This is a genomic window from Streptomyces sp. NPDC086787 (genome assembly GCF_044745865.1).
In the GTDB taxonomy this organism is placed as follows: Bacteria; Actinomycetota; Actinomycetes; order Streptomycetales; family Streptomycetaceae; genus Streptomyces.
Genome location: NZ_JBIVBC010000007.1, coordinates 280,151 through 393,175 on the forward strand (window position 1 = coordinate 280,151; position 113,025 = coordinate 393,175).

A 113,025-nucleotide genomic window follows, 5' to 3' on the forward strand; every position below is an offset into this window, starting at 1 on the left:
CTGTAGCGCTCCCGAAGCACCGTTGCCCCGCGGAGTACCCGGAACCGGGTAGTTGACGCGGTCCTGCCGCCGTGAATACCCGAGGGGATATGTCCGGTTTTGGCGGGACCGTACGGCCATGGTGGGGGTCGCGGGCGGAAGACGCCATGGCGTACGCCACACGAGTGAGCCGCGGCCGCCCCGACGACCCCGGGGCCACGGCCGTTGATCGCCTCAAGTCCCTCACCGGAAAAGCTAGTTGAAGGCAGCAACAGCCCCGTTCCGCTTGACGCGACGTATTGGCTGAGGGTTTGCTGTGCGTGATCGGCCGATGGCAGCCCGAGAACCAGGAAGTCCTGCGGTGCCTCCACTCCCGCCCCTGCTCGACCCCGGCCCCGAACGCACGGCCCGCCCCTTCGACGGTGCCCTCGGCGATTCGGAGCTGGTCGTCGCGCGCGCCGCCCTGACACAGGGCCGCTGGCAGGCCGCCCGCTCGCTGCTGCTTCGCACCGGCGACGACTGGGACCTGCGCGGACACCGGATCACCGTTCTCGCCCGGGAGCCCTACGCGGCAGCCTGGGCCCGTGACTGGCAGCACGCCGAACCCGACTCGGCCGACGCCTCCGCACTGCTCGCCCTGGGCCTGGTACGCCGCGCGCTGCGGGGCAGGGAGGACCCGGCGGCGGCGCGTGAGGCCTGCCGCACGGCGGCCGTGCTCGCCCCCGACGACCCCACCCCGTGGCTCGGTCTGCTGCTCCTCGAGGGCGCCGGGCCGGAGGCGGACCGGATCTTCGCCGAGGTGCTGGACCGCCACCCCGACCACCATCACGCCCACCATCTGAGGGTGGCCCGCCTCGCCGAGCGGCGCCCCGAGCGCGGGCCGGACCCGCGGCACGAGGTCTACGAGTTCGCCGACCGGGCCGCCGACCGGGCCCCCGCGGACTCCCCGCTCGCCGTCCTGCCCGTCGTCGCGCACGCCGAGCGCTACCGGGTGCTGGCCTCGGTCGGCCGGGCGCCCTCCGACCCCGCCGCGTCCGCGCACTGGGCCCAGCCGCGGGCCCGCCGAGTACTGCGGACCGCCTTCCACTGGTGGCTGGAGTGGGAGCGGGACGACCACCCACGCCACCCCGTCGACTTGAACTTCCTCGCCCACGCCACGTCCTGCGCGGGCCGGAGCGCCGAGGCGGCGGCCCTGTTCCGGCGCATCGGCCGGCACGCCACCCCGGCCCCCTGGTGGTACCCGGACCGGGACCCGCACGCCGCCTTCCGCGCGGCACGCTCCCGGGCACTCAGTGAATGAGTCAGTGATTACAGAAGTCTGACCTTCCCGCCATCCCCCTGGCCACGCCGGTGCCGTGAGTGCTCGAATGAACATGTGAACACCGAACGACCCGAGGGGCCTGCGGAGCCCGAGCCCGCGGAGCCCGGGGCATCCCGCGAACCGGAGGGGCGCCCCATCGGCCGCCGTGTGCTGCTCGGCACCATCGGCCTCGGCGCCCTCGGCATGGCGGCCGCCCCGACCCTGCAACGCGGGATGGAGGCCGTCCTCGGCTCCGTGTCCGGCAAGGACCCGACGGGTCTGACGGGCCTGCTGCCCAACGGCGGCGGCTTCCGCTACTACTCGGTGGCCGCGTCCGTCCCGCACAAGGGCCCGGCCGACTACCGGCTCACGGTCGACGGACTGGTGGACAGCCCGCACACGTACACCCTCGCGGACCTGCGCGCCCTGCCGCAGACCCGGCTGGTCAAGGACGTCCAGTGCGTCACCGGCTGGCGGGTCCCGGGCACGCCCTTCGAGGGCGTACGGCTCTCGGACCTGCTGGACGCGGCGGGCGTGCGCGACAGCGCCAGGGCGATCCGCTTCAGCTGCTTCGACGGCACCTACACCGAGAGCCTCACCCTGGAGCAGGCCCGCCGCCCCGACGTGCTGGTGGCCCTGCGGATGCAGGACAAGGACATCGGCCACGACCACGGCGGTCCCGCCCGCCTCTATGTCGCCCCCATGTACTTCTACAAGTCGGCCAAGTGGCTCTCCGGCATCACCGTGACCGACCACGTCCAGCCCGGCTACTGGGAGCACCTCGGCTACGACGTCGACGCCTGGGTCGGCCGTTCGAACGGACGCAGTGATGACCCTACGAGCTGACCGAGCCGACACCGTGGCCCCGGCGCCCGCCCGCGTCCGCCGCTTCACCCGGGCCGACCGGTGGGTGCACCGGGCGACGGCCGCGCTGATGGGCGTGTGTGTGGCGACCGCCGCCTGCCTCTACATCCCGCAGCTCGCCGTGCTGGTCGGCCGCCGTGCCCTGGTCGTCCAGATCCACGAGTACGCGGGCCTCGCCCTGCCGCTGCCCGTCCTGCTGGGCCTCTCCTCCCGCGCCTTCCGGGCGACGCTCGGCTTCCTCAACCGCTTCGGCCCGCACGACCGGGTCTGGCTGCGCGCGGCCCTGCGCCGTGACAAGCGGCGCGCCTCCCGCCCGGCCGGGAAGTTCAACGCCGGGCAGAAGGTGTACGCCTCCTGGATCGCGGGCGCCACGGTGGTGATGCTCGGTACCGGTCTGACCATGTGGTTCACCCACCTCACCCCGCTGGAGTGGCGGACCTCGGCGACCTTTGTGCACGACTGGCTGGCCCTGACCATCGGTGTCGTACTCGCGGGCCACATCGGGATGGCGCTGGCCGACCCGGAAGCACGTCGTGGCCTGCGCACCGGGTCGGTCAGCCGGGAGTGGGCGGAGCGGGAGCATCCGCTGTGGCGGCCCTGAGTCGGTGTCCGTAGTCCCGCAACCGGGCCGGATCTAGATCACGAGTGACAGCGCCAGCACCAGTCCGCCCGCGACCACGGAGATGATCGTCTCCATCACGGACCAGGTCTTCACCGTCTGCCCGACGCCGAGCCCGAAGTACTCCTTCACCAGCCAGAAGCCGGCGTCGTTGACATGGCTGAAGAAGAGCGAGCCCGCGCCGATGGCGAGCACCAGCAGGGCCGTGTGGGTGGTCGACATGTCGGCGGCCAGCGGGGCCACCAGGCCCGCCGCCGAGATGGTCGCCACCGTCGCCGAACCGGTCGCCAGCCGGATCGCGACCGCGATCAGCCAGGCCAGCAGCAGGGCCGGAATCGACCAGTTCCGTGAGATGTCCAGGATCATCTGGCCGACCCCGGAGTCGATCAGCGTCTGCTTGAAGCCACCGCCCGCGCCGACGATCAGCAGGATGCCCGCGATGGGCACGAGCCCCTTCTCGACGATCCGGGCGAGCCGCTCCCGGTCGAACCCGGCCGGCCGGCCCAGGGTGAACATGCCGACGACGACGGCCGAGAGCAGGGCGATCAGTGGGGATCCGATGACGTCGAAGACGCGCTGCACCCGGTGCGCGGGATCGTCCACCACGATGTCGACCAGGGCCTTCGCCAGCATCAGTACGACCGGCAGCAGGATGGTGGCGAGCGTGGCGCCGAAGCCGGGGCGCCGGGCCAGGTCCTCGGAGGGACGCTGGGCCAGCATGCGTTCCGGGGCCGGGACGTCCACCCAGCGGGCGGCGACCTTCGAGAAGAGCGGTCCGGCGACGACCACCGTCGGTATCGCGACGAGGACGCCGAGGGCGAGGGTGACGCCCAGGTCGGCCTTGACCGTGTCGATCGCGGCCAGCGGGCCGGGGTGCGGGGGCACCAGACCGTGCATCACGGACAGTCCGGCGAGCGCCGGGATTCCGATGCGCATCAGGGAGTAGTTGCCACGTTTGGCGACCATCAGCACGACCGGGATCAGCAGCACGATGCCGACCTCGAAGAACAGCGGCAGCCCGATCACGGTGGCGATGAGCACCATCGCCCACGGCATCGCCCGGCCGTGGGCCCTCGCGAGGATCGTGTCGACTATCTCGTCCGCCCCGCCGGAGTCGGCGAGCAGCCTGCCGAGGATGGCACCCAGCGCGATCAGCACGCCGACGCCGGCGACCGTGCTGCCGAGGCCGGTGGTGAAGCTGGCGATGGCCTTGTCGAGCGGTGCTCCGGCGAAGGCGCCCAGCGCGAGGGACCCGATGGTCAGCGCGAGGAACGCGTGCAGCTTGTACCTGGTGATCAGCAGGACGATGACGGCGATGCCCGCCAGCACGGCGATGCCCAGCTGGGCGTGGCCCGCCGTGGTGATGGGTTCGACGGCGTCCGCTGCCGACGGCTCGACGCTGAGTCCGGTCACGGGGTTCCCTCGCTGATGAGTGGGGCTGGGTCGAGAAGTGCGGCCAGCGCGGTCGCGGCCCGCTCGGTGATCTCCTCCGGGGAGCCGGAGACGTCCACGGCGACTCCGGCCTCGTCCGCCTGGAGCGGCTGGAGGGTGGCGAATTGGGAGTCCAGCAGCGCCGTCGGCATGAAGTGCCCGTGCCGGCGGGCCATCCGCTCCTCGACGAGCGGGCGGGAGCCGGTGAGGTGCACGAAGACGATCCCGGGAGCCGTGGCCCTGAGCCGGTCGCGGTACGACCGCTTCAGCGCCGAGCAGCTGACGACCCCGCCGAGCCCGCGCCGCCCGTCGGCCCAGGCGCCGACGGCGTCGAGCCACGGCCACCGGTCCGCGTCGTCGAGCGGGACGCCGGCCGACATCTTGTCGATGTTGGCCCGCGGGTGAAAGTCGTCGCCCTCGGCGTACGGGACGCCGAGCCGGGCGGCGAGCAGCGGCGCGATGGTGGTCTTGCCGGTCCCGGCGACACCCATCACGGCCACGACTTGGGGGGTACGCATCACTGCCACGGCCTCACTGAAACCCATTAGGTACGACGAATTCAAGAGTCTGTGATGCATAAGTCTGACTTTTTAGTTGAGTGATCCACTCTGTACGCTGAGTGCATGAGCACACCGGCCCGAGGCCTGCACGGCCGTGTCCTGGACTCCCTCGGGCCCGCGATCACGGCAGGCGGGTATCCGCCCGGCAGCGTCCTGCGCACGGACGAACTGGCCCAGCAGTTCGAGGTGTCGCGCTCGGTGATGCGCGAGGCGGTCCGGGTCCTCGAGTCCATGCATCTGGTCGAGTCCCGCCGCCGTGTGGGCGTGACGGTCCGCCCCAAGGCCGAGTGGAACGTCTACGACCCGCAGGTCATCCGCTGGCGTCTGGCGGGCGCCGACCGCCCGCACCAGTTGCGCTCGCTGACCGTGCTGCGTTCGGCGGTCGAGCCGGTCGCGGCGGGCCTGGCCGCGCGGAACGCGACGGCGGAGCAGTGCGCATGGCTCACCGAGTGCGCGCTCGGCATGGTGGCGAACTCGCGGGGCCACCGGCTGGAGGGCTATCTCGTCCACGACATCGCCTTCCACCGGGCCGTCCTCACCGCCTCCGGCAACGAGATGTTCGCCCGCCTCGGCGATGTCGTCGCCGAGGTGCTGGCCGGCCGCACCCATCACGAGGTGATGTTCGAGGATCCCGACCCGGCCGCCGTCACCCTGCACGTCCAGGTCGCCGAGGCGGTACGCGCCCGTGACGCGGCCCGCGCCGAACAGCTGACCCGCGAGATCACCGCGGGCGCCCTCCAGGAACTGGACATCCTCGCGCCGTAGCGCTCACGCCGTGGCGCTCACTCGTCCAGGAACTCCCCGTCCACGTACGCCCAGGCCCCGCCGACCCGCTCGAACCGGCTCCGCTCGTGCAGCGAGCCGCCCCGGTACGAGGCCCGGAAGGTCACGGTCCCGGTGGAGTGGAAGGCCGACCCGTCACTCGTGCCCAGCACGTCGAGGCCGGTCCAGCGCATCCCCGGGTCGAGATCCAGCCGCTCCGGCCGGGTCCGCGGATGCCAGGTCCGCAGCAGATACGCCGCGTCCCCCTTCACGAAGGCGCTGTACCGCGACCGCATCAGCGTCTCGGCGGTCGGTGCGGCCACCTGGCCGGAGTGGCAGCGGCCGCAGCACCGCTCGTACGGCTCGGGGAGCCCACAGGGGCAGGAGGCGGCGTGCTTCGCGGGTCGCGTGGTACGTCGGGACACGGCACCCATTGTGCCTGGCCCCCGACTTGTGCCGGGTCCCGGCGGCGGTGACGCTCAGGCCGACGCCGTGGACCCCTTCGGTACCGGCAACGGCGGCAGCTCACCCTGGTACAGCCAGGTGTCGAACAGGTCGTCCATCGACTCGTCCGTGAACCGGGCCACGTGCGCGGTGAACGCCTGCGTGGACACCACGCCGCTGCGGTGCAGCCGTACCCAGCTGCGCAGCATCAGGAAGAACGCCTCGTCGCCCAGCGCGCAGCGCACCGCGTGGACGGCCAGGCCACCGCGTTCGTAGAGCCGGTCGTCGAACATGAACTTGCGGCCCGGGTCGGCGAGCTTCAGGTCCTGCGGGAGTGTGGCCAGGAACCGGTGCGCGAGCGCGGCCAGTTGGTGTGTGGTCCGGCCGCCCGAGCGCTCCGACCACAGCCACTCCGCGTACTTGGCGAAGCCCTCGTTCAGCCAGATGTGCCGCCAGTCGGCGATGGACACGCTGTTGCCGAACCACTGGTGCGCCAGCTCGTGCGCGACCAGCCGCTCCGAGCCCCGGGCGCCGTCCACGTGATTGGCGCCGAACAGCGACAGCCCCTGCGCCTCGACGGGCACGTCGAGCTCCTCCTCGGTCACCGCGACCGCGTACTCGTCGAACGGATACGGCCCGAACAGGTCCTGGAACAGCTCCATCATCGCGGGCTGCCGCGCGAAGTCGCGGGAGAACTCGGGCAGCAGCTCCGCCGGGATGTGCCCGTGCTGCGGAATCCCGCCCGGCCCGGGGTCGCCGAGCAGCACCGTCTGGTACTTGCCGATCGCCAGGCCGACGAGATAGCTGGACGTGGGCGCCGACTGCTCGTACACCCAGGTGGTCGTGGACGCCTTGGTGGTGCGGGTGAGCAGCCGCCCGCCCGCGACGACCGAGTACGCGGACGGGGTGGTCACCGAGAGCAGGTACGACGCCTTGTCGGCGGGCCGATCGTTGCACGGGTACCAGGACGAGGCGCCGATCGGCTGGCTCGCCACCAGCGCGCCGTCCTCCAGTTCCTCCCAGCCGAGCCCGCCCCAGGGGCTGGGTACCGGCTTGGGGTTGCCCGACCAGTGCACCTCGACCGTGAACGCGGCCCCGGCCCGCACCGGTTTCGCCGGGCGCACGCGCAGCCGACCGCCCCGGTGGGTGTAGTGCGGCTGTCTGCCGTCCACCCGCACCCGGCCGATCTTGAAGTCGGCCAGGTTGAGCTGGAACTCGGTGAGCGGCGCCCGGCCCGCGATCGCGTTGATCCGCGCCGAACCCGCGAGCCGGTTGGGGCCCGGGCGGTAGTCCAGCGTGATTTCGTAGCGGTGCACCCGGTACCGGGCGTCGCCGTTGTCCGGAAAGTACGGGTCGCGACCCGCTGTCTGCTGAACTGCCACTGCCGTGCCCGCTCCCTGCGCCGTACCGCCACTCCGCTCCACCGGTGCCCCGCCCGTGACACCCCACGCCGAGTGGCCCGCGTTCAGGAACGCCATGCCTCGATCGGGTTACCGAGCCAGCGGGTGTCGTCAGGGACGGATTCCGCGGCCATGACGAGCGACGCGGGACCCAGCGTCGTACGGGTCCCGATCGTGCTGCCGGGCAGCACGATCCCGCCAGGGCCCAGTGTGGCGCCCGCACGGAGAACAACAGTATCCGTCCGCAAGATCCGGTCGTGGAAGAGGTGCGTCTGGAGCACACAGCCACGGTTCACGGACACGGCGTCCTCCAGGGTCACCAGATCCATCTCCGGCAGCCAATAGCTCTCCACCCACACGCCCCGGCCGATCCGCGCGCCGAGCGCCCGCAGCCACACCGTCATCAGCGGCGTGCCGGGCACCGATCCGGCCAGCCACGGCACGGCCACGACCTCGACGAAGGTGTCCGCCAGCTCGTTGCGCCAGACGAAGGAGCTCCACAGCGGGTGTTCCCCGGTGCGATGGCGTCCCACCAGCAGCCACTTCGCGACGACCGACACCAGTCCGGCCGCCGCACCGGCCGCGAGCAGCACCAGCCCGGACAGCAGTGGCGCCCATCCGCCGAGCGCGCACAGTGCCGCCGCCGTCAGCACGGCCAGCGCCGCCGAGCACAGGACCGGCACGATCCGGCAGAGCTCCACCAGTCCGCGCGCCCACAGCAGCCGGGCCGGCGGTTCGTACGTCAGGCTCTGGTCGCCGTCGTTCGCGCTGCGCGGCAGTTTCACCGGCGGGAGGCCCAGGTACGAGGTGCCCTTCTTCGCCTTCTTCGGCGTCGCCGACAGCACTCCGACCAGACCGCCGTCCGGCACGCTGCGCCCGGACGCAGTCATCCCGGAGTTCCCGAGGAACGCCCGCCGTCCGATCTCGGCGCGCCCGATCCGCATCCAGCCGCCGCCCAGCTCGTACGGCGCGGTCAGCGTGTCGTCCGCGAGGAACGCGCCGTCGCCGACGGTCGTCAGACTCGGCAGGGCGAGCACCGTGGACACCTCGGCGCCCCGGCCGACGCGCATCCCGAGCAGCCGCAGCCACACCGGTGTGGCCAGCCCCGCGTACAGCGGGAACAGCGTCTCGCGGGACCGGTCCATCAGCTGGGTGACCGTCCACGCCTGCCAGCCGATCCGGCTGTGCGTCGGATGCGTGCCCTCGCGCAGCCCGAGGCTGAGCAGGCGTACGGCGGCCAGGATCGCCAGGGCGTACACCAGCCCGTAGGCCAGGGTGGCGGGGACCAGCGCGAGCGCGGCGCCCCGCAGGGCTTCGGCGAACCCGGTCCCGGGTGCCACGAACGCGCCGGCGACCAGCAGCGCGGCGGCGCCCGCGAGCAGCGGCAGGGCGTTCAGCGCGACGCCCGTCACGCCGTACATGACCCGCCAGTACGTGCCCCGCTGCGGCCGCTCCTCGGGCCAGCCGCGCTTGGCCTTGCCCAGTTTGGCCGCGGGCGCGCCGGCCCAGCGCTGCCCGGTCGGGATCTGGCCGGTGACGGCCGACCCGGGCGCCACCTCGGCCCGCTTGCCCACCCGGGCCCCGGGGAACAGCATGCTGCGGGTCCCGACGACGGCGTGCGCGCCGACCTTCACCGGGCCGATCTCCAGCCGGTCCCCGTCCAGCCAGTGCCCGGCGAGGTCCACCTCGGACTCGACGGCGGCCCCGCGGCCCAGTTTGAGCATGCCGGTGACCGGGGGCAGGGAGTGCAGGTCGACGTCCTCGCCGACCTTGGCGCCCAGGGCGCGCGCGTACCGCAGCAGCCACGACCCGGTGAGCGAGGTGGCGCCGCTGAACTCGGCGAGCCGCTCGGCGGTCCACAGCCGCAGGTGCACGCTGCCGCCGCGGGGATGCCGGCCGGGTCTCAGGTGCCGCAGCAGCAGCCGGGCCCCGCCCGCGGCGAGCGCGATGCGTCCGGGCGGGGTGAAGAACAGCAGGGCGCCGACGGCCACCAGCCACCAGGGGGCGGTGGGCAGCCATGTGTAGCCGGGCAGGAGCTTCCCGACCGCCGCGAGGGCCACCGTCCAGCGCAGCCCGAGCAGGGTGAACAGCGGGACGAGCAGCAGGAGCTGCGCGAGCCGGGCGGGCGCCGGGACCGGCGCGACCGTGCGCCGCGCGCTGTCGTCCGGTGCCGACGCCTCAAGGCGCCGGGCCAGCTTGCGCAGTGTCGGCTGCTGGTAGATGTCGAGGACTGCGGCGCTCGGGTAGCGGGTGCGCAGCCGGGTGGTGAGCTGGGCGGCGGCCAGGCTGCCGCCGCCGATCGCGAAGAAGTCGTCCGAGGCGCTCGCCACCGGGATGCCGAGGACTTCCGTCCACTGCTCGGCGAGCCAGGCCTCGGTGCCGTAGAGCTGTTCGGTCTTCTTGCCGGTCTCCAGCCCTTCGAGGGGCCAGGGCAGGGCGTTCCGGTCGACCTTGCCGGAGGTGCGGGTCGGCAGGTCGGGGACCGGCGCGAGCAGGGGGACGAGTGCGGCCGGGAGTTCGGCGCGCAGTTTCTCGACGGCCTCCGCCTGGTCCCAGCCGTCCTGGGTCACCACGTATCCGACGAGGAGCTGGTTGCCGCTGCGGGCGGTGCGTACGGCGGCGGCGGCGCCCGCCACTCCGGGGAGTGCCTGGAGTGCCGCGTCGACCTCGCCCAGCTCGATGCGGCGGCCGCCGAGCTTGATCTGTTCGTCGGCGCGTCCCAGGAAGATGAGTCCTTCGGGGTCCGCCTTGACCAGGTCACCGCTTCGGTAGGCCCGTTCCCAGCCCAGTGACGCGAGCGGCGCGTACTTCTCGGCGTCCTTCTCCGCGTCGAGGTAGCGGGCGAGTCCCACGCCGCCGATCACCAGCTGTCCGCTGCCGCCCATGGCCACGGGTTCCCCGGCCTCGTCCACGACGGCCAGCTCCCAGCCGTTCAGCGGCAGCCCGATGCGTATCGGCTCCTCGCCGGTCAGCAGTGCCGCGCAGGCCACCACCGTGGCCTCGGTGGGGCCGTAGGTGTTCCAGACCTCGCGGCCCTCCGTGACCAGCCGCTGCACCAGCTCGGGCGGGCAGGCCTCGCCGCCGAAGATCAGCAGGCGCACGTCGCCGAGTGCCTCGGGCTCCCAGAGCGCGGCCAGCGTCGGCACGGTGGACACGACCGTGATGTCCTGTTCCACCAGCCAGGGCCCGAGATCGGCGCCGCTCCTGACCTGCGAGCGGGGCACGGGCACCAGACAGGCGCCGTACCGCCAGGCCAGCCACATCTCCTCGCAGGACGCGTCGAAGGCGACGGACAGTCCCGCCATGACCCGGTCGCCGGGCCCGATGGGCTCCTCGGTGAGGAACAGTGCCGCCTCGGCGTCAACGAAGGCGGCGGCGCTGCGGTGGGCGACCGCGACGCCCTTGGGCTTGCCGGTGGAACCGGAGGTGAAGATGATCCAGGCGTCGTGCTCGGCGCCCGGACGGCCGGCGGCCACCTCCGAGGGGTCGCCGTCGACGATGATCCGGTGGCCGGCCCCGACGACGGCTCGCACCGCCGCCTCCCCGAACACCAGCTCGGCCCGCTCGTCGGGGTCCTCGGCGTCGACGGGAACATAGGCGGCGCCGGCGGCGAGTACGGCGAGGATGGCGACGTACAACTCGTTGGTCCCGGAGGGCACACGTACGCCCACCCGGTCGCCGAGGCCGACCCCGGCGTCCGCGAGTCGCCGCCGCAGCCGCTCGACCTCCGCGGCCAGCGCCCGGTAGGTGAGCCGCGCCGAGCCGTCGTCCAGGGCCGGCTCGTCCGGGTACGCGCGTACGGAGGCGTCGAAGACGTCCACGAGCGTGCGCGCCGAGGCGGCGTGAGCGGCGGAGAATCGTGCCGTGCCACCGAACTGCTCGCGGATCTCGTCGTCGAGCAGGCCGAGAGCACTGCCCTCGTGTATGGCTGCCATCCGGTCCTCGCGTCTAGTTCCCGGAAGCTCCGGGGTGCTGGCGGGCCCGCAGGTCTGCCTGGGGTTGTCCGGCTCCAGCTCCATACCAAGCCGGAAATACTAGTACGACGCTATGCCCGGCCCCCTCTTCTCGGCCAGGCGATACGTCCGTCCGGGGGAACCCGTGGGATCGGTCGCATGCGCGTGACCTGGTTGTATGAAGGCATGAGTGCAGCTGACGAGATGCTCGACATCGTGGACGAGAACGACCGGGTCATCGGGCAGTCCCCGCGCGGCGAGGCCTACGCCCGTGGGCTGCGGCACCGGTGTGTCTTCGTGCAGGCCCGGGACTCGGCCGGGCGGATCTTCGTGCACCGGCGTACGGCGGAGAAGCTGGTCTTCCCCTCCCTCTACGACATGTTCGTGGGCGGGGTGGTCGGTGCGGGCGAGTCCTACGACGAGGCGGCCCTGCGCGAGGCGGAGGAGGAGCTGGGGGTGACCGGGCTGCCCCGTCCGTCGCACCTCTTCACGTTCCTGTACGACGACGGCGCCGGCCTCAGCTGGTGGTCGGCGGTGTACGAGGTGCGCTGCGCGTCGCCGGTGAGCCCGCAGGTGGAGGAGGTCGCCTGGCACGGCTTCCTGGCCGACGACGAGGTGGAACGGCGGCTCGGGGAGTGGGAGTGGGCCCCGGACGGGCTGGCGGCGTACGAGCGGCTCAAAGCGCACGGGACGGCTCCCACCGGGATCGATAAGGTCGATACGTGATCGAATTCGTGCGGAACGTTCGGCTGTGGTTTGCGCCGGACCTGGTCCGGGAGGACGGCAGCACCCCGGACTACCGGTTCTCGCTGGCCAACGAGCGGACCTTCCTGGCCTGGCTGCGGACCGCTCTCGCGCTGATCGGCGGCGGATTCGCGGTGGACCAGTTCCTGCCCGACCTGCGCTGGGCCTGGCGCGTCGGGCTCGCGCTCGCGCTGCTCGGGGCGGGGGTGCTGTGCTCGCTGCGCGCGATCAACCACTGGATACGCTGCGAGCGCGCCATGCGCAGGGGCGAGGACCTGCCGGTCTCCCGCTTCCCCGCGCTGCTGAGCCTGGTGATAGCGGTGGTGGCGATCGCGATGGTCGTCGTCGTCCTCGTCGGGTGGGAAGGATGAACGGGTGTCGGAGGCGGTGACGGACGCGCGCGACCCCGGACTGCAGCCGGAGCGGACCAGGCTGGCCTGGCGCCGTACGACGCTTTCGTATGCCGTCGCCTTCGTGCTCGCCCTGCGGAACACCGTGCACGGCGGAGTGTCGGTCACGGCCGTGACCGTGTGCGGGCTGTGCGGGGCGCTCTGGCTCGGCTTCCTGTGGACGGCGCACCAGCGGGTCGGCGCCCTCGCCGCCACCGGACGTCCCGCCGCCCTCACCCCACGGCATGCCACGGTGGCCGTGCTGTGCGTGGTCACCACGGCGGTGTGCGCCGCCGCCCTCGTCCTGTAGGGCCGGCTCCGTCACCGCGGTGTCCGGGCTCTACTCCGTTGTCTCGGTATCCCAGTCCACCGTGACCACGATCTTGCCCCGGGTGTGTCCCTCCTCGCTCAGCCGCAGCGCGTCCGCCGCCCGCTCCAGCGGGAAGGTCTCGGAGACGTGCACGTTCACCACGCCCTGTTCCGCCAGTTCGGACAGGCGGCCGAGGTCCACCGGATCGGGGCGGACGAAGTGGTAGCGGCCGCCGTAGCCGAGCACCTCGGGGTCGGCGATGGACACCAGGCGGCCCTCGGGCGCGAGCAGGTTGGCCGAGACGCGGAGCGCGTCGCCGCCGACGGTGTCGAAGGCCGCGTCCACGCCCTCGGGCGCGAGCCCGCGCACCCGTTCGGCCAGGCCCGCGCCGTACGTGACCGGTTCGGCACCCAGGCCGCGGACGAAGTCGTGGTTGCGCTCACTCGCCGTACCGATGACCCGGGCGCCGAGATGGGCCGCGATCTGGACGGCGACCGAGCCCACCCCGCCCGCAGCCGCGTGGACCAGGACCGTGTCTCCGCGACCGGCCTCCAGCACCCCGGTGATCGCCTGGAAGGCGGTGAGTCCGGCCAGCGGCAGCCCGGCGGCCTCCTCGAAGGAGAGGTTGAGCGGCTTGCGGGCGAGGGTGCGCACGGGGGCGGCGACGTACTCGGCGAAGGTGCCCCGGCAGAGGTAGTCCTCACGGACGTAGCCGATCACCTCGTCACCGACCGCGAACTCGGTGACGGAGAGGCCGGGCTGCACGACGACCCCGGAGACGTCCCAGCCGGGGATCACGGGGAACACCGCGTCCAGGATCCCGTCCAGGTGACCGTCCCGGCACTTCCAGTCGACGGGGTTGACGCCGGCCGCGCGCACCTTCACCAGTACCGAGTCAGGCCCGACCTTCGGGTCGCGCACCTCTCCGTACTCCAGCACCTCGGGTCCGCCGTACCGGCTGTAGCTGATGCCCTTCATGGCACCGACCATCGGTGGCTCTCGCACGCCACGCAACCGGGATGCCCCGATATGGGCCGTTCGCGTGGCAGCCTTGCCGTCGTCATCACCCTCCCCGTACCTCCGAAGGTGAGCAGCATGACCAGCCTCTGCATGGAACACACCGCCCACGGGACGCACGTCCACGGTCCGGCGTGCGGGCACACCGCGGTTCCGCACGGCGACCACTTGGACTACGCGCACGACGGGCATCTGCACCGCGGCCACGACGAGCACTGGGACGAGTGCGAGCCGGCCGGGCACGTGGCGCACGAGGAGCACCCCCACCAGCACGGAACGGGCTGCGGGCACGGGCGCGTACGCCACGGCGACCACGTCGACTACGTGCACGACGGTCACCGGCACGCCGAGCACGACGGTCACTGGGACTGCCACTGACCGAGCGGCGGCTCCCCGCCCGGGGGCCCCGGGGGGAGCCGCCCGTCCACGTGGCGCCGGTCACGTTCGGCTCACCCACTGGACGGCATACCGACCGGTCGGCATCATGAGTCGGGTCCTGTTCGCTCGTCGTAGGAGTGTGCATGAGCCCCGACCACCCGCCCGGACTCGATCTGGAGCGGCTGCGCGATCTGCTCGACCGTGAGCGGCCCGGCCTGCTGAACGGCCCGCTGACCGGCCGGCTGATCGAGGGCGGCCGGTCGAACCTGACCTACGCGCTCTCCGACGGGACCGCGAAGTGGGTCGTACGGCGGCCTCCGCTCGGTCACGTCCTCGCCACCGCGCACGACATGAAGCGCGAGCACCGGGTGATCAGCGCGCTCCACCCCACGAACGTGCCGGTGCCGCGCCCGGTGCTGCTGTGCGAGGACACCGAGGTGCTCGGAGCGCCCTTCTACGTCATGGAGTTCGTGACGGGCACCCCGTACCGCACCGCCGGCCAGCTCGCCCCGCTCGGCCCCGAGCGCACCCGCGCCGCGGTGCTGTCCCTCGTGGACACCCTGGTAGAGCTGCACGCGGTCGACCCGGACGAGGTCGGCCTCGCGGACTTCGGCCGCCCGGACGGCTTCCTCGACCGCCAGCTGCGCCGCTGGGGCAAACAGCTGGACGCCTCCCGCAACCGTGAGCTGCCGGGCATCGACGAGCTGCACTCGGCGCTCGGCAGACGGCTGCCGCACTCCCCCGCGCCCACCGTGGTGCACGGCGACTACCGGCTCGACAACGTGCTGATCGACACCGGCGACCGCATCACGGCGATCCTCGACTGGGAGATGTCGACGCTCGGGGACCCGCTCACCGACCTCGGTCTGCTGGCGATGTACAGCACACCCCTGGACCTGTCCGAGTCGCCCGTCTCCACCACCGCCACCGCGCCGGGACATCCGACCCCGGCCGAGCTGATCGGGCGCTATGCCGAACGCTCCGGGCGGGACGTCTCGGCCGTCTCCTGGTACACCGCGTTCGCCTGGTTCAAGCTCGCCGTGATCCTGGAGGGCATCCACTACCGGTACACGCTCGGCCAGACGGTCGGACGCGGTTTCGACCGCATCGGCGAGCTGGTGCCCGTCTTCATCGACCACGGACTGACCACTCTTCAGGAAGGCTGACCGGACATGGACTTCGCGTTCGACGCGCGTACCGAGGAACTGCGCGGCAGGCTGCTCGCCTTCATGGACGAGTACGTGTATCCGGCGGAGGCGGTGGCGGAGGAGCAGCGGGCCGCGCTCGCGTCGCCCTGGGACACCCCGGCCGTGGTGGGGGAACTGAAGGCGGAGGCGCGCAGGCAGGGGCTGTGGAACCTGTTCCTGCCGGACGCCGAGTACGGCGCGGGCCTCACCAACCTCCAGTACGCCCCGCTCGCCGAGATCACCGGCCGCTCCCCGCATCTGGCGCCCCCGGCGCTGAACTGCGCGGCACCGGACACCGGCAACATGGAGGTGCTGGCGCAGTTCGGCGACGAGCGGCAGCGCAAGCAGTGGCTGGAGCCGCTGCTGGCGGGTGAGATCCGCTCGGCGTTCGCGATGACCGAGCCGGAGGTGGCCTCCTCGGACGCCACCAACATCACCACCCTCATCGAACGGGACGGCGACGAATACGTCATCACCGGCCGCAAGTGGTACATCTCCGGGGCGATGAACCCGGACTGCAGGATCTTCATCGTGATGGGCAAGACGGATCCGGACGGCGCGGACATCCGCCGGCAGCAGTCCATGGTCCTGGTCCCCCGTGACACCCCGGGTGTGACCGTGGAGCGGGCGATGCGGGTGTTCGGGTACGAGGACCACTCCCACGGCGGGCACGCCGAGGTGGTCTTCGACCACGCGCGTGTACCGGTGTCGAACCTGATCGGCGAGGAGGGCGGCGGCTTCGCCATCGCCCAGGCCCGGCTCGGTCCGGGCCGTATCCACCACTGCATGCGGCTGATCGGCATGGCGGAGCAGGCGATCGAGCTGATGTGCCGCCGGGCCGTGGCGCGTACGGCCTTCGGCAAGGAGCTGGCGCAGCAGGGTGTGGTCCACAACTGGATCGCGGACGCCCGGGTGACGGTCGAGCAGCTGCGGCTGCTGGTGCTGAAGACGGCCTGGCTGATGGACACGGTCGGCAACCGGGGTGCCCACACGGAGATCCAGGCCATCAAGATCGCCACCCCGCGCGCGGTCGTGGACATCCTCGACCGGGCGATCCAGCTGCACGGCGCGGGCGGGGTGAGCCAGGACTTCCCGCTGGCCGAGCTGTACGCGGCGGCGCGGACGCTGATGATCGCGGACGGTCCGGACGAGGTGCACCAGCGGTCGCTGGCGCGGCGTGAGCTGAAGCGGTATCTCTGAGCGAGTACGAGCGAGCGCGGAGGACGGGGCGGGACGGCCATGGGTACGGCCGTCCCGCCCCGCTCCACATGTGTCGGGGCGCGTCAGGGGCGCAGGGCGCGCAGCAGCAGGTCGGCCAGGTGGTCGGCGACCTCCTGCGGGGTGAGCGGCCCGCCCGGGCGGTACCAGGTCGACAGGTGGTGGACCGAGCCGAAGTGGTAGTCGACCACCAGGTCGGCGGGCGTCGCCGAGGAGAAGACACCCTCGCGCTGGCCCTCCTCGATGAGCGCGCGGAAGCGTTCGTGGTAGTGCCGGCGCTCGGCGCGCACCTGTCTGTTCTTCTCGGGGCTCAGGTGGTGCATGGAGCGGAAGAAGATCATCGCGTCGTCGAGGTTCTCGATCGTCGTGACGACCACGTCCGCCGCCGCGGCCCGCAGCCGCTTCTCGACCGGCTCGTCGGCGTCCGCGTAGGCGTCGAGACGCTCCTGCTGAACGCGCAGCACACGGGCGTAGACCTCCTGGAGGAGGTCGTCCTTGGAGCCGAAGTAGTGGTACAGCGCCCCCTTGGTGACGCCCGCCGCCTCCACGATCTCCTGCACGGAAGTACGGTCGTAGCCCTGCTCGGCGAAGAGCCGGGTGGCGGCGGCAAGGAGCCGCTGTGGAACAGGAGCTCCGTCCCCGTCCGTCGTCCTGGGCACTGCCGCCACCTGCCTTTCCGTGGTGCTCACTGACTGTCGTGCGTTCGGGAACGGAGTTCCCGACGGAGGATCTTCCCACTCGCGGTCTTGGGCAAGTCGGGCAGGATCTCCACCTGGCGCGGGTACTTGTAGGCAGCCAGTCTCTCCTTGCAGTGGGCGGCGAGTGCGGCCGGGTCGGTTTCGGCACCCGGACGGAGGCTGATGTACGCCTTGACGGTCTCGCCCCGGTAGCCGTCGGGGACGCCGACGACGGCCGCCTCGCGCACGGCGGGGTGGGTGTAGAGGACGTCCTCGACCTCGCGCGGCCACACCTTGAAGCCGGAGGCGTTGATCATGTCCTTCTTGCGGTCCACGACGTACACCCAGCCCTGCTCGTCCATGAACCCGATGTCCCCGGTGCGCAGTTCGCCGCCGGGGAAGGTCTCGGCGGTCGCCTCGGGCCGCTGCCAGTAACCGGGGACGACCTGGGGGCCGTGTACGACGATCTCGCCGTGCGCGCCGAACGGGACCTCCTCGCCCCGCTCGTCGAGGACGCGGATGACCGTGTCGGGGCCGGGCACGCCCACGGACAGGGTCCCGGACACCGGGTCCACGGGCGCCTCCCGGCCGGGTGGGACGGCGGCGCAGGGGCCGCTGCACTCGGTGAGCCCGTAGCCGGTGCGGATGTAGGGGCCGAAGCCCGTGCGGAACCGCTCGACCAGGGCGGGTGGTACAGGGGCGCCGCCGGAGGAGATGTTCACGAAGGAGGCGAAGTGCGTGGGGGTGGCGTCCGGGTGGGCGGCGAGCGCCATGAAGGCGGTGGACGGGCCGACGGTGTAGTGGGGGCGGTGCTCGGCGAACAGCTCCAGGACGACGCCGGGCTCGAAGCGGTGGCCGAGCACCAGGGTGCCGGCGCTGTTCAGGCAGGCGGCGAACTCGGCGACCATGCCGGTGATGTGGAACAGCGGGGCCAGCGCGAAGTACACGGGGTGCTCCGGCAGGGCGAGGCCCACGCGCTGCCGTTCGGCGTTGAACATGATGTTGCGGTGCGTGTTGACGGCGCCCTTGGGGGTGCCGCTGGTGCCCGAGGTGTAGCTGATCAGAGCCGGGTCGGCCGGTGCCGGTGCGGGTCGCCCGGGTGCCTGGTGGCCGTGGCGGGCGACGGCGGCCAGGTCGTCCGCGTCGGGTGCCTGGGGCAGCCGCTCGGAGAGCGGCACGCGGGGGTCGTCGCGGGTCTGGAAGTCCCGTTCGCAGGCGGTGAGCACGATCCGCACGGTGGAGTCGGCGGCCGTGCCGCGCAGATACGACTCCCAGGCCCGGTCGGTGCAGATCAGGGCCGTCGCCCCGGCGTCCCGCAGGACATGGGTGACCTCCCCCGACTTGTACATCGGGTTGACCGGGACGACGGTCGCGCCGGCCTTCCAGGCGGCCAGGACGGCGAGCACGAAGTGCGGGGAGTTCTGGAGGAGTACGGCGACCCGGTCGCCGCGTTCCAGGCCGCGGGCGGCGAGGTGCCCGGCCAGCGAGTCGGTCAGTTCGTCGGTCTCGCGATAGCCGATCCGGCCGTCGAAGTAGGCGAGGAAGGCGCGGTCCGGGGTGTCGGCGGCGGCGCGGCGCAGGGCGTGGACGAGGGAGTCGGCGGGGTGGACCGGGGCGCGCTGAGCGTCGCTGAGCAGGGTCAGCCAGGGCTTGGCGGCGTACCGGGACGTGGTCACCGGGTGGTCTCCCACTTCTGCTGGATGTGGTTCATGTTCGTCAGCCAGCGGTCCGGGTCGGTGGCCCGTGCCGCATAGTACTCGGCGACCTCGGGGTGGGGCAGGATCAGGAAGCGGTCCTCCTCGATGCCCTTGAAGAGGGCGGCGGCGACGTCCTCCGGTTCGATCGCGGTGGGCTGGAGGACCAGGTCGCCGGCGCTGCCGGTGGCGGCCAGCATGTCGGTGCGCACGCCCTGCGGGCAGATCGCGTGCACCTTGACTCCGCGGTGACGGTACGTCAGCGACATCCACTCGGCGAAGGCGAAGGCGCCGTGCTTGGTGACGCTGTAGGGGGCGGCGCCGATCATGGTGAGCAGTCCCGCGGCGGAGACGGTGGAGACGAAGCGGCCCAGGCCGCGCTCCAGCCAGGCCGGGAGCAGTTCGTGGGCGGCGCGCACATGGGCCATGACGTTGACGTCCCAGGCCCGCGCCCAGACCTCGGGGTCGGCCGCCTCGGTGCCGCCGGAGGCGACACCGGCGTTGGCGCAGTAGACGTCGACCGTGCCGCCGAGCGCCTCGCGGGCCGCGCCCACGACCGCGGAGGCGTCGCCCGGGACCGCGATCCCGCCGATCTCCGCGGCGACGACCTCGGCCCGGGCGGCGTCCAGGTCGTTGACGACGACCCGGGCGCCCGCGGCGGCGAACCGGCGGGCGAGCGCCGCTCCGATGCCCCCACCCGCTCCGGTGACTACCACTCCGGCGTCCTGCACGGCTTCCACCATCGGTCTCCTTCGACATGGGGTTCGACATGGGTCGAGATGGGGCCATTCGGCTCCGACTCACCAGACTAACCAGTCGGTATGTGTGAGGGAAGGGGCGACAGGAACACCTTCAAGCAGCCCCTTCACCCGTCCCCGCCCGCTGCCCGGAGGTCACCCCATGCGTCTGTCACGACGAGGTCTGCTCACCTCTGCCACGGCCGCCGCCGTGTCGTCCGTACCGGTGGCGGCCGAGGACCAGCGCCGCGCGGAGCCCCTGCGCACCGGGTTCGAGCGGCTCGCCGACGACGGGTACGCCGTGCTCGACGGACAGCGCGTCGGAATCGTCACCAACCCCACCGGGGTCACCAGGGACGTACGCCACATCGTGGACGTGATGCACGCCGACGGCCGGGTTCGGCTGACCGCCGTGTTCGGCCCGGAGCACGGTTTCCGGGGCACCGCGCAGGCGGGCGGCGCGGAAAGCCGCTACGACGATCCGGTGACCGGGCTGCCGGTGTACGACACGTATCTGAAGAACGGCCGGGCGCTCGCGGACGTCTTCACGGCAGCCGAGGTGGACACGGTCGTCTTCGACATCCAGGACGTCGGGGCGCGTTTCTACACGTACATCTGGACCCTGTACGACTGCATGGAGGCGGCGCGGCTCGCGGGCAAGCGGTTCGTGGTGCTGGACCGGCCGAACCCGGTGACCGGGCGGTCCGCCGAGGGGCCGGTGCTGCGCCGGGAGTTCGCCACGTTCGTCGGTCGGCAGCCGGTGGCCCAGGCGCACGGGATGACGGTCGCCGAGCTGGCGCGGCTGTTCGACGGGGAGTTCCTGAACGGGACGACCAAGCTGGAGACCGTGCCGATGACGGGCTGGCGGCGGTCGGACTTCTACGACGCGTGCGGCCTGCCCTGGGTACCGCCGAGCCCGAACATGCCGACGCCCGACTCCGCGCTCGTCTACGCGGGAACCTGTCTGTTCGAGGGCACCAACCTCTCGGAGGGACGCGGCACGACCCGGCCGTTCGAACTGCTCGGCGCTGAGGGTGTCGACGGGCGCTGGGCGGCGGCCGCGAACGGGCTGGGGCTGCCGGGCGTGCGGTTCAGGGAGGCGTATTTCACGCCCACCTTCTCCAAGTTCCAGGGGCGGACCATCGGGGGCGTGCAGCTCCATGTGCACGACCGGGGCGCGTACGACCCGGTGCGCACCGGAGTCGCGCTGCTGGCGACCGCCAAGAAGACGTGGAGCGGCTTCGCGTGGCGGTCCGACCAGTGGATCGACAAGCTGGCGGGGACCGACCGGGTGCGCACGATGATCGACGCGGGAGGGGGCGTGGACGAGGTGGCCGCCGCCTGGCAGGAGGAGTTGGCGGCGTTCCGGCGGGTCCGAGGGGAATATCTCCTCTACACATGAGTCACCGTGTATGGCCATCGCCGCCCGGCGGCGGGACGATACCGGCACATCGCACCGCTGCGGGGGACGAGGTGGCCTTTCATGGTGAATTCCGGGACGACCGTGGCTCCCTACTGGGAGTTGACCTTCGACGCGGACGGCGACCCGGACGGCAGGGAGCGGGACCGCCTCCTCGGCGAGGTCACGGCGCGCGGTGTGCGTGACCTGATCGTCTTCGCCCACGGCTGGAACAACGACCGCTCGGGTGCGACCGCGCTCTACCGCCGGTTCTTCGCACCGGTCCCGAAGCTGGCGCCGAAGGCGAGGATCGGCTACGTGGGGGTGATCTGGCCGTCGATGCGGTTCTGCGACGAGCCGATCCCGGACTTCCCGCACACCGCCGTCCCCGCGCCCGCTCCCGCCACCGCGCTGGACGGGGACACCCGGCACGCGCTGCTGGAGACCTTCCCCGGCCGGGCCACCCTGGTCGAACAGATCACCCGGCTGCTGGACCAGCGGCCGCCCGAGGACGCCGAGCTGGAGGAGTTCGGGCGGCTGGTGAGGGAGCTGGTCGAGGTGGTGCCGGGCGGCCCCCAGCCGCTGTTCGCGGCGGACACCCTGGCGGAGGGGGTACCGCAGAGCGACCCCCTGCTGTTCACCGGCGACACGGTGGCCGTCTGCACCGACTTCGCGCGGGCCCTGGCCTGGCTCGCCGCGGGCGGGGCGGGCGACAGTCCCCGGAATTTCTCGTTGCCGAACCCCTGGGACGGGGCCCGCGAACTGCTGCGCCAGGCGACCTACTGGGCGATGAAGCGGCGGGCGGGCACCGTCGGCGAGCGGGGACTCGGGCCGGTGATCGGGCAGTTGGCGGTCCGGGCGCCCAAGGTGCGGGTGCATCTGGTCGGGCACAGCTTTGGCGGCCGGCTGGTGTCGTTCGCGCTGCGGGGGCTGCCCGAGGGGGTGCGCACGGTGAAGTCCGTGACGCTGCTCCAGGGTGCCTTCTCGCACTACGCCTTCTCGGCGCGACTGCCGCACGACCCGCACGCGGGCGGGGTGCTCCAGGGGCAGCAGAACCGCGTCGACGGTCCGCTGGTGTGCTGTCACTCGACGTACGACTCGTCACTCGGCACCATGTATCCGCTGGCCTCCCGGATGGCCGACGACGACGACTCGTTCACCGGTGACGCCATCGGCCGGCTGCTCGGTCCCAAGTGGGGGGCGATGGGCCACGACGGCGTCCAGGCGGTACCGGGCACGCGCGCGCTGGACCTCGCCGGAGCACTGCGCGGCCCGCTGCCCGCGTCGGGCTGCGTCAACGTGGACGCGGCGGCGGTGGTCAGACACGGCGGCCCGCCGACCGGCGCACACAGCGACATCGTGCATCCGGAGTTGGCCCGGCTGGTACTGGCGGCGGGCCGCATCGCCTGACGGCGGGCCGCGTGGTGCGGCCCGCCGTCGGTTCCGGGGTCACCGGTGTAGTCCCGGTGTCACCGGTGCGAGGTGTACTCCACGACCTGCTGGTAGGTCGGGCGGTTCTGCCAGCTGATCTTGCCGTGCTTGATGCCGCCGAGGACGCGCTGGGCGATCGAGTCGGCACACCACTGGTCGCCCGCCGAGCACTGGTCGTCGCCGGGGTAGACCTGGGCGGCGGTCAGACCGGCGGCCGTCTTGAGGCTGCCGATCAGGAGGTCCCGGCAGCTGCTGAGGCTGCCCGCGCCGCAGTACGTGCGCGTCAGGCCGCCCTGTACGGACTCACCGAGCACAGCCCGGATGTCCTTGTCGACATAGCTCCACCAGCCGTACTGGAAGGCACTGCCCGCGTGTGCGCCGGTCGGGCCGTGGGCGGCGGAGGGGGACTCGTCGACGGGCAGGTTGTTGCCGAGGGCGGTGTAGAGGGCGTCCCCGAGACCGGGCTGGAACTCGGCCTTCACCAGCAGCGGCCACCAGGCGTCCAGGATCCGGATGGCGTCCGCGTCGGCGTACTTCTTGGCACCGGCCGACGTCTCGGTGCGCCGGGCGCCCGCGGTCAGCCAGGTCTGGAGTTTGCTCACTGCCGCCGCGGCCGTGGCGTCGGTCACCGGTGAGCTGTTGACGACCTTCAGCAGCTTCGGCAGCACGTCCTCGGCCCGCAGGTCGGCGAGTGCCGCGTCCGCCATCGCCTTGACGAGCGCGGTCCGGGTGACCCCGCCGGCCGCGACCAGCTTCTTGACCCGGTCGTCCAGGAGATCGCCCCGGTGCACCGAGCCGTCGCCCCAGGACGCGGTCGTGTAGTCCTCGGCCTGCTTGTTGTTCCAGGAGATGTAGTAGTCCTGGTCGATGGAGTTGGGGTGCGCGGAGGGCGGGGTGTAGTCGGCGGTGTTGGTCGCCGGGTCCCAGTTGCGCCACTCGTACGCCGGCTGCGCCCAGGCCGGGAACTCCGCGTCGACGCCGTTCGCCCGTACCGGGTTGTCACCGCTGTTGTAGTAGGCGGTGTGCTGGGAGTCGGCGTAGAACCAGTTGAAGGTGTAGTTGATGTGCTGCACCGCACTCTGGAAGGTACCCGGGCTCTTGACGTAGTCGGGGTCGTTCAGCATCTGGAAGCCGATGATCGAGTCGGCCTCGTGCAGGTAGGAGGAGCGCAGCGTGGTGTAGGCGACCTTCTTGCCGCCGACGGTGGCCCGGTAGGCCACCGGTCCGTACTTGGTGCGCCAGACCCGCATCGTGTACGACCCGGCCGGGGTGCTGTCGGCCGTGGTCGGCTTCCACGCGTTCTTCTGCTCGACCTTGTCCATCGCCGTGCAGGTGCCGTGGTACAGGTAGTGGTAGTCGTCCTGGCACAGTTCGACGGCGTAGCTGTCGATGATGTCCTGGCCTGAGGTGGTGGCGCTCCAGGAGTAGTCCTGGCCGCGGCCCAGTTCGACGTACATGCTCAGGCCCGCGAAGGAGGCGCCGCGGGCGCTGATGCCGGGCCCCTGGATCTCCTGGAGCATGAGCAGCTGCGGGGCGAAGTAGCCGGTCTGCGGTCCGAAGACGGCGACGGGGTGGCCGCTCGCGGTGTGCTTGCCGCTCACCACCAGGGCGTTGGACATGCCGCGCCTGGCCGATCCCAGGGAAGTCCGCGCCGCGGTGGCCGACGTGCCGGTCGCGGAGGCGGTGGCCGCGCTGCCGGTGCGGTCGTACACCAGTGGTTCCTGGATCGCCGACCCGGCGTCGGGCAGCGCCTCGCCCTGGGCGTCGGCCGGCCTGCCGCCGTAGGGGAAGCTCTGGCCGTCGTGGACGGTGAGGGCGGCCTCGGGGTCGTTGCGCTCGCGGAAGGCCTCCCAGACCCTGGTGCCCTCCTCGACGCCGTACCTGGACTGGGCGGCGATCAGGGAGATGGCGTTGTTGACCTCACCGCCGCCGCCCGAGCCGAACAGGGAGCCGATGACGGAGGCCAGCGCGACCAGGTCGGTGATCTTGAAGTGGTCGATGGTGCCGGCGTTGGTGATCGGGTCCTTGTGTCCCGTCAGGTCGTACTCGCCGGGGAAGTAGCGGCCCTTGTCGGAGGCGTCGATGTAGGAGTTGATGCCGTCGAGGTAGGCGTTGGCGTCGGCGATGGCCTGCTGGCCACGGGCGCCGTTCCTGGCCACGGTGTTGTCGATCTGGGCCTGGAGGTCCGCCTCGGTGTAGGGGGCGTTGCGGTAGAACTCCTGCTCCAGGCCCTGGTTGCCGGCGGCGCCGCCCGCGAAGGAGGTCAGCTGACCGCGGCCGACGTGCCGGAACACGTCCATGAGCCAGAGCCGGTCCTCGGCGGCGGCGTATCCGGCCCCGAACTCGGTGCCGTACCTGGTGGTGCCGGTGATGTGGGGCACACCGGTCTTCTTGTCGCGGACGATGCTCACGTCGCCGCGCCCGGCCGGCTTCTCGGTGGAGGCGACCTGGTCGGCGGCGACCCCGAAGGACGCGTCGTCGAAGAAGGTGTTGATCTTCGCGTCGGTGAGCCCCGAGTAGCCCGTGGCCAGGTTTGCGTAGGGACCGAGCTGGTCCTCGGCGTGCGCGGGCTGGGTGCCGAAGACCTGGTTGAGGAGGATCTGGGCGAGGGTGGCGTTGCCGTTCTCGCCGGGCGGCAGGATGTCCGAACACTGCCCGCCGCAGTAGTCGTTGGAGGCCGCAGCCGCGGCGGGCGCCTGCGCCAGGGGGGACAACAGACCCGCGAGCAGAACGCATATCGATGCGGATTTCAGGAACCCGGTGAGTGTGCCGGGAGTTCTCAGTCTGGTGGACAACGCGTTGCGTGGGGTGCGCCGTGCCATGGCAGCTCCTGTTGGAACGTGGGTTGGCCGGACGTTACCCCCGGTAGCTGCGAAGGTGAAGATGAACAATCGTCATTTTTTGGTGTCCCCGCCGCCGTTGCCCGCGGTCAACCCGGGCCGGGTTATGGACGGCATCGGAAAACGTATGGAGCCGGATCGAGTGTCGATACGTCTATTCGGCGACGCCGTACGGGGCAGCCGTACAGAGCGGCCGTACGGAGTCAGCAGAGTCAACGGAGTCATGCGAAGTCCGCGCGACGCCGCCGAAGTGACCGAAGTACAGGTACAGGTGTGACGGAGGTGCAGGGCGATGGCCGGTTTCCGGAGTCTGGCGAGACAGGTGCGAGATCCGAGGTGCGACCTGGCACTGCGGCGCTACTCGCTGCGCAAGTGCCTTGAGCGGTTCGCTCCCTACGGGCACAGGGCGACCTGGGACCATCTGTGCTCGCGGGCCGGGTTCGGCCCCGAGGACCGCTCCCCCGACCCGGCGCGGCTCGTGGCCGCGCTGGAGGAACTGGAGGAGGCCCGGGCCGTCTGGCTCGCCTATGAGGCCGAGTTCGCCGAACGCCGCAGGAAGGAGAAGCACGACGGGCTGCGCCGGCCGGGCAGCGTGGACGACTGGCACCGGCTGACCTGGGGCGGTTTCGGCGTCGCCTGGTGCGACGATCCGCGGGTCCACCCCCATGAGCCGCTCGCCGAGGTGCTGCGGCGACTGACCGCCGCCCTGGAACGGGCACCAGGCTCGGTCTGTCCGGTCTGCGACGGAGAACACCTCGTCTGGAAGTACGACCTGGACCACGAACCATCGGCGGGTCCGGTCTGCGCGGACTGCGGGATCCTCGTCCCACGGCCCGTGCTCACCCCCGAGTCACTGGCCTGCGCCAGGCGCGACAGGCTGCTCGTGTCGGCCTGAGGCACGTCGGGGGTGCGCCGGGGACCACCCACTTCCCCGAACCGGGCCGCACCCCCTCAACGCGCGGCGCGACTGTAGCAACGGATAAACCAGTCGCTCCACCCCTTTGTCCCACGGACAGTTGACGGCGATGAGACACGCCTGAAGCACACGTCCGAGGAGCCCGACATGTCGACGCTGCGCGTCACCGCCGAAGTGCTGACCGTCCATGAACACCCCAACGCCGACGCGCTCGAACTGGCGCAGGTGGGCCTGTACCGCGCAGTCGTCGCCAAGGGGGCGTACCGCACCGGCGAGACCGCCGTCTACATCCCCGAGCAGTCCGTGCTGCCGCCCGGGCTGATCGAGGAGCTCGGGCTGACCGGCCGGCTGGCGGGCTCGCGCGCCGACCGGGTCAGGGCGATACGCCTGCGCGGGGAGCTGTCCCAGGGCATCGTGTGCCGCCCGAAGGCCCTCGCCGACGTCGACCTGGAACGCGCGGCCGCCGAGGGCACCGACTTCGCGGAGCGGCTCGGTGTCACCAAGTGGGTGCCGCCCGTGCCGCCGACCATGAACGGTGAGGTCGAGTCGGCGCCGGAGCTGCTGCGCTGGGTCGACATCGAGAACATCCAGCGCTACCCCGCCATCTTCGAGCCGGGCGAGCCGGTCGTCCTGACCGAGAAGCTGCACGGTTCGGCGTGCCTGCTGACCTATGTGGCCGACGAGGGGCGGGTGTTCGTCTCCTCCAAGGGTTTCGGCGCCAAGTCCCTCGCGCTGAAGGAGGACCCGCGCAATCTGTACTGGCGGGCGATCCGCGCGCACGGGGTCGCCGAGGCCGCCGCCCGACTCGCCGAGCGGCTCGGCGCGCGCCGGGTCGGAATCTTCGGCGAGGTGTACGGCGCCGGGGTGCAGGACCTGACCTACGGCGCCGACGGCCGCCGCGAGACGCTCGGGTACGCGGTGTTCGACGTGTCCGCGGACATCGGCGGGGAGGAGCGCTGGCTGGACGCGGAGGAGTCGCTGAAGGGTGAGCTGCCGCTCGTGCCACGGCTGTACGAGGGGCCGTACGACGTCGAGCGGGTGCTGGAGCTCGCCAGTGGGCGGGAGACCGTGTCCGGGCGTGAGCTGCATCTGCGGGAAGGGGTGGTGATCCGTACCGCGGTCGAGCGGCGCAGTCCGGTGACCGGGGGACGAGCGATCGCCAAGGCGGTCAGCCCGGCGTATCTGACGCGCAAGGGCGGGACCGAGTTCGAGTAGGTCTCCCCCGGCCCGCGGGTCACGAGGACATCAGCCGCGATCCGGTGCGCCGCTCGCCGAACTCGTCGTCCGGGTTGGAGAGCACGCAGTTGGCCAGGGACAGGCAGCCGCAGCCGATGCAGTCGGTGAGGTGATCGCGCAGCCGGTTCAGCTGCTTGATGCGCTCGTCCAGTTCGGAGCGCCACGCCTCGGAGAGGCGGGCCCAGTCCTCGCGGGTCGGGGTCCGCTCCTCGGGGAGTTGCGCGAGTGCCTCGCGGATCGTGGCGAGGGGGATGCCGACTCGCTGGGCGGCACGGACGAACGCGACGCGGCGCAGGGTGTCACGGGTGTAGCGGCGCTGGTTGCCGGGGGTGCGGCTGCTGCGGATGAGTCCTTTGGACTCGTAGAAGCGCAGTGCGGAGACGGCGGCGCCGCTGCGCGCCGACAACTGGCCGACGGTCAGCTCGTGGATCTTCTCGGGGATCTGGGGCACCTCTCAGACCCTACCCACCGGTCACCCCCGGCGTGCGTTGACATCGGCCGCCCCGCCCACCATGCTAAGCAGTTGCTTAGGCAGTTGCTTGGCGCGACAGGCGATTTCATGACGCGAGAGGCCGGGAACATGGCAGAACCGAGGATCTTCACTTCCCCCGACGAGCTCAAGGCGGCGGTGGGCGAGCAGCTTGGCCACACCGACTGGCTGGAGATCGACCAGAAGCGGATCGACCTCTTCGCGGACGCCACCGGTGACCACCAGTGGATCCACGTCGACCCGGAGAAGGCCGCCGCCGGACCGTTCGGGACGACCATCGCGCACGGCTATCTGACCCTCTCCCTGCTGCCGATCTTCGGCCCCCAGCTGATGTCGGTCGAGGGGGTCAGGATGGGCGTGAACTACGGCACCAACAAGGTCCGCTTCCCCGCCCCCGTCCCGGTCGGCTCCCGGCTGCGGGCCACCGCGACGATCAACGGCGTCGAGGACGTGTCGGGCGGCGTGCAGGTGACCGTCGCCTTCACCGTGCAGCGAGAGGGCGGCGACAAGCCCGTCTGTGTCGCGGAGTCGGTGGTCCGGTACTACTTCTGACCCGGAACCGCGTCGGCGACGCCCGCGCCCGTGCGCGGGTGCCGCCGGCGGTTCACCTCGTGCCGACCATCCGCAGTACGAGTTCGGCGTAGAGGGTGCCGACCTGTTCGGGGGTGCGGGGGCCGTCCACGTTGAACCAGCGGGCCACGTCGATGCACAGGGACAGCACCGCGAGGGTGGTGCCGTGGACGTCCATGACGTCGAACTCGCCGGAGGCGACGCCCTCCTCGATGATGCCGCGCACCTCGGCGTCGACCTGTCGGCGCAGGCCGAGGATCTCGGCGCGGGCGTCGGGGCCCAGGGCGTCGAGTTCGTACTGCACGACCCGCGCGGTGGTGCGCCGCCCGGCGTGCCAGCGGACGAAGGAGCCGACCGCGTCGGCGAGCCGGTCACGCGCGCTGCCCTCGCGTCGTGCGGCGGTGCGCAGGATGTCCAGCGCGCGGTCGTGGCCGAGCCGGCTGATGCGGTGGAGCAGTTCTTCCTTGGTCTTGTAGTGGATGTAGAGCGCGGCCGGGCTCATCCCGGCACGGCCCGCGATGTCACGGGTCGTCGTCGCGTGGTAGCCGCGCTCGGCGAAGGCTTCCACGGCGGCGACGAGGAGCCGCCGGGCCGCGTCCGGGGTGACCTCTTCCCACGGCTCGACCTCGCCGCCGGTCGTCTCCTGCGCCGTACTCATCGCTCGTTAGCCCCTCTCGCTGCAGGAGCTACACCATACCGCCGACACTGAGCGGCCGCTTAGCGTGCCTGCTCAGATCTTCTCGAAGGGGTCGTGCTCGGCGAGGAGCTTCTCCAGCCGCGCCTGGTCGACCCGGCTGACGATCCGCCCCGCCTCCTGGCGGTCCCTGATCACCTTGGCCAGGGTGAAGCTGGAGGTGACGAGGTACAGGACCGCGATGGCCAGGAAGGCCCGGACCCACGCGTCGGCGTCCAGCCGGAAGATCCCGATGGACGTGGCCGCCATGGCGATGGCGAAGGAGGCGACGGCCTGGCCGTAGAACGCGGCCGTGCTCTGCTGCTTGACCGGTGTGTCACTCATGGGTCAAGCCTCGCCGGGCGCGGCCCCCGGCACATCCGCCGACGTACTCAGACGCCGTACTCAGAAGGCCGAGACTCCCGTGAGCGCCCGCCCGATGAGCAGCTTCTGGATCTGGCTGGTGCCCTCGTAGAGGGTCATCACCCGGGCGTCGCGCAGGAGTTTGCCGACCGGGTACTCGTCGATGTAACCGTAGCCGCCGAAGACCTGGAGGGCGTTGTTCGCAGCGCGGACCGCCGCCTCGGAGGCGAACAGCTTGGCCTTGGAGGACTCCACGGCGAAGGGCAGGCCCCGGTCGACCAGGTCGGCCACCCGCCAGGTCAGCAGGCGGGCCGCGTCCACGTCGACCGCGATGTCACTGATCAGCTCCTGCACCAGCTGGTGGCGGGCGATGGGCTTGCCGAACTGCTCGCGCTCCCCCGCGTACCGCACCGCCGCGTCCAGCGCGGCCTGGGCTATGCCGACACAGCCCGCGGCGACCGACATGCGCCCCTTGGCGAGCGCGGACATGGCGACCGTGAACCCCTTGCCCTCCGCACCGAGCAGCGCCGAGGCCGGTACCCGTACGTCCTCCAGGACCAGTTCGGCGGTGGCCTGGCCGCGCAGCCCGAGCTTGCCGTGGACCGCGCGCCGGGTCAGGCCGGGCGTGTCGGTGGGCACGAGGAAGGCCGAGACGCCCTTGTGGCCGGGCGCGTCCGTGGAGCGGGCGAACAGCAGCACGACGTCGGCCCAGGTGCCGTTGGTGATGAACATCTTGGTGCCGTTGATGACGTAGTCGTCGCCGTCGCGCACCGCCCGGGCGGTGAGGCTGCCCGCGTCCGATCCGGTGCCCGGTTCGGTGAGCCCGAAGCAGCCGACGTACTCGCCGGAGGTCAGTCCGGGCAGCCAGCGGCGCTTCTGCTCCTCGCTGCCCCAGGCCGCGACGGACTTGGTGACGAGGCCGAGGGAGACGGAGACGATCCCGCGGACCGAGGAGTCACCACGGCCCAGTTCCTCCGTGACCAGGCAGTACGCCAGATGGTCGCCACCGGAGCCGCCGTACTCCTCGTCGACCGTCAGCCCCAGGAAGCCGACCTCGCCGAGCTTCTTCACGATGCCCCGGTCGACCTCCTCCGCGCGGTCCCAGGCGATCACGTGGGGGGTGATCTCCCGCTCCACGAAGTCGCGGGCGAGCTGCCGGACGGCGTTCTGTTCCTCGCTGAGCTCCAGGTTCACGACGGGACCACCCCACGGTTGACGCACGACTCGGCAACCTTGAAAGCCGTACATTTAAATTAGCACTGCTAGTTTCATGGTGCAGCCCTACTATGTGCGCCATGGCCCGACCGCGCAAGCCCCTCCTGAGCACCGACCGGATCGTCGAGACGGCACGCGAACTCGTGGACGCGGAGGGCCTGGCGGCCGTCTCCACCCGGCGGCTCGCCGCGGAGCTGGGCGTGAGCGGACCCTCGCTCTACAACCACTTCCACACCAAGGACGAGATCCTGGAAGCGGTCGCGGACTCGGTGAGCGCCCAGGTCGACCTGGCGATGTTCGAGGACGGCCGGGACTGGCGGACCGCGCTGCACGACTGGGCCGTCTCCTACCGCGGCGCCCTGCGCGACCACCCGAACATCGTCCCGGTCCTCGCGAGCGGACCCGGTCGGCGTCCCGCCGGACTGCGGCTCGCCGACGCGGTCTACGGCGCGATGGTCGGCGCCGGCTGGCCGCCCGCGCAGGCCACCTCCATCGGCGCGCTGATGCGGTACTTCATCATGGGCTCCGCTCTCGGCTCCTTCGCCGGGGGCTTCGTGGACGACCAGAGCGCCTACGACCCCGCCGACTACCCCCACCTCGGGCAGGCCCACCTCCTCGCCGACCAGCAGGAGAAGATTGACGAGCGGGCCTTCGAGACCGGCCTGGCGGCGCTCCTTGACGGGCTGGCGCAGCAGTACGCGCAGTTCGCGCGGTGAGCCGGGTCCAGGTCCGAATACCGCTGGCACCGCGGTCGTGCGCCTGCCTAGCCTCTGGGACATGACGAACTCCCCGCCGACCCGCCACCCGATGTTCGCCGCCGGTGCCGCCGCGGTCACCGTCGTGCTGTGGGCGTCCGCCTTCGTGTCGATCCGCAGCGCGGGTGCCGCCTACTCACCAGGTGCCCTGGCGCTCGGGCGGCTGCTCGCCGGGGTGCTGACGCTGGGGGTGATCTGCCTCGTACGGCGCGAGGGCCTGCCGCCGCGGTCGGCGTGGCGTGGGATCGCGATATCCGGGCTGCTGTGGTTCGGGTTCTACATGGTGGTCCTGAACTGGGGCGAACAGCAGGTGGACGCGGGTACGGCGGCCCTGGTGGTCAACATCGGCCCGCTGCTCATCGCCCTGCTCGGCTCCCGGCTGCTCGGCGATCCGATGCCGCCGAGGCTGCTGGCGGGCATGGCCGTGTCGTTCTGCGGCGCGGTGACGGTGGGGCTGTCGATGTCGGGCGGGGGCGGCTCCTCCCTGCTCGGTGTGGTGCTGTGCCTGCTGGCGGCGGTGGCCTACGCCTTCGGCGTGGTCGCCCAGAAGCCCGCCCTGGCCCGCGCGAACGCGCTCCAGGTGACGACCTTCGGCTGTCTCGTCGGAGCCCTCGCATGTCTGCCGTTCGCCGGGCAGCTGGTGCGCGACGCCGCCCACGCGCCGGTCTCCGCGACGCTCAACATGGTCTACCTAGGCGTCTTCCCGACCGCGCTCGCCTTCACGACCTGGGCCTACGCCCTTGCCCGTACGACGGCGAGCCGACTGGGCGCGACCACGTACGCGGTGCCCGCGCTGGTCGTGCTGATGTCCTGGCTGGCACTCGGTGAGGTGCCGGGGATGCTGACGCTGGCGGGCGGGCTGCTCTGCCTGGCGGGTGTGGCGGTTTCGCGCTCGCGGAGTCGGGCGGTGACACCCCGGGGCGCGGCCGCGGAGCCGCACCCCGAGCAGGTCTCCTGACGTCCCTCCCCGCCGTCTCCAAGGCGTCGGATGCGGACGACGAGCAAGGCGTCAGAAGACGACGAGCGCCCGCCCGCCCTTCCCGGCCAGCATGTTCTCGAACGCGGCCGGGATCCCTTCGAGGGCGATCCGCTCCGTGACCAGCGCGCCCAGGTCCAGCCGGCCCGCCCGCACGTGCTCGGCGAGCACGGGAAGGTCCCGGGCCGGGTCGGAGTTGCCGTACACGCAGCCGGACAGGGTGCGCCCCCAGTGGAAGATCTCCAGGGCGTTGAAGGTGACCTGCTGGTCCTTGCCGCCGATGCCGACCACCGTCGTACGGCCGCCGCGCCGCGTGGCGTCCCAGGCGGCGCGGATGGAGACCGCGCGGCCCACGCATTCGACGGAGACGTCCACGCCCTGCTTCGAGGTGAGGGCGCGGATCTCCCGGGCGGTGTTCTCGGAGGCGACCACGTAGTCGGTGGCGCCCGCCCCGCGCGCCAGTTCCTCCTTGTCCGGGCCGACGTCCACCGCGACGATCCGCGCGGCGCCCGCGATCCGGGCGGCCTGGACGGCGGCCAGGCCGACCCCGCCGACGCCGAACACGGCGACCGTCTCGCCGGGCCGGACCTGGGCGGAGTGGTGGACGGCCCCGTAGCCGGTGAGGACCGCGCAGCCGAGGAGGGCGGCGTCCACGAGAGGCACCCCGTCCGGCAGCGGCAGCACACAGGAGGCGGCGACCACCGTCTCCTCGGCGAACGCGGCGACGTTGAGGCCGGGGTGGAGGTCGGTGCCGTCGACGGTGCGGGCGTAGACATCGCCGGCTCCGTTCAGCGCGTTGGCGCACAGCCACACCTCGCCGAGCGAACAGGCGTGGCAGATCCCGCAGGAGGGAGCCCAGTTGAGGACGACCGGGGCGCCGGGCGCGACATGGGTGACGCCCTCGCCGACGGCGACGACGGTGCCCGCGCCCTCATGGCCGAGCACGGCCGGTACGGGCACCCGCATGGTGCCGTCGGACAGGGACAGGTCGGAGTGGCAGACCCCGGCGGCGGCGAGCCGCACCCGGACCTGCCCGGGACCCGGCTCCGGCAGCTCGATGCCGGTGACCTCCAGCGGCGCCCCGACGGCGGGCAGGACTGCTGCGCGTACGGCCATGACTGGCGACTTCCTTAGAACTGGAGGGACTTGGTCTGGAGGTATTCGGCGAGCCCGTGCGCGCCGAGTTCCCGGCCCACCCCGGACTGCTTGTAGCCGCCGAAGGGGGCGAGGGGGTTGAAGCGGCCGCCGTTGATGTCGACCTGGCCGGTGTCCATGCGGCGGGCGAAGGCCACCGCCTCCGCCTCCTCACCGGCCCAGACGGCACCCGCGAGGCCGTAGACGGTCCCGTTGGCGATGCGCAGGGCGTCGTCCTCGTCCACGTACCGCAGGATGGTGAGGACCGGGCCGAAGATCTCCTCCTGTGCGATCGTCATCTCGGGGGTGACGTCGGCGAACACGGTGGGGCTCACGAAGTAGCCCCTCTCCTGCGGGGAATCGGTGCCCCCGGCGACCAGGCGGGCGCCCTCGTCGAGGCCCTTGTCGATGTAGCCCCGCACGCGGTCCCGCTGATTGCCGTTGACCAGCGGGCCGATGCGGTCGCCGTACTTGGCTGCGGCCGCCGTGGCGAGCTCCACCGCCTCCTCGTACTGGTCGGTGTGCACCAGCATGCGGGTCCAGGCGCTGCACGTCTGGCCGGAGTTGGACATGACGTTGGCGACACCGACACCGACGGCCTTGGCGAGGTCGGCGCTGGGCAGGATGACGTTGGCCGACTTGCCGCCGAGTTCCAGGGCGACCCGCTTGACGGCCGCACCCGCCGTCGCACCGATCTGCCGGCCGACCGCCGTGGAGCCGGTGAAGGAGACCAGGTCGACGTCCGGATGCTCGGCCAGGGCCTGGCCGGCGACCGGGCCGAGCCCGGTGACCAGGTTGAAGACGCCCGCCGGGATCCCCGCCTCATCGGCCGCCTCCGCGAAGAGCTGGGCGGTGAGCGGGGTGTCCTCGGCCGGCTTCAGCACGATCGTGCAGCCCGCGGCGAGCGCCGGGGCGACCTTCGCGACGATCTGGTGGAGCGGGTAGTTCCAGGGGGTGATGGCGCCGACCACGCCGACGGGCTCGTGGTGGACGGTGGAGTTGCCGACCTTCTCCTCGAAGACGTGGGTCGCGGCGAGCTCGGCGTAGGAGCCGGCGACCGCGATCGGCACGCCCGCGTGGACCATCTGGGAGAACGGCAGCGGTGAGCCGAGTTCCGCGGTGACCGTCTCGGCGATCTCGTCCTTACGGGCCACGAGCACGTCCCGCAGCGCGGTCAGACGGGCGGCGCGCTCGGCCGGCGGGGTGGCGGCCCAGGCGGGGAGGGCGGCGCGGGCGGCGCGTACGGCGGTGTCCACGTCGTCGGGGCCGGCGGCCGGGACCCGGCCGATGACCTGCTCGTCGGCCGGGTTCACGACCTCGATCACATCCGGGCCGAGCGCGGGGCGCCAGGCTCCGTCGATGTACAGACCGTCGTGTGCCTTCATGGTGCTTCCTCCCGGCGGGGCTGTGTCGTCCGAGCCACAAACTAGCGGCGATAGTTTTCCGGCGCCAGACGTGATCGTGTGCCCGGGGTTGGCTCGACTCAGTCCAGCACCCGCGCCAGATACGCGCGCAACAACTGCCGGGCCTCCGCGATGATCGCCTCGTCACCCTGCGGATCGACCCGGAAGGCCAGCTGGACGAGGGTGTCGGAGGTCTCCACCGCGATCAGGAAGCAGCGACGCATCGTGTCGTCCGGGGTGCGGTCGAGATAGTCCGACAGCATCGCGGTGAGCCGCGCCGCGACCCGGTGGTTGGGTTCGCCCCGTCGGGCGCCGACCGGGATCTGGTTGCCGAAGTCGACGAGGGCGAAGCCGGGGGCGGTCCGCTTCATGGCCAGGTACTCGTCGAGTACGGCGTCCATGGCCGCGCGCCAGTCCCCGCGCCGCGCGTCCGACAGCCGGGTGACGACACGCTCGGAGTACCGCTCCAGGTTGCGCTGGGCGAGCGCGTCGGCCATCTGCCGCTTGTTGCCGAAGAACCGGTAGACCGAACCGATGGGAACCTCGGCGCGCTGCGCGACGGCCCGCGTACTCAGGTCGTCGTAGCCGACCTCGTCCAGGAGCTCGGCGCAGGCGTCGAGGATCCTGCCCAGCCGTTCGGTACTGCGCCGCTGGACGGGCGCTCGGCGAATGGATGTCGCGTCGTGCACAGACTTCATCATGCCTTTCCGCCGGGGTCCGGTGAAGCTCGTCCCACAGTACGGAGGAATTCGCCCGTCACACTCATCGCACGGGTTCCCGGACGGCGCACGGACCTCCGGCGGACGCCACGGACGGGCGGCGACCCGGGGGTTCCGCCCCGGCGGCTGCACGACATGCCCTCTTGCGCCCACCGGCACCCAATCCTACGGTGTCCCATAGGAATAGGACGGGAACGGGAACCGGGTCGCGAGGGAGCGAGACATGAGCGGGGACGTGCGCAAGGCCGCCGAGCAGTTGGCGTATCTGTCCGGGTTCGGGAACGAGCACGCCTCCGAAGCGGTGCCGGGTGCGCTCCCCGAGGGGCGCAACGCGCCGCAGCGGGCGCCGCTCGGGCTGTACGCGGAACAGCTCAGCGGCTCGGCGTTCACCGAGCCGAGGGCGCACAACCGCCGCTCCTGGCTGTACCGGATCCACCCCTCGGCCGCGCACCCCCCGTTCACCCGTACCGGCAACGGCGGCATCCGCACGGCGCCGTTCACCGAGACCGTGCCCGACCCGAACCGACTGCGCTGGAACCCGCTGCCCGAGCCGCCGGCCGGGACGGACTTCCTCGCCGGTCTGTGGACCCTGGGCGGCAACGGCGACGCGACCCAGCGCACCGGCATGGCGGTGCACCTGTACCGCGCGGACTCGTCGATGGAGCGGGTGTTCAGCGACGCCGACGGCGAACTGCTGATCGTCCCGGAGCACGGCGGGCTGCTGCTGCGCACGGAGTTCGGGCTGCTGCACGCGGAGCCGGGGCATGTGGCGCTGATCCCGCGCGGCGTGCGCTTCCGGGTTGAGCTGCTGGACGACTCCGCGCGCGGTTACGTGTGCGAGAACTACGGGGCCCCCTTCCAGCTCCCCGACCTCGGCCCGATCGGCGCCAACGGCCTGGCCAACGCGCGCGACTTCCGTGCGCCGGTCGCCGCCTACGAGGACGTCGAGGGCCCGGTGGAGGTGGTGAACAAGTTCTGCGGCAACCTCTGGACCGCGACGTACGGCCACTCGCCGCTCGACGTGGTCGCCTGGCACGGCAACCACGTGCCGTACGTGTACGACCTGCGCCGCTTCAACGTCATCGGAACGATCTCGTACGACCATCCGGACCCGTCGATCTTCACGGTCCTCACCTCGCCCTCGGACACCCCGGGCCTGGCGGGCGTCGACTTCGTGGTGTTCGCGCCGCGCTGGCTGGTGGGCGAGGACACCTTCCGTCCGCCGTACTTCCACCGGAACGTGATGAGCGAGTACATGGGCCTGATCGAGGGCGCGTACGACGCGAAGGCGGAGGGCTTCGTGCCGGGCGGCGGCTCGCTGCACAACATGATGTCGGCGCACGGACCGGACCGGGAGACCTTCGACCGGGCGAGCGCGGCCGAGCTGCGGCCGCAGAAGATCGACGACGGTCTGGCGTTCATGTTCGAGACGCGCTGGCCGGTGACGCTCACCCCGCAGGCGGCGGGGGCCGAGCACCTCCAGCAGCGCTACGACGACGTGTGGCAGGGCCTTGAGCGGCACTTCCGCCCCTTGCACTGACCATTCCCGACCGGTACGGATGGCCCCGTGACCTCCTTCGCCCCCGACTCGATCGTCCTGAACCGCAAGCTGCCGCTCTGGTACCAGGTGTCGCAGTCGCTGCGCGCCTCGATACTCGGCCGCTCGCCCCAGGACCCGTTGCGCCTGCCCACCGAGGAACGGCTGGCGGCGCACTACGGCGTGAGTGTGCTGACCATGCGGCAGGCGCTCAAGGAGCTGGAGGACGAGGGGCTGATCAGCCGGCACCGCCGTCGGGGCACGTTCATCGAGCCCGGCGCCCGGCGGGCCACGCCCGTGCGGCTGCTGGGCTCGGTGGACGCGATCGTGGCCCAGCAGTCCGGCATGACGACGGAACTGCTGGAGCACGGCACGGTACCGGTCGGGGCCGAACTCGCCGAGTACTTCCCGGACCTGGAAGAGGTGGCGATGTACCACCGGCTGCGCGGCGAGGAGCAGACCGGCGAGCCGACCAACCACGCCCGCAACCACGTCCGTCCCGAACTCGCCGCGCGCATCGACCCGGAGGACCTGGTGCGCCGGCCGATGACCAAGGTGCTGCGCGACCTGGCCGGTGCGGACATCAGCCGGATCACCGACACCGTGGAGGCCCGCCTGGCCGACCCGGACACCGCCCGGCTGCTCCAGGTCCCGCTGCTCAGCCCGATCCTGCACTACACGGGCGTCACCTATGACGGCGAAGGCCGCGTGCTCGACGTGGCGGTCATCCACTACCGGGGCGACCGCTTCTCCTTCACGGTGACCCTGGACGCCACCTGACCCGCCGCCCACCGTCAGGTCGTACCATGCCGACCGTGACGAACGACGACGCTCCGCTGCTCGCGGACCTCATGCCGTGGTCCGTCGCCCCGTTGCGGCCCGGCCGGACCTGGCCCACCGCGCCCGACGCGGCCTCGCTGAGGACCCGCTGGGACACCCTGCTGAAGGCCGAAGGGCCCGGCCGTGCGGCCCTGTTCGAACCGACGCGGGCCCGCACACCGCACTCGGCGGTGGGGCAACTGCCGGGTCAGCGGTCGGGCACGGAGAAGCTGGCGCGTGCCGCCGGCCCCTGTCCGGAACCGGTGCGGGTGCTGGCCGCCCCGTTCGACGAGCAGTGGCTGATTCCCGACCACCGGCTGATCGACACGGCCCGGCCCGAGCTGTGGCGGGTGGCGGACGAGCGGCAGGTCTTCGCCGTGGAGACGCCCGCCGGCGTCCCGGGCCCACCGCTGCTGGCGACCTCACTGCTGCCCGTGCTGCGCCCCGGCCGCATACGCCCGCTGTTCCGCCGCCCCGGCGGCACGGAACCCAACCTGACGCCGGGCCTGCTGGAGCACCTGGCCGACCGCCTCGGCCTCGCCCCCGGCCCGCTGGACGTCCTGGCCTGGATCCTGGCGACGGCCCGCCCGGGGCTCACCGTGCCGCTCACCTCGGACGCCGGTCTCTGGTCCCGTGGCGTGGACTCGGGCCGCCGCCTGTTGTGGCTGATGCGCCGTGACGGCGACCGCCCCAGGCTGCCGGGCGGCCGCCGCCCCTATGTCCGTGCCCCGCTGCCGTCCCGGCCGCTCACCCTGCGCTACGACCGCGACGAGGCGGCCCTGCACCTGGACGAGGGCCGGATCTCGCCGGTGGCGCCGGGCGCCTGGGACTTCGAGGTGGCCGGGGTGCGTGTCCTGGAGCAGTGGTTTGCGGCCCGCGCCGCGCCCGCCGAGCCGGGCACCCTGGCCGCGATCGGCCCGGCCGCCTGGCCGCAGGCATGGACCTCGGAGCTCCTCGAACTGGTCACCGTACTGACCCTGTTCGCCGAACTGCCGCCCATGCCGCAGGAGTTGACCGCACCGATCACCGGCACGGAGCTGCGCGCGGCGGGCGTACTCCCGGTCCCGGACACGGCCCGCCGCCCCGCCTCGGTCCTGGACCACCACGAGGAGGGCCCGGAGGGCCAGTTCGCGCTGATCTAGCGCGGCGCGAACGCGTCCACCACCCGATCGAGCGCCCGCCCGAACACCGCCTCCAGGTCGATCGGACCCGCGTCCTCCGTGAACACCGCCGCCATGTGCGGGTACGCGCCCGAGGCGAGCCGGCCTCTGCCGGACTGGCTGCGCACGCTCGCCGAGTGGAACCCGATCGGCGCGGTGACCACCGGTACGCCGAGGGCGGGCGTTGAGCAGCCGGTCACACGTGCGGGACGCCTGCTGACAACGGCGTCGCTCCCGGGTCATGATCCAGCCCATGGACCGACTCCCCCTGCCCCTCGAGGGCATCACCGTCGTCGCCGTCGAACAGGCCGTGGCCGCGCCCTTCGCGACCCGGCAGCTCGCCGACCTGGGTGCCCGGGTCATCAAGGTCGAGCGGATCGACGGCGGTGACTTCGCGCGCGGCTACGACACCGCCGCCAACGGTCTCGCCTCGCACTTCGTGTGGTGCAACCGGGGCAAGGAGTCCATCGCCCTGGACCTGAAGGACCCACGCGGTCTGGACGTGGTACGGCGGCTGGTGGCGGACGCGGACGTGTTCGTACAGAACCTGGCGCAGGGGGCCGCGGCCCGGCTCGGGCTGGACGCGGCCACGCTGTGCGCCGCGCACCCGCGGCTGGTCGCCGTGGACATCTCGGGGTACGGGGCGTCCGGGCCGTACGCGGACAAGCGGGCGTACGACATGCTCGTGCAGTGCGAGGCGGGACTGGTGTCGGTGACCGGGACGCCCGAGCAGCCGGTGAAGGCCGGTGTCCCGGCGGCGGACATCGCGGCGGCCATGTACGCGTTCTCCGGAGTGCTGGCCGCGCTGGTACGGCGCGGAACCACCGGGCGCGGCGGGCCGGTCGAGGTGTCGATGCTGGAGGCGCTCGCCGAGTGGATGGGGCATCCCCTGCACCATGCGATGCACGGCGGAACTCCCCCGGCGCGCACCGGGCTCGCGCACGCCGTCATCGCGCCGTACGACGCCTATCCGACGGCGGACGGCGGGCGGGTGCTGTTGTCGGTGCAGAACGACCGGGAGTGGCGGCGGCTTGCCGAACAGGTCATCGGGAAGCCGGGGTTGGGTTCGGATCCGGAGTTCGCGACAAACGCCGCGCGGGTGGCGGGCCGGGAACGCACCGACGAACTGGTGGCCGAGGCACTGGGCGCGCTGTCCGCGGACGAGGCGCTGGCCAGGCTGGAGGAGGCGGGTATCGCGTGCGCACGCCTGCGGGACCTGCGCGAACTGGCGGAACACCCACAGCTGGCGGCCCGGCAGCGATGGCGGGAGGTGGGGACACCGGTCGGGCCGCTGCGGGCACTGCTGCCACCGATCACCTTGCCGGGCGGAGGCGAGGCGCGAATGGGGGACGTGCCCGCACTCGGGCAGCACACCGGGGCGTTGCTGCGCGCCGTGGGGATGACGGACGACGAGATCGCAGCGCTTCGCCGGGAGGGTGTGGCGGCCTAGGGGCGTCTGCGTCCTGATCCGGACGACAGCCCCTGGACCTCCCGGCGGATCAGGTCGCGGTGTGGACAGGGCGCCTGATCAGCGCCGGTGAGCGGGGCCTGGCGCGGGCTTCAGTGTCTGTGGCCGCCGAACAGCGAACGGCGCAGTCGGCGCAGCGGCGCGAAGAGGGAGACGCGGCTCACCCGCGCACCCCGGTCGCTGCGTCGCGCGGGCTCGCGCGCGGTCAGCTCAAGCATCAGCATGGTCGCTTCCGCGGCCTTCTGCTGCGGTACGGCGGGTCCCGCCAGCACCGACAGATGGCGGTCGAGACGCGAACTGGTCGCACCGCTGCCGCAAGTGATCGCAGGGACCCTGGCCCTGGTGCGCACTGTTATCTGCTCCATGTCACTCCCCACCCGTACGAGTCCACCCGGCCCCGGGCAGGGTAACCCTATCGCCCCATCCGGGCATGCGTGTATCTCGGCCACAGGATTCACCTTCCTCGTAACGGTGTTGACGATTCCCCGACGGTTACTCTCCGAATCCAACCGATTTCAGGGCGAGTTGGACAACAGGCTTGGTTGTGGGCCGTGCTGACCCTCCGTCAGGCTCGACGGTTACGGCGAGTGACGTGGAGGACTTTTCCAGATCGGTCGCGACCAGGGGCGTGTCGGCCTTGAAAAGACCCAGGGAGCGCGGTTGCGCATGGGGGCGCATGAGCCAGAGCTGATGCACGTGCCCGCCGGGCGGTGCCGCGTATCCGCTGAGGGTGACGACGGCTCGCCCCTCGGAAGCGGAAGCGATCACTCCGATATTTCCGCCGCGCGCGTCCTCCCCGCTGGTCGTGCGGGCGTCGGGAGCGGCCAGAACGTGGGCGATCTCACGCGCCTGCGCACGCTCGGCGTCGAGTTCGTCCTGGGTCCGGCCCGCCTGCACCGCGAACAGCCCGGCGACCACCAGGGCGGCCGCCGCGGTCGCCGTGGCGAACGGGAAGAGCACGGGGCGCGCCCGGGGCGCACGGGTGCGGGCCGGCGGCGGCTGCGTGCCCCAGACGTGCGGCGGGAGTTGGGGTGTGCGCTCGCGCACGGGAGCGGCCTCTTGCGGTGTCGCGCGTACGGCGGCCAGCACCCGCTCGCGCATCGCCGCCGGTGGCCGGGCCGCGGTGGACCAGGCGAGCCGCACCGCATCCTCGGACAGGGCCCGCACCTCCCCGGCGCACCGGTCACACCCCGCCAGATGCTTCTCGAACCGCCGCCGCTCACCGGGATCGAGCGCGTCCAGCGCGTAGGGAGCGGCGAGCGAGTGCGGGTCCTCGCGCCGGAACAGTTTGCCGAACACACTCACGCCGCGCCTCCCAGGCACTCGCGCAGCCGGGTCAGTCCGTCGCGCATCCGTGTCTTCACCGTGCCAAGCGGCAGCGACAGTCGTTCGGCCACCTCACGGTAGGTGTAGCCGTCGTAGTAGGCGAGGGTGACGGACTGGCGCTGGAGCGCGGTGAGCCGGTCGAGACAGCGGCGCACCCACTCGCGTTCCAGTCCGGCTTCGACCTCCTCGGTCACCTGGTCGAAGGCGGGGGACCCGGCGCGCATCGCCTCGCGCTGCTCGCGCTCGCCCGCCGCGCGGGCGCTGCGCACCCGGTCGACGGCACGGCGGTGGGCGAGGGTGAGAACCCAGGAGAGGGCGCTGCCCCGCTGGGGATCGAACCTGGCGGCGGAGCGCCAGAGTTCGAGGAGCACCTCCTGGGACACCTCCTCCGACTGCGCGGGGTCGCGCACCACGCGCCGCACCAGTCCGAACACCGGCCCGGACACCAGTCCGTACAGATCCTCGAATGCCCGCTGGTCGCCGCCGGCCACGAGCACCAGAAGTTCGTCAGCCTTCACTCGGGCCCCCTCTCCCCCTCCGCACCCGGACCGTCCTCTCACACCAGGCATTCGCAACGAACGCACCTCCGGATGGGGTACGGATCAGCGGTCCGAAAACGCGGGTCCGACGACCGGAAAAGATTTTTTGCGCCAGACCAATCCGATCGGGCCTCCTGGTCCGTATACCCGTCCGTCAAGCAAGTTGGGACTGAGGACGGACGGCATGACACCTCATATTTCCAGGAGCGGAACGGGACGCAAGGGCCTGGTCACGCTCGTCTGTGGTGCGCTGGCCGCCGGTGGGCTCACCGCCGCCGGCGTGGCCGCGCTGGTACCGGGGGCGGCCTCCGCCTCCTCCCACCGGGAGGCCCCGCTCATCTCGGGAGCCCCGCAGTACGACAACACCGACCTGTACGCGTTCGTCAGCCCGGACAAGCCGGACACGACGACGATCGTGGCGAACTGGATCCCGTTCGAGGAGCCGGCCGGCGGGCCGAACTTCTACACGTTCGCGGACGACGCCCAGTACGACATCCACGTCGACAACAACGGTGACGCGCAGGGCGAACTGCTCTTCCGCTACACCTTCAAGACGCACACCAAGAACGGAAACACGTTCCTGTACAACACGGGTCCGGTCACCAACCTGGCCGACCCGGACCTCAACATCACGCAGACCTACGACCTCGACCTGGTCAAGCTGAAGAACCAGCGCGAGGTGTCGAAGACGAAGCTCGCCGACGACGTGCCGGTCGCGCCGTCGAACGTGGGCAAGGCGTCGATGCCGGACTACGGCAAGCTGCGCTCGCAGGCCATCTACAAGACCGCGGGCGGCACCTCGACCTTTGCCGGTCAGGCCGACGACCCCTTCTTCGCGGACCTCCGGGTCTTCGACCTGCTGTACGGCGGGAACCTCTCCGAGGTCGGCCGGGACACCCTCAAGGGCTACAACGTCAACACCATCGCCCTCCAGGTGCCCAACGACCTGATCCGCGAGTCGTCGAAGCAGCCGGTCGTCGGCATCTGGTCGACCACCCAGCGCAAGAACGCCCAGGGCTACTACTCGCAGGTCTCGCGCCTCGGCAACCCGCTGGTCAACGAGGTCGTCAACCCGCAGAAGGACAAGGACAAGTTCAACGCGTCCTCGCCCTGGGAGGACGCGCAGTTCCTCAAGAACGTGACCAACCCGGAGCTGCCCAAGCTCATCGAGGGCATCTACAAGATCAAGGCGCCGGCCGAGCCGCGCAACGACCTGGTCGACGTGTTCCTCAAGGGCGTCAAGGGCCTCAACCAGCCTCCGTATGTGAAGCCCTCGGAGGAGCTGCGCCTGAACACCTCCATCACGCCGACCATGCACCCGAAGCGCCTCGGTGTCCTGGACGGCGACAACGCGGGCTTCCCCAACGGCCGCCGCCTGACGGACGACGTGATCGACGCGTCCCTCCAGGTGGTCGAGGGTGAACTCGTCGGCTCCAAGAACGACCTGGGTGACGCGGTCGACAAGAACGACAAGAAGTTCGAGAAGTACTTCCCCTACGTGGCCGAGCCGACCTCGGGTTCGCGCGGTGCGCTCGCCAAGGGCACGACCGGCGGCACGGACGTGAAGAGCCAGCTCGGTGACGCGCTCCAGCCCGCGAACTCCGCGTCCGGCGGCTCGGACAACACGGTGCTGATCGCCGGCTCGGCCGCCTCGGGCGCGGCCGGGATCCTGCTCATCGGCACGGCGCTCACCTGGTGGCGCCGCCGGATGCAGCGTCCGTACTGATCCGTCCGCACCCCACCGAACCGGCGCGGCCCGCGTGGCACAACCCCCCACGACGCGGGCCGCGCCCACACCCGGTCCACCAGCAGCGACCAGCCGATCCAGGAGAGGGCATGTCCCCGCGTACGAACGACGACCAGCCCGCCACGCGGCCGGTGGACACGGCCGAAGCCGCCGGTTCCACGAAGAATTCCCCGACGGAGTCGGTGGAGGAACCCGTGACGGAGCCTGGGACAGGGTCCCCGACGGAGCCCCTGCCGGAACCCGTGACGGAGTCGGCACCGACGCCCATGACGGAGCCCGCACAGAAGCCCGCAGCGGGGCCCGCACAGGAACCCGCGACAGAGCTCGTCAACGAGTCCGCGGCGGCGCCAGAACAGGAACCCGCGACAGGATCCGCACGGGAGCCCGTGGCGGAGCCCGCACAGAGCCCCGTGGCGGAGCTCGTCAACGAGCCCGCGACGGAGCTGGCACAGGAACCTGCGACGGAGCTCGTCAATGAGCCCGCGACGGAATCCACACGGAAACCCGCGCCGGAGCCCGTCAACGAGCCCGCGGCAGCGCCCGCACAGGAACCCGCGACAGGATCCGCACAAAAGCCCACGGCCGAGCCCGTGGCGAAGCCCGTGACGGAGTCCGCCAAGGAGACCGCAGCGGGGTCCGTCAAGGCGATCGCCGTCGAGGAGGACGAGCGGGTCGTGGCCGTGCGGCGGGTTCGTGCCGCTGGGAGCCGTTGGCGGGCCGCCCGGCTCGCGGGGTGTGCGGCGCTGCTCGCCGTCGCGGTGACCGGCGGCGCGATCGCCCTCGGCGCCTCGCGCGGCCAGGCTCCGGCGCCGGTGGCCGCCAGCGCCGTGACGCCCGGGCTGCTGAACAGCAAGGACCTCGACGCGAGCATCACGGCGCTGCAGGCCCAGCTGCGCTCGCAGCCGAGGGACCACGGCGGCTGGGCCACCCTGGGACTCGCCTACGTCGAACAGGCGCGGACCAAGGGCGACCCCTCCCGGTACGCACAGGCGGAGCGCGCACTGAGCCGCTCGCTCGAACTGGCCCCGGACAACGACCAGGCCCTGTGCGGCAGGGCCGCCCTCGCCGCCGCCCGGCACGACTTCAAGGACGCCCTGACCTACGCGGACCGGGCGCTGAAGCAGAACCCGTACAGCGAGCGCGCGCTGTCCTCCCGTATCGACGCTCTGGTGGAGCTCGGCCGGTACGACGAGGCCGCGAAGGCCGCCGACACGGCGGACGAGCGACGCCCCGGCGTGCCCGTGTTCACCCGGTACGCCTATGTGCACGAGCTGCGCGGCGACACCGGCACCGCCCGGCGGGTCCTGGAGCAGGCCCTGTCCGCGGCCACCTCCCCCGGCGACGTGGCCTACGTCGCCGCCCAGCTCGGCCAGCTCGCCTGGAACCAGGGCGACTACCGGACGGCGCTCACCTATTACGCGCGCGCCCTGGCCGCCGACGACACCTACCTGCCCGCCCTGGAGGGCCGGGCGCGCGCCCAGGCCGCTTCCGGCGACCGGGACGCCGCCGTCCGGGGCATGGAGACCGTCGTGTCCCGCTATCCGCTGCCCGGCCCGCTGGTCGAACTCGGCGAGCTGTACGAGGCCCGTGGCGCCGAGGGCGACAAGACGAAGGCCGCCGACCAGTACGCGCTCGTCGACGCCTGGACCGCCCTCGCCCGTGCCAACGGCGTCAACGCCGATCTCGACACCGCCCTCGCCGCCGCCGACCACGGCGACAGGGCCGATGCCCTGCGCGCCGCGCGCGCGGAGTGGGCCCGGCGCCACACCGTGCACACCGCGGACGCCCTCGCCTGGGCGCTGCACGCCAACGGCCGCGACGGGGAGGCCCTGACCTACGCCCGCCGGTCCACGGCCACCGGCTACCGCAACGCGTCGTTCCTCTACCACCGCGGCATCATCGAGCTCGCCACGGGCCACCGCGAGGACGCCCGCACCTCGCTCACGGCGGCCCTGAAACTGAACCCCGGCTTCTCCCCGCTCGGCGCGAGCCGCGCCCGTACGGCGCTGAAGGGCCTGGAGGCGGCCAAGTGAACCCACCACGCAGGCTCTTCGCCTCCGCCGCGGCCGTGCTCACCGCGGCCTGCGCGCTCGCGCTGACGCCCGCCGCGCGCGCGAGCGCGCACCCCCTCGGCAACTTCACCGTCAACCGTTACGACGGTCTGGTCGCCGCCGCCGGGCAGCTCCGCGTCGACCATGTCGAGGATCTCGCGGAGATCCCCGCCACCCAGGCCAAGCCCGACGTCAAACGGCTGGGCATCACCGAGTGGGCCAAGGAGCGGTGCGAGCGGGCCGCGCGCGGCAGCACGGTCACCGTCGACGGCCGGGCCGTCCCGCTGACCGCCGGCAGCGGCCACGCCCGGCTGCGCCCCGGCCAGGCAGGACTCGACACCCTCCGTGTGGAGTGCCGTCTCACCGCGGAACTCCCCTCCGGGAAGGGTGCCTTCTCCCTCGGCTTCCACAGCGCGGGCACGTCCACCGGGCCCGGCTGGCGCGAGATCACGGCACGCGGTGACCGGATGACCCTGACCTCCTCGGACGTTCCGAAGAAGTCCGTGTCCCACGAACTCACCTCCTACCCGAAGGAGTTGCTCTCCTCCCCCGCCGACACCGCCGACGCCTCGCTGCGCGTGCGCCCCGGCGGACCGGCCCTCACGGCCGAGCGGCAGGACGCCCCCGCCGCCTCGGTCCTGCCCCGGGGCGCCGACCGCTGGACCCGCGCCCTGAACGACCTGGTCGCCCGCCACGACCTCACCCTGGGATTCGCCGCCCTCGCCGTACTGATCGCGGTCTTCCTGGGCGCGCTGCACGCGCTCGCCCCGGGACACGGCAAGACCCTGATGGCGGCGACGGCGGCGGCCCGGGGCGGCCGGGCCCGCATGCGCGACGTCCTGCCGCTGGCCGCCTCGGTCACGGTCACCCACACCCTCGGCGTCGTCGCCCTGGGCCTGCTCGTCACCGCCGGTTCGGCCGCCACCCCCTCGGTGATCGCCTGGCTGGGCATCGCGAGCGGCGTCCTGGTGACCCTGGCGGGCGCGAACCTCGTACGACGCGCCTGGCGTGAGCGCGCCCGCGCGCACCGGCACGCGCATGACCACGCTCACGGCCACGACCACGGCAACTCCCACTCCCACTCCCATGAGGAGGCTCCGGAGCGCTCGCTGGCACTGGCGGGCGCGCCGGGCGGAGCCACATCAGCGGCGCACGAACACGGGCACGGGCACGGGCACGGCCACAAGCACGAACACGGCCATCACCAGGACCACGACCACGGGCATCACCACGACCACGACCACGACCACCCCCACACCCTGGAGCACACACACGGCGGCTTCACCCACACCCACTCCACCGCCCCCACCCTGCGCGGCACGATCCTGCTCGGCTTCGCGGGCGGCCTCGTGCCCAGTCCGTCGGCCGTGGTGGTCCTCGTCGGCGCGGCGGCCCTCGGACAGGCCTGGTTCGGGCTGCTGCTCGTCGTCGCGTACGGCGCCGGGCTCGCCCTGACCCTCACCGCGGCCGGGTTCGCGGTCGTCAGGCTGGGTACGGGAATGACGCGGCTGCTGGACAGGCGGCCCCGCTGGACCGCCCATCCGGTGACGGCCCTGGTGCGCCGGACGGTGCCCCTGGCGTCGGCGTTCGTCGTCCTGGCCCTCGGGGCCGGATTGGTACTCAAGGGGGCGGCATCCGCACTCGGCTGAGCTACGTTGGTGGAGCATTCACGCGAGATGCCGTGGGGGGTGCCGGTGTCCGGAGAACAGGGCGGTGAACGGGTCGTCGCGGGCCGCTACCGGCTGCTGTCCCCGCTCGGCGAGGGCGGTATGGGGACCGTGTGGCGGGCTCGGGACGAGGTGCTGAACCGCGAGGTCGCTGTCAAGGAGGTGCGGGCCCCGGCCGGGTTGGCCGGCCCGGACGTCGAGCGGATGTACGCCCGTCTGGAGCGCGAGGCGTGGGCCGCGGCCCGGGTCGCGAACCGCAATGTGGTGACGGTGTACGACGTGGCGCTGGAGGGCGGACGGCCCTGGATCGTCATGGAGTTGATCCGCGGGGTGTCGCTGGCCGACCAGCTGGAGGCCGAGGGTCCGCTGTCACCGCAGCGCGCGGCGCACATCGGGGCGGAGGTGCTGGCCGCACTGCGCGCCGCGCACGCCGTCGGGGTGCTGCACCGGGACGTGAAGCCGGGCAACGTGCTGATGTCGAACGACGGCCGGGTGGTGCTCACCGACTTCGGCATCGCCACGGTCGAGGGCACCTCGGCGATCACCATGACCGGCGAGGTGATCGGCTCGCCCGAGTTCCTCGCCCCGGAGCGGGCGCTCGGCCGTACGCCCGGCCCCGAGTCGGACCTGTGGTCCCTCGGTGTGCTGCTGTACGCGGCCGTGGAGGGCGTCTCCCCCTTCCGTCAGAACACTCCGCTGAGCACCCTGCGCGCCGTCGTGGACGAGGAGTTGCCGCCGCCGCTGCGCGCCGGGCCGCTCCGGCCGGTCGTCGAGGGCCTGCTGCGCAAGGATCCCGCCGACCGGCTGCCCGCCGCGGTGGCCGAGCGGGAACTGCGGCTCGTCTCGGCGGGCGGCACCGCCCAGCGCGCGGACACGGGGCCCGGATCGCCGTATGCCCCGACCGCCGTGAACCGCATACCGCGCAACGACCCCACACCGCCGATGCCCGTACCGGCCCGGCCCGTGCCGACGGCGCCGGTACCGCCCGCGTCCACCGCGCCGGACCGTGACCGGCGTGCCTCCGTCGTCCTGATCGCGGGCCTGGTCGCCGTGGCACTGGCGCTGGCCGGGCTGGCGTACGCGCTGGTGGACCAGGGCGGCAGCGGCGACAGGGCCGGGAGCGGTGCGGCGAGCAGCGGCCGGGTGAGCCGGAGCGCGGACGCCCCCTCCCCCTCCGCTTCGCCGAGTACCGAGAGACGGCCCGCCACCCCGTCGCCCTCGGCGAGCGGCATCCGGCCCAGCGCCGAGCCCGCCCAGTCCGTGCGGGTGTCGGTGGCCGGGGCGAACACGGAGTATTCCGGGAGCTGTCCGCCGCCGACCGCGCAGGCGCCCGCCTTCACGGCGACGTTCACGGTGGGACGGCTGCCCGCGCGGGTGGAGTACCGGTGGGTGGCGCGGAACGGGAAGCTATCCGACTCGGAGTGGAAGACGCTGTCGTTCCCCGAGGGCGGCGGGCGGACCAGGCAGGACCGGGTGATCGTGACGACGTACGACGACAGCGGTGAGGGACGGACGCTTCGGAACGCGATCGGTGTCGAGGTGCGCGGTCCGGTGCGTGTGACGTCGGACTCGGTGCCGTTCTCGGTGACCTGTACGAGGACGGAGACCCCGGGGGACGGGGCCTCCTCCTCGCTGTCGGCCTCCCCCTGAGGGGTCAGGCCGTGCTGTTCAGCACGGGCAGGTAGCCGCCCGACTGCCCTGCGGCGGTCGGGTGGTAGGACTCGCCGATGTCCAGCCATTCGAGGCTGTGCAGCCAGGAGCCGCTGGAGCAGATCTCGTGGCCGGTGAAGGTGGTGCGGATGTCACCGAAGGCGAAGCCGTGGTCGGCGGCGCGCTTGGCGACGGCGGCGTTCAGATAGTCGGCCGCGCCGTTGATCGCGGAGCGCTTGGTCTCGGAGAGGCCGATGCAGGACGTGCCCAGTTTGTACATGCGGGGGTAACCGAGCACGACCACGTGGGCGGACGGGGCCCTGCTCCTGATGGCGTTGTACACGTTGTCGAGTTTGCCGGGAAGGGTCGAGTCGACGTAGGCCCTGGCGGTGTTGATCCGGGACAGGCAGGTGCTGTCGGAGTTGAGGACACAGGTCGTCATCACGTTGGCGAAGCCCGCGTCGTTGCCGCCGATGGTGACGGAGACGAGGGCGGTGGAGGAGCTGAGCGAGCCGAGCTGGTTCGCGAGGACGTCGTCCGTCGTGGCGCCCGAGCAGGCGTTGAAAGCGAACGAGGACGGGGCGTGCGCCGCGTTCCACAGGTAGGGGTAGGCCTTGGTGCTGCGGTCGCAGCTGCCGCTGGAGCTGATGTAGCTGCCCGATCCGACACCGGACGAATAGGAGTCGCCGAGGGCCACGTAGCCCCCGGTCGCGGCGAGTTGTGGGGACGCCTGCGCCGCGGCCGCCCCGGTGAGGGTGAGGCCGGCGGCGAGGAGGAGTGAGGACACGTATGCCGCAAATCGGGAACGTCTCATGGAACCTCCCTTTAGCAGGATCTCTGCCACAACTGTCGTACCAACTACGCGTGTTGACGGGAAGTGTCCATGCCAAAACTTTTGAGGGCTCAACCGGCGCTCGGGCGGGGGCGGATCGAAACCCGGCCCCGGACGCCCCCATGACGTCCCGTCAAGGACGGCGGTGGCGAAGGGGCCCGGGAGGGGAGGTCTCGGGGACATCCGGAACAAGCGGCGGAAATGCGGTGCGCGCGGCACTTCGGTGCCGGATCATGGCGGCATGCCTGCGAAACCGCACGACGCGCTGCCGATCCGGCTCAACGTCGACGACTCCGACTCGCCGTCCGACGTCATCGACGCGCTGTTCCTCGGCCGCTTCGCGACGGGCGAGCAGCCCTACTCGCACGCGGCCAACATCGACCGCGTCCGCTCCGGCGTGTCCCTGCTGCCGCAGGACGCCCAGGTGCTGCGGGTGGCCCGCGACGACGACCGCAGCGCGACGCTGGCCGAGGGGGACGGCTGGACGCTCCTGGTCTCCCGCTGGAACCGCGGCGCGGACGTCACGGTGACGGCGACCAGTGCCGAGCTGGCGAAGGAGGTCCTCGACCGGGCGACGGACGGCGCGGCGGACGAGCCGGAGCCGCAGCCGGAGAACGTGACGATGGGCTTCTGGTACGTGTCGCCGAGGCGCGGCCCGCACCGTACGACCCGGCAGATCTCGGCGGGCACCTGGGACGAGATCCGGCCCAACTACACGGCACCGGTGGCGCAGGCCATGGACCGGCTGATGAAGACGACCCCGGAGGACATCGCGGGGCGGCTGCTGTTGCTCCACGGCCCACCGGGCACCGGGAAGACCTCCGCGCTGCGCACACTGGCCCGCTCCTGGCGGGACTGGTGCCAGGTGGACTGCGTACTCGACCCCGAGCGGCTGTTCTCCGACGTCGGCTATCTGATGGACATCGCGATCGGCGAGGAGGACGCGGCGGGCAAGGGGCGCTGGCGGCTGCTCCTGCTGGAGGACTGCGACGAACTGATCCGCGGCGAGGCCAAGCACACGGCGGGTCAGGCGCTGTCACGGCTGCTGAACCTGACCGACGGCCTGCTCGGTCAGGGCCGCAATGTGCTGGTCGGCGTCACCACCAACGAGGACCTGGAGCGTCTCCACCCTGCCGTGGTCCGCCCCGGCCGCTGCCTGGCCCGGATCGAGGTGGGCCCGCTGACCCGCCGGGAGGCGGTCACCTGGCTGGACCGGGAGGAGGGCGTGGGCCGCGAGGGCGCGACGCTGGCCGAGCTGTACGCCCTGCGCCGGGGCTCTTCGCCGACGTCGGTGCCGGGGGCGCGGGAAGAGGCGGACGCGGGGCTGTATCTGTAGGCCGGTGCTTTGATGGACGTATGACCCTGTACGTCGGCACCTCCGGGTGGCAGTACCGGGACTGGCGCGGCGTGCTGTACCCCGCCGATGTGCCCGTGCGGCTGTGGCTGGAGGAGTACGCGGCGCGGTTCGCCACGGTGGAGGTCAACAACGCGTTCTACCGGCTGCCGACGCGGGAGAACTTCACCGCGTGGCGGGACCGGGTGCCGGAGGACTTCGTGGTGGCGGTGAAGGCGAGCCGGTTCCTCACGCACATCAAGCGGCTGAAGGACCCGGCGGAACCGGTGCACCGCCTGATGAGTCACGCGGCGGGCCTGGGCGGCCGACTCGGGCCCGTGCTGCTCCAGCTGCCGCCGAACCTGCGGGCCGCACCGGAGCTGCTGGACGCGTGTCTGGCCTGCTTCCCGTCCGGGACCCGGATCGCGGTCGAGCCCCGCCACGACTCGTGGTGGACGCCCGGCGTGCGCGAGGTCCTCGAATCCCGGGGCGCCGCCCTGTGCTGGGCCGACGTACGGGCCCACCCGGCCACTCCGTTGTGGCGCACCGCCGACTGGGGCTACGTCCGCTTCCACGAGGGCCGCGCCCGGCCGTGGCCGCGCTACGGCCGACGGTGCCTGGCGACCTGGGTGGACCGGATCGCGACAACGTGGCCCGGAGCACAGTCCGACGCGCAGGACGTGTACGCGTACTTCAACAACGACCCGGGCGGGGCAGCGGTGACGGACGCGAGGGCCTTCGCCGCGCTGGCGGCGACGGCGGACCTGCCGGTGACCCGCACCCCCGGGCCGGCCGTGCACCACTGATCACACCGGTCCCGCCTGGGCGGACGGCAGGCCGAGCGGCTCCCGACCCGTCTCGCGGCCCGTCATCCGTCCCGTCATTCGTCCCCGAAGGCCGCCCGCAGCGCGTCACGTACGGCGGCCAGTGCCGCCTTCTCCTCCAGGCCGAGCCGTCGGACCCGCTCGGCGTAGCTCTGGGCGGCCGTCGCCGCCTCGCGCTCGGCGGCCGAGCCCGCGGCGGCGACGAAGGTTCCGTTGCGTCCCCGGGTCTCGATCACCCCGTCGGCCTCCAGCGCCCGGTACGCCTTGGCCACCGTGTTGACCGCGAGCCCCAGTGTCTCGGCGAGCCCCCGCACGGTCGGCAACCGGTACCCCACCGGCAGCGCGCCCGACCGCGCCTGTTCGGAAATCCGCGCGCGGACCTGCTCGTACGGCGGCGCGCTGTCATCGATGTGGATCTTCAAGGTCACGGGCCCGATTGTTCCGTACCCGGCGGAAAATCGGAGGCAGCGGGGGCGGGGTCCGCATAGCGTGCGGGGACCATGACAGTGATTATTCGTGACCTGAACCCTGATGTCCCGGCCGACCTCGAAGGCTTCGCCGAAGTCCGCCATCTCGCTCTTCCGTACATCCTGTTCACCGCCGACTCGGTCCGTCATCTCCTCACCCACAGCCATCCCGACGCCCGCTTCCGCTCGCTCGTCGCGGTCGAGGACGGCGAGGTGATCGGCACGGCCCAGGTCGCCCTCGCGCACGACAGCCCCGAGCCCGGCCAGGGGTATCTCAACGTCTATGTGCGCCCGGACCGGACCCGGCGCGGCGCCGGCCGACTCCTGGTGCGGGCGGGCGAGGAACACCTGGCCGACGCCGGTGCGACCAAGGTGTTCAGCTGGGTCCTGGACGAGCCGGACAACCACGCCTTCGCCGAGCGGTACGGCTACCGGCGCGGCCGTTCGGCCCACTTCCTCCGCCTCGACGTGGCGAGCGGCACCCTGCCGCCGCTCCCCGAGGTCCCCCAGGGCGTCGAACTGCGCACGGCGGCGGACTTCGCGGACGATCCGCGCCCGCTGTTCGAGCTGGACGCGGAGACCACGTCGGACGAACCCGGCGAGGTCACCATCGAGTTCACGGACTACGACGCCTGGGTCGAGCAGAACTGGCGGCATCCGCTGCTGAACCGTGAGCTGACGACGGTCGCGGTCGTCGACGGCCGGCCGGCCGCCTTCAGCGTCGCCTACACCGACGGCGCCTCCCGCTACTTCACCGCGATGACCGGTACCGCCCGTGCCCACCGCGGCCGTGGCCTGGCCAAGCTCGCCAAGATCCACTCCCTGTACCGGGCCCGGACCACCGGCGTCACCCAGGCCTACACGGGCAACGACGCGGGCAACGACCCGATGATCGCGATCAACGAGTGGCTCGGCTACGAGACCTGCGCGGCGGAGGTGCGCTATGTCCGCGAACTCGGCTGAGCCGCCGGCGCGGGTGGACGTCGCCCTGGTCAAGGGCGGCCGTACGAAGATCCGCTACCCGGCGGAGCTGCTCGCGGACGACGGTGTCCACCTCCGGGTGCGTGCCCCCTGGGCGGCCGACGGCGTCCGGGACTTCGGATTCGTACGGTTCGAGCCGGGCGACGTGTTCACCGAGCACTACTGGCGCGACCGCTGGTACGCCGTGAAGGAGGTACGGGCCGCCGACGGCACGCTGAAGGGCTGGTACTGCGACATCACCCGGCCGGCCAGGCTGTCCGGCACGGACCTGGTGGTCGAGGACCTCGACCTGGACCTGTGGCGCTCCGCCGACGGCACCGACGTACTGCGCCTGGACGAGGACGAGTTCGCGGCGAGCGGCCTGGCCGGGACGGACCCGGCCGCCGCCACCGCCGCCCTGGCCGCACTCGACGAGCTGGAGTCGCTCGCCCGCACGGACGGCTTCGGGACCCTGCTGGCCTGACGCGGCCCGGAGTCACACCATGGCCACCACCGCGTACCGCTCGTCGTCCACCCGCCTGCCCCACAGCTGTTCGTCGTCCGAGAGACGCTCGACGCGCACCTGTCCGGCGAGCGGTGCCAGCAGGCCCACTAGCCGGTCCGCGGGTATCCCGGACGGGCTGACCGTCCCCCACACGCCCTCGACCAGCACCAGCCGTCCACCCGGCCGCAGCAGCCCGCTCCAGTGCCGCAGTACCCGGTCCGGGTGGGGCAGCGTCCACAGCACATGCCGCACCAGCACGACGTCGTAGCACCGCTCGCCCACCGGGGGTGCCGCCGCGTCGCCGGTCAGGAACACCGCGTCACGCCCGGCCAGCTTGGCGCGGGCCCGCTCCACCATGCGCGGGGACAGGTCGACGCCGGTGACACGGTGTCCCCGCTCGGCGGCGAGGAGGGACAGGCTGCCGGTGCCGCAGCCCAGGTCGAGGAGATCGGCGGGCCGGCCGGGCAGCCACGTCTCCAGCCGGGCGGCCCAGGCCGCGCGCACCCGAGGATCGCGCAGCCCGTGATCCGGTTCGTCGTCGAAGAATGCGGCCTCGGCGTCCCAGTCGACACCCGCTGCGGTCGTTCGGTCACGCTGCTCGTTCATGCCCCCAGAGTGACACCCGCCACTGACAGACCTGGGCCGATGAGGAATTCTCCCGGAACACGTCTACCACCGTGCGACCACGGAAACACGGTAGGCGGTGAAGGAGGCAGCCATGCGCCGCACCACTGTGCAGAAGCCCCTGAAGAAGACGGAAGGCCGCCGCGTCCGCGAGGAAGCCGACGAGCGCCCGGCGGACCGCCCCGAGGTGCGCAAAGACATCGCCCGCACCTGGTGGCCGGACGCCTGACGCCCTGCCGACCGAGCTGCACGCCATCTGCCTCAGCTCCGCGATTTCAGCCGGCCGCGTTGGCGCGAGCCCCACAGATCATGGCTCCGCCGTCGTGCCTAACCGGAGGTCATCCCTGACCAGCTGGTCGGGCGCACCACAACCGCGCCGGATCACGCGGAGAACATGGTGGCCAACCCAGCGAAAGGGCCTGCAGCGATCTACGGCTGAACGGCGGGATCAATCGCTCTCACCACGTGACCATCCGTGGTCCCGCCCGCGCATTTCCAGACCGCGGTCTCATGGAAGTAACCCACATGCAGACCGCGGTCGTGCTCGCCGCAGACGGGCCAGGTCACGCGATGGTGGCTCATGACGAATTCCTGCACTCCTTCCGCCACAGCACCCAGAACCTCTGCCGAATCGGGTGTGGAGACCTCCGCCGACTTGATGTGGACCACGCCGACCGGTCCCAGGTCCGGGTCGCGCACGTGGTCGATGTAGCAGAAGTCGTCGCCGGTGGCCGGTTTCCCGGTGTCCTGCTCCGCCGACCTGGTGACCGTCTCGAAGGCCGATCTCGCCATGGAGAAGGTTCGCGCGGTCCAGGATTCAAAGAACTCCGATTCCGGAATCTCTCCACGCTCGCCGTACAGCTCGGCCATCCACGTCAGCACCTCCTCGGGGAGCTGCTCCCCGTGCCGCCAGACCGCTCGCAGCATCCGGTCCTGCCAGTCCGAGAAACTCGACATCAGCGCTGCCTTCCGATGGCAATGAAAGCCGGGGGAGAAGTGGCTGCCCGCTCCCCCTCCCCGATGAGTCGCGCTCGATTACCAAGGCACGATAACCACTGACACCGACAGTAAGACTTGCGGTGGCGCTGTCGCGGGTCTGACCCAGGCACCGACTGACGCTTCGGCTCTCCTTTGTTCGGTGCGATGGCGGTTACGGGCTACGCATGACCAGCCGTGCCGTGTCCCATCCCGCGTGCAACCGGCCCATGGAACCTGGCAGATGCGCCGCCGGGAGCCAACCGAGGCGCTAGAGGGTTCCATCCCCTCTTCCTCAGCCTCCGGTTAGTTCGGCCTTAACGCCGCCATAAAGATCTCCGTCACCCGCCCTCAGCAGGTGATTTCACGGATTCCCGGGGCTAGTTTCGAAGCGGGGCCCGACCGGCGGCTCAGGCCGGTCAGGCCCCGACGGGGTCACCGAGGGCGTCAGCTGAACACCGACGCGCAGCTGGTGGCGCTGGCGCGTGCGGGGTCGAGCGCGTTGGCCACCTCGTGGAAGGCGATCCGGTCGAGGAGCCCGATCGCCACGTGCTCGGAGAGGTCGAGCGGGCACAGGTCCTGGAGCAGGACGTTGTGCACGTCGGAACCGCTCAGGTACTGGTCGCGCCACGGCGTGGCCACCTCGTCGTACTTGGTGGCGATGACCGTGTAGTGCACTCCGGGGACGGTGTCGCCGCCCGCGTTGAGCTTGGCGAGGAAGGCGGACCCCTTGATCTGGTCGGCGAGGCCGGGGGTGGTGGCCTTGATCAGGTCCGCGGCGCCGGGGAAGTACGGCAGCAGGTTGGTGAGGCCGTTCAGGTCGGTGCCGTGGCTGTCGGGGGCGAGTCCGACGAGGGCGTTCACCTTGGCGGCTCCGCCGAGGAACTTGAGGTAGTAGCGGGGCATCATGCCGCCCTGGGAGTGGCCGACGAGGTCGGCCTTGGCGGCGCCGGTGGCGGAGAGCACCCGGTCGACGTAGTCGGAGAGCTGCTGTGCCGACTTGTCGATGGGGCCGAGGCCGTAGAAGAGGGGGACGCCGGGCAGTTGCCCGTAGTCGAGCGAGAAGACGCAGTACCCGCGGTCCGTCAGGTAGGGAGCGAGGGACAGCCAGTTGTCGATGGAGTTGCCCAGCGTGCCGTGCACCAGGACGACGGGGCGGGGGTGGGAGGCGGACGGCTTGCAGGACCAGTCGTTCCACCCGCGGCTGGGGGCGGAGGACGCCTGCGCGGTGGCGGAGGCGGCGGGGAGAGTCGCGACGGCGGCGGCCAGGAGCAGCGCGGCGAGGGGTCTGGCGAGAGGTCTGACGACACGCTTCCAGGGCAGCATCAGGTGGTCTCCTTGCGGCTCAGGGGAGTTGAGACGGCCTTACGCCCTGTGATCCGGATCACGAGGATGCTGTTCACCCGTCAAGTTACGGGCGAGTAGTGGAGGTGTGAAGTTACGCGTCAGTAAAAACTTCCAGTGGTAACCGGCGATGCGCTATGGAGCCACCGGTCCGTCACCAGGCAGGCCTGATCGGACCGTAGGGCGCGATGCGCGTCAACCGGTCCCGCAACACCCGCACTTCACCCTCGCCCAGCAGTTCGACCCATGCCTCGACGACCTCGGCGGCCGCCTCCTCCGCCGCACGCGTGCAGGCCCGTCCGCGCTCGGTGAGCACGATCAGCCGAGCACGCGCGTCCCCGGGGTGCGGCCGCCGTTCGGCATAGCCCTTGCGTACGATCTCGTCCGCGAGCTGACTGGCGGCCTGCTTGGTCACCCCGAGGTGCGCGGCGAGGTCGGTGACCGTGGCCCCGTCCGGGGCCAGTCGCGCGAAGGCGAAGCCGTGCGCGGGCCGCAGCCCCTCGAAGCCGCGGGCGACGACCCCGTCATGGATGCGTTGCGTCAGCTCGCCGGCGGCGGCGAGCAGGGCGGCCGACAGGGCCAGGGCTTCGGAATTCTGCACGCGATTCTGCACGCGGGCATTCAAACACCCTTGACACATCAGTCAAGTAGCTTGACCATATAGTCAAGCAGCTTGACCAAATGCACCCAATGGCCGGAGGCCGTCTTGTCCGTCATCCGCTCGTCCGAATCCGTCACCCACGAGATCCACGGCGCCCGCTTCGTCTCGTTCGCCTCTCCCCGCACCGGCAGCAGGGAACTGTGCGCCTGGCGGGGTGAGATCCCTGCCGGGACGAGGGCGCCCGCGCACACCGTTACCCGTGAGGAGATATTCCACCTGCTCATCGGGGAGCTGGTGATCACCCTCGACGACCGCACCGAGCGGATCGGCGCCGGCGACACGGTGATCGTCAATCCGGGCGTCACCTTCGCCGTCGAGAACCCGACCGACCACACCGCGGTCTCCTGGGTCACCACCTCCATCGGCCTGGAGGCCGAACTGGCCGACGGCACGCGCATCACGCCACCGTGGGCCAACTGAGTCAGCAGGCTGTCACGGTCACGATCGGACCAGGGTGGCCGGTCCCACCGCGCCGGGCCATCGCGTGGCGATCCGGTCGAGGACCGGCTCGAGCAGACGGGCGCTTTCGGTTTGCCGGTCGAAGGTGAGCTGTTGGCTGGAGAGCCGGGCCGTCATCAGGTCCTCCGCCCTCAGGGAGAGAGCCGTCACCCGTGCCCGCTGAAGCCCCAGGGCGTCGTGCAGCGCCTGTGCGGTGCCCGCCAGGAGCGGAGTGTGAGCGGTGGGTTCCGGAAGCGCTCGCGTCCGGGTGGTCGTGGACCGGTCCGCGTAGCGAACGGTGAGCGTGAGCGCGCGGGCCACCTGGGCGTCCGCCCTCAGGCGCCTTCCGATGTCGACGGCGAGCTCCAGCAGTGCCCCACGCCGTACCGACTCGTCGACCTCGTGCCTGCCGAATCGCCGTTCGGCGCCGGCCGACCCGCGTGGAGCGCGTGGTACGACGCGCGTGCCGTCGACACCACGGGCCCGTTCGTGAACAAGTCGCCCCGTCTTCGCGCCCAGGATTCTCTGCAGAGTGGCCTCAGGAGCTCCCGCCACCTTCCCGATGCTGTCCAGCCCGTACCCGCACAGCGCGCGGGCGGCCTTCGGCCCCACCCCGTAAAGGGCGACCACCGGCTTCGGATTCAGGAATCCCGCGATGGCCTGCGGCGTATCCGGGACATGGCGGACGGCACCGGGCGGTCCGTGCTGCCCCGCCATCCTGGCGAGCATGGGATTGGAGGCCACACCGACAACACAGTCGAGGCCGTACAGCGCCAGCGTGCGCACACGCACCAGTCTCGCGATCTCGACAGGGTCACGGCCGAAGTAGCGAACGCTCCCGCTCACATCCGCCAACGCGGCGTTGGGGGGCAGCGCCTCGACGACAGGAGTGACGTCTCCCAGCACCCGAAGGAGGATCTCCCAGGTCTCCCACGGCGGTCCTGGTGTCCGGACGTAGACGACGGCCATCTCGATCACCCGGCGCTTCCGGGACTGGAGTGCCACAACTTCCGTATCTGCGAAGGTTCCTGACCCGCCGGGCGCAGATCGGCCCACGGGTGCATCTCGTATCCGGTGGGCATCCGGATCCGGCGACCGTGCGTCGGATCGCCGGCCTCCCCCTCCGGCACCTCCGGCCCCCCTGGCCCCGGCTCCGCGAGGCGGGCCGCCACCTCGTCGAGCCCGCCCCCGGCGCGCAGTTCGACGAGTTCGGCGAGGTTCCAGGCGGCGGCGCCCACCACGCTGAGGCTGCGCGGGCCGCGCCGCTGCACCACTCCGCGCACCAGCAGCAGCCAGGAGTGGAAGACGGTGTGCGCGCAGGCGTCGTGGGAGTCGTCGAAGAAGGCGAGGTCGACCAGGCCGGTGCCGTCGTCCAGCGTGGTGAAGATGACCCGCTTGCCGGAACGGATCGGCGGGGTCTGGGTGGCCGCCTTGGCGCCCGCGACCAGTACCGTCTCGCCGTGCCTGGCCTCGCGCAGCCGGCGTGCGGACACCACGCCCAGCTCCGTCAGGAACTCCTGGTGGTCGTCCATCAGATTGCGCGAGGCGTCCATGGACAGTACGCCCAGCTCGGCGCTGAGCCGCTCCGCCGAGGACAGGTCCGGCAGTCCGGCCGGGGCCGTCTCGTGGCCGCCCGCCAGGGGGAGCTGGCCACCGCCCGCGCCGCGGGCGCCCCGGTGCAGTTCGGTCAGGTGCAGCAGCAGATCGCGGCGGTTGGCGCCGAAGGCGTCCAGCCCGCCCACCTGGGCGAGGCGCCCGGCGAGCGGGCCGCTGGGACGCGCCCGCTCCCAGAAGTCCAGCAGGGAGGCGTACGGCCGGCCGCCCGCGATCCGCGCCGCCTCGACCTCACTGATGCCGTGGACGTCGGAGAGGGCGAGCCGGAGGCCCCACACGACCGGCGATTCAGACACCAGTTCGATACGATGGGCGACCGCCGACCGGTTCACGTCCAGCGGCAGGATCGGCACCCCCCGCCGACGAGCGTCCGCCAGCAGCAGCCGCTTCGGGTACATCCCCGGGTCGTGCGTGAGCAGCCCGGCGTAGAAGGCGGCCGGATGGTGCGCCTTCAGCCAGGCCGACTGGTACGTCGGTACGGCGAAGGCGACCGCGTGCGCCTTGCAGAAGCCGTACGAGCCGAAGGCCTCGACGATCTCCCAGGTCCGCCGGACCGTCTCCGTGTCGTATCCGCGTTCCGTCGCGCGCTGGGCGAACCAGAACCGGATGCGCCCCTGCGACTCCGGGTCGGACAGCCCGCGCCGCACCCGGTCCGCCTCGCCGCGCCCGCAGCCGGTCATGACCCGGACGATCTCGATGATCTGCTCGTGGAAGACGACGACCCCGTAGGTGTCCTCCAGCGGCTCCGCCAGGTCCGGGTGCGGAAGGCGGGCCGGTGCCCGCCCGTGCCGCGCCTCGATGAACGGCCGCACCATGTCGGCGGCGACCGGACCGGGGCGGAAGAGCGAGATGTCGACCACCAGGTCGTGGAAGGTACTCGGCTGGAGCCGCCCCACCAGGTCGCGCTGGCCGGGCGACTCGATCTGGAAGCAGCCCAGCGTCTCGGCGGATCGGATCAGTTCGTACGTCGCCGGGTCGCCCGGCGCGAGCGCGTCCAGGTCGATCCGCTCCCCCGTGGCCCGCGCCACCTCGTCGACCGCGTGCGCCATCGCCGACTGCATCCGCACCCCGAGCACATCCAGCTTGAGCAGCCCGAGGTCCTCCACGTCCTCCTTGTCGAACTGCGACATGGGAAACCCCTCGCCGCTGGTCGGCACGACCGGTGTGCGGGAGAGAAGGGAGGCGTCGGACAGCAGCACCCCGCACGGGTGCATGGCGACGCCCCGGGGCAGGGCGTCCAGGGCCTCGACCAGTTCCCAGAGTGTGTCGTACTGCTCCCTTTTCCCTGAGTGCTCCCCCGGGCGTCCCCCCGAGATCTCCCCCGCCAGCCGTTTGAGTTCGGGCAGCTCCTCCAGCGCCGCGCGGGCGTCGCGGGCGCGGATGTGCGGGAAGGACTTGGCGACCCGGTCGATCTCGGCCGGGTCCATGGACAGGGCCGCGCCCACGTCCCGGATCGCATGCCGGACCCGGTAGGTCTCCGGCATGGAGACGGTCGCGACCCGCTCGGCACCGAACCGGCCGATGATCGCCCGGTAGACGTCGAGACGGCGCGCCGACTCCACGTCGATGTCGATGTCGGGCAGCACGACCCGCTCCTTCGACAGGAAGCGCTCCATCAGCAGCCCGTGTTCGACCGGGTCGGCGTGCGCGATACCGAGGAGGTGGTTGACCAGGGAGCCGGCGCCGGAGCCACGCGCGGCCACCCGGACGCCCATCCGCCGTACGTCGTCCACCACCTGGGCGACCGTGAGGAAGTAGGAGGCGAAGCCGTGGTGGGCGATGATGTCCAGCTCCTGGTGCATCCGCTCCCAGTAGGCGCGCCTGCCGGAGTGACCGCGCAGCACCATGCCCGCCGCGGCCCGCGAGGCCAGCACCCGCTGGGCGGTGCGGCGGCCGGCGCCGACCAGGTGCGGTTCGGGGAAGCGGACGGTGCCGATGCCGAGGTCGTCCTCGGGGTCGACCAGGCATTCGTCGGCCGTCGCCCGGGTCTGTTCCAGCAGGCGGTGGGCGGTGTCGCGGCGGTAGCCCGCGGCCTCCACGATCCGCTCGGCCGCCGTGAGCATCGCGCCCGCGTCCTTGAGCCAGGCCTCGCCGGAGTCCCGCTCCCCGGCCGGGCCGACGGGGACGAGCCGGCGGGCTGCGTCCAGGATGTCGGCGACGGGGCCCTGGCCCGGGTCGGCGTAGCGGACGGCGTTGCTGAGCACCGGGCGGATCCGTTGTTCGGCGGCGAAGCCGACGGTGCGGGCGGCCAGGCGCAGGGAGCCGGGGCCGGTGCCCGCACGCCCGTGCCAGACGGCTTCGAGGCGCAGGGCGTCGCCGTAGACCTCGCGCCAGGGGGCGAGAAGCTTCGCCGCACGGTCGGGACGGCCGGCGGCGAGCGCCCGGCCGACGTCGGAGGTGGGGCCGAGCAGGACGGTCACGCCGTCGGCGTGGTTGCCGGACCAGGGAAGAAGGGGGCCGCCCCCACCGGCGTGGGCGTCGGTGACCAGGCGGCACAGGTCGGCCCAGCCGCGGGCCCCGTCCCGGGCGAGGAAGGTCACCCGGGGCGCCGACTCGTCGACGAACGCGCCGCCGCGCACCGGGGTACGGCGCCCTTCCCGGCGTACGGCTCCGTCCCGCCGGGTCCGCTCGGGTTCCTCCACCGCCAGGTCGGTGCCGAACAGCGGGCGGATCCCCGCCTTCGCGCAGGCCTTGGCGAAACGGACCGTGCCGGAGAGGGTGTCGCGGTCGGTGAGGGCGAGGGCGTCCATGCCCCGCTCGGCCGCGCGCTCGGCCAGCCGCTCCGGGTGCGAGGCGCCGTACCGCAGGGAGAACCCGGAGACGGTGCGCAGATGCGTGAAGCCCGGCACGCGCACCTCCCGCACTCGTGAGCCACACCCGACTCTCGAACATCAGTTCCCTACTGATCCATCTCCACCATACCCCCAATCTCGAACAACTGTGCGACGACGGAAAGCGCGCCGGAAACCACGCCGGAAACCACGGACGTCCCGCCCCCCGGGTGAGGGGCGGGACGTCACGGAAGGCTCGGGCGGGGTCAGCCGATCTCGGTGCCCGTCGCCGAGAGGGCCTCGGTGACCGGCTGGAAGAAGGTCTCGCCACCGGCGGAGCAGTCACCGCTGCCGCCGGAGGTGAGGCCGATCGCCTTGTCGCCCGAGAAGAGCGAGCCGCCGCTGTCACCGGGCTCGGCGCAGACGTCGGTCTGGATGAGACCGCTGACCGAGCCCTCCTCGTAGTTCACGGTGGCGTTCAGGCCGGTGACCTTGCCGTCGTGGACCTTGGTGGTCGAGCCGCTGCGGGTGACCTTCATGCCGACGGTGGCCTCGGCCGCGCCCGTGATCTTCTGGGTCGAGCCGTCGTAGAGGTTGACCTCGCTCGGGTGGTCGACACCCGAGTCGTACTTGACCAGGCCGAAGTCGTCACCCGGGAAGCTGGTCTTCTCGGTCTTGCCGACCCCCTTGCCGTCCGCGTCCGTCCAGGTGGAGATGGACGTGGTGCAGTGGCCCGCGGTCAGGAAGTACGGCTTGCCGTCCTTCAGCACGTTGAAGCCGAGCGAGCAGCGCCCGTCCGGGCCGTTGATCGCGTCACCGCCCGCGATGAAGGGCTTGAACTCACCCTTCGACCGCTTCAGTTCGGCCTTGCCACCGAGCGCGCCGACGACCTTGGACAGCTTCGTCCAGGCGGTCCCGGCGACGGTCTTGTCGGCCGTGACGACGACCTTGTTGGTGACCGGGTCGGTCGCCCACGAGGTGCCGGGGATGGTCGCGTCCTTCTTCAGGGTCGTACGGGCGCCGTCGAGTTCGGCGAGCGAGTTGGCGACGACTCTCGCCTTGGCGCCGGCCCTCTCGACGGCGTCGGCGGCCGTCTTGTCGAGCACGTTGACGACGAGGCTCTTCGTCTCCGTGTCGTAGTACACGCCCGCCGCGTCCGTGCCGAGGTGCTCGACAAGCGTCGAGGCGAGCTTTCCGGCCGCCGGAGCCGACAGAGTCTGGAGCTCGGGGGTCTTGGGCGACTCACTGGCGTTCGCACTCTGGAAGGTGACTCCCGCCGCGACCAGTGCGGCGATACCCGCACCCGCGACGACAATACGACGTCGGGGCATGCGTCGGTGCTTCAACTCACGTCCTCCTGTGGGGGGACGGCCCGGGAGGTTGTGGGGAGCTCGCGGACCGGAAGGCTGGTTGACGGGCGCCCACTATTCCGAGGCCCACGGGGGGAACACAAGGTCGACTTCAGGACGCACGTACGAGAGCGCGGAGCACTCGCACGCCTCCGGTCGTTCGCAGTCACCCCAGGAGAATTCACACTGCAAACACTACGAGCGAGTAACTCCTCACCCCACAGTGACATCCGGCGGTGGCTGGAATTCGACCCTTCGGCCCTCACCGGCAGTTGCGTGTGAGCCCCCGCACGCCGGTTGCGTGCGGGGGCTCACACCTGATGGAACGGGGGGACGCGTCAGCCGACGCTGACGCCGTAGTAGCTCAGTGCCTCGGTGACCGGCTGGAAGAAGGTCGTACCGCCGGAGGAGCAGTTGCCGCTGCCGCCGGAAGTGAGACCGTAGGCCGTGGAACCGCCGTAGAGCGGACCGCCGCTGTCGCCGCCCTCGGCGCAGACCGTGGTCTGGATGAGGCCGTAGACGATGTCACCACCGCCGTAGTTGACCGTGGCGTTCAGTGCGGTGACGCGGCCGCTGTGGGTGCCGGTGGTGGAGCCGCGACGGTAGACCGTCGTGCCCACGCTCGGCGTGGCCGCCCGGGTGATGGTCTGGCTGCCCACCGCGCTCGGGTGGGCGACCGAGGAGTTGGTGTACCGCACCAGTGCGAAGTCGTTGCCGGGGAAGCTGTAGCCGACGTTCGTGCCCAGCACCGTGGCGTGGGAGGAGTTGCTGTACCAGGTGGAGGCGACCTCACCGCAGTGGCCGGCGGTGAGGAAGTAGTACGTGCTCCCGCTGTGCACGTTGAAGCCGAGCGAGCAGCGGTAGGCGCCGCCGTAGATGGCGTCGCCACCACTGATCAGCTTCTTGAACGTGCCGGGTGCGCGCTTGACGACGAGCGCCCCGGAATCGGCGCCGGCCTGCTGTTCGATCTTCGCGATCTCGGCCTTGGAGACCGTACTGTCGACGGTGACGACGACACGGTTGGTCCTGCTGTCCACCGCCCAGGCCGTGCCGGATATGTCGGCCTTGAGGACGGAGTCACTCACCTTGGTGAGCTCGGTGGCGCTGAACGTGCGGGCTTCACTGGCGTTCGCCGTGGGGGCGGCGAAGGCGGCCGCGGCCGCGAGTCCGGAGACGAGGGCGAACAGTCCGGTCCGTCTCGCGAGACCGCCATGGGGAGTGGTGCGCTTGATCCTCACGTTTCGTTCCCTCCTGGGGAAGTCGGGGGCCCGCGTGGGGTCGGGGCCCGTGAGGCGCAGCCAGGGGCAGCAGCGCTCAGATCCGAACACGTATGCCCTGACAAGCGCTGAGGGGAGTATTCGGCCGACGGCCGGTAGTCGCAAGGGTGTCTTTCGGCCGTGTGAATGTGTGCAATCTGTGAGAGTTCTGTGTGATACAGCTGAAATTTGGGCGAGTTGACACCCCATCACTGCCTTGTCACGCCCCCGCCACAGGCTCCGTCACAGCCCGCAGTCGCAGCACGAGCAGCATTCACAGCACTCGCAGCACTGGCACGCCTCGCAACACGAGCAGTCGCATTCGCAGTTGGCGAAGCAGCCCTCGCGCTTCCGGCGCGACCAGGGGCCTTCGTACTCGTCGGCGCAGCACATCTTGCAGGTGCAGAACAGCCCGAGAGCGGACGCGCACCCGGCCCAGAAGCCCCGCCGCTCCGGGCGCGGCGGCTCGCCGCCGAAGGGGTTGCCGTAGGGGTTGCCCGGCGCGTGGGGCGCCGGTGGCCCGAAGGCGGCCTCGGGCGCGTGTCCGCAGGAGCTGATGCCGAACGCCCGGTCCACCGAGCGGCCCAGTTCGTGCACGAGCAGCTGGTGCGCCAGCCTGCCGTCGGTGAACTCGGCCTCGCGCAGCGCGAGCCGGATGCCGTGCAGCGCGTCGTCGGCCAGCCGGCGGGCCTCGGTGAGGGAGGTGCCGGTCGCCGTGAGCGGATTCCAGGCACCCGAGGCGGTGTCGGCCTCCCGGTCCTCCACGGCGTCGAGGAGGTGCGCGAGCCGCCCGAAGAGCCGCCCGGCCTCGGCCAGCGGTTCGGCGTTGCCGGGCCGTCCGGCCAGCAGCGCGGTGTGCGCGAAGGCGGCGGCGGTCGCGGTCTCGGTGGGCTCGGTGACGGTCAGCACCGGCGTGCCGGGTCCGGCCAGGGCCTCGATGCCGACCTGCCGGTCCACGGCGTCGACGAGGAGGGCGGTGTCGAAGCCGACCGAGGATCCACCGCGCGCACCGGCCCGCCCCCAGCTGTCGGCGACCCGGCGGGCCGCGAGCGCCACCGGCCGTCGCGCCAGCAGCCCGTCCCCGTCGGCGACATGGTCGCGGACCTTGGCGGAGGCGAGCACCAGTGAGACGGCGGCCGCGAGCCGTGCTCCCTCACCCTGTGCGACGGAGGCGGTGCGCATTCCGCGCAGCGGGCACGGCCCGGCCGTGCGCCGCCACGATCCGGCCCTCTCGGCCTGAGCCTCCGTCAGAACCGATATGAGCAGCCCGTCGTAGTTCGTCACGACCCGGGCGAACTGCCCGTGGTCCCCGCGCAATGCGAGGCACAGCCCGCACAGGTGCGCCATCCACTGGGTCTTGAGGTTCTCTCCGAGGCGATGGCTGCACGGCCTGACGATTCCGAACACGACGTTCCCCTGTGGTCCTTACGGCGGCGTTGGGTCGCGGCATCGTATCGGCCGATTGTCTGTTCGTAACAATGGTGTCATTCACCCGGACGCACCGGCCGTCACCCATATGCCGCGAAGAATATTATTTCACTCACAGTCAGCAGCCCTACCCCGTACTGCCCTTGGGAGACCAGGGCTCTCGACGTACGGGCCGTGCACCAGTACCGTCACAAACCCCCCGCGCGGCGTCTATCCACTTGGCGCGCCATCCGCATCATGGACGACCATAGGGGTGCTGAGAGCAAGAAAGACCGCTGTGAGAGGAGGCGTCCATGGGATCGGTACGCAAGGCGAGTGCCTGGCTCGGCCTCGTCGACGACAACGATGACGAGCGTTACTACGACGACGACTACTCCGAGGGGACCGAGCAGCCCGGGGATTCCTGGGTCACCGACCCGCGGGTCAAGGTGGCCTCGGACGTCGCCGAGGAGCAGGGCCGCCGGATCGGCACGGTCACCCCGGACAGCTTCCGGGACGCGCGTGCCATCGGCGAGCTGTTCCGGGAAGGGGTCCCGGTCATCATGAACCTGACGGCGATGGAGGCGACCGACGCCAAGCGCGTGGTCGACTTCGCGGCCGGTCTGACCTTCGGCCTGCGCGGCACGATCGAGCGGGTCGCCACCCGCGTGTTCCTGCTGACGCCGGCGAACACGGAGATCGTCAGCGGTGAGCCGTCGGCCCACCGTTCGGACGGCTTCTTCAACCAGAGCTGAGGCAGGGCCGCTCGCCGGCCCCGCCTCGGCCCGGGGGTCCGGTCAGCGGAAGGCGTCGAGTCCGGTGAGCGCCTTGCCCAGCACGAGCTGGTGCATCTCGACGGTGCCCTCGTAGGTGAGCACCGACTCGAGGTTGGTCGCGTGCCGCATGACGGGGTATTCGAGGGAGATCCCGTTGGCGCCGAGAATGGTCCGCGCGGTACGGCAGATCTCGATGGCCTCGCGCACGTTGTTGAGCTTGCCGAAGCTGACCTGCTCGGGACGGAGTCGGCCGGCGTCCATGCGCCGACCCAGGTGGTGGGCGAGCAGAATCCCCTTGTGCAGTTCGACCGCCATGTCGGCGAGCTTGGCCTGGGTGAGCTGGAATCCCCCGATGGGCCGCCCGAACTGCTCCCGGGTCTTCGCGTAGTCGACCGCGGCCTCGAAACTGCTGCGGGCGGCGCCCATGGCGCCCCACACGATGCCGTAGCGGGCGTGCGAGAGACAGTTCAGCGGGCCGCGCAGCCCCACGACCTCGGGAAGGACGGCGTCGGCGGGCAACCGTACGTCGTCCATGACGAGTTCGCTGGTGACGCTGGCTCGCAGGGACCACTTGTGCTTGATCTCGGGCGCGGAGAAGCCGGGAGTGTCGGTGGGCACGGCGAATCCGCGGATGCCCTCGTCGGTCTGCGCCCAGACGACGGCGACCCCCGCCACCGAGCCGTTGGTGATCCACATCTTGCGGCCGTTGAGGATCCAGTCCCCGCCGTCGCGCTTGGCGTGGGTGCGCATGGAGGCGGGGTCGGAGCCGTGGTCGGGCTCGGTGAGCCCGAAGCAGCCGATGATCTCGCCCGCGGCCATGCCGGGCAGCCAGCGCTGCTTCTGCTCCTCGCTGCCGAAGCGGTGAATGGCGTACATGGCGAGGGAGCCCTGCACGGAGACGAGGGAGCGGATGCCCGAGTCGGCGGCCTCCAGCTCCAGGCAGGCCAGCCCGTACTGCACGGCGGAGGCGCCGGCGCAACCGTACCCGGTGAGCGACATGCCGAGCGCCCCGATGCCGCCCAGCTCCCGCGCCAGCTCCCGGATGCCGGGCAGTTCACCCTTCTCGTACCAGTCGGCGACGTACGGCAGCACCCGGTCCGCCGCCCAGTTGCGCACGGTGTCACGGACGGCCAGGTCCTCGGGGTCCAGCAGGTCGTCGATACCGAGGGGGTCGGCGGGGTCGAACGGGGGCAACTTCGAGGACGCGGACGACGCGGACATGGAACACCCTCCGGCTGAATAAAAACTAGCGCTGCTAGTCAGGTTGCGGGCCCGACGTTACGGCGCGATCATGCGCGCGTCCAGCCCCGACTCACGCCGAGACGCGAGCCCGTACCGGCTCCCGGGGCGCCGGTACCTCCGCCGGTGCCTCCTCGCACTGCATGACCCGGGGCAGCCGCAGCGCCATCGCCGCACCCAGCAGCAACAGCCCCGCGCTCACCAGCAGCGTGACATGCAGTCCGTGCACGAAGGAGTCGCGCGCCACCCGCCGCAGGGCGGTACCGGCCGGGCCGCCGAGCCGCCCGGCCACCTCGTACGCCTCCCCCAGCGAATGTCCCGCCGACACCGAGTCCGACGCCGGCACCCCGGGCACGGAGGCGAGTCCGGGCGAGTACGCCGCGTTCATCACGCTGCCGAGGAGCGCGATGCCGATTCCGGCGCCCAGTTGGTACGACGTCTCCCCGATCGCCGCCGCCCCACCGGCCTGTTCGGCGGGCGCCTCGCTCAGCATCGACTCGTACGCCCCGAAGAGCGTGGTTTCAAGACCGAAGCCGAGCAGCACGAAACCGGCGAGCAGCAGGACCGGGTCGTCGTCACCGCCCATGGCGGTCAGTGTCAGCACGGCCGCCGCGGTCAGCACGAAACCGGCGCACACCATCCGGCGCGGCCCGAACCGGCGCAGCATGCGCGCGCCCGCGAGGCCCGCCGCCATCGCCGCGACCGTCAGCGGCAGCAGTCGCAGTCCGGTCTCCAGCGGGGAGAGCCGGAGCACCAGCTGGAGGTACTGCGCGGCGATCAGCTCGAGTCCGACCAGCGCGAGCATCGCCAGCACGATGCATCCCACCGATGTGCTGAACGCGGGCCGCCGGAACATCCGCAGATCCACCAGCGGATACGGTCGCCGCCGCTGACGGCGCCCGAACAGCACCAGCAGCAGCGCGCCGAGCACGAGCGGCGCCAGCGTGAGCGCGCTCGCGGCGGGCTCACCGCTGCCGAGCCGCTTCACCCCGAACACCACACCGAACAGCCCGGCCGCCGCCATCAGGGCGCCGACCACGTCCCAGGGCCCGTCGCGCTCCCCGGTGGACTCGGGCAGCAGCAGCCGGCCCACCGGCAGACTGACCAGCATCAGCGGGATGTTGACGAGGAAGACCGAGCCCCACCAGAAGTGCTCCAGCAGGAAGCCGCCGAGCAGTGGGCCGACCGCCGCGCCGACCGCGGCGACCGCGCTCCAGACGCCGATCGCCAGCGCTCTCTCCCGTCGGTCGGGGAAGACCTGGCGAAGGATGGACAGCGTGGCGGGCATGATCATCGCCCCGCCGACCCCGAGCAGCGCGCGGGCCAGGATCAGCACCTGGGCGTTCGGGGCGAGGGCGGCCACCGCGGAGGCGACGCCGAACAGGGCGTATCCGAGCAGCAGCACCCGTCTGCGGCCGATCCGGTCGCCGAGTGTGCCGAAGAGGATCAGCAGCGCGGCGCAGACCAGCGGGTAGACGTCGACGATCCACAGCAGCTCGATGGCGCCGGGTCTGAGGTCCTCGGTGACGGCGGGCACCGCCACGTGCAGCACCGTCGCGTCGAGGGCGACGAGGAGCAGGCTGAGGCACAGGACGACGAGGACGACCCAGCGGTTGGCACCCGCCCCGGCCGCCCGACGGCGCAGCGCAGCGGCGGCCGTGGTCGTCCCGGACATGCACATACCTCCCAGATGATCCCTCGCGCGGGGCGGACCGACGGGGTGGGGACTCCCCGTGGTACGGCCGGAGAGGAGCGGTGTCTCCGGCCCGCGCATCCGAACGCGAGTGGCTCGTCAGCGTACGCGAGTCCTCGCACCCGGAGCGTGGCGGACCTCTCAGACGTTCCACCGGAGCCGTGTGGCGTACGCCACTTCGCCTTCCCTTGACCACGCCCCGGTAAGCGGTCCGGTTCCGCGGTCGGTCGATAATCGAGTCCGTGACCGATCTTGACACGTCCGTGACACAACCTCGACAGGCACCACTGCGCCGGGCGGCTCCGGCCCTGCTCGGGTACGCGGCCGTGCGCGCCCTGGGCCTGGCCGTGCTGGCGGTGTGGAGCGCGGGGCGGGGCAAGAGCGCGCACACGCTGCTGACCGCCCGCTGGGACTCGCTCTGGTACACCCGGGTCGCACATCTCGGCTACGGCTACGAGGTGCGGCTGCCGAACGGCGACGTGCACTCCGATCTCGCGTTCTTCCCGCTGCTTCCCTGGCTGGAGCGGTCGCTGCACGCGCTGACGCCTTTGTCCTACGCGGATGCCGGTCTTGTCGTGAGCGTGGTCGCCTCGCTCGCCGCGGCCTGGGGGATCTTCGCGGTCGCGGACCTGGTGTACGGGCCCCGCGCCGGGGTGTGCGCCGTACTGCTGTGGGCGGTGCTGCCGGTCGGGATCGTGCAGTCGATGGCGTACAGCGAGTCGCTGTTCACGGCGCTCGCCGCCTGGTCGCTCTACGCCGTGCTGACCGGCCGCTGGCTGACCGCGGGGGTGCTGGCCGCGTCGGCGGGGCTGACCCGGCCGGTGGGGCTCGCGGTGGTGGCCGCGGTGTGGACGGCGGGCGTTGCCTCGTTCGTGCGAGAGCGGCGCGCGGCCATGGCACACGGCGCGCGGGAGACGGAACGCGCCTCCGATGCCACCAGCGCCGTCCACTCCCCGCGCGTTTCGGCAGCAGGCGGCGCGCACAAGGCGACACGCGCCCCGTATCTCGCAACCGGCGCACCTCTTTGGCGGCGCGCCCTGAGCATGATCGTCGCCCCCCTCGGTGCCGCCGGCTACGTCCTGTGGGTCGGCCACCGGACCGGAAAGGGGCCGCTCGGGTATCTGGATGTGCAGGCCGGCTGGCGCAACGGCTTCGACGGCGGATACGCCTTCGCCCGCTTCGTCGCCGACAAGTTCACGTCATTTCCGTCGGCACTCGCCGGACTGGGGCTGATCATCGGCGTGGGCCTGGTGCTGTGGCTCTACGTGACCGGCGTACGACAGCGACAGCCGCTTCCGCTGCTGGTGTACACGGGCGTCGTCACCGCGCTCGCGCTGTGCGCGTCGAGCTACTTCGGTTCGAAGCCGCGCCTTCTGCTGCCCGCCTTCCCGCTGCTGCTGCCGCTCGCCCTGGCCCTGGCTCGGACGCGCACCCCAAGGGCGGTGCTGGTCACGGCCGGTGTCGCGGTGGCCTCGGCGGTCTACGGCGCGTTCTGGCTGAACGGCTCCGGTCCGCCCTGATCACACCGGCCCGGCCGGTGAGCGGCCGGGCAAATCCACCCCATGCTCCGGTGAACGCATTTATAAGCGCCATATAAGCAACCTCCGGCATGATCAAAGGAATTGACGATGACGACTGCCGGGGATTGCGGAATCCCCTGAATTCAGCCACCTCCTGAGAGGTTTCCCACATCACATCGTCATCACAAAGCCAGTGATTCGACCGGGGCGCCAGCTCACTCGCTGTAACGTCGATTGGGTGCGTACCGAACGAAACCTCACCCGTCTGGACCGGGTGTTCACCAGACTCGACCGTGAGCCGGAACGACCGGCCCACATCGATGTGCCGACGATGAGCCGCCACCGGGTCGTGCTGTTCTCCGCGACCCTGGCCTTCTACCTGGCGATCGTGTGGGCCGTGGTGACCACGTCCTGGCTGGTCCGGCTCGACTGGCAGGTCATGTTCTTCCGGCCGTACCAGCAGTGGTCGGGAATCCACTGGTTCGTCGACTACTACGTGGTGCTCGGCCAGCGCGGCCCCACCGCGGTGATGGTCGCGTCCTGGCTCGGCTGGCGCTCCTGGCGGCAGCACACGCTGCGTCCGCTGCTGACACTCGCCTCGTCCCTGCTGCTGCTCAACATCACCGTCGGTGCCGCCAAGATCGGCATGGGGCGTCTCGGACCGCACTACGCGACCGTGATCGGCTCGAACGAGATGGGTCTGGGCGGCGATATATTCCCCAGCGGTCACACCGCCAACGCGGTGGTGACGTGGGGAATTCTGGCGTATCTGGCCTCCACCCCGAGGGCGCGCCGCTGGCTCTCCGCCCTGTCGGCGCTGACCTCGCTCGGCGTGGGCATGGCCACCGTCTACCTCGGTACGCACTGGCTGAGCGACGTGCTCCTCGGCTGGGCCGCAGGACTGCTGATCATGCTGGCGCTGCCCTGGTTCGAGCCGGTCATCGCCAGGGTCGAGTCCGCGATCTTCGACCTGCGCGACCTCCTGCGTGCCCGCCGCCGCCGTACGGCGCCCGCCCCGGCCCACGCGCCGGGCGCGCCCGTGCCGCTCCAACCGCAGGTCACGCCCGCCGACGCCGCCGCACCGGCCCGCTCGTCGCGGGCGCCGATCCATCTGGCGCCCGGCCCGCACACGGCCCGTTCCGAGCGCACCCCGGTCACCCCGACGGGCAGCCGCCGCCCGCCGCACTCGGACCGCATCCCGCGCGGCGCCGCTCCGGTGGCCCGCCCGTGACGGGCGGCTGACCGCCCCTCACACCGGCGGGGGCCGGTACGCACGACCAACCCCCGCGACAAAGGCCAGGGCGGAGGCCCCGGCTCCTGATCCAGGAACCGGGGCCTCCGCCCTGATCACTCAGCCCTTCCAGGCGCGCACCACCGTGCCGTCACGGACCTCGAAGTTCAGCCGCCCGACGCGGTACTCCATGGTGATGATCGCGCCCGGCGGCAGCGAGCGCACCGACGACCACCCCCGCTCGCGCGCGAGTTGCTCGGCGTCCGCGGAGTCGAGGCCCACGTAGCCTTCCGGACTGTCTTCGGGCTCCGTCGGCGGAGTGGGAATCGGTGTCATACCGACACGCTAGGCCGGTCACGCTTCTGTCACAAGATCACGACAGGTGATCCGGCTCGATTCGAACGTAATTCCCGGACGCTGGGACAGTTCTTCGAATACGAAAGCGGCATTCCATTCGGAATCCCCGAAGTCGCCCGGCGAGCTGACGCGCCGTGGGAATTTCACCGCTTCCACACATGGCGCCCGATCACGCGAATGACAGACGCTGTCCGGGCACGATCAGGTCGGGATCACCGCCGATGACGTCCTTGTTGACGGCGTACAGCCGCTGCCAGGTGGTTCCGTGCCGGGCGGCGATGGCGCTCAGCGTGTCACCCTCGCGGACGGTGTAGTCACCGCCGGCGGAGCCACGGGACGAGCCACGCGCCGTCTGACCCGACGAACGCTCCGGCGCCTTCGACTGCTTCGACGGGCGCGGTGCCTTCGAAGGCTTCGACGCCTTCGAGGACTTCAGCGGCTTCGACGCCTTCGACGGGGCCGAGGCGTTGCCGGAGGAGGCCGACGCGGGTGCGGCGCCGTACGCCCCCGCCCGTGCCGAGCAGGTCGGCCAGGCGCCCCAGCCCTGGGACCGCTGGACCTTGGTGGCGACGGCTATCTGCTGGGCCCTGGTGGCCCCGTCGGCGGTCGGCGCGTAGGCCGCACCGCCGTGGGCCCGCCAGGTGCGGGCGGAGAACTGGAGCCCGCCGTAGTAGCCGTTGCCGGTGTTGATGTGCCAGTTGCCGCCGCTCTCGCACCGGGCGATGCGGTCCCACACACCGCCGTCCGCCGCCGCGGCCTCGCCGGTCGCGGCCAGCAGCCCGAGCGGGGCCAGCAACGCCGCCCCGGCGAGGACCGCCGTCGTGCGGAACTTGCGGGTGTTGTCGGCACATTCAGACATGTGGATCCCTCTCCACGAACCCGGGGTCCCCCGGGCGGGACGCGCCGGCCGCGCATGGACGCGGTCGGTCGCGCTCGCCCCGTCCGCCCGAGCCGGTGTGGTGATCTTGCTTCCTGGTGCCGGCCGGCGGACGTACCCGAGCGGTGCTCGTTGCACACGGCGGAGGAATCTAAGGAGCCCGACGAGTCCGCATCAACCAACTCCACGTCGTCCCAGGCCAGTTCACCGTTACCTCGGGTATCGGCGATTTTCGGCCACCCACTTCATTCCCCGATTTCCGGATTTGTCGACCGGTCCCCCGATCACCCTGTGACCCACTTCACCAACTCAAGTCCCTTTATAGCGGGAGGAGTTGACGCAGAGTGCCCGATTCGGCGCCGGGGGTGACCCTGCGCGTCGGATGGTTCGATTCCGTTCTTCTCAGGGCGTGACTCCCGCCACAGATCACCCGTTGTCTCCTTCATGAGCCCGGAACCCCCGGGGCTCATGGACCGGGAGCCGCCCGGCCCTTACGCACCGCATCCCGAGGGAGCCACCCGTGCCGCGCATGCTCGACGTCAGCGACGCCGTACGCGCCGAGATCGGCGACGAAGAAGCCGACCGGCTGCTCGCCGGAGAGAACGCCCCGGGCAGTTACGACTGCACGTCCTGCCGCACCCCGGGCGACTCCGAGCAGGAGCGCACCAGCACCGTCCTGTTCATCGGGGACGAGACCGCCGTACTCGCCTTCGCCCACGCCACCTGCCTGCCCTCGCAGGTCGTCCAGGTCACCGAGGAGCAGCTGCGGGGCGCGGTGCGCTCCATCAACGGCGACAGCGCCCCCGGCGGTGAGACGCCGGGCTCCGCGCCCGAGCAGGCCGTGCTCGGTGTCACCAGCGGACTCGTCCTGATCACCGGTGAGTTGCACCCCGCGCTCGTCGTGGAGCCGACCTCGCCGATCGCGCGGCCCGGCGCGTCGGGCGGGGGCGACGACTTCCTGCCGCTGCTCGTCGAACAGGGCTATCTCCCGGTGGCCTCGCTCGGCACGGTGCCCCCGGTGCTGCACGGCTGGTCGGTACTGCTGGCCGCGGGACAGCTGCACGCGGTGCTCCAGCCCGGCAGCCACGGCGGCCCGCAGGTGGCCTGGTGGCAGGCGCACCAGCCGCTCCAGGTCACCGACGGCTGGCGGGCCGCGGCCAACAAGCACCAGCAGGTGCTGATGTTCGCGGCCCCGGTCGGCTCCATCGGACGTCAGCCCCGCGAGGACCTGCTGCGCGACGCACTGGACAAGGCGGCGGCCGCGGGACGACTGGTCGCGGCGGCGCTGCCACTCGCCGGCATCTGACCGCGACACAGGGCACGACCGCATCCCTTCCCCCGCCCGGTCGTTTGCACATACGTGCACGCATACGAGGTTTCCCCCCACCGTTCGTCCCACCGCTCGTCCTTCTCGGCCACCCCCATCTACGACTCGCTCTATGCGGAGTGGATCAAGGCCTTCCGGACGCTGCCGGGCGATCACAGCGGCGAGGAGGAATGGGAGTTCGTCCCCTTCGGCCTGGCCCCGCACGGCACGGGCACCCATGGCGTGTACGGCCCGCACGGCACCTACGGCTCGGGGGCGTACGGGACACCGCCGCACGCCTCGAACTCCTACAGCGCGTACAGCGCGGGCGCCTACAGCGCCCGGCACGCCACCGGACAGCTGCAGCCGCAGTGGCAGCGGGTCGGCACGATCGGGCGGCAGCACACCGGAATGCAGCACGTCCCCGCGGCGCTGCCCCCGGCCCCGCGCCGAGGTCTGTGACCGCAAAAAAGGGAGTCTGTGACAACGCGAAGGGCGGCCCCGTTCCGGGGCCGCCCTTCGCGTCTGCTCACTTCTTCTTCGTGCCGCGCTTCTCGCGCACCCGCACCGAGATGTGGATCGGCGTCCCCTCGAAGCCGAACTCCTCGCGCAGTCGGCGCTCGATGAAGCGGCGGTAGCCCGCCTCGATGAAGCCGGAGGCGAACAGCACGAACCGCGGCGGCTTGGTGCCCGCCTGGGTGCCGAACAGGATGCGCGGCTGCTTGCCGCCCCGCACGGGGTGCGGGTGGGCGGAGACCAGCTCACCGAGGAACGCGTTGAGGCGGCCGGTCGGCACACGCGTCTCCCAGCCGGCCAGGGCCGTCTCGATCGCCGGGACCAGCTTCTCCATGTGCCGGCCGGTGCGCGCCGAGACGTTCACCCGGGGCGCCCAGGCGATCTGGCCGAGCTCGGTCTCGATCTCCCGCTCCAGGTAGTAGCGGCGCTCCTCGTCCAGGGTGTCCCACTTGTTGAACGCGACGACGATCGCGCGGCCCGCCTCGACGGCCATGGTGACGATCCGCTGGTCCTGCACCGAGATGTTCTCGGAGCCGTCGATGAGGATGACGGCGACCTCGGCCTTCTCGACGGCGGCCGCGGTGCGCAGGGACGCGTAGTAGTCGGCGCCCTGCTGCAGGTGGACGCGCTTGCGGATACCGGCGGTGTCCACGAACTTCCAGGTCACGCCGCCGAGTTCGATCAGCTCGTCCACCGGGTCACGGGTGGTGCCCGCGAGCTCGTTGACGACGACCCGCTCCTCGCCCGCCACCTTGTTCAGCAGGGAGGACTTGCCGACGTTCGGGCGGCCGATCAGCGCGATACGGCGCGGGCCGCCGACGGCGGTGCCGAAGGTCTGCTCGGGGGCTTCCGGGAGCGCCTCCAGGACGGCGTCCAGCATGTCGCCGGTGCCCCGGCCGTGCAGGGCGGAGACCGGGTGCGGCTCACCGAGGCCGAGCGACCACAGATAGGCCGCGTCCGACTCGCCGCTCAGACCGTCGACCTTGTTGGCGGCCAGCACCACGGGCTTGCCCGCCTTGCGCAGCAGCCGCACCACCGCCTCGTCGGTGTCGGTCGCGCCGACCTTGGCGTCCACGACGAACACGACCGCGTCGGCCGCCTCGATCGCGTACTCGGCCTGCGCGGCGACCGAGGCGTCGATGCCGAGGACGTCCTGCTCCCAGCCGCCGGTGTCGACGACCTTGAAGCGGCGGCCGGCCCACTCGGCCTCATAGGTCACACGGTCGCGGGTGACGCCCGGCTTGTCCTCCACGACCGCCTCGCGGCGGCCGATGATCCGGTTCACCAGGGTCGACTTGCCGACATTGGGGCGGCCGACGACGGCGAGCACGGGCAGCGGGCCGTGGCCCGCCGCCTCGATGGCGCCCTCGACGTCCTCGGTGTCGAAGCCCTCTCCCGCGGCGAGCTCCATGAACTCCGCGTACTCGGCGTCGCCGAGCGCCCCGTGCTCGTACTCGTGCTCAGCCGAGTCGCCGGGCTGGATCTGGTCGTTCATGAAGTCCGTACCTCGTTCATCGTGGTGATCGGTGGATCAGCGGTCATACGGTGATCCACTACTCAAGTGTCGCTCAGCGCCCGGTGAGACGCCTGGCGTTTTCCAGGTGCGCCGTGAGCTCCTTCTGGATGCGCTCGGTCGCCTCGTCCAGCGCCTTGCGTGTACGCCGCCCGGTGCCGTCGCCCGCCTCGAACGGGTCGCCGAAGACGACGTCGACGCGGGAGCGCAGCGGAGGCAGCGCCTTGACCAGGCGGCCCCGCCGTTCGGCGCTGCCCAGCACGGCCACCGGCACGATGAGCGCACCGCTGCGGACCGCGAAGTAGGCGAGCCCGGCGCGCAGCGACGCGAAGTCGCCCTCGCCCCGGGTGCCCTCCGGGAAGATGCCGAGCACGCCCCCGGCCTGCAGCACACCGAGGGCCCGTGAGATCGCGGTGCGGTCGGTGGTCGTGCGGTCCACCTGGACCTGGCCGATGCCGGTGAGGAAGGAGCCGAGCGGGCCGACGAACGCCTCCTTCTTGATCAGGAAGTGCGTCGGCCGGGGGGCCACGCCCATCACCATCGGTCCGTCGATGTTGTGGGAGTGGTTGACGGCGAAGATCACCGGTCCGGTGGCGGGTACCCGCCAGGCGCCGAGCACGCGCGGCTTCCACAGCCCGTACATCAGGCCTACGCCGATGCGCCGTCCGACATCGGCGCTTCTGGCCGACGGAACCTCGGTCACTTCCCCGCCCGCTTCTCCTCGACGAGGGTGACCACGCACTCGATGACCTGCGGCAGCGTGAGCTCGGAGGTGTCCACCTCGACCGCGTCGTCCGCCTTGGCGAGCGGCGAGGTCTTGCGGCTGGAGTCGGCCGCGTCCCGCTTGACCAGCGCCTCGCGGGTGGCGTTGACGTCCACGCCCTTGAGCTCACCGCTGCGGCGGGCGGCGCGGGCCTCCGGGGAGGCGGTCAGGAAGATCTTGAGGTCGGCGTTCGGCAGCACGGTGGTGCCGATGTCACGGCCCTCGACCACGATCCCGGCCTCGGCGGAGGCGGCCAGCGTGCGCTGCAGCTCGGTGATCCTGGACCGCACCTCGGGCACCGCGCTGACCGCGCTGACCTTGGCGGTCACGTCCTGGGTGCGGATCGGACCGGCCACGTCGACACCGTCGACCGTGATCGTCGGGCCCGCCGGGTCGGTGCCGGAGATGATCTCCGGCTTGCCGGCGACGGCGGCGATGGCGGTGGGGTCCTCCACGTCGATGTCGTTGGCCACCATCCACCAGGTGATCGCCCGGTACTGGGCCCCGGTGTCCAGGTAGCTCAGGCCGAGCTTGGCGGCCACGGCCTTCGACGTGCTCGACTTGCCCGTGCCGGAGGGGCCGTCGATCGCGACGATCACGGGCTGGGGGGCGCCGTTTTCCACGGGGGGACACCTTCCTGGTGCGGTGGGGCGGGTGCAGAGGGCGCGAGGGCGCCTGGGACAAGGTTACTGGGTGCCGGTGACCCGTTTGGACGTGTGAGGGGGACCTCACGTGGGCGTGCGGGGGTGATCCCACCCGGTGACGCCGGCCCGGCCCCGGGTGCCCTACTGCCGCAGGGCCCAGCCCCGCTCCCGCAGCGCGGCGGCCAGCTGCACCGTCGCCTTCGGCTCCACCAGCAGCTGCACCAGACCCGCCTGCTGCCCGGTGGCGTGCTCGATGCGCACGTCCTCGATGTTGACCCCGGCCCGCCCGGCGTCGGCGAAGATGCGGGCCAGCTGGCCGGGCTGGTCGTCGATGAGCACGGCGACCGTCTCGTAGACCCGCGGCGCGGACCCGTGCTTGCCGGGCACCCGCACCTGCCCGGCGTTGCCGCGCCGCAGCACGTCCGCGATGCCGGCGCCGCCCTCCTGCCGCTTGGCCTCGTCGGAGGACTGCAGGGCGCGCAGCGCGCGGACGGTCTCGTCCAGGTCGGCGGAGACGTCGACGAGCAGGTCGGCGACCGGGCCGGGGTTCGCCGACAGGATGTCGATCCACATCCGGGGGTCGGAGGCGGCGATCCGGGTCACGTCCCGTATCCCCTGGCCGCACAGCCGTACGGCCGCCTCCTCGGCGTGCTCCAGTCGCGCGGCGACCATGCTGGAGACCAGATGGGGCATGTGGGAGACCAGGGCCACGGCGCGGTCGTGGGCGTCGGCGTCCATGACGACCGGTACCGCGCGGCAGTGCGAGACCAGTTCCAGGGCGAGGTTCAGTACCTCGGTGTCGGTGTCCCGGGTGGGCGTGAGCACCCAGGGGCGGCCCTCGAAGAGATCACCGGTGGCGGCCAGCGGGCCGGACTTCTCGCGGCCGGACATGGGGTGGGTGCCCATGTAGGAGGACAGGTCGAGGCCCAGTGCCTCCAGCTCACGGCGCGGGCCGCTCTTGACGCTGGCCACGTCGATGCAGCCGCGGGCCGCGCCGCGGCGCATGGTGTCCGCGAGGACCGCGGACACGTGTGCGGGCGGTGCGGCGACGATCGCCAGGTCGACCGGGCCCTCCGGCGCCTCGTCGGTGCCCGCGCCGAGCGCGGCGGCGGTGCGCGCCTGCTCTGGGTCGTGGTCGGCGAGGTGGACGAGCACGCCCCGCTGGGACAGCGCGAGCGCGATGGACGTGCCGATGAGGCCGGTACCGATGACGAGTGCGGTTCTCACTGGGCGATGTCCTTGCGCAGGGCGGCCGCGGCACCGAGGTACACGTGGTTGATGTCGGCACGGGGCCGGTCGGACGCGATGTGCGCGAGGACCCGGACCACACGGGGCATGGCGCCCTCGACGGCGAGTTCCTGGGCGCAGATCAGTGGCACGTCGAGGATGCCGAGCTTCCGGGCGGCCGCGGCCGGGAAGTCGCTGCGCAGATCGGGGGTGGCGGTGAACCAGATGCTGATCAGGTCGTCCGTGGACAGCCCGTTCCGCTCCAGGAGGGCGGTGAGCAGGGCTCCGACCTGCTCGTCCATGTGGCCGGCCTCGTCCCGTTCCAGCTGGACGGCCCCCCGGACCGCTCGTACCGCCACGGCGCTGCTCCTTGCTCTGTTGTTGCTGTCTGGCCCTGTCCAGCCTAGTCAGCGCGGGCCGAAGGGGTGCGGCGTGGTCGCCCGCTGAGACGTACGCGTTGGGCTGTCAGGCGTACCCGGCGCATATTTTGCGGCGGCTCGTCCCGGGTTGCTTCGTCTTGGGCGTTTTCAGTGCCAAGATGCCGACATGACTCACGGTTCGACGCGGCGCACGGTTCTCGCGACGGGCGGGGCGGTATTCGCCGCGGCTTGCGCGGGTTGCAGCAACAGCGGCGAGGGGAGCGAGTCCGCCTCGTCCCCGGGTGGGAGTACGAGCGCGAGCCCGGTCTCGAGTACGAGCAAGAGCGCGAGCCCGGGCCCGAGCGGGTCGGCCGGGCCGGAACTGACCCGCACGAGCGACGTCCCGCTCGGCGGTGGCCTGGTCCTGCCGGACCAGAAGATCGTGATCACCCAGCCGACGCAGAACGAGTTCAAGGCGTTCTCCGCGATCTGCACCCATCAGGGCTGCACCGTCAACAACGTCGCGGACGGCACCATCCACTGCCCCTGCCACGGCAGCCAGTTCCGCATCACCGACGGCGCGGTGGCCCACGGTCCGGCGACCAGGCCGCTGCCCGAGGAGCACATCAAGATCGAGGGGGACTCGATCCACCTGGCGTGAGCCGGACCGCGGGTTCAGCTGTCCCAGAGCGCCCCGAGCGTGAGCAGGTCCCCCCGGTACTCGATCCGGTCCGTCCACGCGGTCGGCCAGGCGTCCGCGCCCAGGTGGGCTCCGGCGAACGCGCCGGTGAGACAGGCGATCGAGTCCGAGTCGCCCGAGGTGCAGGCGGCCCGGCGCAGCGCGGTGACGGGTTCGTCCACGAAGAGCAGGAAGCACAGCAGGCCGGTGGCCAGCGCCTCCTCGGCGATCCAGCCCGCGCCGGTGGCGAGGCACGGGTCGTCCTCCGGCGAGACGCCGCGCACGGCGTCCTGGAGCCGGCCCAGGATCTCCAGGCACTCGTCCCAGCCGCGGCTGATGAAGTGCTCGGGAGACGGGTCGTGCGAGCGGGTCCACAGGTCGCCGAGCCAGGTGTGGTGGTAGCGGGTGCGGTTGTCGAGCGCGTAGGAGCGGAGCCGGCCGACGAGTCCGGTCGGCTCGGCACCCTGGGCGAGCAGCCGTACGGCGTGCGCGGTGAGGTCGGAGGCGGCGAGCGCGGTCGGGTGCCCGTGGGTGAGCGCGGACTGCAACTGGGCGGCACCGGAGCGCTGTTCGTCGCTGAGGCCGGTGGCGAGGCCGATCGGGGCGACGCGCATGTTGGCGCCGCAGCCCTTGGAGCCGATCCGGCTGGCGTCCTGCCAGAGCCGGCCTTCCTCCTTGAGCAGGCCGCACGCCTCCAGGCAGGTACGGCCCGGGGCCCGGTTGTTCTCCGGGGACTCGTACCAGTGCACGAACTCCTCGCGCACCGGCCGCTCCAGCCGCTTCGGCGCGAGCACCCCGCGGTCCATGGCGGTGCGCAGCCCGCGCCCGAGCGCCAGGGTCATCTGGGTGTCGTCGGAGACCTGGGTGTGCTTCAGTTCCATCTCCCGCCACGGCCCGAACTTGGCGAGGATCGACGGCACGTCGTTGAACTCGGTGGGGAAGCCGAGCGCGTCGCCGAGGGCGAGGCCCAGCAGGGATCCGGTGGCGGCGCGCTTGCTCAGGGGCGTGGCGGTCATGCGGGGTGTCCTTCCCGGGGCGGTCGAAGCAGGGGCGGGTGCAGTGCGGTGGCCGGGCCCGCGCGGTAGAGGGCGGCGGGCTTGCCGCGGCCGCCGGTGAGCCGGGCGGCGCCCGGCACCGGTGTCACGAAGCCGGGGGTGGCGAGCACCTTGCGCCGGAAGTTGGGCCGGTCCAGGACGGTGCCCCACACGGTCTCGTAGACCTGCTGGAGTTCCCCGAGGGTGAACTCGGGCGGGCAGAAGGCCGTGGCGAGGCAGGTGTACTCCAGCTTGGCGCCGACCCGTTCGTGGGCGTCGGCGAGGATCCGGTCGTGGTCGAAGGCGAGCGGCCCGGCCTTGTCGTACGGCAGCCAGCGGGCCTCGGCCGCGTCGCCGCCGCCCTGCGGCTCGGGGGCGTCGGGCAGCAGTGCGGCGAAGGCGACGGAGACGACCCGCATCCGGGGGTCGCGGCCGGGCTCGCTGTACGTGCGCAGCTGCTCCAGGTGCACCCCGGAGAAGCCAGGGCCCCCAGGACCGCCGGAACCCCCGGGGCCTCCAGCGCCGCCGAAGACACCGTCGAGGCCGGTCTCCTCGGCGAGTTCGCGCCGGGCGGCGGCCTCGGCCGACTCGTCGGGCAGCAGGAAGCCGCCGGGCAGCGCCCGGTGTCCGGCGTACGGCTCCTGCCCGCGCTCGACCAGGAGCACATGCAGAGCGCCGTCGCGGAGGGTCAGGACGGCGAGGTCGACGGTGACGGCGAACGGCTCGTAGGCGTACTTGTCGTAGCCCTCCATCCCGGCTCCTCTCCCCCGTGGAGTCATTTATAGTCGCTACGACTATAAAGAGGGCCGGGTCGATCCACAACCCCCTCAGCGCCCGCTGGAGCCCCGTTCACACACATGACGACGGCCGGTCCCGGGAGACCCGGAACCGGCCGTCACAAACTCACGCAGGCGCCTCCTAGAGGTCGACCTCCTTCAACAGCATGCCGACCTCGGTGTTCGACAGCCGACGCAGCCAGCCCGACTTCTGGTCGCCCAGGGTGATCGGACCGAAGGACGTACGCACCAGCTTCTCGACCGGGAAACCGGCCTCGGCGAGCATGCGGCGCACGATGTGCTTGCGGCCCTCGTGCAGGGTCACCTCGACCAGGTAGTTCTTGCCGGTCTGCTCGACGATCCGGAAGTGGTCCGCGCGGGCATACCCGTCTTCCAGCTGGATGCCGTCCTTGAGTCGCTTGCCCAGGTCGCGCGGGATCGGGCCGACGACGGCCGCCAGGTAGGTCTTCTTCACGCCGTACTTGGGGTGGGTCAGCCGGTGGGCCAGCTCGCCGTGGTTGGTGAGCAGGATGACACCCTCGGTCTCGGTGTCGAGCCGGCCGACGTGGAAGAGCCGCGTCTCACGGTTGGTGACGTAGTCGCCGAGGCACTGGCGCCCCTCGGGGTCCTCCATGGTGGAGACGACACCGGCGGGCTTGTTCAGCGAGAAGAACTGGTACGACTGCGTCGCCACCGTCAGGCCGTCGACCTTGACCTCGTCCTTCTCCGGGTCGACGCGGCGGCCCTGCTCCAGGACGATCTCGCCGTTGATCTCGACCCGCGCCTGCTCGATCAGCTCCTCGCAGGCCCGCCGGGAGCCGTAGCCCGCGCGCGCGAGGACCTTCTGGAGCCGCTCGCCCTCCTGCTCGGCGCCCGGGAAGGTCTTGGGCAGCTTGACGTCCTTCTTGCCCTCGTACCGCTCCCGGTTGCGCTCCTCCGCCCGCGCCTCGTACTCGCGGGAGCGTCCCGGAGCCGTACGCCCGCCGCCCTGCTGGGACTGCCGGGGACCGCCCTTGGCGCCACCGCGGGCGGCGCCCCCGCGGCCGGACTTGGGGCCGTCGTTGGTGGCGCCGGGGCCCACGTCGTAGCGGCGCTCCTCGGGGCGGGGCTTGCGGGGACGGCCCTGCCCCTGCTTGTCGTCCCTGTTGTTGCCGGCACCGCGGTAGTTACCGCGTCCGCCACCACTCTTGCCGCTGCCGCTGCTTCGCATCAAAGTTCCGTCTTAGTCGTCTGCGTCGTCTGCGCCGGGCGCGTCGGGCGCGTCCGGATCGAACGACGGTACGCCCTCCTGGGTCTCGGCCTCGATCGCCTCCGCCTCGGGGAGGAAGGGCGCGAGCTCCGGGAGCTCGTCCAGACCGCGCAGGCCCATCCGCTCCAGGAAGTAGTTCGTCGTCCTGTACAGGATCGCACCTGTTTCGGGTTCCGTGCCCGCCTCCTCGACCAGACCTCGCTGGAGGAGGGTGCGCATCACACCGTCACAGTTGACTCCCCGTACGGCGGAGACCCGGCTGCGGCTCACCGGCTGACGGTAGGCGACGACGGCGAGGGTCTCCAGCGCGGCCTGGGTGAGACGGGCCTGCTGGCCGTCCAGGACGAAGCCCTCGACGGCCGCGGCGTACTCGGGACGGGTGTAGAAGCGCCAGCCGCCCGCGACCAGCCGCAGCTCGAAACCGCGGCCCTGCACGGTGTACTCGTCGGCCAGCTCGCGCAGCGCGTCGCCGACCTGCCGCCGCGGCCGCTGAAGGATCTTGGCGAGGTGCTCCTCGGTCGCGGGCTCGTCGACGACCATGAGGACCGCCTCCAGGGCGGGCTTGAGGTCGAGACCGGTGATCTCCTCGCTCACGCCTTCTCCTCCTCCATGGGCTCCGTGGGCTCCTCGGGCTCCGTGGCCTGATCGGCTTGCTCGGGTCGCTCGGGCGGCCGGTCGAACTCGTCGGTGACCCGGGGCGCATCGTCCCCGTCACCGCCGGTCCATCGCACGAGCAGGTCGCCTAGGGCGGTCTCCTGGTCCAGCGCGACGGCTTTCTCCCGGTACAGCTCCAGCAGCGCGAGGAAGCGTGCCACCACGGTCAGGGTGTCGTCGGTGTCCTCGACCAGCGCGCGGAAGCTGGCCTCTCCCAGCTCCCTGAGCCGTGCGACCACGATGCGCGCCTGTTCCTGCACGCTGACCAGCGGGGCGTGGATGTGGTCGACGTACACCTGCGGCTTGGCCCTCGGCTGCATCGCCTTGACCGCGAGCCTGGCGAACCCGTCCGCGCCGATGCTGATGACGACCTCGGGCAGCAGCTCGGCGTGGTGGGGTTCGAGGCCGACGGTACGGGGGTAGCGGCGGGCCTCCTGGTCGAGCCGGTGGTTGAAGATGTCCGCGATCTGCTTGTACGCGCGGTACTGGAGCAGTCGCGCGAACAGCAGGTCGCGAGCCTCCAGGAGCGCCAGGTCGGCCTCGTCCTCCACCTCGGCCGCCGGCAGCAGCCGGGCCGCCTTGAGGTCCAGCAGAGTGGCCGCCACGACCAGGAACTCCGTCGTCTGGTCCAGGTCCCAGTCCGGCCCCATGGCGCGGATGTGCGCCATGAACTCGTCGGTGACCTTGGACAGCGCCACCTCCGTGACATCGAGCTTGTGCCTCGAGATCAGCTGAAGCAGCAGATCGAAGGGGCCCTCGAAGTTGGCGAGCCGAACCTTGAAGACCCCGTCCCCCGCGCCTTCCGGTTCCCGGGCGGGCGCCGCCAGGGCCGGGTCGTCGGACACGGGCTCGGGTTGAGGCGCGGGCTCGTGCTCCGCAAGCGCGGGCTCGTGCTCGGGCTCCGCAAGCTCCGCGGCGGCCCGCGTCACGCCCGGGCCGCGGCCCAGCGCACGGCGGCGGGTGGGTGGAGGAGCGTCGTTCGAGGTCATGGCCCCCGCAGGCTACAGCCAGCGCCCCGGCGGACAACGTTTACCCGGCAGGGAGCGGCGTCCGGGTGCGTACTCCCGGCGTACCGGCCGGAAGGCCTCCCACTGGATCGACACCGCCCGCCGCCGGGGACCCCGGCCGGGCCTCAGCGCCCGCGCAGCCGTCGTACGAGGATGCTCGCTTCGCCTCGGGACTCCAGGTCGGCCAGGACCACGGCCACCGCCTCGCGGACGATGCGGCCGCGGTCGACCGCGAGGCCGTGCTCGCCGCGGAGCACCAGGCGGGCGTGCTCCAGGTCCATCAGTTCCTCGGCCGAGACATACACGGTGATCTTCTCGTCGTGCCGCTCGCGCCCGCTGGGCCGCCGTGCCGCCGCCCGCCCGCGCTTGCGGGAGGCGGCAGAACCTTCCTGCTCGGCCTGGCGCCGGGCCGGCCGCGCGCGGGACTCGCCGGTCTCCGTCGGCTCGGCATCCGCCGCCACGTGCTCCGCCCCGCCGCCGTCCCTGCCCTGCGCGGGCACCGAGGGCGGTACGTCCTCACCGGCGGCCGCGTCGCTCTCCCCCGCCGGAGCCGGCACCCGGCCCTCGCCGCCGGCCGGACGCCGGGGAGTGGACGGCTGGAGAGCCATACCCCCTGTCGTGCGGAACAGTTCGTCGGCCCCCGGCAGACTCACTCGGCGTGACACCGGGCGAGCACCTCCCTGGCGAGCTGGCGGTAGGCGGCGGCACCGACGGAGTTGGACGCGTACGTGGTGATGGGCTCACCGGCGACCGTGGTCTCCGGGAAGCGGACCGTGCGCCCGATGACCGTGTGGTAGACGTGATCGTCGAACGCCTCCACCACCCGGGCGAGAACCTCGCGACTGTGCACCGTGCGCGAGTCGTACATCGTGGCGAGGATGCCGTCGAGCTCCAGCTCGGGGTTGAGCCGCTCCTGGACCTTCTCGATCGTCTCGGTCAGCAGGGCCACACCGCGCAGCGCGAAGAACTCGCACTCCAGCGGCACGATCACCTTGTGCGCGGCGGTCAGCGCGTTGACCGTGAGCAGGCCGAGCGAGGGCTGACAGTCGATCACGATGTAGTCGTAGTCGGACAGCAGCGGCTTGAGGGCACGCTGGAGCGTCGACTCGCGCGCGACCTCCGACACCAGTTGCACCTCGGCGGCCGACAGGTCGATGTTGCTGGGCAGCAGGTCCATGTTGGGGACCGCCGTCTTCAGGAGGACCTCGTCCGCGGACATGCCCCGCTCCATGAGCAGGTTGTAGACGGTGAGGTCGAGCTCCATCGGGTTGACACCGAGACCCACCGACAGCGCGCCCTGCGGGTCGAAGTCCACGAGCAGCACACGCCGGCCGTACTCCGCGAGCGCGGCACCCAGGTTGATGGTCGACGTGGTCTTGCCGACGCCGCCCTTCTGGTTGCACATCGCGATGATCTTCGCGGGGCCGTGGTCGGTCAGCGGGCCCGGGATCGGGAAGTAGGGCAGCGGGCGTCCGGTCGGGCCGACGCGCTCGCGGCGCTGACGGGCGGCGTCGGGCGCGAGCGTGGCCGCGTACTCCGGGTCCGGCTCGTATTCGGCGTCGGGATCGTAGAAGTGTCCCTGGGGCAGTTCGTCGTAGTCGGCGAAGTGGTTGTGGGGCGCGCCACTTCCGTCGCCGGCCATGGCGTTCACGTGATGGCCATCCATGCTCTGGTGTGCAGTCCGGATCTCCTGCGGACCCGGGCTCTGGCGGGCTGCGAAGGTGCGCACAGCAACGGAGCCGACAGCCTCGAACCCCGTGGGGCCCTGGCCCCGTACAGGCGTTCCTGGTTGACCACCCCCAGGAGAAAATGTCGACTCATTCACAAGTCGTCTTACCTCCTTGGTGACCAGGAAACTTCTAGACAGGTCAGCGTGACACCATGCCGACGGTTGGCGACTCTATGGCGTGTCGGCGGTCCGCAGCAACACAATCCGCCGGACCCGGCAGGATGTGTCGGCAATGAAACATCCCGCTGTCAAGGGCGTATGACCGTCGCACAGCAGGTTTCACCGGTGTGCGAATCGGTCGAAGGGTTACGTTCGAGGCGAGTTGGCCGAGCGTCGCAAAGTGACCATACACACATCCGGCCGGACCTTGTTGGGCAAGGTCCGGCCGGATACATGCGGTTGACGACCCGTGTTGACGTATCGCCTTTGCCGTATGGTGACTTGACGATCGGCCCGGTCGGCGGCTCAGCCGACCAGGGTCTCCAGGTCCACGTGAGGCAGTCCGTGCGCCTCCGCGACCTCCCGGTAAACGACCTTGCCGTCATGGGTGTTGAGACCCCGGGCCAGCGCGGCGTCACGGCGCAGCGCCTCCACCCAGCCGTTGTCGGCGAGCGAGACGATGTACGGCAGCGTGGCGTTGGTCAGCGCGTAGGTGGAGGTGTTGGGCACCGCGCCGGGCATGTTGGCCACGCAGTAGAAGACCGCGTCGTGGACCCGGAAGGTCGGCTCGGCGTGCGTGGTCGGGTGGGAGTCCTCGAAGCAGCCGCCCTGGTCGATCGCGATGTCGACAAGGACACATCCGGCCTTCATCCGGGACACCAGGTCGTTGGTGACCAGCTTCGGGGCCTTGGCGCCCGGGACGAGGACGGCGCCGATGACGAGGTCGGCCTCCAGGCAGGCCTTCTCCAGCTCGAAGGTGTTGGAGACGACGGTCTGGATCTTCGTACCGAAGATCTTGTCCGCCTCCTTGAGCTTGTTGATGTCCCTGTCGAGCAGGGTCACGTGGAAGCCGAGGCCGATGGCGATCTGCGCGGCGTTCCAGCCGGAGACGCCGCCGCCGATGATGACGGCCTTCCCGGCCGGCACGCCCGGGACACCGCCGGGCAGCACACCGCGGCCGCCGTTCGCGGCCATCAGGTGGTAGGCGCCGACCTGGGGCGCGAGCCGGCCCGCGACCTCGGACATCGGGGCGAGCAGCGGCAGCGCGCGGTTCGGCAGCTCGACGGTCTCGTAGGCGATCGCGGTGGTGCCGGACGCGAGAAGGGCGTCCGTGCACTCCTTGGAGGCGGCCAGGTGCAGGTAGGTGAAGAGGACCTGGTCCTTGCGGAGGCGGTGGTACTCCTCCGCGATGGGCTCCTTGACCTTCAGCAGCAGGTCCGCGGCGGCCCAGACCTCGTCGGCGGTCTCCAGGATCTCGGCGCCGGCCGTCACGTACTCCTCGTCCGGGATCGAGGAGCCGACGCCGGCGTTCCGCTCGACGACGACCTGGTGGCCATGGCGTACCAGCTCGTGCACGCCTGCGGGGGTGATGGCCACGCGGAACTCGTTGTTCTTGACCTCGCGGGGGATGCCGACCTTCACGTCGATCACGGTCCTTGGCTCAGAGGGTCTGGGGCATAGACAACGACATACCGTTGATACGGGGGCACAACGGGATGTACCGCAGGAGAACGAGCGGCAGAGCCAGTTTAATGAAGGTGTTCCGGCTGTCTAGCCTTTCATTGCATCAATCTTCAGGAGATGCGCTACGGATTTCGCAGGCGTCCGAGCCGTCCGGGCCACGCGTGTCGTCTTCCGTGGCTTCCGGGCCGTCCTCCAGGGCCTCCAGGGCCTCCGGAGCGTCCGGAGCGTCCGGAGCCTCCGGGACCTTCGAGCCGTCCTCCTTGGCCGGCATGGCCGGATCGTCACCCCGGCCCTCCTGCGGCCCCTCACCCAGCATGCGCTCGGCGGCACCCCGGTGCAGTCGAGCGGCGGCACAGTCGCCCAGGTGCTCCAGGGTGTCGGCGAGCCGCAGTTGGAGCGCGGCCTGCAACCGGACGTCCTCGGCACGGCGCGCCCACTCCCCCGCCTCCTGACAGGTGCGCAGCGACTCCTCCGGCCGGCCCGCGTACTCCTGCACCCGCGCCAGTTCGCTCAACGCGCGGGCGTGGGCGGCGACATCGCCGCTCTTGCGGTACACGGCGACGGCCGCCCGCCAGTTGCGCAGCGCCTCGCCGTAGCGGCCCGTGTAGGTGTGGGCGGTGGCGATACGGCCGTAGAGCCGGGCGGCGTCCGCGCGCTCGTCGCGGGCCAGCCGTTGGGCGAGGGCCCGGCCGAACCAGTCGGCGGCCCGGTCGAAGTCCCCGAGCTCCTGGTAGGTGCTGCCCACGGATTCCATCGCGCGGCCGGTCGCGTACGGGTCGTTCGCCGCGCGCCCGGCGTCCAGCGCGGCACGGTAGCGGGCCAGCGCGGTGGCCGTACGCCCGGTGCGGGCGTCGAGGTCCGCCAGGTTGAGCAGCGCGGCGGCCTTCTCCCGGGGCAGACCGCGTCGCTCGGCCACATCGAGGACGAGGCCGTGGATGCCGTACAGGTCGGGCGCGGCCGCCTGGGTTCCGAAGTGTGCCGCCATCGCCCTGACCAGCTGGGACATCAGACGGCGGGCCAGCGTGTCCAGCTCCCCGTCGGCGACCGCCAGGCGGGCGGCGGCCAGCAGGGCGGGGCGGCGGACGGTGAGCCAGTCGGCGGCCGCCCTGGGGCTGGGGAAGCGCTGCGAGCGGGGCAGGCCCTGGATCTTCTCTCGGGCGTCCGGGTTGTCCGTCTCGGTGATCGCGCGGCAGGACTGGAGCAGCCGCACGGTCCGTTCCAGCATGCGGGCGCGGGCGAGCTGGATCTCGGCCGGCCGCTCCAGTTCCTCGGCGAGGGAGCGCAGCAGGGGGTGCAGGCATCCCGGGACCTCGTACTGCGGCAGCCGGGACGGCACGGCCCGCAGCAGTCCGAGCGACACGAACTCGTCCAGGACGGTACGGGCGGCACTCACCGAGCAGCCCACGAGGGCGGAGGCGGTGTGCGGGTCGACCAGGCCGAGGGGAGCCAGCGAGAGCAGGCGCAGGGTGCGGGCGGCCGGGGCGGGCAGCTGGTCGTGGACGAGCCGGAAGACCCGGCCGAGCGGGGGCGTCTCGTCGCCGCCCGAGCGCAGCCGTTTGGCCAGGTCGGCGACGGCCGCCTGGGGCCGGGCCGCGAGCCAGCCGCCGGCCAGGGTCAGCGCGGCGGGATGGGCCTGGCACGCCTCCACGAGGTTCTCGGCGGCGCGCGGGTCCACGGTGATGCGCACCGAGCCGGTGTGGCGGGTGAGCAGTTCGAGGGCCGATTTGGTGTCTAGGCCGCCCAGGGTGCAGGGCCTGACGTCCACGATGCCGGTGAGCGGACCACCGGAGACAGCGACGACCAGGCAGTCCGGGGAGTCCGGGAGCAGTGCGTCCACCTGCTCGGCACCGGCCGCGTCGTCCAGCAGGAGCAGCGTCCGCCGCCCGGCCAGGGCCGTGCGCAGCGCGCCGGTCAGGTCGTCCTCGGCGGCTCCTGGCGGCGTGGGCAGGCCGAGGGTGCCGAGCAGTTCACGGGCGGCCCGCTCGATGGGTACCGGAGTGCCGTCGGGCTCCGAGAGCCGGGTGCGCAGCACCCCGTCGGGGTAGCTGTCGGCGATCTGCCGCACCAGCCGCTCGGCAAGCGCCGAACGGCCGGAGCCGGGTCGGCCGGCGATCAGGAGCACGCGCGCGCACGGCGCCTTGCGGCCCGCCAGGGTGTCCAGGCCCGCGCGTTCGATGTCCGCGCGGAGTTCCTTCAACTCCCTTGTGCGGCCCAGGAAATGGCTCTCCGCGAGCGCGCCGCCCGACAGCCGGACGCCGTCCGTGTCCACCGCCTGATCCGTCACGGGCCACACTCCCGTCCCACCGAACGCGCAAGCCCGCCGGGACTCCGGTGCGGGCGTGATCCGAGCCTAGTTCACGCTCTGCGACGAACCCGGCGGAGCGCGGCGGGCAGGTCCCTCGATCGGATCAGGCGATCGTCACACCGGTGGCGGGTTCGGCGTCCGGGACGGAGCCGGAGGGGGGCTGGGAGTGGGGCCGGAGTACGGCCGGTTCAGGACTCGAAGGGACGCGCGGGCCAGGGCGCCTCGGCCGGGCGCAGCGCGTCGAGGCCGTCGCCGTGCCGCGCGGCGACCAGCGAGAGGATGCCGACCACGAGACAGTTGTTGTGCAGTTCGCCCGCGAGTACGCCGCGCAGGAGTTCCTCGACGGGCACGCGCGCGTGCTCCATGTCGGCCTCCTCGTCCTCGACCTCGAAGCGCTCCCCCTCGGCCTCCGAGAGACCACGGGCGAGGAAGATCCGTACGGACTCGTCGCAGCCGCCGGGGGTGGTGTAGACGTCGGTCAGCACCCGCCAGTCCTCGGCCTTGACGTGCGCCTCCTCGTACAGCTCGCGCTGGGCGGCGTGCAGCGGGTTCTCCCCGGGCACGTCGAGCAGGCCGGCCGGGATCTCCCACAGCTTCTGCCGCACCGGGTGACGGTACTGGCGGATGAGGTGCACACGGTTCTCGTGGTCGAGGGCGACGACGGCCACCGAGCCGGGGTGCACCTGGTAGTCGCGGCGGACCACCGAGCCGCCGGGCATGACCACCTCGTCCGTGCGGACGGAGGTCTTGTTGCCCACGAAGGGGGTCTCCGTCGCGCGGATCTCCCACTCCTCGGGGGTGTCCTTGATCGTCATGCCCTGCCGCCCTTTCCGTGCACGGATGAAACCGGGGTGCGCACCGTGGAAGGTATGCACCCCGGCCACCGTACAACTGGTGCCCTACTCGGCGATCTTCCGCTCGACAGCCGCCTTGACGAGCCCGGCGAACAGCGGATGCGGACGCGTGGGACGCGAGCGCAGCTCCGGGTGCGCCTGGGTGGCGACCAGGTAGGGGTGGACGTCGCGCGGGTACTCGACGTACTCGACGAGCTTGCCGTCCGGGGAGGTGCCCGAGAAGAGGATGCCGGCCTTCTTCTCCAGCTCCGCGCGGTAGGCGTTGTTCACCTCGTAGCGGTGCCGGTGGCGCTCCTCCACGTACTCCTTGCCGTCGTACACCTCGCGCACGATGGAGCCCTCGGCCAGCTTCGCCGGGTACATGCCCAGCCGCATGGTGCCGCCCATGTCGCCCTCACCGGCGACGATGTCGAGCTGCTCGGCCATGGTGGAGATGACCGGGTGGGCGGTGGCGGAGTCGAACTCGGTGGAGTTGGCGTCCTGGATGTCGGCCAGATTGCGCGCGGCCTCGATCACGATGCACTGCAGGCCCAGGCAGAGCCCGAGCAGCGGGATCCGGTTCTCGCGGGCGTAGCGGATGGCGCCGACCTTGCCGAGCACTCCGCGGTCGCCGAAGCCGCCCGGGATGCAGATGCCGTCGACGTCGGCGAGCTGCGCCTGGGCGTCCGCCGGGGTCTTGCAGTCGTCCGAGGTGACCCACTTGATCTTGACGCGGGCCCGGTTGGCGAAGCCGCCCGCGCGCAGCGCCTCGGTGACCGACAGATAGGCGTCGGGCAGGTCGATGTACTTGCCGACCAGGGCGAGGGTGATCTCGTGGTCGGGGTTGTGGACACGGTCGAGCAGGTCGTCCCAGGTGGTCCAGTCGACGTCCCGGAAGGGCAGGTCCAGTTTGCGGACCACATAGGCGTCCAGGCCCTCGCCGTGCACGGTCTTCGGGATGTCGTAGATCGAGCGGGCGTCGGGGCAGGCCACGACGGCGGCCTCGTCGACGTCGCACATCAGCGAGATCTTCCGCTTGATCGCGGTCGGCACCTCGCGGTCGCAGCGCAGCACGATCGCGTCGGGCTGGATACCGATGTTGCGCAGCGCGGCCACGGAGTGCTGGGTCGGCTTGGTCTTCAGCTCACCGGAGGGACCGATGTAGGGCAGCAGGGAGATGTGCACGACGAAGACGTTGTCCCGGCCGACCTCGTGCCGGACCTGGCGGACCGTCTCCAGGAACGGGAGCGACTCGATGTCGCCGACCGTGCCGCCGACCTCGGTGATCACGACGTCCACCTCGTCGGTGGCCATACGCCGGATGCGGTGCTTGATCTCGTTGGTGATGTGCGGGATGACCTGCACCGTGTCACCCAGGTACTCGCCGCGCCGCTCCTTGGCGATGACGGTCGAGTACACCTGGCCTGTAGTGACGTTGGCGGAGCCGTCCAAGTCGCGGTCGAGGAAGCGCTCGTAGTGTCCGATGTCCAGGTCGGTCTCGGCGCCGTCGTTGGTGACGAACACCTCACCGTGCTGGAACGGGTTCATGGTGCCCGGGTCCACGTTCAGGTACGGGTCGAGTTTCTGCATCACGACGCGCAGTCCCCGGGCCTTGAGCAGCATGCCCAGGCTGGAGGCGGTGAGGCCCTTGCCCAGAGAGGAGGCGACACCCCCGGTGACGAAGATGTGCTTGGTCGTCGTGGCTGTGCTGTTCCGGAAAACAGGGGGCGGCATGGCCAAGAGGGGGCTCCCGTGGTCGCTGTCTGTCGTGCGGTACGGCTCCCGGTCCGAAGATTTCGGGGGGTGCCGTCGCTGCGGTTCGGGGGTTTCACGCCCACCGGTCCACGGGCTACCAGGGTATCAGCGCCGGACGGTGATGGCTTCCGGCCACGCTCCGCGCACGCGGCGCGACAGGCAGGTTCCGGACGCGTGGCGAGCGGGCGGCTTCCCGCCCCCGGTTCACCCTCAGCTCACTCGTTCGGCCCACACGGGTTGCCCGGAGCGGCACGCAGATCATCTACGTGCGTCGTATCCTGCTCGGACACTCACTGCCGAGCCCGGCCGGAAAACGGCACCACCCCCGGCCGTACGAACCGGAACCCCGCGAGCTCGTCAGTTCGTTGAGAGATGACTGTGGTTTTGCCTCAGGGCGGGGCGGCTGCTTGGCTTCACCGCTCAACGACGCACAACAACAACCCCTTGACCGCACTAGCGAAAGCCCCCGTTTCCTCCGGGGGCGACGTGGCCGTTCGACTGGAGTTGCACGTGGCCGGGCGCATCGAAGACTACGCACTCATCGGAGACATGCAGACCGCGGCGCTGGTCTGCCGGGACGGCACAGTCGACTGGCTGTGCCTTCCCCGCTTCGACTCGCACGCCATCTTCGCCGGTCTGCTGGGCACCGAGGAGCACGGCTTCTGGCGGCTCGGGCCCGCACACGCGGCCGACGCGGAGCCGCCCACGGCGGCCCGGCGCACCTACCGGGGCGACTCGCTGATCCTGGAGTCGGAGTGGGACACCCCACGCGGCACGGTCCGTGTGACCGACTTCATGCCGCCGCGTGACGGCGCCCCGCAGCTGATCCGGATCGTCGAGGGCGTCACCGGCCGGGTGCCGATGCGCTCCGCGCTGCGGATGCGCTTCTCCTACGGTCGGGTGGTGCCCTGGGTGCACAAGCACGACGGCCGTACGGTGGCCGTCGCGGGCCCCGACTCGGTGTGGTTCGACACGTCGGCGGAGACCTACGGCAAGGCACTGACCACGTACGCGGACTTCACGGTCGCCCCGGGTGACCGGATCGCGTTCACGATCTCGTGGGAGCCCTCGCACAAGGAGCCGCCGGCGATGCCGGAGCCGGAGGCGTCGCTGGAGGCGACGGAGAGCTTCTGGCGCGAGTGGGTGGAGCAGTGCACCTACCACGGTCCGTACCGCGAGGCCGTGGTCCGGTCGCTGATCACCCTCAAGGCCCTCACCTACGCCCCGACCGGCGGTATCGTCGCCGCGCCCACCACCTCGCTGCCCGAGGACATCGGCGGTGTCCGCAACTGGGACTACCGCTACACCTGGCTTCGGGACGCGGCGATCACCCTGTCCTCGCTGCTGCGCACCGGCTACCGCGACGAGGCCCGCGCCTGGCGCGAATGGCTGCTGCGGGCGGTCGCCGGCGACCCGGAGAACCTTCAGATCATGTACGGCATCGCGGGCGAGCGGGAGCTCGGCGAGGCCGAGCTGGACTGGCTGCCCGGCTACGAGGACTCCGCGCCGGTCCGGGTGGGCAACGGCGCCGCGCACCAGCTCCAGCTCGACGTGTACGGCGAGGTCACCGAGGCACTGCACCTGGCCCACATGACGGGCCTGGCCCGCAACGACTACGCCTCGCTGCTCCAGCTGAAGCTGATCCGCTACCTGGAGGACCACTGGGACGAGCCGGACGAGGGCATCTGGGAGGTGCGCGGGCCGCGCCGGCATTTCGTGCACTCCAAGGTCATGGCCTGGGTCGCGGTGGACCGCACCATCAAGCTCATCGAGTCCGGCGACGCGGACGGGCCGCTGGAACGGTGGCGTGAGCTGCGTGACGACATCCACCGGGACGTGTGCGAGAAGGGCTACGACAAGGAACGCAACACGTTCACCCAGTCCTACGGCTCCAAGGAGCTGGACGCCTCTCTGCTGCTGATCCCGCAGATGGGCTTCCTGCCGCCGGACGACAAGCGGGTGATCGGCACCATCGAGGCGATCCAGCGCGAGCTGTCCACCCCGGACGGCTTCATCCTGCGCTACCCGACCGAGGGCGAGCAGGAGGGTGTCGACGGCCTCCCGGGCGACGAGGGCGCCTTCCTCGCCTGTTCGTTCTGGATGGCCGACGACCTCGCGATGATCGGCCGCGTCGACGAGGCCCGCAAGCTCTTCGAGAAGCTCCTGTCCCTGCGCAACGACCTCGGCCTCCTCGCCGAGGAGTGGGACCCCGTCCGCCAGCGCCAGGTCGGCAACTTCCCGCAGGCGTTCAGCCACGTTCCGCTGATCGACACGGCGCTGCGGCTGACGGCTTCGGGGGCCTACGGCGGCTGAGGCCACGTTCCAGCACAGGGTCGGCACTGCTCGTGACGCCTAGGCTTGGAACCGGAAACGGCACCCTGCGAAGGGGGACCGCCATGGCTTCCCGTTCCAAGGCGGGCGCGGCCCTCGGCGCGCTTCGCGGGGATCTCGCAGGCGAGGTGTTCGTCCCCGGGGATCCCGGCTACGACCGTGCTCGTGCCGTCTTCAGCGCGCTGGCCGACCGGCGTCCGGCCGTGATCGCCCGGTGCGCCGACGAGACCGACGTCGTGCGGGCCGTGCGGTTCGCCCGGGACCTCGATCTGCGGATCGCCGTACGCGGCGGCGGGTACGGGCTGGCCGGGACGGCGCCGACCGAGGGCGCGCTCCTGGTGGACCTGCGCCGGGTCCACGGGGTGACCGTCGATCCGGCGGCGCGGGCGGCACGGGTCGGGGGCGGTGCCACGATGGGGCGGCTTGAGCAGGCCGCGCGGGCCCACGGGCTGACTCTCACCGGCCTGCCCACACCGGGCGTCGGTGTCGCCGGGTTCGTGCTGGGCGGCGGCACCGGCCCGCTGGACCGGGGCTTCGGCCTCGCCGTGGACGGTCTGATCGGTGTCGAGCTGGTCACCGCCGACGCCCGGCGGGTGCACGCGAACCCCGACGAGAACCCGGAGCTGTTCTGGGCGCTGCACGGTGGCGGCGGGAACTTCGGCGTCGTCACCGCGCTCACCCTGGAGCTGCGGGAGCTGCCGGAGTTCTCCGCCACGCTGCTGCTCTACGACCCGCGGTACGGCCGTGCGGTGGTCCGTGCGTTCCGCGAGGTCATCGAGACGGGGCCCGACCGGGTGGGCGGCGCCGTGATGTGTCCGGCGGCGGGCGAACCGCTGTACGGCGCGCTGCTGACCTGCCCGGGCGGCGCGGCGGAGCTGCGCGCTCCGGCCGGGCCGCTGCTGGCGCTGCCGCGTGTGGCGGAGCTGTCCGGCGTCGCGGCGCCGCACGCGCTGGAGTGCCCCGCCGGGCTGCGCGCCCACTGGTCGGCGGAGTGCCTGACCGGTCTGCCCGACGGTCTGGTGGATGTCCTCCTCGCCCGCGCGCACGACGCGCCCGTGCCGGGCGCGACCCTCACGCTCCGCCCGCTCGGCGGCGCGGTCGCCGCCGGGTCCGGCCACTGCCCGGTCGCCTACCGGGACGCACCCTGGCTCGCGCACCCCTTCGCCGCCTGGTCCGACCCCGCCGACGACGCGCGGGCCCTGGCGTGGGTGCGGGACACCCGCGCCGACCTCCGGCCCTGGAGTACCGGCGCCGCGTGTCTGAGCCTGACCGGCGACGAGGGCGCCGGCCGGGTCGCCGCGGGGCTGGGCGCCGGAAACCTGCTGCGGCTGGAGAAGCTGAAGCGGAGGTACGACCCCGACAACGTGTTCCGCTGCAATCACAACATCCGGCCCGTCTAGGCCTCGGACACGGCCCGGCTCGGTCCGGAGCTGTCGTCGCGGCGTTCCCGCAGGTAGCGTCCGCTGCATGGACAGGGGCACGGGCAGGGACAGCGGAGCGGGCGACGGGTTCGACACGCACGGCGCCGGGATCACCGTGCGGCGCGCGCTGGAGCTGCCCGGGCTGCGCAGCGGACTGCCGGAGATCCTGGCGGGAGCCGACCGGCTGGGGCGCACCGTGCGCTGGGTGCACGCGGGCGAGGTGCCGAACATCGCCTCGCTGCTGAAGGGCGGCGAGCTGCTGCTCACCACGGGCTACGGAGTGGGCACCCGCCCCGCCGAACAGCGGGCGTTCGTCCGTACCCTCGCGGAGCGTGGCATCGCGGCCCTGGTCGTGGAGCTGGGCCCGCGCTTCGCCCGGCTGCCCGCCGCGCTGGTCGACACGGCGAAGGCGGCCGGTCTTCCGCTTGTCCAGCTGCATCGCGAGGTGCCCTTCGTCGCGGTCACCGAGGAGATCCACACCGAGATCGTGAACGGCCACTACGCGCTGCTCCAGCGGGCCGAGGAGGTGCACCGCCGCTGCACCGAGGCGCTGCTGTGCGGCGGCGGGGTGCCGCAGGTACTGGGCATCCTGGCCGACTTCAGCGGCAACCCGGTGTTCCTGGAGACAACGGACGGCCAGTTGCTGTACGCCGCGGGGGCCGGACCGGAGGGAGCCGATCCGCTCCAGGTGTGGGAGGGGCTGCGCGGGGTGCACAAGGACACGCCGCCGCCGGCCGGTTCGGTGCTGGTGGACGTGCCCGGTGGCGGTCCGGGCGCGGGTTCGGTGCGTGCCCGGCTGGTGCTGCTGCCGGTGCGTTCGCCGCTCGCGCCGGTGCACCGGATCGCCGTCGAGCGGGCCGCGGGCATCCTGGCCGTGGTCCTGATGCAGGCCCGTCAGGAGGAGGAGCTGGCGGCCCGCGGCCGCGGCGATTTCCTGACCGACCTCGCGGAGGGCCGTGTCACGGCGGAGGACGCGCCCGCGCAGGCCCGGGTGCTGGGCTTCAAGCCCGGCAACAGCCCGTTGCTTCCGGTGGTGATGAGGCTGGGTGACGCCCTGTCCCCCGGCGGGGGGTGGGCCGTCCTGGCCCGCGCGGTCGGCGAGGAGCTGGCCTCGGTGGGAGTACCGGTGCTGCTCGGGGTACGGCCCGTGGAGGGGCGGGTACCGCTGCTGGTCGGGCTGCGGTCGGAGTCGGAACGGCCGACCGTGGCCGACCGGGTCGCGACGGCACTGCGGGCCGGGGTGGAGCGGGCCGGGATGCAGCGGCCGGGCGCGCGTCCACCCGTCGTGGTGGTCGGGGTGGCGGGCGGCTGGGCGGCCGCGTCGGCCGGGCTGCGGCACGCGGCGGAGACGGCGACCGCCGCCCAGGGGCTGGCGGACCACCTCTGGTACGACGCCCGCCGCCTCGACATCGACCTGCTGCTGTGGCGGCTGCGCGACCACCCCGACCTGGCGGACTTCGTGGACCGTGCCATCGGCCCGCTGCGCGAGCACGACCGCCGTTCCAGGCCGCCGCTGCTGCCCACGCTGGAGACCTATCTGGCGCACGCGGGCCGCAAGGCGGAGACGGCCCGCGAACTGCACCTCAACCGACAGACGCTCTACAACCGCCTAGCCCGTATCGGCGAGTTGCTGGGCACCGACCTCGACGACCCGCAGACGGTACTGGCGTTGAGCCTCGCCCTGCGGGCCCGCCGGCACGTCCCTTAGCGCACGTGCTCCGGAGCCCGGCTACTGGCGCTCGGATCAGGCCCTAGCTGAAGGCGCGCGGCCTGGTCAACTCGTCGTAGATGCTGAGGACCTGGGCGATCGTCTCGTCCTCGGTCGGCCAGCCGGCCGCCTGCCGCGCTCCCTTGTCCCTGAGCAGTTCGCGGCGCCCGGGATCGTCGAGCAGCCGCACGACCGCGTCGGCGAACGCCTTCGGGTCGCCGTACGGGACGAGTTCGGCGGCGTCGCCCACCAGGTCGGGGGTGCCGCCCGCGGCGGCCGCGACCAGCGGGACGCCCGCGTACAGTGCCTCCTGGGCGAGCACGGAGCGGGACTCCCGGCCGCCGGGCAGCAGCGCGAGGTCGGCCGCGTCCAGCAGTTCGCGCACGTCGTCGCGTCGGCCGAGCAGCCGCACCGCGAGGTGCTCGTCCTCGATGCGCCGCTGGAGCCGGCCGCGCGACGGCCCCTCCCCCGCGATGACGAGCAGCGGCTGCGGGTCGAGGTCGCGCCATTCGCGGGCTGCGTCCAGCAGGACGTCGTAGCCCCGGTGCCGGTCGATCGAGCCGACCGCGATCAGCAACGGACGTCCGGTGGCCCCGACTTCGGCCCGCACCTTGGGGCGGCGGCGGTCGGGGTCGTCGGGGTCGGCAATCCGCTGCGGTCCGGGCAGCGCGACGGCGGCGAGCCGGGCGTCCCTGGCACCGGTGCCGCGCGCCCGGTCCACCAGCTCGGAGGTGGTGCCGAGCACCACGGCCGCCGTCTTCACCACCCGCCGCTCCAGGAGCCGCAGCAGATGCGCCCGGGCGCCTTCCGCGTGCGCGCGGTTGTGCCAGGTGACGACGAGCGGGGTGTGCCTGCCGCTGAGCGCGAGGACGGCGCGGAAGGAGGCGTGCAGCCCGTGCGCATGGACCACGTCGGCGTCGGCGCAGGCGGCCCGCAGCGCGGCGACGGTCCCCGGATCGCTGCTGCGCGCCACGTCGACGTGCTCGGCACCGGCGCCGGTGAAGTCGTGGGCGTGGTCGGCCTCTGCGGGGGCGCACACGGTCACCCGCACGCCCCGTGCGACGAGCCCGGCGGCCAGGGACCGCACGTGCCCGCTGCTGCCGGCGTTGCCTCCGCCCAGCACCTGCACGGTACGCAGCGGCGGCTGACCGTGCGGCGAGTTGCTGCTCACGGGGCTCACGGTGGCCGGGGGCTCCTGGTTTCGGCGTCGGGCGGGCACGAGGAAACGTCACGAGGGAACGTACAGAGAAACCTACAGAGGAACGTACAGACGGTATCGGGCGCGGAGGCGTACCGCGCGCGCCTCCCGCGCTTCCCCTGTTCCGCGTCAAGGATGCCAGGGCGGACGGGTGTTCCGGGAACTCCGGGGGCGCACAGTCGCCAGATCCGGCGCACTGAGCGGGCGCGCATCACTCACATGGGCGACACAGTCCGGTCGGCCGCGCGCGGCCCGGTGCCGGTACGACGTCAGGCGCGCAGCGGCGACCGCGCCAGTTCGGTCACCCGGTCACCGCGGACGGCCGCGGTCACCAGCGCGGCGGCGTGCGCGATCAGTCCGGCGCGCCCGCTGCCCGCGACCACGGCGGCGCCAAGGGCCGCGCCCAGGGCGTGTGCCCCGGTGTCGCCGATCATCGCGCGCGCCGCGAGGTCGTCCGGGAGCACGGCCGCCGCGGCCCCCGTCGCGGCCGCGGCCAGTTCACCCGCCGGGCCGGACCGCAGCAGCCCCGGCGCGCCCAGCGCGAGGACCGTCACGGCGGCCCGGCCGGGTCGTACGTCCACCAGGTTCACGAAGTGCGCGGCCCCGGCGATCACGACCCCGGCGAGCACCCGGTCGGCGAACCGCTCCTTGAGCACCGTCCCCGCGACCAGCCCGGCCGCCGAGATCCCGGCCAGCTTGACCATGCCGCTGGTGACCTCGCCGTCCCGCAGCGCGGCCAGGTGTGCCCGGAAACCCCGCCGCGGGTCGCCCACGCCCACGACATCGTCGTACGCCCCGCAGGCACCGGCCGCCAGCACGGCGAACCCGGCGGCGGGATGCGCGCGCCCGGCCGTCAGGGCGGCGGCCGCCGCGACCGCCGGACCGGCGTGCATCTCGACGGTCCGCCCGGCGTGGTTCCGCCGCTCCCAGCGCTCCCGTCCGCCGGGGGCCGTGGCGCGCAGGGCGGCGGTCGCGCCCCGGGTGAGCGCGGCGGCGAGGGTGAACGAGAGGGTCCTGCCGGTGCGGGTCAGGGGTGCGGGGATCATCCCGTCACCCTACGAGCCCGCGTTCCTCAGTCGTCCGCGCGGGCCGCCGCCAGCAGTTCCTCCGCGTGCGCCCGGGCCGTCTGCGAGTCCTCCTGCCCGGCCAGCATCCGGGACAGCTCCCGGATCCGCTCCTCACCCTCGAGGACCTTCACGCCGGACCGGGTGACCGACCCGTCGTTGGTCTTCTCCACCAGCAGCTGCCGGTCGGCGAAGGCGGCCACCTGGGGAAGGTGGGTGACGACCACGACCTGCGCGGTCTTCGCGAGCCGGGCGAGCCGCCGGCCGATCTCGACCGCGGCCTTTCCGCCCACTCCCGCGTCGACCTCGTCGAAGAGATACGTCGGCACCGGATCGGTGCCCGCGAACACGACCTCCACGGCCAGCATCACCCGGGACAGCTCACCGCCGGAGGCTCCCTTGGCGATGGGCCGCGGCGGCGCCCCCGGATGCGGGGCGAGCAGCAGCTCCACCTCGTCCACGCCCGACGGGCCGTACGCCACCGCACGCCCGCCGACCTCGACGCCCTCGGGGTCCTCGGTCTGCCGGATGTCGAAGGACACACGCGCGTGCGGCATCGCGAGCGAGGCCAGCTCGGCGGTCACGGCGGCGGCGAACCGCTCGGCCGCCTCCCGGCGCGCGTCCGTCAGCGCCTGGGCGAAAGCGCTCAGCTCACCGCGCAGCGCGTCCCGTTCGGCGGTCAGCTCGTCGATCCGCTCGGCGCCGCCGTCGAGTTCGGTCAGCCGCGCAGCGCCCTGCTCGGCCCAGGCGAGCACGGTGTTCACGTCGTCGCCGTACTTGCGGGTGAGCGCGGTGAGCGCGGCCCGCCGCTCTTCCACGGCGGCCAGCCGCAGCGGGTCGGCGTCCAGGTCGTCGGCATATCCGGCGAGTTCGCCGGCCACGTCGGCCAGCAGGATCTGGATCTCGCCGATGCGGTCGGCGAGGGGAGCCAACGCGGGATCGTGCGACCGCACGGCCTCCAGCGCCCGGTTCGCTCCGGCCACCAGGGTCGCCGCGTCGATGCTCTCGGGATCCTCGGGGTTGCCCGCGAGCGCGGTGTGCGCGGCGGACGCGGCGGACGCGAGTGCCTCGGCGTGCCCGAGACGCTCCGCCTCCTCCGCCAGCTCCATGTCCTCACCGGCGCGCGGTTCGACCGCGGCGATCTCGTCGAGGCCGTAGCGCAGCATGTCGGCTTCCTGGGCGCGCTCACGCGCGCGCGTGACGATCTCCTCCAGCTCGGTGGAGACGGCCCGCAGCCGCCGGTAGGACTCCGTGTACTTGGCGAGCGGAGCGGCTACCGCGTCGCCCGCGTACCGGTCGAGGGCCTGCCGCTGGCGGGACAGTTTGAGCAGCCCCTGCTGGTCGGTCTGCCCGTGCACGGCCACCAGGTCGTCGGCCAGCTCGGCGAGCAGCCCCACGGGCACGCTGCGCCCGCCGAGGTGCGCCCGTGAGCGTCCCTCGGCGGAGACGGTCCGGCTGATCAGCAGGGCGCCGTCGTCCAGCTCGGCCCCGGCCTCCTCCGCCCGTACGACGGCGGCGCCGCCGGAGGGTACGGCGATCCGCCCCTCCACGACCGCCTTCCCGGCACCGATCCGCACGAGCGCCGGATCCGCGCGCCCGCCAAGGAGCAGCCCCAGGCTGGTGACCACCATGGTCTTGCCCGCACCCGTCTCACCGGTGACGGCGGTGAACCCGGGCGCCAGCTCGACGACGGCGTCGTCGATGACACCGAGCGACCGTATCCGCATTTCTTCCAGCACGGACAAGACCATACGAGGTCGGGCCGGTGCGCTGCGACGGCCCCCGCCCTCCACGGCCGAAGCCGCAGGTGACGATTGGGCATCGGCCCGCGATGTCACCCTCGCGAGCTAGTGCCCCCGGCCGGCACCGCTCAGTGCGGTGCTCCGCGCCAGCCGGACACCGGCAGTGCGAACTTCGCGACCAGGCGGTCGGTGAAGGACGCGTGGTGCAGGCGGGCGAGCCGTACCGGTACCGCGCCGCGCCGGACCTCGACCCGGGCGCCGGGCGGCAGTTCCACGGTGCGGCGGCCGTCGCACCACAGGACGCCCGGCGGCACGTGCGGCAGCACCTCGACGGCGAGTACCGACTCGGGCGAGGTGACCAGTGGTTTGGCGAACAGCGCGTGTGCGGAGATCGGCACCATCAGCAGTGCCTCGACCTCGGGCCACACCACGGGGCCGCCCGCGGAGAACGCGTAGGCGGTGGAGCCGGTCGGCGTCGACAGTACGATCCCGTCGCAGCCGAAGCCGGTCACCGGGCGGCCGTCGATCTCCAGCACGACTTCGAGGAGCTTCTCGGCGCCGGCCTTCTGGACCGCCGCCTCGTTCAGTGCCCAGTCGGTGTGTACGACGTCGCCGTTGCGGTGCACGACGACGTCGACGGTCATCCGCTCCTCGACCTCGTACGCCCGGCTCACCACCCGGTCGACGACCTTGTCGAGGTCGTCGCGCTCGGCCTCGGCGAGGAAGCCGACACTGCCGAGGTTGACGCCGAGCATCGGCACCCCGGACGCGCGGGCGAACTCGGCTCCGCGCAGCAGCGTTCCGTCGCCGCCGAGCACGATCAGCAGCTCGCAGCCGTCCAGGCTCTGCGGAGTGGCCTCCTCGACCAGCTCCACCTCGGCGGGCAGCGGCAGGTCACGCGCCTCGTACTCCAGCACCCGTACACCGACACCGGACCGCAGCAGCCCCTTGACCACGAGCTCGGCGCTGCGGATGGCCGCGGGCCGCCCGGTGTGTGCGAGCAGGAATACCGTACGAGCTCGGTTCTGTGTCAACGCGGCCCCTCCGCCACTGCACGGTCAGCATCGGCCGGGTCCAGTTCCGGTGCCCCGGACCGCAGCCACAGAAAGTACTCGACGTTGCCGGAGGGTCCGGGCAGCGGACTGGCGGTGACTCCCCGCACCCCGAGTCCCAGTGCCCACCCCTTGTCGGCCACGCCCCGCACGGCATCCGCCCGCAGTTGCGGGCTCCGTACGACTCCTCCGCTGCCCAGGCGTTCCTTGCCCACCTCGAACTGCGGCTTGACCATCATCACCAGATCGGCGTCCGGCTTCACGCACCGTGTGAGGGCGGGCAGCACCAGGCCGAGTGGGATGAAGGACAGATCACCCACGACAAGATCCACAGGTTCCCCATCGATCGCTTCGAGCGTCAACTCGCGTACGTTCGTACGGTCCTTGACGGTGACGCGTTCATCCTGCTGGAGAGACCAGGCGAGTTGGCCGTAGCCGACGTCGACGGCGACCACGTGTGCGGCGCCCGCGCGCAGCAGGACATCGGTGAAGCCGCCGGTGGACGCGCCGGCGTCCAGGGCCCGGCGGCCCTCGACCACGAGCCCCTGGGGCACGAATGCCGCCAGCGCGCCGGCCAGCTTGTGGCCGCCCCGGGACACATAGTCCGGATCCTTGTCGTCGGCCTGGACCACGATCGCGGCCGCGGTCTCCACCTGGGTGGCCGGCTTCGTCGCCACGGTCTTGCCGACGGTGACCCGCCCGGCCTCGATCAGCTGGCTCGCGTGCTCACGCGAGCGCGCGAGCTTCCGGCGGACCAACTCCGCGTCCAGACGGCGGCGTGCGACTCCTGCCACGTTCGGTTCAGCTCCTGTTCCCGTACGGCGATGAGGGCGCCGGACGATCCGGCGCGGGGGGTGCCGGAGGTCCCGGGCGGGCGTCGAGCGCGGTGAGCGCGTCGCGCAGCCCCCGGTGTACATCCTCGTACACCTCGTGGTGCCCGTCGGTGGCGAGGTGGTCGGTGTCGGCCAGCCGCTCCAGCCGGGCGTCGACCTCTGCGTCCCCGGTGGGCGTGCGGGGGACGTTCAGCGGGGCCGGGGCGGCGGGGTCGTACTCCTGCTCCTGGTCCTGCTCCTCGGGCGCGGTCCGGGGGGCTGTGTCGCTCATGCCCAGACGCTACCCCGAACGGCTGGGGTACCGTCGGTCGCGATGGCCACGATCGAGGAGTGCCGCGCCGCACTGGAGAAGCTGTCGGACACCCTGCGGGGCGCCGACGGCGACGTTCGCGCCGCCGCGGCGCTGGACCGCACGGTGAGCTGCCACGTCACGGACCTGGACGTCACCTTCACCGGCCGCCTGACCGGCGGCCGGATCGAGGTGGACGACACCCACCCGGGCCCGCCCCGCGACAGGGCGCAGATAAGGCTTGCCATGTCCGGCGACGACCTGGTGGCCCTGGTCGACGGCGAACTGAACTTCGCCAAGGCCTGGGCCTCGGGCCGGGTGCGGCTGGAGGCGAGCCTGGTCGACCTGTTCCGGCTCAGGAAGCTTCTGTAGCCGCGGCCCGGACCGCGGCGCGGGCCCTGCGGGCGGCGGGCACCACCAGCGGTGTCCCCGTCTCCGGGTCGTCGATGACCTGGCAGCGCAGCCCGAAGACCTCCTCCACCAGTCCGGCGGTGACGATGTCGCGCGGCGCGCCCTCGGCGATCACCTTGCCGCCGCGCAGGGCTATGAGGTGGGTGGCGTAGCGCGCGGCGTGGTTGAGGTCGTGCAGTACGGCGACCAGGGTCCGGCCGTGTTCCTCGTGCAGTTCGGCGCACAGGTCGAGGACGTCGATCTGGTGCTGGATGTCGAGGTAGGTGGTCGGCTCGTCCAGCAGCAGCAGCGGGGTCTGCTGGGCGAGCGCCATCGCGATCCACACCCGCTGGCGCTGGCCGCCCGACAGCTCGTCCACGTACCGGTCGGCGAGTTCGGCCACACCCGTGCGGGCCATGGACTCCTGTACGACCCGCTCGTCCTCGGCGGACCACTGGCGCAGGATGCCCTGGTGCGGGTAGCGGCCGCGGCCCACCAGGTCGCCGACGGTGATCCCGTCGGGCGCGATGGACGACTGCGGCAGCAGGCCGAGCGTCCGGGCGACCTTCTTCGCGGGCATCGACTGGATGACCTGTCCGTCGAGCAGCACCCGGCCACGGTTCGGCTTCAGGGTGCGCGAGAGCGCCCGGAGCAGCGTGGACTTGCCGCACGCGTTGGGGCCGACGATCACCGTGAAGGAGTTGTCGGGGATCGCCACCGACAGCTGTTCGGCGATGACGTGCTGGTCGTAGGCGAGGGTGACGTCCTCGGTGGACAGGCGGCTCACGGTGCTCCTCTTGCTGATGGGGGTGTTCGTCTCGCCGGTGACGGTCATATGCGGCCTGCCCTGCGTTCGGTGACGAGGAGCCACAACAGGTAGACACCGCCGAGGACGCCGGTGACCACGCCCACGGGCAGTCGCTCGGCGCCGAAGGCGCGCTGCGAGGCCCAGTCGGCGGCGACCAGCAGGACGGCGCCCATGCACAGGGACGGGATCAGGTTCGGGCCCGGGACACGGGTGAGGCGCCTGGCGAGCTGCGGCGCGGTGAGCGCGACGAAGCTGACGGGGCCCGCCGCGGCTGTGGCGGCTGCGGTGAGCAGGACGGCGGAGCCCATCAGCAGCAGCCGTACCCGCTCCGCGCGCACCCCGAGGGCGTAGGAGACGTCGTCACCCATCTCCATCATGCGCAGGCCCCGGGCGTTGGCGAGGACGAGTGGCAGGAGGACGGCGAACAGCGCGAGCAGCGGCCAGACCTGGCTCCAGTCGCGGCCGTCCAGGGAGCCGGTGATCCAGACGATCGCGCGGGCCGCGTCGACCAGGTCGGCCTTGGTGAGCAGATAACCGTTGACGGCGGTGGCCACCGCGCTGACGCCGATGCCGACCAGAACCAGCCGGTAGCCGTGCACGCCCTGCTTCCAGGCGAGCAGATAGATGGCGAGGCCGGTGCCCAGGCCGCCGACGAGGGCGCCGATGGTGACCTCGGCGGCGGAGCCGGACATCAGCACGATCACGACGAGCGCGCCGGCCGTCGAGCCCTGGGCGAGGCCGAGTACGTCAGGGCTGCCCAGCGGGTTGCGCGAGACGGACTGGAACAGGGCGCCACCGAGGCCGAGCGAGGCGCCGACCAGAAGGCCGACGAGGACTCGGGGCAGCCGTAGTTCGTTGACGATGAAGTCCTGGAACGGGGTGCCGTCGCCGGCCAGGGTCCGGAGCACGTCGGCGGCGGGGATCTCGGCGTCGCCGGTGCCGATCAGCAGGACGCTCGCGCCGAGCGCCGTGACCAGCAGCAGCGTGACGACGGCCAGGGCGCGGACGTCCAGCCGTATGGACAGCCCGCCGGGCATGCGCAGGGCGCGGTTCGTGCGACGGGTCTTCACAGCTGCACCGTCCTGCGGCGTCGTACGAGAAGGATGAAGACGGGGCCGCCGATGATCGCGGTCACGATGCCGACCTGGACCTCGGCCGGGCGTGCGACGATCCGGCCGATGACGTCGGCGCCGAGCAGCAGCACGGGCGACAGCACGGCGGCGTAGGGCAGGATCCAGCGCAGGTCGGGTCCGGTGAAGGAGCGCACCACGTGCGGGACCATCAGTCCGACGAAGACGATCGGCCCGCAGGCCGCGGTCGCGGCGCCGCACAGCACGGTGGCGGCGAGCATGGCCAGGCTCCGGGTGCGGTTGAGGTTGGCGCCCAACGCGCGGGCGGTGTCGTCGCCCATCTCCATGGCGTTCAGCGGCCGGGCGAGCCCGAGCGCGAGCAGTGCGCCGACGGCGAGGAACGGCAGCACCTGGAGGGTGGTGGAGTCGCTCGCCGAGGACAGCGATCCCACGGTCCAGAAGCGCATCCGGGCCAGCGCCGCGTCGTCCATGATCATCACGGCCTGGAGGTAGCCGTAGAGCGCGGCGCTGATCGCGGTGCCGGCGAGCGCCAGGCGCACCGGGGTGGCGCCGCGGCTGCCGCCGAGGAACCGGAGCAGCAGGCCGACGGCCGCCGCGCCGCCGAACGCGAACCACACATACCCGCTCAGGCTGGTGACACCGAAGTAGGTGATGGCGGTGACGACCGCGGCGGAGGCGCCCGCGTTGATGCCGAGCAGCCCGGGGTCGGCCAGCGGGTTGCGGGTGAGTGCCTGGAGCACCGCGCCGGACAGACCGAGCGCGGCACCCGCGAGCAGACCGAGGACGGTGCGCGACAGCCGTTCGTCGACCACGACGTCGCCGTAGGTCCCCGACGCGTGGAACAGGCCGTGCCAGACCTGGTCCAGTGGTAGCGCCTTGGCGCCGACCGCGATACTTGCCAGGGCGACGAGCGCCAGGATCACCGCGGAGGCGATGAGCCCGGCGGCCCGGAGGGCCCGGCGACTCGGGGGCGCAGGAGGGGCTTCCGCGCGCTGTTCAGGAGCACTGTCGACCAACACACAGGTTAGGTTAGCCTACCCTCGCCAAGGGTCTTGGAGGCCCGCCCCCGGCGTCACAGTCCGAGGCGGGCCAGCGCCTTCGCCCCGTCCAGCGCGCAGGAGTCCGGTCCGGCCGCCGTCCAGGCCGCCGCGCAGAGCGCGCGCAGACCGTCCACGGCCTCACCGTCCCCCGTCAGCTCCAGCCGCTCACGGCCGGCGGAGGCCGTCCAGCCTCCGCAGCGGAATCCCTCGCCCTCGCGTGCGACCTCCGGCTGACCGGTGAGCAGTCCGCGCAGATCGGCGTCGACATACGTCGGCCGGTGACGCGGCGGCGCGGCCAGCAACTGGGCGCCGTCGGTGACCCCGGTCAGCACGAGCAGGGAGTCGACCTCGCCGTTGAACGCCCCCTCGATGTCCGTGTCCAGCCGGTCCCCGACCACCAGGGGCCGCTTCGCACCTGTCCGCAGGATCGTCTCCCGGTGCATGGGCGGCAGCGGCTTGCCGGCCACCTGCGGCTCGGCTCCCGTGGCGATCCGTACGACCTCCACCGCCGCGCCGTTGCCCGGCGCGATCCCGCGGCCGCTCGGGATAGTCAGATCGGTGTTGGACGCGAACCACGGCACCCCACGGGCGATGGCGTAGGACGCCTCCGCGAACCTGCCCCACGGGAGGTCGGGGCCGCCGTACCCCTGCACGACCGCCGCCGGGTCGTCGTCCGCCGACTCCACCGGCTCCAGACCGCGCTCGCGCAACGCCACCCGCAGGCCCTCACCGCCGATCACCAGCACCCGCGCGCCCGCCGGGACCTGTTCACCGATCAGCCGGGCCACCGCCTGTGCGGAGGTGATGACGTCGTCGGCTCCCGTCGGTATCCCCAGCTCGCCCAGGTGCTCTGCCACCGCTTCCGGGGTCCGCAGCGCGTTGTTGGTGACATACGCCAGCCGCATGCCGCCCTCGCGCGCCGCCGCCAGCGACCCGACCGCGTGCGCGATCGCCTGCCCGCCCGCGTACACCACCCCGTCGAGGTCGAGCAGCGCCGTGTCGTACGCCTCGCTCAGGGCCTGCCCACTGCCCTCGGGCCTCGTCCTGACGCCCTCGCTCATTCCGCATCGCTCCTCGGTCGCGTCCTGCACCCACCGATCATGCCGCACACCACTGACACACGTACGATGCCGGGATGAACACTGCAGGTCACTCGGAAGCAACGACGCGCCGGGGCCTGGAACTCACTCCGTTCCGAGGCCTTCGCTACGACCCCGACCGGGTCGGCAGCCTGGCCGCCGTGACATCCCCGCCGTACGACGTCGTCGTCCGCCCGGACGGCCTGCACCACCTCCAGTCGGCCGATCCGCACAACATCGTCCGGCTGATTCTTCCGCAGGCCGGCACACCCAGCGCGGGCAACGAGCAGGCCGCCGACGCCCTGCGTCGCTGGCTGGACGAGGGCGTCCTGACCACCGACCCGGAACCGGGCCTCTACGTCTACGAACAGAGCGACGGCGACGGCATGCTGCAACGCGGCATCATCGGCGCCCTGCGCGTCACGGACCCCGGCGAGGGCATCGTCCTGCCGCACGAGGACGTCATGGCTCCCGTCGTCGCGGACCGCGCGGCCCTGATGCGCGCCACCGCCGCCAATCTGGAGCCACTGCTGCTCACGTACCGCGGCGACGGCTCCGCGTCCGATGTGGTCGAACACACCGCGGCACGGCCCCCGCTGCTGGCCACGACCACCGAGGACGGTTTCCAGCACCGGCTCTGGTCGCTCACCGACCCGGCCGAGGTGGCCCTCGTCCAGTCGGATCTGGCCCAGCGTCAGGCGCTGATCGCCGACGGCCACCACCGCTGGGCGACCTATCTGCGTCTACGCGCGGAGCATCCCTCCCCCAGCCCCTGGGACTACGGCCTGGTCCTGCTGGTCGACACCGTCCGCTACCCGCTCCGCGTCCGCGCCATCCACCGCCTGCTGCACGGCCTGCCGGTCGCGGACGCACTCGCCTCCCTGGACGGTCTGTTCCGGGTACGCCGGTTGGAGGTGCCGTTGCCCGAGGCCCAGGCGGCCCTGGCCGACGCGGCCCACGCGGGCAACGCCTTCCTGCTGGCCGGGGACGGCGCCTTCCACCTGATCGACCGGCCGGACCCGGATCTGCTGGCCCGCACGATCCCGGCCGACCGTCCCGCCGCCTGGCGCGCCCTGGACGCCACCGTGCTGCACGCCGCGCTCCTCGACCACGTCTGGGGCATCCCGGAGGACTCCAGCGCACACGTCGCCTACATCCACGACACCGCCGCCACGGTCGAGAAGGCGGAACAGAAGGGCGGAACGGCGGTGCTGCTGCACCCCGTCCGCGAGGAGGTCGTACGGGAGCTCGCCCGCCAGGGTGTGACGATGCCCCGCAAGTCGACGTCGTTCGGTCCGAAGCCGGCATCGGGGCTGGTGCTGCGCGCGCTGGACCTCTGAGCGGCCCCGGACACACGACGAGGGCGGGACCCCGGCCTTCCGGGATCCCGCCCTCGTTGTTCATCTGCGGCCGCGAAGGACGTCAGTCCTTGTCGCCGTCCTCCTCGGAGGCGTCCTCGTGGGCCGCGTCCTCGTGGGCGGTGTCCCCGGGGGCCGCGTCCTCGTGGGCGGTGTCCTCGCCCGAGGTGTCCTCGCCCGAGGTGTCCTCGTCGTCGTCCAGGGCGTCGACGAACTCGACACCGTCCAGCTCGGCGAGCCGGTCGGAGGCGTCCGTGCTGCCGTCCCGGTCGGCCTCGATCGCCTTGGCGAACCACTCACGAGCCTCGGCCTCACGTCCGGCGGCGAGCAGCGCGTCGGCGTAGGCGTAACGGAGGCGGGCGGTCCAGGGCTGCACCGAGTTGGAGGCCAGTTCGGGGCTCTGGAGCGTCACGATCGCCGCGTCCAACTGGTCCATGTCACGCCGGGCACCGGCAGCCACGAGACGCATCTCGACCTGACCGGCCTTGTCCAGCTTGTGCACCTCGGGGGCGCCGGCCATGTCCAGCGCCTTCTCCGGCCGTCCGAGCCCACGCTCGCAGTCGGCCATCACGGGCCACAGCTCCACGCCGCCGGTCATCCGCCGTGCGGCCCGGAACTCGGCAAGGGCCTCGTTGTACTTCTGGTTCGCGTACGCCGCGAAACCGGCCGCCTCGCGTACGGCGGCGACACGCGACGCCAGGCGCAGGGCCACCCTGGAGTAGCCGTACGCACCCTCGGGGTCCTCGTCGATGAGCCGCGCGACCATCACCAGGTTCCGGGCGACGTCGTCCGCGAGCGTCTTCGGCAGGCTCTGGAGCTCCTGCCGTACGTCCTGGTCGACCTCGTCGC

General features: G+C 71.9%; 104 protein-coding genes and 1 pseudogene (1 of these 105 running past the window's edge). 42 read left to right on the forward strand and 63 right to left on the reverse strand.

Annotated elements, in window-relative coordinates:
- Positions 1–340 precede the first annotated feature (340 nt).
- The 3 genes from ACIPK3_RS19595 to ACIPK3_RS19605 all read left to right on the forward strand — a co-directional run bounded on the left by ACIPK3_RS19595 (position 341) and on the right by ACIPK3_RS19605 (position 2,744).
- Positions 341–1,279, forward strand: a complete 939-nt coding sequence (locus ACIPK3_RS19595; RefSeq protein ID WP_402571221.1) for a hypothetical protein — start codon at positions 341–343, stop codon at positions 1,277–1,279.
- A gap of 75 nt (positions 1,280–1,354) precedes the next feature.
- Complete coding sequence (locus ACIPK3_RS19600; protein ID WP_402571222.1) at positions 1,355–2,125, forward strand: molybdopterin-dependent oxidoreductase; 771 nt, start codon at positions 1,355–1,357, stop codon at positions 2,123–2,125.
- Entirely contained in the window at positions 2,109–2,744 is a 636-nt protein-coding gene (locus tag ACIPK3_RS19605; RefSeq protein ID WP_402571224.1) for a cytochrome b/b6 domain-containing protein, read from the forward strand. Before ACIPK3_RS19600 ends, ACIPK3_RS19605 begins: the two co-directional genes overlap by 17 nt.
- Positions 2,745–2,777: 33 nt before the next feature.
- Here the strand turns inward: ACIPK3_RS19605 and ACIPK3_RS19610 are convergent, their stop codons facing one another.
- Both ACIPK3_RS19610 and ACIPK3_RS19615 read right to left on the reverse strand, forming a co-directional pair.
- Positions 2,778–4,175, reverse strand: a complete 1,398-nt coding sequence (locus ACIPK3_RS19610) for a gluconate:H+ symporter (protein ID WP_402571225.1) — start codon at positions 4,173–4,175, stop codon at positions 2,778–2,780.
- Positions 4,172–4,711 carry a gluconokinase gene (locus ACIPK3_RS19615; RefSeq protein ID WP_402571226.1) on the reverse strand — a complete coding sequence of 180 codons (540 nt, stop codon included), beginning with the start codon at positions 4,709–4,711 and terminating at the stop codon, positions 4,172–4,174. Before ACIPK3_RS19615 ends, ACIPK3_RS19610 begins: the two co-directional genes overlap by 4 nt.
- Before the next feature lie 105 nt (positions 4,712–4,816).
- On the opposite strand from ACIPK3_RS19615, the gene ACIPK3_RS19620 reads away from it, so the two are divergent.
- Positions 4,817–5,518, forward strand: coding sequence for a FadR/GntR family transcriptional regulator (locus ACIPK3_RS19620; RefSeq protein ID WP_402571228.1), 702 nt, complete (start codon positions 4,817–4,819; stop codon positions 5,516–5,518).
- Between the two features lie 17 nt (positions 5,519–5,535).
- On the opposite strand, the gene ACIPK3_RS19625 is transcribed toward ACIPK3_RS19620, so the two are convergent.
- The 3 genes from ACIPK3_RS19625 to ACIPK3_RS19635 all read right to left on the reverse strand — a co-directional run bounded on the left by ACIPK3_RS19625 (position 5,536) and on the right by ACIPK3_RS19635 (position 11,294).
- Entirely contained in the window at positions 5,536–5,949 is a 414-nt protein-coding gene (locus tag ACIPK3_RS19625) for a YchJ family protein (RefSeq protein ID WP_402571230.1), read from the reverse strand.
- A gap of 45 nt (positions 5,950–5,994) precedes the next feature.
- The gene (locus ACIPK3_RS19630) at positions 5,995–7,341 is read right to left on the reverse strand and encodes a M1 family metallopeptidase (protein WP_402571232.1); all 1,347 of its coding nucleotides are present in this window, start codon (positions 7,339–7,341) and stop codon (positions 5,995–5,997) included.
- 83 nt (positions 7,342–7,424) lie between these two features.
- Positions 7,425–11,294: a Pls/PosA family non-ribosomal peptide synthetase gene (locus tag ACIPK3_RS19635; RefSeq protein ID WP_402571233.1), complete on the reverse strand. Its 3,870-nt coding sequence runs from the start codon at positions 11,292–11,294 to the stop codon at positions 7,425–7,427.
- Between the two features lie 204 nt (positions 11,295–11,498).
- Here ACIPK3_RS19635 and ACIPK3_RS19640 point away from each other — a divergent pair, with 204 nt between their 5' ends.
- Genes ACIPK3_RS19640 through ACIPK3_RS19650 form a run of 3 tightly spaced genes read left to right on the forward strand, consistent with a single transcriptional unit; the run spans position 11,499 to position 12,755 of the window.
- Complete coding sequence (locus tag ACIPK3_RS19640; protein WP_402571235.1) at positions 11,499–12,038, forward strand: NUDIX domain-containing protein; 540 nt, start codon at positions 11,499–11,501, stop codon at positions 12,036–12,038.
- Positions 12,035–12,427: a YidH family protein gene (locus ACIPK3_RS19645; protein WP_402571237.1), complete on the forward strand. Its 393-nt coding sequence runs from the start codon at positions 12,035–12,037 to the stop codon at positions 12,425–12,427. The genes ACIPK3_RS19640 and ACIPK3_RS19645 overlap by 4 nt, the downstream gene beginning before the upstream one ends.
- A 4-nt stretch (positions 12,428–12,431) precedes the next feature.
- The gene (locus ACIPK3_RS19650; RefSeq protein ID WP_402571239.1) at positions 12,432–12,755 is read left to right on the forward strand and encodes a DUF202 domain-containing protein; all 324 of its coding nucleotides are present in this window, start codon (positions 12,432–12,434) and stop codon (positions 12,753–12,755) included.
- Between the two features lie 30 nt (positions 12,756–12,785).
- Here the strand turns inward: ACIPK3_RS19650 and ACIPK3_RS19655 are convergent, their stop codons facing one another.
- The gene (locus ACIPK3_RS19655; protein ID WP_402571241.1) at positions 12,786–13,733 is read right to left on the reverse strand and encodes an NADP-dependent oxidoreductase; all 948 of its coding nucleotides are present in this window, start codon (positions 13,731–13,733) and stop codon (positions 12,786–12,788) included.
- A 117-nt stretch (positions 13,734–13,850) separates the two neighbouring features.
- Here ACIPK3_RS19655 and ACIPK3_RS19660 point away from each other — a divergent pair, with 117 nt between their 5' ends.
- The 3 genes from ACIPK3_RS19660 (at position 13,851) to ACIPK3_RS19670 (ending at position 16,537) form a co-directional block, all read left to right on the forward strand.
- Complete coding sequence (locus ACIPK3_RS19660; protein ID WP_402571242.1) at positions 13,851–14,150, forward strand: hypothetical protein; 300 nt, start codon at positions 13,851–13,853, stop codon at positions 14,148–14,150.
- A gap of 143 nt (positions 14,151–14,293) precedes the next feature.
- Positions 14,294–15,316 (forward strand): phosphotransferase family protein, encoded by a 1,023-nt coding sequence (locus tag ACIPK3_RS19665; protein ID WP_402571244.1) that lies wholly within the window; start codon positions 14,294–14,296, stop codon positions 15,314–15,316.
- Between the two features lie 6 nt (positions 15,317–15,322).
- Positions 15,323–16,537, forward strand: coding sequence for an acyl-CoA dehydrogenase family protein (locus tag ACIPK3_RS19670; protein WP_402571246.1), 1,215 nt, complete (start codon positions 15,323–15,325; stop codon positions 16,535–16,537).
- Between the two features lie 83 nt (positions 16,538–16,620).
- Here the strand turns inward: ACIPK3_RS19670 and ACIPK3_RS19675 are convergent, their stop codons facing one another.
- From ACIPK3_RS19675 to ACIPK3_RS19685, 3 genes are read right to left on the reverse strand one after another with little or no spacing between them, the layout of a single operon-like run.
- Entirely contained in the window at positions 16,621–17,214 is a 594-nt protein-coding gene (locus tag ACIPK3_RS19675) for a TetR/AcrR family transcriptional regulator (protein WP_402571247.1), read from the reverse strand.
- Between the two features lie 26 nt (positions 17,215–17,240).
- Positions 17,241–18,908 carry a class I adenylate-forming enzyme family protein gene (locus ACIPK3_RS19680; protein ID WP_402571249.1) on the reverse strand — a complete coding sequence of 556 codons (1,668 nt, stop codon included), beginning with the start codon at positions 18,906–18,908 and terminating at the stop codon, positions 17,241–17,243.
- Entirely contained in the window at positions 18,905–19,669 is a 765-nt protein-coding gene (locus tag ACIPK3_RS19685) for an SDR family oxidoreductase (protein ID WP_402571251.1), read from the reverse strand. The genes ACIPK3_RS19680 and ACIPK3_RS19685 overlap by 4 nt, the downstream gene beginning before the upstream one ends.
- A 157-nt stretch (positions 19,670–19,826) precedes the next feature.
- Between ACIPK3_RS19685 and ACIPK3_RS19690 the strand changes: the two genes are divergently transcribed.
- Together ACIPK3_RS19690 and ACIPK3_RS19695 are read left to right on the forward strand one after the other, a co-directional pair.
- Positions 19,827–21,065, forward strand: a complete 1,239-nt coding sequence (locus tag ACIPK3_RS19690; protein WP_402571252.1) for an exo-beta-N-acetylmuramidase NamZ domain-containing protein — start codon at positions 19,827–19,829, stop codon at positions 21,063–21,065.
- An 81-nt stretch (positions 21,066–21,146) separates the two neighbouring features.
- A complete protein-coding gene (locus tag ACIPK3_RS19695) occupies positions 21,147–22,472 on the forward strand; it encodes a serine-threonine protein kinase (protein WP_402571254.1) in 1,326 nt (441 codons plus the stop codon).
- A gap of 59 nt (positions 22,473–22,531) precedes the next feature.
- On the opposite strand, the gene ACIPK3_RS19700 is transcribed toward ACIPK3_RS19695, so the two are convergent.
- Complete coding sequence (locus ACIPK3_RS19700) at positions 22,532–25,315, reverse strand: penicillin acylase family protein (RefSeq protein ID WP_402571255.1); 2,784 nt, start codon at positions 25,313–25,315, stop codon at positions 22,532–22,534.
- Positions 25,316–25,625: 310 nt separating this feature from the next.
- Between ACIPK3_RS19700 and ACIPK3_RS19705 the strand changes: the two genes are divergently transcribed.
- Positions 25,626–26,228 carry a hypothetical protein gene (locus ACIPK3_RS19705; RefSeq protein WP_402571257.1) on the forward strand — a complete coding sequence of 201 codons (603 nt, stop codon included), beginning with the start codon at positions 25,626–25,628 and terminating at the stop codon, positions 26,226–26,228.
- Positions 26,229–26,396: 168 nt separating this feature from the next.
- Complete coding sequence (locus ACIPK3_RS19710; protein ID WP_402571258.1) at positions 26,397–27,464, forward strand: RNA ligase (ATP); 1,068 nt, start codon at positions 26,397–26,399, stop codon at positions 27,462–27,464.
- 19 nt (positions 27,465–27,483) lie between these two features.
- Here the strand turns inward: ACIPK3_RS19710 and soxR are convergent, their stop codons facing one another.
- Positions 27,484–27,936, reverse strand: a complete 453-nt coding sequence (soxR, locus tag ACIPK3_RS19715; RefSeq protein ID WP_402571259.1) for a redox-sensitive transcriptional activator SoxR — start codon at positions 27,934–27,936, stop codon at positions 27,484–27,486.
- A 129-nt stretch (positions 27,937–28,065) separates the two neighbouring features.
- Here soxR and ACIPK3_RS19720 point away from each other — a divergent pair, with 129 nt between their 5' ends.
- Positions 28,066–28,527 (forward strand): MaoC family dehydratase, encoded by a 462-nt coding sequence (locus ACIPK3_RS19720; protein WP_402571261.1) that lies wholly within the window; start codon positions 28,066–28,068, stop codon positions 28,525–28,527.
- Positions 28,528–28,579: 52 nt separating this feature from the next.
- On the opposite strand, the gene ACIPK3_RS19725 is transcribed toward ACIPK3_RS19720, so the two are convergent.
- From ACIPK3_RS19725 to ACIPK3_RS19735, 3 genes are all read right to left on the reverse strand, one after another.
- Positions 28,580–29,203, reverse strand: a complete 624-nt coding sequence (locus tag ACIPK3_RS19725; RefSeq protein ID WP_402571263.1) for a TetR/AcrR family transcriptional regulator — start codon at positions 29,201–29,203, stop codon at positions 28,580–28,582.
- Between the two features lie 72 nt (positions 29,204–29,275).
- Positions 29,276–29,563, reverse strand: a complete 288-nt coding sequence (locus tag ACIPK3_RS19730) for a YiaA/YiaB family inner membrane protein (RefSeq protein ID WP_402571264.1) — start codon at positions 29,561–29,563, stop codon at positions 29,276–29,278.
- 60 nt (positions 29,564–29,623) lie between these two features.
- Positions 29,624–30,775, reverse strand: a complete 1,152-nt coding sequence (locus ACIPK3_RS19735) for an acyl-CoA dehydrogenase family protein (protein ID WP_402571406.1) — start codon at positions 30,773–30,775, stop codon at positions 29,624–29,626.
- Positions 30,776–30,876: 101 nt separating this feature from the next.
- Here ACIPK3_RS19735 and ACIPK3_RS19740 point away from each other — a divergent pair, with 101 nt between their 5' ends.
- Complete coding sequence (locus ACIPK3_RS19740) at positions 30,877–31,512, forward strand: TetR/AcrR family transcriptional regulator (protein WP_402571265.1); 636 nt, start codon at positions 30,877–30,879, stop codon at positions 31,510–31,512.
- A 61-nt stretch (positions 31,513–31,573) separates the two neighbouring features.
- Complete coding sequence (locus tag ACIPK3_RS19745; RefSeq protein ID WP_402571266.1) at positions 31,574–32,509, forward strand: DMT family transporter; 936 nt, start codon at positions 31,574–31,576, stop codon at positions 32,507–32,509.
- 51 nt (positions 32,510–32,560) lie between these two features.
- Here ACIPK3_RS19745 and ACIPK3_RS19750 read toward each other — a convergent pair whose 3' ends face one another.
- The 3 genes from ACIPK3_RS19750 to ACIPK3_RS19760 all read right to left on the reverse strand — a co-directional run bounded on the left by ACIPK3_RS19750 (position 32,561) and on the right by ACIPK3_RS19760 (position 35,762).
- A complete protein-coding gene (locus tag ACIPK3_RS19750; RefSeq protein ID WP_402571268.1) occupies positions 32,561–33,643 on the reverse strand; it encodes a zinc-binding dehydrogenase in 1,083 nt (360 codons plus the stop codon).
- 14 nt (positions 33,644–33,657) lie between these two features.
- Complete coding sequence (locus tag ACIPK3_RS19755) at positions 33,658–35,046, reverse strand: aldehyde dehydrogenase family protein (protein WP_402571270.1); 1,389 nt, start codon at positions 35,044–35,046, stop codon at positions 33,658–33,660.
- A 98-nt stretch (positions 35,047–35,144) separates the two neighbouring features.
- The gene (locus ACIPK3_RS19760) at positions 35,145–35,762 is read right to left on the reverse strand and encodes a TetR family transcriptional regulator (protein WP_402571408.1); all 618 of its coding nucleotides are present in this window, start codon (positions 35,760–35,762) and stop codon (positions 35,145–35,147) included.
- Positions 35,763–36,006: 244 nt separating this feature from the next.
- Here ACIPK3_RS19760 and hmgA point away from each other — a divergent pair, with 244 nt between their 5' ends.
- Genes hmgA through ACIPK3_RS19775 form a run of 3 tightly spaced genes read left to right on the forward strand, consistent with a single transcriptional unit; the run spans position 36,007 to position 39,281 of the window.
- Entirely contained in the window at positions 36,007–37,323 is a 1,317-nt protein-coding gene (gene hmgA, locus ACIPK3_RS19765; protein ID WP_402571272.1) for a homogentisate 1,2-dioxygenase, read from the forward strand.
- A 27-nt stretch (positions 37,324–37,350) separates the two neighbouring features.
- Positions 37,351–38,100 carry a GntR family transcriptional regulator gene (locus ACIPK3_RS19770; protein ID WP_402571274.1) on the forward strand — a complete coding sequence of 250 codons (750 nt, stop codon included), beginning with the start codon at positions 37,351–37,353 and terminating at the stop codon, positions 38,098–38,100.
- A 26-nt stretch (positions 38,101–38,126) separates the two neighbouring features.
- The gene (locus ACIPK3_RS19775) at positions 38,127–39,281 is read left to right on the forward strand and encodes a type ISP restriction/modification enzyme (protein WP_402571275.1); all 1,155 of its coding nucleotides are present in this window, start codon (positions 38,127–38,129) and stop codon (positions 39,279–39,281) included.
- Here ACIPK3_RS19775 and ACIPK3_RS19780 read toward each other — a convergent pair.
- Positions 39,278–39,403, reverse strand: a pseudogene (locus ACIPK3_RS19780) (TetR/AcrR family transcriptional regulator); the annotation flags it as partial. The gene ACIPK3_RS19775 and the pseudogene ACIPK3_RS19780 overlap by 4 nt on opposite strands.
- Positions 39,404–39,552: 149 nt before the next feature.
- Here ACIPK3_RS19780 and ACIPK3_RS19785 point away from each other — a divergent pair.
- The gene (locus ACIPK3_RS19785) at positions 39,553–40,749 is read left to right on the forward strand and encodes a CaiB/BaiF CoA transferase family protein (RefSeq protein ID WP_402571277.1); all 1,197 of its coding nucleotides are present in this window, start codon (positions 39,553–39,555) and stop codon (positions 40,747–40,749) included.
- Positions 40,750–40,859: 110 nt separating this feature from the next.
- Here ACIPK3_RS19785 and ACIPK3_RS19790 read toward each other — a convergent pair whose 3' ends face one another.
- From ACIPK3_RS19790 to ACIPK3_RS19800, 3 genes are all read right to left on the reverse strand, one after another.
- Positions 40,860–41,132 carry a hypothetical protein gene (locus tag ACIPK3_RS19790; RefSeq protein WP_402571278.1) on the reverse strand — a complete coding sequence of 91 codons (273 nt, stop codon included), beginning with the start codon at positions 41,130–41,132 and terminating at the stop codon, positions 40,860–40,862.
- Positions 41,133–41,259: 127 nt separating this feature from the next.
- Complete coding sequence (locus ACIPK3_RS19795; protein ID WP_402571280.1) at positions 41,260–42,072, reverse strand: anti-sigma factor domain-containing protein; 813 nt, start codon at positions 42,070–42,072, stop codon at positions 41,260–41,262.
- Positions 42,069–42,611 (reverse strand): sigma-70 family RNA polymerase sigma factor, encoded by a 543-nt coding sequence (locus ACIPK3_RS19800; RefSeq protein WP_402571282.1) that lies wholly within the window; start codon positions 42,609–42,611, stop codon positions 42,069–42,071. The genes ACIPK3_RS19795 and ACIPK3_RS19800 overlap by 4 nt, the downstream gene beginning before the upstream one ends.
- A gap of 205 nt (positions 42,612–42,816) precedes the next feature.
- Between ACIPK3_RS19800 and ACIPK3_RS19805 the strand changes: the two genes are divergently transcribed.
- From ACIPK3_RS19805 to ACIPK3_RS19820, 4 genes are all read left to right on the forward strand, one after another.
- Positions 42,817–44,358, forward strand: a complete 1,542-nt coding sequence (locus tag ACIPK3_RS19805; RefSeq protein WP_402571284.1) for a DUF4331 domain-containing protein — start codon at positions 42,817–42,819, stop codon at positions 44,356–44,358.
- A 611-nt stretch (positions 44,359–44,969) separates the two neighbouring features.
- The gene (locus ACIPK3_RS19810) at positions 44,970–46,412 is read left to right on the forward strand and encodes a tetratricopeptide repeat protein (protein WP_402571286.1); all 1,443 of its coding nucleotides are present in this window, start codon (positions 44,970–44,972) and stop codon (positions 46,410–46,412) included.
- Entirely contained in the window at positions 46,409–48,079 is a 1,671-nt protein-coding gene (locus ACIPK3_RS19815) for a sulfite exporter TauE/SafE family protein (protein WP_402571287.1), read from the forward strand. The genes ACIPK3_RS19810 and ACIPK3_RS19815 overlap by 4 nt, the downstream gene beginning before the upstream one ends.
- A gap of 27 nt (positions 48,080–48,106) precedes the next feature.
- Positions 48,107–49,747 carry a protein kinase gene (locus ACIPK3_RS19820; RefSeq protein WP_402571409.1) on the forward strand — a complete coding sequence of 547 codons (1,641 nt, stop codon included), beginning with the start codon at positions 48,107–48,109 and terminating at the stop codon, positions 49,745–49,747.
- A gap of 4 nt (positions 49,748–49,751) precedes the next feature.
- Here ACIPK3_RS19820 and ACIPK3_RS19825 read toward each other — a convergent pair whose 3' ends face one another.
- Positions 49,752–50,561: an SGNH/GDSL hydrolase family protein gene (locus tag ACIPK3_RS19825; RefSeq protein ID WP_402571289.1), complete on the reverse strand. Its 810-nt coding sequence runs from the start codon at positions 50,559–50,561 to the stop codon at positions 49,752–49,754.
- A gap of 259 nt (positions 50,562–50,820) precedes the next feature.
- On the opposite strand from ACIPK3_RS19825, the gene ACIPK3_RS19830 reads away from it, so the two are divergent.
- Together ACIPK3_RS19830 and ACIPK3_RS19835 are read left to right on the forward strand one after the other, a co-directional pair.
- On the forward strand, positions 50,821–51,915 hold the full coding sequence (locus ACIPK3_RS19830) for a DUF5925 domain-containing protein (RefSeq protein WP_402571291.1): 1,095 nt from the start codon (positions 50,821–50,823) through the stop codon (positions 51,913–51,915).
- A gap of 20 nt (positions 51,916–51,935) precedes the next feature.
- Positions 51,936–52,718 (forward strand): DUF72 domain-containing protein, encoded by a 783-nt coding sequence (locus ACIPK3_RS19835; RefSeq protein ID WP_402571293.1) that lies wholly within the window; start codon positions 51,936–51,938, stop codon positions 52,716–52,718.
- Between the two features lie 74 nt (positions 52,719–52,792).
- Here the strand turns inward: ACIPK3_RS19835 and ACIPK3_RS19840 are convergent, their stop codons facing one another.
- Complete coding sequence (locus ACIPK3_RS19840; protein WP_402571295.1) at positions 52,793–53,164, reverse strand: GntR family transcriptional regulator; 372 nt, start codon at positions 53,162–53,164, stop codon at positions 52,793–52,795.
- Positions 53,165–53,236: 72 nt separating this feature from the next.
- Here ACIPK3_RS19840 and ACIPK3_RS19845 point away from each other — a divergent pair, with 72 nt between their 5' ends.
- On the forward strand, positions 53,237–54,166 hold the full coding sequence (locus ACIPK3_RS19845; protein ID WP_402571297.1) for a GNAT family N-acetyltransferase: 930 nt from the start codon (positions 53,237–53,239) through the stop codon (positions 54,164–54,166).
- Entirely contained in the window at positions 54,147–54,647 is a 501-nt protein-coding gene (locus ACIPK3_RS19850) for a DUF402 domain-containing protein (protein ID WP_402571298.1), read from the forward strand. The genes ACIPK3_RS19845 and ACIPK3_RS19850 overlap by 20 nt, the downstream gene beginning before the upstream one ends.
- A gap of 12 nt (positions 54,648–54,659) precedes the next feature.
- Here the strand turns inward: ACIPK3_RS19850 and ACIPK3_RS19855 are convergent, their stop codons facing one another.
- Positions 54,660–55,274, reverse strand: coding sequence for a class I SAM-dependent methyltransferase (locus ACIPK3_RS19855; RefSeq protein ID WP_402571299.1), 615 nt, complete (start codon positions 55,272–55,274; stop codon positions 54,660–54,662).
- A 112-nt stretch (positions 55,275–55,386) separates the two neighbouring features.
- On the opposite strand from ACIPK3_RS19855, the gene ACIPK3_RS19860 reads away from it, so the two are divergent.
- Positions 55,387–55,521 carry a hypothetical protein gene (locus ACIPK3_RS19860; RefSeq protein WP_402571300.1) on the forward strand — a complete coding sequence of 45 codons (135 nt, stop codon included), beginning with the start codon at positions 55,387–55,389 and terminating at the stop codon, positions 55,519–55,521.
- A gap of 200 nt (positions 55,522–55,721) precedes the next feature.
- On the opposite strand, the gene ACIPK3_RS19865 is transcribed toward ACIPK3_RS19860, so the two are convergent.
- The 3 genes from ACIPK3_RS19865 to ACIPK3_RS19875 form a co-directional block, all read right to left on the reverse strand.
- Entirely contained in the window at positions 55,722–56,162 is a 441-nt protein-coding gene (locus tag ACIPK3_RS19865; protein WP_402571301.1) for a hypothetical protein, read from the reverse strand.
- A gap of 552 nt (positions 56,163–56,714) precedes the next feature.
- Entirely contained in the window at positions 56,715–57,593 is an 879-nt protein-coding gene (locus tag ACIPK3_RS19870) for an esterase/lipase family protein (protein WP_402571303.1), read from the reverse strand.
- 172 nt (positions 57,594–57,765) lie between these two features.
- Positions 57,766–58,212, reverse strand: a complete 447-nt coding sequence (locus ACIPK3_RS19875; protein WP_402571305.1) for a MarR family winged helix-turn-helix transcriptional regulator — start codon at positions 58,210–58,212, stop codon at positions 57,766–57,768.
- Between the two features lie 105 nt (positions 58,213–58,317).
- Between ACIPK3_RS19875 and ACIPK3_RS19880 the strand changes: the two genes are divergently transcribed.
- Positions 58,318–58,692: a cupin domain-containing protein gene (locus ACIPK3_RS19880; protein WP_402571411.1), complete on the forward strand. Its 375-nt coding sequence runs from the start codon at positions 58,318–58,320 to the stop codon at positions 58,690–58,692.
- A gap of 18 nt (positions 58,693–58,710) precedes the next feature.
- Here ACIPK3_RS19880 and ACIPK3_RS19885 read toward each other — a convergent pair whose 3' ends face one another.
- The 5 genes from ACIPK3_RS19885 to ACIPK3_RS19905 all read right to left on the reverse strand — a co-directional run bounded on the left by ACIPK3_RS19885 (position 58,711) and on the right by ACIPK3_RS19905 (position 67,107).
- Positions 58,711–59,715 carry a hypothetical protein gene (locus ACIPK3_RS19885; protein ID WP_402571306.1) on the reverse strand — a complete coding sequence of 335 codons (1,005 nt, stop codon included), beginning with the start codon at positions 59,713–59,715 and terminating at the stop codon, positions 58,711–58,713.
- A complete protein-coding gene (locus ACIPK3_RS19890; protein WP_402571308.1) occupies positions 59,685–63,173 on the reverse strand; it encodes a DNA polymerase III subunit alpha in 3,489 nt (1,162 codons plus the stop codon). Before ACIPK3_RS19890 ends, ACIPK3_RS19885 begins: the two co-directional genes overlap by 31 nt.
- A gap of 188 nt (positions 63,174–63,361) precedes the next feature.
- Entirely contained in the window at positions 63,362–64,441 is a 1,080-nt protein-coding gene (locus tag ACIPK3_RS19895; protein ID WP_402571310.1) for a S1 family peptidase, read from the reverse strand.
- Between the two features lie 341 nt (positions 64,442–64,782).
- Complete coding sequence (locus ACIPK3_RS19900; protein WP_402571312.1) at positions 64,783–65,682, reverse strand: S1 family peptidase; 900 nt, start codon at positions 65,680–65,682, stop codon at positions 64,783–64,785.
- Positions 65,683–65,943: 261 nt separating this feature from the next.
- The gene (locus ACIPK3_RS19905) at positions 65,944–67,107 is read right to left on the reverse strand and encodes a DUF5685 family protein (protein WP_402571314.1); all 1,164 of its coding nucleotides are present in this window, start codon (positions 67,105–67,107) and stop codon (positions 65,944–65,946) included.
- A gap of 314 nt (positions 67,108–67,421) precedes the next feature.
- Here ACIPK3_RS19905 and ACIPK3_RS19910 point away from each other — a divergent pair, with 314 nt between their 5' ends.
- Complete coding sequence (locus ACIPK3_RS19910; protein WP_402571315.1) at positions 67,422–67,862, forward strand: cell division protein SepF; 441 nt, start codon at positions 67,422–67,424, stop codon at positions 67,860–67,862.
- 42 nt (positions 67,863–67,904) lie between these two features.
- Here the strand turns inward: ACIPK3_RS19910 and ACIPK3_RS19915 are convergent, their stop codons facing one another.
- Entirely contained in the window at positions 67,905–69,104 is a 1,200-nt protein-coding gene (locus ACIPK3_RS19915) for an acyl-CoA dehydrogenase family protein (protein ID WP_402571317.1), read from the reverse strand.
- 91 nt (positions 69,105–69,195) lie between these two features.
- Positions 69,196–70,797 carry an MFS transporter gene (locus ACIPK3_RS19920; RefSeq protein ID WP_402571319.1) on the reverse strand — a complete coding sequence of 534 codons (1,602 nt, stop codon included), beginning with the start codon at positions 70,795–70,797 and terminating at the stop codon, positions 69,196–69,198.
- Positions 70,798–71,057: 260 nt separating this feature from the next.
- On the opposite strand from ACIPK3_RS19920, the gene ACIPK3_RS19925 reads away from it, so the two are divergent.
- Both ACIPK3_RS19925 and ACIPK3_RS19930 read left to right on the forward strand, forming a co-directional pair.
- The gene (locus tag ACIPK3_RS19925) at positions 71,058–72,335 is read left to right on the forward strand and encodes a mannosyltransferase family protein (RefSeq protein WP_402571321.1); all 1,278 of its coding nucleotides are present in this window, start codon (positions 71,058–71,060) and stop codon (positions 72,333–72,335) included.
- 238 nt (positions 72,336–72,573) lie between these two features.
- Positions 72,574–73,566: a phosphatase PAP2 family protein gene (locus ACIPK3_RS19930; RefSeq protein WP_402571323.1), complete on the forward strand. Its 993-nt coding sequence runs from the start codon at positions 72,574–72,576 to the stop codon at positions 73,564–73,566.
- Positions 73,567–73,686: 120 nt separating this feature from the next.
- Here ACIPK3_RS19930 and ACIPK3_RS19935 read toward each other — a convergent pair whose 3' ends face one another.
- Together ACIPK3_RS19935 and ACIPK3_RS19940 are read right to left on the reverse strand one after the other, a co-directional pair.
- Entirely contained in the window at positions 73,687–73,902 is a 216-nt protein-coding gene (locus ACIPK3_RS19935; protein WP_402571325.1) for an I78 family peptidase inhibitor, read from the reverse strand.
- Between the two features lie 190 nt (positions 73,903–74,092).
- Positions 74,093–74,782 (reverse strand): transglycosylase family protein, encoded by a 690-nt coding sequence (locus ACIPK3_RS19940; protein ID WP_402571327.1) that lies wholly within the window; start codon positions 74,780–74,782, stop codon positions 74,093–74,095.
- Between the two features lie 538 nt (positions 74,783–75,320).
- On the opposite strand from ACIPK3_RS19940, the gene ACIPK3_RS19945 reads away from it, so the two are divergent.
- Positions 75,321–76,106: a hypothetical protein gene (locus tag ACIPK3_RS19945; protein WP_402571328.1), complete on the forward strand. Its 786-nt coding sequence runs from the start codon at positions 75,321–75,323 to the stop codon at positions 76,104–76,106.
- Positions 76,107–76,160: 54 nt separating this feature from the next.
- Positions 76,161–76,568 (forward strand): hypothetical protein, encoded by a 408-nt coding sequence (locus tag ACIPK3_RS19950; RefSeq protein ID WP_402571330.1) that lies wholly within the window; start codon positions 76,161–76,163, stop codon positions 76,566–76,568.
- Positions 76,569–76,635: 67 nt separating this feature from the next.
- Here the strand turns inward: ACIPK3_RS19950 and der are convergent, their stop codons facing one another.
- From der to aroH, 5 genes are all read right to left on the reverse strand, one after another.
- Positions 76,636–78,117, reverse strand: coding sequence for a ribosome biogenesis GTPase Der (der, locus tag ACIPK3_RS19955; RefSeq protein WP_402571332.1), 1,482 nt, complete (start codon positions 78,115–78,117; stop codon positions 76,636–76,638).
- A gap of 73 nt (positions 78,118–78,190) precedes the next feature.
- Positions 78,191–78,838 (reverse strand): lysophospholipid acyltransferase family protein, encoded by a 648-nt coding sequence (locus tag ACIPK3_RS19960; RefSeq protein ID WP_402571334.1) that lies wholly within the window; start codon positions 78,836–78,838, stop codon positions 78,191–78,193.
- The gene (gene cmk, locus ACIPK3_RS19965) at positions 78,835–79,521 is read right to left on the reverse strand and encodes a (d)CMP kinase (protein WP_402571336.1); all 687 of its coding nucleotides are present in this window, start codon (positions 79,519–79,521) and stop codon (positions 78,835–78,837) included. Before cmk ends, ACIPK3_RS19960 begins: the two co-directional genes overlap by 4 nt.
- 162 nt (positions 79,522–79,683) lie before the next feature.
- Positions 79,684–80,769: a prephenate dehydrogenase gene (locus ACIPK3_RS19970; protein ID WP_402571338.1), complete on the reverse strand. Its 1,086-nt coding sequence runs from the start codon at positions 80,767–80,769 to the stop codon at positions 79,684–79,686.
- A complete protein-coding gene (gene aroH / locus ACIPK3_RS19975) occupies positions 80,766–81,128 on the reverse strand; it encodes a chorismate mutase (RefSeq protein ID WP_402571340.1) in 363 nt (120 codons plus the stop codon). Before aroH ends, ACIPK3_RS19970 begins: the two co-directional genes overlap by 4 nt.
- A 187-nt stretch (positions 81,129–81,315) precedes the next feature.
- Here aroH and ACIPK3_RS19980 point away from each other — a divergent pair, with 187 nt between their 5' ends.
- Positions 81,316–81,789: a Rieske (2Fe-2S) protein gene (locus ACIPK3_RS19980; RefSeq protein WP_402571342.1), complete on the forward strand. Its 474-nt coding sequence runs from the start codon at positions 81,316–81,318 to the stop codon at positions 81,787–81,789.
- Positions 81,790–81,803: 14 nt separating this feature from the next.
- Here ACIPK3_RS19980 and ACIPK3_RS19985 read toward each other — a convergent pair whose 3' ends face one another.
- The 11 genes from ACIPK3_RS19985 to ACIPK3_RS20035 all read right to left on the reverse strand — a co-directional run bounded on the left by ACIPK3_RS19985 (position 81,804) and on the right by ACIPK3_RS20035 (position 94,751).
- Entirely contained in the window at positions 81,804–82,823 is a 1,020-nt protein-coding gene (locus ACIPK3_RS19985; protein WP_402571344.1) for an ADP-ribosylglycohydrolase family protein, read from the reverse strand.
- Complete coding sequence (locus ACIPK3_RS19990) at positions 82,820–83,593, reverse strand: NUDIX domain-containing protein (protein ID WP_402571346.1); 774 nt, start codon at positions 83,591–83,593, stop codon at positions 82,820–82,822. The genes ACIPK3_RS19985 and ACIPK3_RS19990 overlap by 4 nt, the downstream gene beginning before the upstream one ends.
- A gap of 166 nt (positions 83,594–83,759) precedes the next feature.
- Positions 83,760–84,827 carry a pseudouridine synthase gene (locus ACIPK3_RS19995; RefSeq protein ID WP_402571348.1) on the reverse strand — a complete coding sequence of 356 codons (1,068 nt, stop codon included), beginning with the start codon at positions 84,825–84,827 and terminating at the stop codon, positions 83,760–83,762.
- Positions 84,828–84,839: 12 nt separating this feature from the next.
- On the reverse strand, positions 84,840–85,406 hold the full coding sequence (gene scpB, locus ACIPK3_RS20000) for an SMC-Scp complex subunit ScpB (RefSeq protein ID WP_402571413.1): 567 nt from the start codon (positions 85,404–85,406) through the stop codon (positions 84,840–84,842).
- A 50-nt stretch (positions 85,407–85,456) separates the two neighbouring features.
- A complete protein-coding gene (locus ACIPK3_RS20005) occupies positions 85,457–86,509 on the reverse strand; it encodes a segregation and condensation protein A (protein ID WP_402571350.1) in 1,053 nt (350 codons plus the stop codon).
- A 143-nt stretch (positions 86,510–86,652) separates the two neighbouring features.
- Complete coding sequence (locus ACIPK3_RS20010) at positions 86,653–87,192, reverse strand: hypothetical protein (RefSeq protein WP_402571351.1); 540 nt, start codon at positions 87,190–87,192, stop codon at positions 86,653–86,655.
- Entirely contained in the window at positions 87,177–88,352 is a 1,176-nt protein-coding gene (locus ACIPK3_RS20015; RefSeq protein WP_402571353.1) for a ParA family protein, read from the reverse strand. Before ACIPK3_RS20015 ends, ACIPK3_RS20010 begins: the two co-directional genes overlap by 16 nt.
- Before the next feature lie 369 nt (positions 88,353–88,721).
- Positions 88,722–89,846, reverse strand: coding sequence for an alanine dehydrogenase (gene ald, locus ACIPK3_RS20020; protein WP_402571354.1), 1,125 nt, complete (start codon positions 89,844–89,846; stop codon positions 88,722–88,724).
- Positions 89,847–89,982: 136 nt separating this feature from the next.
- A complete protein-coding gene (locus ACIPK3_RS20025; RefSeq protein ID WP_402571356.1) occupies positions 89,983–92,163 on the reverse strand; it encodes a tetratricopeptide repeat protein in 2,181 nt (726 codons plus the stop codon).
- 209 nt (positions 92,164–92,372) lie between these two features.
- The gene (locus ACIPK3_RS20030) at positions 92,373–92,999 is read right to left on the reverse strand and encodes an NUDIX domain-containing protein (protein ID WP_402571358.1); all 627 of its coding nucleotides are present in this window, start codon (positions 92,997–92,999) and stop codon (positions 92,373–92,375) included.
- Between the two features lie 84 nt (positions 93,000–93,083).
- Positions 93,084–94,751, reverse strand: coding sequence for a CTP synthase (locus ACIPK3_RS20035; RefSeq protein ID WP_402571360.1), 1,668 nt, complete (start codon positions 94,749–94,751; stop codon positions 93,084–93,086).
- 531 nt (positions 94,752–95,282) lie between these two features.
- Here ACIPK3_RS20035 and ACIPK3_RS20040 point away from each other — a divergent pair.
- The 3 genes from ACIPK3_RS20040 to ACIPK3_RS20050 all read left to right on the forward strand — a co-directional run bounded on the left by ACIPK3_RS20040 (position 95,283) and on the right by ACIPK3_RS20050 (position 100,232).
- The gene (locus ACIPK3_RS20040; protein ID WP_402571362.1) at positions 95,283–97,085 is read left to right on the forward strand and encodes a glycoside hydrolase family 15 protein; all 1,803 of its coding nucleotides are present in this window, start codon (positions 95,283–95,285) and stop codon (positions 97,083–97,085) included.
- 83 nt (positions 97,086–97,168) lie between these two features.
- The gene (locus ACIPK3_RS20045; RefSeq protein ID WP_402571364.1) at positions 97,169–98,503 is read left to right on the forward strand and encodes an FAD-binding oxidoreductase; all 1,335 of its coding nucleotides are present in this window, start codon (positions 97,169–97,171) and stop codon (positions 98,501–98,503) included.
- Positions 98,504–98,570: 67 nt separating this feature from the next.
- Positions 98,571–100,232: a PucR family transcriptional regulator gene (locus ACIPK3_RS20050; RefSeq protein WP_402571366.1), complete on the forward strand. Its 1,662-nt coding sequence runs from the start codon at positions 98,571–98,573 to the stop codon at positions 100,230–100,232.
- 43 nt (positions 100,233–100,275) lie between these two features.
- Here the strand turns inward: ACIPK3_RS20050 and ACIPK3_RS20055 are convergent, their stop codons facing one another.
- The 6 genes from ACIPK3_RS20055 to ACIPK3_RS20080 form a co-directional block, all read right to left on the reverse strand.
- Positions 100,276–101,412 carry a glycosyltransferase family 4 protein gene (locus tag ACIPK3_RS20055; protein ID WP_402571368.1) on the reverse strand — a complete coding sequence of 379 codons (1,137 nt, stop codon included), beginning with the start codon at positions 101,410–101,412 and terminating at the stop codon, positions 100,276–100,278.
- A 287-nt stretch (positions 101,413–101,699) separates the two neighbouring features.
- A complete protein-coding gene (locus ACIPK3_RS20060; protein ID WP_402571370.1) occupies positions 101,700–102,476 on the reverse strand; it encodes a hypothetical protein in 777 nt (258 codons plus the stop codon).
- Positions 102,477–102,502: 26 nt separating this feature from the next.
- On the reverse strand, positions 102,503–104,245 hold the full coding sequence (gene recN, locus ACIPK3_RS20065) for a DNA repair protein RecN (RefSeq protein WP_402571371.1): 1,743 nt from the start codon (positions 104,243–104,245) through the stop codon (positions 102,503–102,505).
- A 119-nt stretch (positions 104,246–104,364) separates the two neighbouring features.
- Positions 104,365–105,270, reverse strand: coding sequence for an NAD kinase (locus tag ACIPK3_RS20070; RefSeq protein ID WP_402571373.1), 906 nt, complete (start codon positions 105,268–105,270; stop codon positions 104,365–104,367).
- On the reverse strand, positions 105,267–106,082 hold the full coding sequence (locus ACIPK3_RS20075) for a TlyA family RNA methyltransferase (RefSeq protein WP_402571374.1): 816 nt from the start codon (positions 106,080–106,082) through the stop codon (positions 105,267–105,269). Before ACIPK3_RS20075 ends, ACIPK3_RS20070 begins: the two co-directional genes overlap by 4 nt.
- 7 nt (positions 106,083–106,089) lie before the next feature.
- On the reverse strand, positions 106,090–106,392 hold the full coding sequence (locus ACIPK3_RS20080) for a hypothetical protein (protein ID WP_402571376.1): 303 nt from the start codon (positions 106,390–106,392) through the stop codon (positions 106,090–106,092).
- Between the two features lie 42 nt (positions 106,393–106,434).
- On the opposite strand from ACIPK3_RS20080, the gene ACIPK3_RS20085 reads away from it, so the two are divergent.
- On the forward strand, positions 106,435–106,782 hold the full coding sequence (locus ACIPK3_RS20085) for an SCP2 sterol-binding domain-containing protein (RefSeq protein ID WP_402571378.1): 348 nt from the start codon (positions 106,435–106,437) through the stop codon (positions 106,780–106,782).
- Here ACIPK3_RS20085 and ACIPK3_RS20090 read toward each other — a convergent pair.
- From ACIPK3_RS20090 to ACIPK3_RS20105, 4 genes are read right to left on the reverse strand one after another with little or no spacing between them, the layout of a single operon-like run.
- Positions 106,766–107,635: an ABC transporter ATP-binding protein gene (locus ACIPK3_RS20090; protein WP_402571379.1), complete on the reverse strand. Its 870-nt coding sequence runs from the start codon at positions 107,633–107,635 to the stop codon at positions 106,766–106,768. The genes ACIPK3_RS20085 and ACIPK3_RS20090 overlap by 17 nt on opposite strands.
- The gene (locus ACIPK3_RS20095) at positions 107,632–108,645 is read right to left on the reverse strand and encodes a FecCD family ABC transporter permease (protein WP_402571415.1); all 1,014 of its coding nucleotides are present in this window, start codon (positions 108,643–108,645) and stop codon (positions 107,632–107,634) included. The genes ACIPK3_RS20090 and ACIPK3_RS20095 overlap by 4 nt, the downstream gene beginning before the upstream one ends.
- A 29-nt stretch (positions 108,646–108,674) precedes the next feature.
- Entirely contained in the window at positions 108,675–109,718 is a 1,044-nt protein-coding gene (locus ACIPK3_RS20100; protein WP_402571380.1) for a FecCD family ABC transporter permease, read from the reverse strand.
- 53 nt (positions 109,719–109,771) lie between these two features.
- Positions 109,772–110,800 carry an HAD hydrolase-like protein gene (locus tag ACIPK3_RS20105; protein ID WP_402571381.1) on the reverse strand — a complete coding sequence of 343 codons (1,029 nt, stop codon included), beginning with the start codon at positions 110,798–110,800 and terminating at the stop codon, positions 109,772–109,774.
- Positions 110,801–110,874: 74 nt separating this feature from the next.
- Here ACIPK3_RS20105 and ACIPK3_RS20110 point away from each other — a divergent pair, with 74 nt between their 5' ends.
- Positions 110,875–112,158, forward strand: a complete 1,284-nt coding sequence (locus tag ACIPK3_RS20110; RefSeq protein ID WP_402571383.1) for a DUF1015 domain-containing protein — start codon at positions 110,875–110,877, stop codon at positions 112,156–112,158.
- Positions 112,159–112,240: 82 nt separating this feature from the next.
- Here the strand turns inward: ACIPK3_RS20110 and ACIPK3_RS20115 are convergent, their stop codons facing one another.
- Positions 112,241–113,025 carry the 3' portion of a hypothetical protein gene (locus ACIPK3_RS20115; RefSeq protein ID WP_402571417.1) on the reverse strand. Its footprint extends 25 nt past the window's final position, so only the last 785 of its 810 coding nucleotides appear in the window; the start codon falls outside the window, past its right edge — the gene reads right to left on this strand; it ends in the stop codon at positions 112,241–112,243.

Excerpts from the sequence above, each read along its gene's own strand:
- ACIPK3_RS19640 (WP_402571235.1), top strand. The coding sequence starts at position 11,499 with ATGAGTGCAGCTGACGAGATGCTCGACATCGTGGACGAGAACGACCGG.
- der (WP_402571332.1), bottom strand. The coding sequence starts at position 78,117 with ATGAACGACCAGATCCAGCCCGGCGACTCGGCTGAGCACGAGTACGAG.
- ACIPK3_RS19915 (WP_402571317.1), bottom strand. The coding sequence starts at position 69,104 with ATGTCCGCGTCGTCCGCGTCCTCGAAGTTGCCCCCGTTCGACCCCGCC.
- ACIPK3_RS19940 (WP_402571327.1), bottom strand. The coding sequence starts at position 74,782 with ATGTCTGAATGTGCCGACAACACCCGCAAGTTCCGCACGACGGCGGTC.
- ACIPK3_RS19655 (WP_402571241.1), bottom strand. The coding sequence starts at position 13,733 with ATGAAGGGCATCAGCTACAGCCGGTACGGCGGACCCGAGGTGCTGGAG.
- ACIPK3_RS19830 (WP_402571291.1), top strand. The coding sequence starts at position 50,821 with ATGCCTGCGAAACCGCACGACGCGCTGCCGATCCGGCTCAACGTCGAC.
- ACIPK3_RS19775 (WP_402571275.1), top strand. The coding sequence starts at position 38,127 with ATGCCGACCGTGACGAACGACGACGCTCCGCTGCTCGCGGACCTCATG.
- ACIPK3_RS19695 (WP_402571254.1), top strand. The coding sequence starts at position 21,147 with ATGGTGAATTCCGGGACGACCGTGGCTCCCTACTGGGAGTTGACCTTC.
- ACIPK3_RS19990 (WP_402571346.1), bottom strand. The coding sequence starts at position 83,593 with ATGGAGGGCTACGACAAGTACGCCTACGAGCCGTTCGCCGTCACCGTC.
- ACIPK3_RS19920 (WP_402571319.1), bottom strand. The coding sequence starts at position 70,797 with ATGTCCGGGACGACCACGGCCGCCGCTGCGCTGCGCCGTCGGGCGGCC.
- ACIPK3_RS19825 (WP_402571289.1), bottom strand. The coding sequence starts at position 50,561 with ATGAGACGTTCCCGATTTGCGGCATACGTGTCCTCACTCCTCCTCGCC.
- ACIPK3_RS19845 (WP_402571297.1), top strand. The coding sequence starts at position 53,237 with ATGACAGTGATTATTCGTGACCTGAACCCTGATGTCCCGGCCGACCTC.
- ACIPK3_RS19910 (WP_402571315.1), top strand. The coding sequence starts at position 67,422 with ATGGGATCGGTACGCAAGGCGAGTGCCTGGCTCGGCCTCGTCGACGAC.
- ACIPK3_RS19850 (WP_402571298.1), top strand. The coding sequence starts at position 54,147 with ATGTCCGCGAACTCGGCTGAGCCGCCGGCGCGGGTGGACGTCGCCCTG.
- scpB (WP_402571413.1), bottom strand. The coding sequence starts at position 85,406 with ATGGTCGTCGACGAGCCCGCGACCGAGGAGCACCTCGCCAAGATCCTT.
- ACIPK3_RS19805 (WP_402571284.1), top strand. The coding sequence starts at position 42,817 with ATGACACCTCATATTTCCAGGAGCGGAACGGGACGCAAGGGCCTGGTC.
- ACIPK3_RS19985 (WP_402571344.1), bottom strand. The coding sequence starts at position 82,823 with ATGACCGCCACGCCCCTGAGCAAGCGCGCCGCCACCGGATCCCTGCTG.
- ACIPK3_RS19725 (WP_402571263.1), bottom strand. The coding sequence starts at position 29,203 with ATGAGTACGGCGCAGGAGACGACCGGCGGCGAGGTCGAGCCGTGGGAA.
- ACIPK3_RS20085 (WP_402571378.1), top strand. The coding sequence starts at position 106,435 with ATGGCCACGATCGAGGAGTGCCGCGCCGCACTGGAGAAGCTGTCGGAC.
- ACIPK3_RS19760 (WP_402571408.1), bottom strand. The coding sequence starts at position 35,762 with ATGAAGTCTGTGCACGACGCGACATCCATTCGCCGAGCGCCCGTCCAG.
- ACIPK3_RS20005 (WP_402571350.1), bottom strand. The coding sequence starts at position 86,509 with ATGACCTCGAACGACGCTCCTCCACCCACCCGCCGCCGTGCGCTGGGC.
- ACIPK3_RS20105 (WP_402571381.1), bottom strand. The coding sequence starts at position 110,800 with ATGAGCGAGGGCGTCAGGACGAGGCCCGAGGGCAGTGGGCAGGCCCTG.
- ACIPK3_RS19615 (WP_402571226.1), bottom strand. The coding sequence starts at position 4,711 with ATGCGTACCCCCCAAGTCGTGGCCGTGATGGGTGTCGCCGGGACCGGC.
- ACIPK3_RS19745 (WP_402571266.1), top strand. The coding sequence starts at position 31,574 with ATGACGAACTCCCCGCCGACCCGCCACCCGATGTTCGCCGCCGGTGCC.
- ACIPK3_RS19785 (WP_402571277.1), top strand. The coding sequence starts at position 39,553 with ATGGACCGACTCCCCCTGCCCCTCGAGGGCATCACCGTCGTCGCCGTC.
- ACIPK3_RS19700 (WP_402571255.1), bottom strand. The coding sequence starts at position 25,315 with ATGGCACGGCGCACCCCACGCAACGCGTTGTCCACCAGACTGAGAACT.
- ACIPK3_RS19755 (WP_402571270.1), bottom strand. The coding sequence starts at position 35,046 with ATGAAGGCACACGACGGTCTGTACATCGACGGAGCCTGGCGCCCCGCG.
- ACIPK3_RS19790 (WP_402571278.1), bottom strand. The coding sequence starts at position 41,132 with ATGGAGCAGATAACAGTGCGCACCAGGGCCAGGGTCCCTGCGATCACT.
- ACIPK3_RS20045 (WP_402571364.1), top strand. The coding sequence starts at position 97,169 with ATGGCTTCCCGTTCCAAGGCGGGCGCGGCCCTCGGCGCGCTTCGCGGG.
- ACIPK3_RS19980 (WP_402571342.1), top strand. The coding sequence starts at position 81,316 with ATGACTCACGGTTCGACGCGGCGCACGGTTCTCGCGACGGGCGGGGCG.
- ACIPK3_RS19605 (WP_402571224.1), top strand. The coding sequence starts at position 2,109 with ATGACCCTACGAGCTGACCGAGCCGACACCGTGGCCCCGGCGCCCGCC.
- ACIPK3_RS19870 (WP_402571303.1), bottom strand. The coding sequence starts at position 57,593 with ATGCTGCCCTGGAAGCGTGTCGTCAGACCTCTCGCCAGACCCCTCGCC.
- hmgA (WP_402571272.1), top strand. The coding sequence starts at position 36,007 with ATGAGCGGGGACGTGCGCAAGGCCGCCGAGCAGTTGGCGTATCTGTCC.
- ACIPK3_RS20080 (WP_402571376.1), bottom strand. The coding sequence starts at position 106,392 with ATGAGCGACACAGCCCCCCGGACCGCGCCCGAGGAGCAGGACCAGGAG.
- ACIPK3_RS20090 (WP_402571379.1), bottom strand. The coding sequence starts at position 107,635 with ATGACCGTCACCGGCGAGACGAACACCCCCATCAGCAAGAGGAGCACC.
- ACIPK3_RS20060 (WP_402571370.1), bottom strand. The coding sequence starts at position 102,476 with ATGATCCCCGCACCCCTGACCCGCACCGGCAGGACCCTCTCGTTCACC.
- ACIPK3_RS19995 (WP_402571348.1), bottom strand. The coding sequence starts at position 84,827 with ATGCGAAGCAGCGGCAGCGGCAAGAGTGGTGGCGGACGCGGTAACTAC.
- ACIPK3_RS19740 (WP_402571265.1), top strand. The coding sequence starts at position 30,877 with ATGGCCCGACCGCGCAAGCCCCTCCTGAGCACCGACCGGATCGTCGAG.
- ACIPK3_RS19855 (WP_402571299.1), bottom strand. The coding sequence starts at position 55,274 with ATGAACGAGCAGCGTGACCGAACGACCGCAGCGGGTGTCGACTGGGAC.
- ACIPK3_RS19660 (WP_402571242.1), top strand. The coding sequence starts at position 13,851 with ATGACCAGCCTCTGCATGGAACACACCGCCCACGGGACGCACGTCCAC.
- ACIPK3_RS20110 (WP_402571383.1), top strand. The coding sequence starts at position 110,875 with ATGAACACTGCAGGTCACTCGGAAGCAACGACGCGCCGGGGCCTGGAA.
- ACIPK3_RS19820 (WP_402571409.1), top strand. The coding sequence starts at position 48,107 with ATGCCGTGGGGGGTGCCGGTGTCCGGAGAACAGGGCGGTGAACGGGTC.
- ACIPK3_RS19865 (WP_402571301.1), bottom strand. The coding sequence starts at position 56,162 with ATGGCCGAGCTGTACGGCGAGCGTGGAGAGATTCCGGAATCGGAGTTC.
- ACIPK3_RS19635 (WP_402571233.1), bottom strand. The coding sequence starts at position 11,294 with ATGGCAGCCATACACGAGGGCAGTGCTCTCGGCCTGCTCGACGACGAG.
- ACIPK3_RS19690 (WP_402571252.1), top strand. The coding sequence starts at position 19,827 with ATGCGTCTGTCACGACGAGGTCTGCTCACCTCTGCCACGGCCGCCGCC.
- ACIPK3_RS19625 (WP_402571230.1), bottom strand. The coding sequence starts at position 5,949 with ATGGGTGCCGTGTCCCGACGTACCACGCGACCCGCGAAGCACGCCGCC.
- ACIPK3_RS19720 (WP_402571261.1), top strand. The coding sequence starts at position 28,066 with ATGGCAGAACCGAGGATCTTCACTTCCCCCGACGAGCTCAAGGCGGCG.
- ACIPK3_RS19665 (WP_402571244.1), top strand. The coding sequence starts at position 14,294 with ATGAGCCCCGACCACCCGCCCGGACTCGATCTGGAGCGGCTGCGCGAT.
- ACIPK3_RS20030 (WP_402571358.1), bottom strand. The coding sequence starts at position 92,999 with ATGACGATCAAGGACACCCCCGAGGAGTGGGAGATCCGCGCGACGGAG.
- ACIPK3_RS20035 (WP_402571360.1), bottom strand. The coding sequence starts at position 94,751 with ATGCCGCCCCCTGTTTTCCGGAACAGCACAGCCACGACGACCAAGCAC.
- ACIPK3_RS19670 (WP_402571246.1), top strand. The coding sequence starts at position 15,323 with ATGGACTTCGCGTTCGACGCGCGTACCGAGGAACTGCGCGGCAGGCTG.
- ACIPK3_RS19935 (WP_402571325.1), bottom strand. The coding sequence starts at position 73,902 with ATGACACCGATTCCCACTCCGCCGACGGAGCCCGAAGACAGTCCGGAA.
- ACIPK3_RS20095 (WP_402571415.1), bottom strand. The coding sequence starts at position 108,645 with ATGCCCGGCGGGCTGTCCATACGGCTGGACGTCCGCGCCCTGGCCGTC.
- ACIPK3_RS19705 (WP_402571257.1), top strand. The coding sequence starts at position 25,626 with ATGGCCGGTTTCCGGAGTCTGGCGAGACAGGTGCGAGATCCGAGGTGC.
- ACIPK3_RS19860 (WP_402571300.1), top strand. The coding sequence starts at position 55,387 with ATGCGCCGCACCACTGTGCAGAAGCCCCTGAAGAAGACGGAAGGCCGC.
- ACIPK3_RS19835 (WP_402571293.1), top strand. The coding sequence starts at position 51,936 with ATGACCCTGTACGTCGGCACCTCCGGGTGGCAGTACCGGGACTGGCGC.
- ACIPK3_RS20050 (WP_402571366.1), top strand. The coding sequence starts at position 98,571 with ATGGACAGGGGCACGGGCAGGGACAGCGGAGCGGGCGACGGGTTCGAC.
- ACIPK3_RS19620 (WP_402571228.1), top strand. The coding sequence starts at position 4,817 with ATGAGCACACCGGCCCGAGGCCTGCACGGCCGTGTCCTGGACTCCCTC.
- ACIPK3_RS19730 (WP_402571264.1), bottom strand. The coding sequence starts at position 29,563 with ATGAGTGACACACCGGTCAAGCAGCAGAGCACGGCCGCGTTCTACGGC.
- recN (WP_402571371.1), bottom strand. The coding sequence starts at position 104,245 with ATGGTCTTGTCCGTGCTGGAAGAAATGCGGATACGGTCGCTCGGTGTC.
- ACIPK3_RS19685 (WP_402571251.1), bottom strand. The coding sequence starts at position 19,669 with ATGGTGGAAGCCGTGCAGGACGCCGGAGTGGTAGTCACCGGAGCGGGT.
- ACIPK3_RS19750 (WP_402571268.1), bottom strand. The coding sequence starts at position 33,643 with ATGGCCGTACGCGCAGCAGTCCTGCCCGCCGTCGGGGCGCCGCTGGAG.
- ACIPK3_RS19710 (WP_402571258.1), top strand. The coding sequence starts at position 26,397 with ATGTCGACGCTGCGCGTCACCGCCGAAGTGCTGACCGTCCATGAACAC.